Genomic DNA, 99,827 nt, shown 5'->3' with positions numbered 1-99,827 from the left:
GTGCTGGGGTGGGGCGTCGGGGGGATCGAAGCGGAAGCTGCGATGCTGGGGCAGCCGGTGTCCATGCTGATCCCGGATGTGGTGGGATTTCGACTGACGGGAAAACTTGCGCCGGGTATCACGGCGACGGATTTGGTACTGACCGTCACGCAGATGTTGCGTCGGCATGGTGTGGTCGGCAAGTTCGTCGAATTCTTCGGTGATGGATTGGACACCTTGCCGCTGGCCGATCGCGCCACGTTGGCCAATATGGCACCGGAGTATGGCGCAACCTGCGGTTTCTTTCCGGTTGATGCCGTGACGCTCGATTATCTGAGGCTCACTAACCGCAGTGAAGAACAGATAGCACTGGTCGAGGCGTACAGCAAGCGACAGGGGTTGTGGCGTCAGCCGGGGGATGAGCCTTGTTTCAGTAGCCGACTGGAATTGGATATGTCAACCGTGGAAGCCAGCCTGGCTGGGCCGCGCCGCCCGCAGGATCGCGTCGCGCTGGCCGATGTACCGGCGGCATTTCGCGCCAGCCAGGAGTTGTCTACGACTACTGCGGGAACGCGCTGTATAGAGAAACCGACCTCTGGCGGTGAGCCTGCGCCGCTTGACGCGGGTGCGGTGGTGATTGCCGCCATTACATCCTGCACCAACACTTCCAATCCTCGCGTACTCATGACGGCCGGGTTGTTGGCACGTAACGCTGTCAGACGTGGATTGCGCCGCCAAACCTGGGTGAAAACGTCGTTGGCGCCGGGGTCGCGTGTTGTCACCGATTATCTGGCGCGTAGCGGTCTGCTGGAACCGCTGGCGACACTGGGGTTTCATCTGGTCGGCTACGGTTGTACGACATGTATCGGCAATGCGGGCCCTTTGTCCGACGCGATTGAAGCGGCCATCCGACAGAATGATCTGGCCGTCGCCGCGGTACTGTCCGGGAACCGTAATTTTGAAGGTCGCATCCACCCGTTGGTAAAAACCAACTGGCTGGCCTCGCCGCCGTTGGTGGTGGCCTATGCACTGGCCGGCAATATCCGCGTTGACCTGACCCGGGACGCGCTGGGCCACGACGCGCAGGGCCAGCCGGTGTATCTGCGCGATATCTGGCCTGACGAGGCGGAAGTGGCCGCGACGTTACAGTGCGTCAGCGCTGAGCAATTTCGCCATGAGTACGCTTCAGTGTTTGAGGGGAGCGAAGAATGGCGGGCGATCGCAGTCGGCGAGGAACCGACCTATCGCTGGCCAGCGAATTCCACGTATATCCGCCGACCACCATTTTTTGACGAGATGACGCATCAGCCGCCCCCGGTCAACGACATCAACGAGGCGTGTATTTTGGCGCTATTGGGGGATTCTGTTACCACCGACCATATCTCACCGGCGGGCAGCATCCGTAGTGAGAGCCCCGCGGGGCGCTACCTGCTGCAATCCGGCGTCGCCGAGCCTGACTTCAACGCCTATGGCGCGCGGCGTGGCAATCATGAGGTCATGATGCGGGGGACTTTCGCCAATGTTCGTATCCGCAATGAAATGGTGCCCGGACGGGAAGGCGGTTTCACCCGACATATTCCATCGCAGCAGGAGATGACCATTTACGATGCCGCGGTACGCTATTGCGATGCAGGTATCCCGCTGGTGGTGATCGCCGGCAAAGAGTATGGCTCCGGCTCCAGCCGCGACTGGGCTGCCAAAGGGCCGCGTTTGTTAGGAGTGAGGGCCGTGATGGCCGAGTCGTTTGAGCGTATCCATCGATCTAACCTGATCGGCATGGGGATTTTACCGTTGGCGTTTCCTGCGGGCATAAGCCGTCACACCTTGCGCCTGACCGGCGCTGAGCGCGTGTCTATCGCCGGGTTGGATACATTGCAACCGGGAGCACTAGTCACAGTGATCTTCAGGCGTGACGATGGTGAAGTGCAACACGTCGATATGCGATGTCGCATCGATACCGCGAATGAACTGGCCTACTACCAGCATGGCGGCATTTTGCAGTATGTGATCCGCAAAATGGTGGGGCAGCAGACGCAGGGTGGCAAAAGGCCGCGATAACCACAAAAGTGGCCAGGCCGCGTGAGGTTGACGTGGTTTAACATGTGTGGCGGACGACACCGATAAATGGCGTTGTCCGCTTGAGCTTGTTGATGGGGTGATGTATGAATGTGGGTAGGCAACATCATGATTCATAATAAAAAATTATATGGAGAGTAAATGAAAAATCACAAAGCATGGTGGCTAGTTCTATTCGGAGCGCTCTATGCTGGCGCTGCATCGGCCGCCGTGGTGCCGGCCGGGACTCAACTGGCGGATAAACAAGAGTTGGTTCGCGCCAACGGTTCCGACCCCGCTTCGCTGGATCCGCAGCGTGCAGAAAGCGACGTGGAAGGCAATCTGGTTCACGATTTTTTTGAAAAATTGGTGCAGGTCAACGACGATGGTTCGATCTCGCCGGGCTTGGCTGAACGCTGGGAGAATCAGGATAATCGCGTGTGGACTTTCCATCTTCGCCCTGGAATGACGTGGTCTGATGGTAGCCCGATGAGTGCCGATGATGTTGTATTCAGCTGGCGGCGTTTGGCGGATCCGAAAACGTTGTCTCCTTATCAATCTTTTGTCGCCAGTATGCATGTACTGAATGCGGCGGATGTCATCGCGGGCAAAAAATCGCCCTCGGAACTGGGTGTCAACGCGCTGGATGCGCTAACGGTACAGATTACGCTTGATCAGCCGCTCTCGTATTTTCTGCCGATGGTCGATCACTACGTGACCAGTACGATACCGAAAGCCGTGGTGGAAAAATACGGCGATAAATGGACGCAAATGGGCAACTTTGTCGGCAGCGGTCCATTTACGCCGGTGGAGTGGGTGGTGAATGAACGCATTATCGCCAAGCGTAATCCCCACTATTGGGACAATGCGCATACCGTGTTGAATCAGGTCACTTATCTGGCGATCGTCGCCAACACGGCAGAGGTGAACCGCTACAAGGCAGGAGAGGTGGATGTGACGTTCACCATGCCGCCGCAGCTGTTCAAAGCGCTGCAAAGCGAGCTGCCGAACGAAGTACGGGTATCACCGCAATTGTCGACCTACATTTATAAAATCAACACCACTAAAGCGCCGTTTAACGACTCGCGCGTCAGGCAGGCGCTCGATTTGGCGCTGGATAAAGCGATCATTGCGGAAAAAGTCTTGGGTCAGGGGCAGCTGCCTGCCTACAACTATGTGCCGCGTGGCATGGCCGGGTACACGAGTCAGCAGCCGGTATGGGCGGACTGGACACAGCAGCAGCGCAATGCACAGGCTAAAAAACTGTTGGCCGAAGCCGGGTATGACGCCGCTCATCCGCTGAAATTCCAATTGTTGTACAACACGTCCGAAGCGCATCAGAAGATAGCGATCGCCGCCAGTTCGATGTGGAAGCAGAATCTGGGAGCAGAGGTGACGCTGCTTAATCAGGAATGGAAAACCATGCTGGATACCATGCGTAACGGGAATTTCGATCTGGTGAGAAGTTCCTGGGGGGCGGATTACAATGAACCGACGACCTATTTCTATACTTTGCGCACGGGCGATAGCAACAATTCCACCCGATTCAGCAACCAAGAGTATGACGGCCTGCTGGAAAAGGCCGCGCTGGCCGGTACGCTGGATGAGCGTAATCGCTACTACCATCAGGCGGAAACCATACTGCAACAGCAAACGCCGCTGATTCCAATCTATTACTATGTGCGCAGCCAGATGGTGAAACCCTATGTCGGCGGGTTTCGATCTGATTTGAAAGGGGATTTTTACAGCAAGGATATTTACATTATCAAACACTGAGGCAAAAACGCCTGGCGGAGTCAGGCCAGGCGTTGCGCGTATTACTTGATATCCAGCAGGTGGCCCATTTTGGCCGCCTTGGTCTTCAGATATTTTTCGTTCTTCGGATTGCGGCCGACGATAAGCGGCACTCTCTCGGTGATATTGATGCCGGCTTCCGCCAATATCTCGACTTTTTTAGGGTTGTTGGTCAGCAGTCGTATGGCATCGACATTCAATAATTTGAACATGTCTGCACACAGTGTGAAGTCCCGCTCGTCGGCGGCGAATCCCAACTGATGGTTGGCTTCCACGGTATCTGCGCCCTGATCCTGCAGCGCATAGGCGCGAATCTTGTTCAACAGGCCGATATTACGGCCTTCCTGACGATGGTAAAGCAACACGCCGCGCCCTGCTTCAGCGATATGGCTCAGCGCCGCTTCCAACTGAAAGCCGCAGTCGCAGCGCAGACTAAACAGCGCATCGCCTGTCAGGCATTCTGAATGTACCCGGGCCAGTACCGGCTCTGCGCCGGAAATATCGCCATAGACCAGCGCCAAGTGATCGCGGCCGGTCGCCGTTTCCTCAAAGCCTACCATCAGGAAATCGCCCCACGGGGTGGGTAGTTTGGCTTCCGCCACCCGTTTTAGCTGCATGTTTATCTCCAAAGCAATGATGATTGATCCCTCCGCCGTGCGACGAGGAAGAATCGTTGATCAGATACTACCGGAATCCTTGAAAGCACCCTGAGCCTACAGTGCTCGGTCAGCATTGACCTGATATGAGAGTAGCTAACCCTGTTCGCGGTGTTGTTGACGGTTCTGTTGGCTAGTTTACGTCATACTGACAAAGTATGTCCCCCTTTTTGATAACATTGTGAAAAATTTGTTTTTAAATATCCATCTGAATTATAGGGAGAAAAAATGTTGTATTTTGCCCGTCGCATCGTAGTCGGCGCCTTGTTGCTATTGGTGATTCCTCTGTTGGTATGGGCAAGTGGTTGGCAATGGAAACCAGAACTATCGGGGTGGTGGCTGCGTCCGTTGTTCTGGATCACGGAAACGGTCAGCGCGCCGTGGGGATTTCTCACCGCGCTGGTTCTTTCGGCCTGGTTTCTTTGGCGCGCTGGACTTGGGCGGCGGCAGGCGCTAGCGCTGTGGTGCGTATTGATAGGCACCATCACACTGGGGCAGGTCGTGGTGGAATGCGTCAAAGTGTGGGTGCAGGAACCCCGGCCTTTCGTGGTCTGGCTGGAACGGGCCCATCAGATCGCCGTACAGGATTTTTATACGCTGCCCGGTTCAGCGCGCGGCGAGCTGGTGGCGGCCCAATTGCAGCAAGCTACATCGCTGCCAGATTGGTTAAAACTGCACTGGCAGAAGGGCAGCGGTTATGCGTTTCCCTCGGGGCACGCCATGTTTGTCGCGTCTTGGGCCTTGTTGGCGGCCGGTGTGCTCGGGGGGCGTCATCGCTACGGCACCGTGGCGTTGCTGATGCTTTGGGCTGTGGCCGTCATGATTAGCCGCTTGGTGTTGGGGATGCATTGGCCAAGGGATCTGGTGGCGTCGACAATCATCAGCGCGTTGTTATCCATGCTGGCAGGCTGGTGGCTGTTGCGTCGGGGCGATGTTGCAACGATAGGTGAACCATTGCGGCGTAACAGAACGGAGCACGGCGCCATGCCCACACGCACTGAGCGTTAAGTCTCGCCGCCCGCCGGATGTTCCTGGCGGGCGAGTTCGACACCACGTCAACCCAGCCATCCTTATCAAATACACTCTGGACATCCCTGATGGCGTTTCCTTCCCGGCGGCGGAGATGCTAATTTTGTGGGGGCTACAGCCAAAATCTGGCATAATTCATCCGTTTAAGGCGATATCACAGGGCTTGAATGTGAAATACATACTGATTTTTCTCCTGTTGCTGGCGATCTTCATCATCTCTGTCACGCTGGGCGCGCATAATGATCAGGCCATTACCTTCAATTTTCTGCTGGCCAAAGGGGAATACCGGCTATCGACGTTGCTGGCGACATTGTTTGCCGCCGGGTTCGTTCTAGGGTGGGGCGTTTGCGGCCTGTTTTATCTACGCCTGCGCATTGCGCTGGCACGCGAACAACGTAAAATCAAACGACTTGAGCAGCAACTGACTGTTCCGGGAGAGGCTGGCGCCAGCTCTGCCGAGTCGGCTACCCACTAAGGAATCACTCTGTATGTTAGAACTGCTGTTTCTGTTGCTGCCGGTTGCCGCCGCCTATGGCTGGTATATGGGGCGCAGGAGCGCACAGCAGGACAAACAGGATGAGGCCAACCGCCTGTCGCGAGAATACGTGACAGGTGTCAACTTCCTGCTTTCCAACCAACAAGATAAAGCTGTTGAGCTGTTTCTCGATATGCTCAAGGACGACAGCAATACCTTCGAAGCCCATCTAACGCTCGGCAATCTGTTTCGCTCTCGCGGCGAAGTGGATCGCGCCATCCGCATTCATCAGGCGCTGACGGAAAGTGCGTCTCTCAGTTTTGAGCAGCGGCTGTTGGCCGTGCAGCAACTGGGGCGCGATTATATGACTGCCGGGCTGTATGACCGCGCGGAAGGGATTTTCAAACAACTGGTTGATGAAGATGAGTTTCGCGTTGGTGCTCTGCAACAGTTATTGCAGATACATCAATCTACCAGTGACTGGCCGAATGCTATTGATACGGCGGAGAAGCTAGTCAAACTGGGTAAAGACCCGTTGCGCGCAGAGATTGCGCATTTTTATTGCGAGCAGGCACTGCAGGCGATGGGTAGCGATGATATGGATAAAGCGATGGGGTTGTTGAAAAAAGCCGCAGCGGCCGATGAACAATGCGCCAGGGTTTCTATCATGGTGGGGCGCATCCTGATGGCGCAACAGCAGTACGAGCGCGCAGTGGGCGTGTTGGAACAAGTGCTGGAGCAAGACAAAGAGTTTGTCAGTGAAACGCTACCGATGCTGCGCGAATGTTATCAGTATCTGCAACAACCAGAGAGTTGGATCGCTTTTTTACGCCGTTGCGTGGAAGAGAAGAGTGGTTCTACGGCGGATCTGATGATGGCGGATACTCTGGAGCAACTGGACAGCGCCGAAGCCGCACAAATGTACGTAACCCGCCAGTTGCAACGCCATCCGACCATGCGGGTATTTCATCGATTGATCGATTACCACTTGCGTGATGCGGAGGATGGGCGTGCCAAAGAGAGCCTGGCCGTGCTGCGCAACATGGTGGGCGAACAGATTCAGACCAAACCGCGTTATAGCTGTCGCAAATGCGGTTTCACTTCACAGTCGCTGTATTGGCACTGTCCTTCCTGCCGCTCCTGGGCGACGGTCAAACCTATTCATGGATTGGATGGCGAATAAGCCCTGTCGTTTTCTGTTTCATGCCTAAATAGTTACAACATACTGTTATGGGCAGCGCCAACGCAGCGGCGTGAGTGCCACATATGGCGCTCTGGGCCTGACGGACGGTATATTTTAGCCGGTGGGATGTTCCGCGCGTTGCTGGGATTTAGCCCTGTGTGCAGGTAGAATGCGCGGCGGAATTGATTCAACACACTCATGACATTGCGGGGGCCCCTCAGTGAACGGCGAACAAGCAGCTCTGAATACCATCACCTCTTCTCCGATTATCGTAGCGCTGGATTATGCGGATAGAAATGCCGCTTATGCGTTTGTTGATCGTATTGATCCCCAGGATTGCCGGTTAAAAGTCGGAAAAGAAATGTTCACGCTGTTCGGGCCGCAGTTGGTCAGGGAACTGCAGCAGCGCGGTTTTGAGGTGTTTCTGGATCTGAAATTCCACGATATTCCCAATACGACGGCGCATGCGGTCGCGGCGGCGGCAGATCTGGGGGTATGGATGGTCAATGTGCATGCCAGCGGCGGAGTACGCATGATGACAGCGGCGCGCGAAGCGTTGCAGCCGTTTGGCAGCGACGCGCCGTTGTTGATTGCGGTCACGGTGCTGACCAGCATGGACGAAGATGATCTGCGTGGTCTGGGGATTGATCTTTCTCCGGCGGCTCAGGCGGAACGGTTGGCGCTGCTGACCCGGCAGTGCGGGCTGGACGGCGTAGTTTGCTCGGCGCACGAGGCCAGACGCTTGAAGCAAGTGTGCGGCGGTGAGTTCACTTTGGTGACGCCGGGCATTCGACCGGCAGGCAGCGAGGCCGGTGATCAGCGTCGGATTATGACGCCGGAGCAGGCGCGGCAGGCTGGGGTAGATTATATGGTGATTGGTCGCCCGATTACCCAGGCGGCCGATCCGGCCGCAACCCTGAAAGCCATTCTGGCCTCCCTGGAGAACGCATGATGAACGACGATAACAGCAGGTTGGTCTATTCGACGGAAAGCGGCCGTATCCGTGAAGAGGTACCGAAAAATGTACGTTCGAAAGGGGACGGAACGGTGCGTATTCAGCGCCAAACCAGCGGGCGTAAAGGCAAAGGCGTTTGCCTGATTACGGGGCTGGATCTGGATGATGGTGCGCTGGACACGCTGGCGGCCGAGTTGAAGAAGAAATGCGGCTGCGGCGGCGCGGTGAAAGATGGCGTTATCGAAATTCAGGGCGATAAACGCGATCAATTGAAACAGCTGTTGGAAGCGAAAGGGATGAAAGTCAAGCTGGCGGGCGGTTAATCCGGTCACAGCTGATAAAAACGGAGGCATGAGCAGTGGGTTGGTTGGAACCCTGTGATTGGGGCGATGGCGGGGTTCTCTACCATGATTATCCCCAGCGTCGCCCATTTTTACAGGTTCAGCGTGGCAGACATGCTATGCCTGCCAGCATGTTACCGGCTGGTCTCATGCCCGATCACGCCCCCTACCGCTGCGCCGCCGAGGGTTCCCAGCGCGCTGCCGTGAGTCAGTACCGAGCCGCCGACGGCGCCAATACCCGCGCCGATCGCCGTATTACGCTGGCGTTTAGACATATTAGAACAACCGCTTAGGCTGGTTGCCACCACCACAGCCAGCAATGCCACTGCCATTTTCTTATTTATCCGCATTGTTTATTTCTCCTGTTACTCCAGTCCTTGCACATGTCGGGTGATATTGCTGACGGACATGGATAAAATCTTGTCATGCTGTGTATTTTTCGGGGTAATACGCATCACGCACTGTGTATTGTCTGCTGACCAGTATAATCGGCGGTAAATCTCATAACAGGTAAAAACTCTTAATCCAGTGCGCCCATTGCATCGACTGGCGGGATTTTCGTCACGATGGTGTTGCCCAGCGGTTATCGCGCGGATAGCAGAAGCGATCCTATTTTTCAGCCATTCCTCCCATACCTGAATCACGTTCTCACGGTGAGAATAAGAAAAGAGTCTGATGGGAGGTGACTATGTTAGAAGAGATTAAAAATCAAGTGCTTGAAGCCAATCTGGCTTTGCCTGAATATCATCTCGTCACGTTCACCTGGGGCAATGTCAGCGCGGTGGATCGTCAACAAGGGGTGATGGTGATCAAACCTTCCGGAGTGGAATACCGCGAAATGACGGCCAGCGATATGGTGGTGGTGGATCTGGAAAGCGGTAACGTCGTGGAAGGGCATCGCAAACCTTCGTCGGACACCGAAACACACCGTGTGTTGTACCTGGCGTTTGAAGAACTGGGCGGTATCGTACATACCCATTCACGTCATGCCACCATCTGGGCGCAGGCCGGGCGGGATCTGCCGGCTTGGGGGACGACGCATGCTGACTATTTTTACGGCCCGGTTCCCTGCACCCGGCTGATGACCGATGAGGAGATCAACGGTCGCTATGAGTGGGAAACCGGGCGGGTGATTGTTGAAACTTTCCAGCAACGCCAGCTGTCGCCGAGCGACATTCCCGCGGTGCTGGTCAACGCGCACGGCCCGTTTGCCTGGGGACGTGATGCGCACAATGCCGTGCATAACGCGGTCGTGCTTGAAGAAATCGCGTACATGGGGATCTTTTCGCAGCAATTACGGCCGTCGTTACCACCGATGCAAGCATCGCTGCTGGATAAACATTATCTGCGTAAGCATGGCAAACAGGCTTATTACGGCCAATAACGACAGGTGAATAACGCGACGCTGCCTCCCGGTCGGCGTCGTTTGGCGTTCCCCCAGGACGCAGGATTACCGGGTATTCCATGTATTTCCGCATTTTCCCATTTGTTCTCCCCCAGGGTTTTGACTGGTCGGTGCTTATCCCGATCGGTACGCCGCATAAGGTCTTTAATTAAATGAAATTAAAGATCATAAAATAAGAAACATTATTTCATTTTATGTGTGGGATCACCGATATGCGCCCGGCAACCCGCTACTTTGGCCGTCATGTCGCTCAGGTCAGCTTGTCTGGGCGGGGTCTCACCGGGAAAGTCCCGGAGAGATAAGCCGCCCCAGCGGTTGTTCCGCGGGGACGGCCCTTTAATCGGCAAGCATGACTACCAACGTGGCGATTTTTTACCGGGAGTTTTCCCGACGACAACAACCTTCCGTTTATCCGAGAGGCCAGAAAAGTCTATGCATATCAAACGTACTATCGAGAAAATGCCGGGGGGCATGATGCTGGTACCGCTGTTTCTGGGGGCGCTGTGTCATACCTTTTCCCCTGGAGCAGGCAAGTATCTTGGGTCGTTCACGAACGGTCTTATCACCGGTACGGTACCGATTTTGGCCGTGTGGTTTTTCTGTATGGGCGCATCAATCAAGTTGAGTGCGACCGGCACCGTACTACGTAAGTCGGGCACACTGGTCGTGACCAAGATTGCGGTTGCCTGGGTGGTTGCCGCAGTGGCGTCCCGTCTTTTGCCGGAACAGGGGGTGGAGGCCGGTTTTTTCGCCGGGTTATCGACGCTGGCGCTGGTGGCGGCGATGGACATGACCAACGGCGGTCTGTATGCCTCGGTTATGCAGCAGTACGGTACCAAAGAGGAAGCCGGTGCGTTTGTGCTGATGTCGCTGGAGTCCGGCCCATTAATGACGATGGTGATCCTGGGCACCGCAGGGATTGCCTCATTTGAACCACATGTGTTTGTCGGGGCGGTATTGCCGTTTCTGATCGGGTTTGCGCTCGGCAACCTCGACCCTGAATTGAGGGAGTTTTTTAGCCGTGCCGTTCAGACGCTGATCCCCTTTTTCGCCTTTGCGTTGGGCAATACCATCGACCTGAGCGTCATCGCGCAGACCGGGCTGCTGGGGATCCTGTTGGGCGTAGCGGTCATTGCCGTTACCGGGGTGCCGTTAATCCTGGCGGATCGGCTTATCGGCGGCGGCGACGGTACTGCCGGGATTGCTGCATCCAGTTCGGCGGGAGCCTCGGTGGCGACACCGGTGCTGATCGCGGAGATGGTGCCGGCCTTCAAACCGGTGGCCCCGGCCGCGACGGCACTGGTTGCGACATCGGTGATTGTTACGTCGCTGTTGGTGCCGGTGATCACGGCGCTGTGGTCGAAGCGGATAAAAAACCGGGGGGCAGGGAACGTTACACGTCCCGACGAGCAGGAAAGCCCGGTACACGGGCATCGTTGAGATAGAGAAAAGGCGCCTTATCGGCGCCTGCGGCTTTATGGCTGACTGAAAATCGCGCCTTGTGGTGAAGTCACCATCGCTCTTAACGCTACCTTCTGAGTGTTAGCGTTAGATTGCGTTGCACGACCAGAAACGTCCGGTGAGGGTTCCTGGTACCCAGAACGACATTAACGCCGCCTTTGATCAAGGCGGCTTTTTACGCACAGCGTCCCCTCGGGGGTATGCCGGAATGATTTACTGCCCATGATGCACACCGCCTTCACGCCAGATGGCGTCGGCTTCATGCGCTGTCGGTTTAGCGCTTTGCAACGCCCGACGAATGACAAAAAAGGCGGCAATCAGCATGGTGACGGCGACCAGCATGAAGAATCCGCACAGTATGGCGTTGATCTGGTTGCTGAATACGATGGTTTCCATATCCGCCATATTTTTGGCCGGCGCAATCAGCGTACCGGAATCAATACCTTGAGAGAAACGGCGCGCTTGCGCCAGAAAACCGATGCTCGGCTTCTCATGGAAAATCTTTTGCCAGCCGGCCGTCATGGAGGTGATGAACAACCAGGCGGTGGGTAACAACGTCACCCAGGCGTAGCGCTGTTTTTTCATCTTGAACAACACCACGGTGCCGAGAATCAGCGCCATTGACGCCAGCATCTGGTTGCCGATGCCAAACAGCGGCCACAGCGTGTTGATGCCGCCGAGCGGGTCGATCACACCCTGATAGACAAAGAAACCCCAACCGGCCACCGCCACCGTGGTGCCGGCCAGATTCCCCAGCCAGGAATGACTGTGGCCCATATTGGGCACCACCAGGCCTGCCAGGTCTTGCACCATAAATCGGCAAGCGCGAGTGCCGGCGTCGACCGCGGTGAGAATAAACAGCGCTTCGAACAGAATGGCGAAGTGATACCAGAACGCCATCATCGCCCGGCTATTGAAGATATCGGTGATGATGTGCGCCATGCCGACAGCAAAGGTGGGAGCGCCGCCGGCGCGGGACAAAATGGTCGCCTCACCCACCTCTTTGGCGATCAGGGTCAGATCGTCGGGGGTAATGGTAAAGCCCCAGCCGTTAATCACCTGCGCCGCGTTGTCCACCGTTGAACCGATTAACGCCGTCGGCGCGTTCATGGCGAAATAGACGCCGGGCTCGATCACCGACGCGCAAATCAGCGCCATAATGGCGACAAAAGATTCCATCAGCATGGCGCCGTACCCGATGAAACGGATATGGCTTTCACGCTCCACCAGTTTGGGCGTAGTGCCGCTAGAGACCAGCGCATGGAAGCCGGAAATGGCACCGCAGGCGATGGTGATAAACAGAAATGGGAACAGGCTGCCGGAGAAGACTGGGCCGCTGCCGTCAATAAACCGCGAAACGGACGGCATCTTCAATTCCGGCATGGCGAACACGATGCCGATCGCCAGCCCGACGATCACGCCGATCTTCAGAAAGGTCGAGAGATAATCGCGCGGTGCCAGCAGCAGCCAGACCGGCAGCACTGAAGCGACAAAACCGTAGATGACCAGTACCCAGGTCAGCGTGGTGCCTTTCAGGGTAAAGAACGGGCCCCAGAACGGATGCGCGGCGATATCCTCGCCGTAAATGATAGCCAGCATCATCAGCACGAAGCCGATCAGCGAAACCTCGGCGATCTTGCCTGGGCGCAGGAGGCGCATATAAACGCCCATGAACAGGGCGATAGGAATGGTGGCGGCGATCGTGAACATCCCCCACGGGCTGTTGGTCAGCGCTTTGACCACGACCAACGCCAGCGCGGAGAGAATAATCACCATAACCCCCAGCGCGCCGAGCATAGTGACTACGCCGGCGAACGGCCCCAGTTCCTGCCGCGCCATTTCTCCCAGCGAGCGGCCATCGCGCCGGGTGGAGATGAACAGCACCAGAAAATCCTGCACTGCGCCGGCCAGCATCACCCCAATCAAGATCCATAGCGTGCCGGGCAGAAACCCCATCTGGGCCGCCAGAATCGGGCCGACCAGCGGCCCGGCGCCGGCGATAGCGGCGAAGTGGTGGCCGAACAGTACCCACTTGTTGGTGGGAACGTAATCGAGGCCATCGTTGCGTCGCTCTGCGGGCGTCAGGCGCCTGTCGTCGAGCTCGAAAATACGGGTGGCGATGAACAGGCTGTAGAAACGGTAGGCGATGCTGTAGCAGGCGACCGCCGCGATAACCAGCCAGACGGCATTGACGTGCTCTCCCTGGCTCAGCGCCAGCATGGCGAACGCTATCGCGCCGGCGATAGCCACCCCGACCCAGATTACCCGGTTTTTGATGGTATTCATTGTGCAGACTCCTGAATGTCCTGATGTACCCCGTGTCCAGGCTGTGTCGTCACACTAACGGGCTAACGTCCCTGCCGGCCGTGGGCGGTATGAGCATCGCCATACCGGCACAGGCATGCCGGTGCGACCCACAGTCTGATTGCGTTCGCCGCTGTATCCGGCCGAACGTGCTTCTGGTTACTTATGTCGACATTATGCGTGCTAAAACGGCATGAACTGGCAATCCTGCTTTAAAGAACGGTGCTTTAAAAAACCTACCTTAGAAAACCTACCTTAGAAAACCTACCTTAGAAAACATAGTGCAGCTGCATGAGGTGATAACCGGAAGGCAACAAAAATGTGAGCAGGAATCTATTTCTGAGGTGAAAAATATTTCATCAATCAAAACAGCGGAGTTTTAAACGCCCCGTCATGATGCGCACCGCCAGCCGACCAGCAGCAGAACAACGCACCATGATGAAACCGCCACGGGGTTCGCACCGTGGCGTGATAGCGTATCAGGGCAGCGTGTTACCTGCCGCCCGGTAGATTTCATACCACTCTTCGCGCTCAAGGTACAGTTCGGAGGCGGCGGCCATCATAGCGATCCGCCCAGGATTCATACTGCCGACCACCACCTGCATGTTGGCCGGATGACGCAAGATCCAGGCAACGGCGATGGCAGCAGTCGACACGTCGTAGCGCTCGGCAATGCGTTCTAGCGTGGCGTTCAACAGAGGAAAGCGTGGGTTATCCAGGAATACGCCGTCAAAAAAGCCGTACTGGAACGGCGACCAGGCCTGAATGGTCATGTTATTCAGCCGGCTGTATTCCAGCACGGCGCCATCATGATCTATCGACGCGGCGTTGGTCATATTGACGTTCAGTCCGGCGTCGATCATCGGCGTATGCATGATACTGAGCTGCAGTTGGTTGGCGATCAATGGCTGGCGCACCGCCGTTTTCAGCAGCGCGATCTGCAAAGGGTGCTGATTGCTGACGCCGAAATGGCGTACCTTGCCGCTGGTTTCCAGTTCATCAAACGCTTGCGCCACCTCATCCGGCTCGAGCAGCGTATCCGGGCGATGCAGCAGCAGCGTATCCAGATAATCGGTATTGAGCCGTTTCAGGCTGCCTTCCACTGAACGGATGATGTGCTGCCTGGAGAAATCGAAATATCCCTGGCGAATCCCGCATTTACTCTGAATCAGCAGCCGGTCGCGCGGAATGCCGGCCAGGTGTACGGCCGCGGCGAAAACTTCTTCGGAGCGACCCGCGCCATAAATATCGGCGTGATCAAAGAAATCGATGCCGGCATCCAGCGCGGTGTGCAACAGGGTGACGGCTTCATCCGTCGATTTGTTGGCCAGGCGCATGCAGCCCAGTGCAATGTTTGATGCAGCCAGAGTGCTGTTACCCAGGGGGATTTTCTTCATGAGGTGCTCTCCTGACGCGGTTGGCGCGTGAATGATGGGGGTCGACAGCGCGACGACATCCCGGTCGCAAAGCAGGATAAAAAAAACGCCACCAGAAATCTGATGGCGTTGGCAAGAATCGGAAAAGAATTAGGCCGCCGGTTTGGCGATGATACTGCGGGTTTCGATACGTACTTCAGTCAGTACCACTTGCAGCGTATCGCTCTGGCGATAGACGGGCTCGCCTTTCACCGTCACGATGCCGGTATCTTGGCTGCACACCAGCTCATCCCGTACCGCGTGGATAAAGGAGGCGGGAATGAACGCCACTGCACCGTTCTCCAGCAAACGCACGCGCAGACCGCCGCGGTTGACGTCGATGATTTCTGCGGTAAAGCGGGCATCGGTGCCGGCTTTGTCCTTCAGGAAACGGGCGTACAACCAGTCCCCGACATCGCGTTCCGCCATGCGGTTCAGGCGGCGACGTTCGGCCAATGGTACGGTGATGTCATCCTGCGGTTTTTCAGCCCCGGCGCCGGTGATGATGGCTTTCAGCAACCGGTGGTTGATCATGTCGCCATATTTACGGATCGGCGAGGTCCAGGTGGCGTAGGCCTCCAGCCCCAGCCCGAAATGCGGCCCCGGTGTGGTGCTCACTTCCGCAAATGTCTGGAAGCGACGAATTCGGCTGTCAAGGAACTGGGTCGGCATGGCGTCCAGCTCACGGCGTAGGGTGCAGAAACCGTCCAGCGTCAACAACTGCTCGGCGGTGGCTTGAACGCCGTTGCTTTCCAGCACGGCGACCGCCTGGTCGATGGTGGCCGGCTCGAAACCGTTATGAACGTTATAAATGCCGAAACCGAGGTGGTCGCGCAGCACCTGCGCCGCACACAGGTTGGCGGCGATCATCGCCTCTTCCACGATGCGGTTGGCGATGCGGCGCTGTTCCACCACGATATCCAGCACTTCGCCACGTTCGCCCAGCAGGAAACGGTAATCGGGACGATCGCGGAACACCAGCGCGTGTTTGGCGCGCCATTCGCCGCGGGCCAGACAGATGCGGTGCAGCAGACGGATCTGGTTGGCGATGGCATCGTTTTCCGGCTGCCAGTCGCCCTGTTGCTCCAGCCAGTTGGACACCTCGTCGTACACCAGCTTGGCGCGGGACTGAATCCAGGCGGCGAAGAAACGGACATCGCTCATGGCGCCGTCGGCGGCGATCGTGACACGGCAGGCTAATACTGGACGGCGTTCGTTCGGGCGCAGTGAACAGATGTCATCGGACAGATGGCGCGGCAACATCGGAATATTGAAGCCGGGCAGGTAGTTGGTGAAGGCGCGTTGGCGGGCGATATTATCCAGCTCGCTGCCGATCGGCACGTAGGCGGTCGGATCGGCGATGGCCACAATCAGCTGCCATGTGCCGTCGCCGTTGTCCTGCACGTACAGCGCATCGTCCATGTCTTCGGTACTGGCGCTGTCGATGGTGACAAAATCCAGCCCGGTCAGATCTTCTCGCACCAGATCGCCGTCGTTCAGATCGGCGGCATCGGCTTGCGGCGCGGTGCGCTCCAGATTGTGACGTGACAGTGTCACCCACCACGGCGCCAGCGGATCGTCGCCGGTGGTGATGTACTGCGTCAATTCAGCATAAAAGCCGCGATCCCCTTTCAGCGGATGACGGCGCATCTCGGCGACGGCCCAATCCCCCTCCTTGAAGTCCTGTTCTAGCTCGCGGGCTGGACGGCAGGGAATAGCCTCTTTCAGCAGCGGATGATCGGGGATGATGGACAGGCGGTCGTCTTTTTTCTGCACCCGGCCGACAAAACGGCTTAGGAAAGGCTCGACCAGTGATTCCGGTTCGGCGATTTCACGTTCTTTTTCCGTGTGGAGCGTGGCGATAATCCGGTCGCCGTGCATGACTTTCTTCATGTGCGGCGGCGGGATGAAATAGCTCTTTTGCGCATCGGCTTCAAGAAAACCAAACCCTTTGTCGGTGGCCTTGACGGTGCCTTCTACTCGTGGCGTTTGAGAGTGGAGTTGCTGTTTTAGCTGAGCAAGCAGCGGATTGTCTTGAAACATAGCATCCAGAATGGGGTTGTTAGTGGCTTTAGCGGCAGACATTTTTACGCGATTCGGATGCCTGCGGCAAGCGCTGATAGGAAGACGTAATCAAGATCCAGGCCGGCAAGGGCATATGGCATACCACCCGCGCCCCGAAGGGCGCGGATCGGTCAGGCGATACGCAACTGATCCGCTTGTGCTGCGCTGGGCGTGATACGCACTGGAATGGACTTTGACGTCGGCGTGAAGGTGTCGTCGCCGTAACTGGAGAGCGGAACCAGCGGGTTGGTTTCCGGGTAGTAAGCCGCCAGATTGCCGCGTGGGATCGCGTAACCGACCAGCCGGAATCCGCTGACTTGACGGAAAACGCCGTCGTGCCACAGGGTTTCGATATCCACTCGATCGCCATCCTGTAGGCCGAGGCCGGCGATATCGTCCGGGTGCATAAACAGTACGTCGCGCTGGCCGTAGACGCCGCGGTAGCGGTCATCGAGCCCGTAAATCGTAGTGTTGTACTGATCGTGCGAGCGTAGCGTCTGCAACGTAAAGGGCGCCGGGGTATCCCCGTGCGGCACGACGCTAACCGGCAAGGCTGCTGCACCGAAACGCGCTTTGCCGGTGGCGGTATTGAATCGGTACTCCGCCGCCGCATTACCGAGCCAGAAACCGCCTGGAGCGGTAATGCGTTGATTGAAATCGGCAAAGCCCGGCAGCGTGGCGGCGATATCATCGCGGATCAGGGTGTAGTCGGCCGCTCGCGCCTGCCAATCGACCAGGTCGCTGCCCAACACCGCGTGCGCGATGCCGGCGACGATCGCCGTTTCCGAGCGCTGTTCCGGCGACAACGGCTGACCGACGCCCTCGGAGGCATGTACCATGCTGAATGAGTCTTCGACGGTGATGAATTGTGACCCGGCGGCCTGCTCATCTCGGTCGGTACGGCCCAGCGTCGGCAGGATCAGCGCATCCTTACGCCCGGTAATCAGGTGGCTGCGGTTGAGTTTGGTACTGATATGTACGGTCAGATCGCAGCGACTCAGGGCTTCGGCGGTACGCTCCGTATCCGGCGCGGCGGCGGCCAGATTGCCGCCCAGCGTAATCAGAACACTGACTTCATCCCGCAGCATGGCTTCCAGCGCCTGCACCGTGTTGTGACCGTGACGGCGCGGCGGCGTGAAACCGAAATGAGCCGCCAGACGATCGAGCAAGGCATCGGATGGTTTTTCGTCAATCCCCATGGTGCGGTTGCCCTGAACGTTGCTGTGGCCGCGCACCGGGCAAAGCCCGGCCCCCGGTTTACCCAACTGGCCGAACAGCAGTTGCAGATTGACGATTTCTCTCACTGTGGCGACCGAGTGCTTATGCTGAGTGACGCCCATCGCCCAGGTACAGATCACCCGTTGGGCGCGTTGGTATATTCCCGCCACATGGCGCAGTTGCTCCTCGCTGATACCGGACTGTCGTTCGATGTGCGCCCAGTCGGTGGCGTCCACCACCGCCAGATAAGTGGTTATGCCGTCGGTATGCGCGTCGATGAACGGCTGGTCGAACAGGCCGGGTTGGCCTGTATTCAGGCGCTGGCGGTGGGTTTCCAGCAACGCTTTGACGATACCGCGTACCGCCGCCATATCGCCGCCGAGATTGGGCTGCAGGTAGGTTGCGCTGATGGCGCCGGAGCGCGGCGTCAAGAGTTCCAGCGGATTCTGCGGATTAGCGAAACGCTCCAGCCCGCGCTCGCGCAGGGTGTTGAATGCCACGATATGCGCGCCGCGATCGGCGGCGTGACGCAGGCTATGCAGCATGCGCGGATGGTTGGTGCCGGGGTTTTGGCCGAAGACGAAAATGGCGTCGGCCTGTTCGAAATCCTGTAGCCGTACCGTGCCTTTACCCACGCCGATGCTTTGTTTCAGGCCGGTGCCGCTGGCTTCGTGGCACATATTGGAACAATCGGGAAAGTTGTTGGTGCCGAGTATCCGCCCGAACAGTTGATACAGGAAGGATGCTTCATTGCTGGCGCGACCGGAGGTGTACAGCTCCAGCCGATCCGGGTGCTCCATGGCGTGAATATGGCGAGCGATTACGGCAAAGGCGTCATCCCAACTGATCGGCAGATAGCGATCGCTGACGGCGTCGTAACGCAGCGGATGGGTCAGCCGCCCTTGATACTCCAGAAAATAGTCGCTCTGGCGACGCAGGGCGCTCAGGGTATGCGCGGCGAAAAAATCCGGCCCGGCGGCTTTGCGCGTCGCTTCCCAACTTACGGCTTTGGCGCCGTTTTCACAGAAGCTGAAGGTGCTGTGGTTGTCGTCGCCCCAGGCGCATCCAGGGCAGTCGAAACCCCGGCTTTTATTGACCCGCAGCAAATTACGGATATTTTTCAGCGCTTGCTTGCTGTCGAGCACAAAACGGGTGGTGGCTTCCAATGAGCCCCAACCGCCTGCTGCGCTGCGGTATGGCTTGATGGCGGATTTGAATTTCATGGTCTGTTTCGCAGGTGATTTATGTTCAATAGATGTAAAAAAAACTTTAAATATTTGCATGCTAAGCAAAGTCTAGAAGTCCACTGGCGCAACGTCTAATCAAAGTGGGTAATGACGGAATAGAGCGGGCTTATCGTGAAAGCGTTACACTGCCCGCCATCGTGCGGTGGAGCGTTCAAACATCATGGATATCAAACATCATGGATATCAAACAATTGCAGTACCTGTGCAATCTGGAAAAAGAGCGTCATTTCGGCCGGGCGGCGGAGGCCAGCTTCGTCAGCCAGCCCACGTTGTCGATGCGATTAAAAAATCTGGAGCATGAGCTGGGGCTGGCATTGATCCGGCGTGGCAACAATTTTGAAGGGTTTACGGCCGAAGGCGAACGAGTGCTGGCGTGGGCGCGGGAGATGATGTCGGTTTACCAGGGGTTGAAGCTGGAAGTGGCGTCATTACAGCGCGGTACCAGCGGCTTGCTGCGGGTTGGCGTGGTGCCGCAGAGTAGCCTGGCGTTGCCGGAACTGCTGAAGGCGGTGAGCGACGAATACCCGCAGATGGACTATCAGGTATCGCTGTTCAGCGCCGATCAACTATTGGACGCGCTGAATACACACAGTGTGGATGTCGGTATTGGTTTCTTTGAGCTGACAACGTTGCAAGAGCTACGCTTTCAGTCGACGCCGCTGACCGGCGGCGGAGTGTCGCTGTTGTATCACCCGCAACATTTCCCGGCGCTGGCGGGCGAAGGCGCCGTGACGCTGCCGGAACTTGCCGGGGTTCCGCTGTGCCTGGCCGAGTCGAGCCGTTATTTTCGCCGCTATCTGGATAGCCAGTTTCGGCGTGCTGGCGTGGCGCCCCGGGTACGGGTGGAGAGCGCGTCGGTATTGCAACTGTTGCAGAGCGTATTTGCCGGACTGGGGTGCGGGATTGTGCCGGACGGCAGTCTGATACCCGGTATGACGCCGGGGTTGTTGCAGCGGCCGTTAACGTTGCCGGCGATGTCGCGACAGGGGGCGGTGGCGATCGCGCAACATGGACGCGCCACTATGCTGGCGGAGCGTTTTTTTGAGGTTGCCAGACATTGGCTTAAGGGATGAGACGCAGGAGATGACAGCGGAGAGGAAAACGCAGACGAGCCAAGCGACTCGTCTGCCGATGAGATTATTCGCCCAGTTCCAGCTCGTTCATCGCGGCGATGTTGAAACCGCCGTCAACGTGCAGGATTTCACCGGAAATGCCGCCCGCCAGGTTAGAACTCAAAAACGCGACCGCATTACCCACATCTTCAATGGTGACAACACGGCGGATGGGTGTCACTGCTTCACAATGTGACAGCATTTTCTTGAAGTTCTTGATGCCGGAAGCCGCCAGAGTACGGATCGGGCCGGCGGAAACTGCGTTGACGCGAATACCGTCGCGGCCCATGGCGTTAGCCATATAGCGCACGTTGGCTTCCAGAGAGGCTTTGGCCAGGCCCATAACGTTGTAGTTAGGAATGGCGCGTTCAGCACCCAGATAAGACAGCGTAACCAGCGCCGAATTGGGGTTCAGCAGTTTACGCGCGGCTTTGGCCATGGCAACGAAGCTGTAGGAGCTGATGTCGTGAGCGACGGCGAAACCTTCGCGAGTCACAGCATCAACATAATCGCCGTCCAACTGATCGCCCGGCGCGTAAGCAATGGAGTGAATGAAACCGTCAAAATTCGGCCATACTTTGACCAGTTCAGCGAACAGCGCGTCGATGCTGGCATCTTCCGCAACATCACACGGCAGAACGATGCTGGAATCAAATTCTTTGGCAAACTCTTCAACACGCGACTTCAGTTTGTCGTTCTGATAAGTAAACGCCAGTTCGGCGCCTTCGCGATGCATTGCTTGTGCGATGCCGTATGCAATGGAGCGGTTGCTGGCGACGCCCGTTACCAGAATGCGCTTACCGTTAAGAAAACCCATGGCAGTATCCTTGTGATCATTGTTGCTGTGGTCATCATCAGAAAAATAACCCGTTATTGATGACCGACGTGAATAAACGCGGCGATTCTACCATGTATGGTACAAAAAGGTGTACTCCGAGCAGTCCGCGCCGCGTTGCGGCTACAAGAATTGCCTGATATTTCAAATGGATTGTCACTGGACGGAGGAATGATTTCCGCGCTGTCGGGGTAAATCCGGGCCCTGACGCAGGGCCCGCGGTTCAGGAGAGGCCGCCGTCGCGCCGCCAGGCATCTGCGCTTAGCGCTTCGCCGAAGTGGCTGGCGATAAGACGCTTAGTCAGATCGTGGAGCGGGGAGGCGAGGACGTCGGCAGTGCTGCCGCGCTCGACTACCTCGCCGGCCTGCATGACCAGAATCTGATCGCTGATATGCTTCATCATGCCCAGATGTTGGGTCACATAGATGTAGGAGATCCCCTGTTTTTCCTGCAATTCCAGCATCAGGTTGATGATCTGGGAACGCATGGACATATCCAGCGACGCCAGCGCTTCGTCGGCGATGATCACCTTGGGCCGTAGGATCAGCGCCCGCGCCAGCCCGACGCGCTGGAGCTGGCCCGGCGCCAGCGCATGCGGGTAGTAGACGGCGTGATCCGGCCGCAATCCTACCTGACGCAGCGCCAGATAGATGGCTTTTTCCCGTTCTTGCGGCGTCATTTGGGTATTCAGTCGCAGCGGCAGTTCAAGCAGTTGGCCGATGCGCTGACGCGGATTCAGTGCGTTGGCGCTATCCTGAAAAATCATACGGATACGCTGGCTGCGGTAGTGATAATCGCCGTAATGCAAAGGCTGATCGTCTATCAACAGTTCACCGGACGTCGGCGGGATCACCCCAGCCAACATTTTGGCCAGCGTCGATTTGCCAGAGCCGTTCTCACCGATAATCGCCAGCGTCTGCCGTTCGCGCAGAGTAAACGTCACCGATTTCACCGCTTCCACATGCTGGCGCCGGAACCAGCCGGTGCGATAGCGGAAGGTTTTGGTGAGATTACGGACTTCCAGCAGCGTTTCAACCATCAGGATTCCTCCGTGTTGAGCGGGAAGTGGCAGGCGTACCAGTGGTTTTTCACCGGAATGAGTGGTGGCGTATCCATACATTTTTTCTGTGAATAAGGGCAGCGCGGCCCGAGACGGCACCCCACCGGCAAGTGTTCCAGAGAAGGGATAGCGCCCGGCAGCGCGTTCAGACGGCTTTTATGCGGCAGCGAGCGGCCAAAATCCGGCATGGCGCGAATCAACGCCTGGGTATAAGGGTGATGCGGCGCGCCGATCAGCTCTTCGCTGGTCGCGCTTTCCACTGTTTGGCCGCAATACAGCACGTTGATGCGATCCGCCCACTGGCTCATGGTTTGCAGGTCGTGGCTGATCAGCAAAATCGTGGTGTTGTTGTTCTGGTTGAGCCGCGAGAGCAGACGGAAAATCTGCGCCTGAGTGGTGGCTTCCATGGCATTGGTCGGTTCATCGGCGATCAATAGCCGAGGTTGATTGGCCAGCGCGATGGCAATCATGACTTTCTGGCACTCGCCGTCGGTCAGCTCATAAGGGTAGCTGCGCATAATATCCCGGTGATCTTTGATCCCGACGCGATGCAGTAGCTCGATCGCCCGGCGCTTGCGCCAGTTGATGCGCTGCCACCAACGGCCTTTGTAAGTCCAACCGGGAATCGACTGCATTAACTGACGCCCGATACGTGCCGACGGATCGAGACAGGATTGCGGTTCCTGAAAAATCATCGACATATTGTGCCCGACCAGTTTGCGTCGCTCACGCGGCGAAAGTTTCAGCAGATCCACGTCGTCAAAGCGAAAGCGGTCGGCGCTGATGCGCCAGTTTTCTTTGGTGATGCCGCAGATCGCCTTGGCGATCAGGCTTTTACCTGAGCCTGATTCACCCACCAGACCGCGTATCTCGCCTTCGCTTAGGCTGATGCTGACGCGATCCACCGCCTTGACCGAACCTTCTGCGGTAAGGAATTCGATGGTCAGATTACGAATTTCCAGTAAAGGCATAGCTATTTTTCACCACTATTGGGTTTGGGCGAGCAGGGCGCGGCGAATGCCGTCTCCCAACAAGTTGACTATCAATACGCTAAGCGCAATGGCCGCACCGGGCAGCATGACGGTCCAGGGCGCGGCGTAAACCAGCTCCAGCGAGTTACCTAACAGCGCGCCCCATTCGGTGGTGGGCAATTGGGCTCCCAGATTGAGGAAGCCTAGCGCAGCGATATCCAGAATGGCCACCGACAGCGCCCGGGTGCACTCGGATGCCAGCAACGGCAGGATATTCGGCAACACGGCATACCAGATGATATAGCGCGTAGAAGCGCCATCCAGTCGGGCGGCGATCACATACTCTTTTTCCAGCTCGTCGTGGGCTGCGGTATAGATCGTGCGCACCATGCGCGGCAGCAGCGCCAGCCATACTGCTAACATGGCGTGGAGAAGTTGTGGGCCGATAAAGGCGATCACCACCATTGCCAGCAGCAACGACGGCACGGAGAGCAGGGTGTCGAAAATATGGTTGAGTATGGCAGAGCGCAGGCCGTGGGTGACTCCGGCAATCAGGCCGATAATGACGCCGACCAGCGTGGCGCTGATGGCGACCAGCAGGGCGGAACCGACGGTGGAGGCGGTTCCGCTCAACAGACGACTCAACAGATCGCGCCCCAGATCGTCGGTACCGAGAAAGAAGGACACTTCGCCGTAACGCGACCAGGAAGGGGGTAACAACTGGTAGCCCAGAAATTGCTGGTCTACCGCGTAGGGCGCCAATGTGCTGCCGAACAGGCACAGCGCCATCAGCAGCAGAAACCCGTAGAAACCCAGTAAGGCGATCCGATCCTGATAAAACACACGCCAGGTATCACGCCAGCGGCTGGGTAAATCTTTTTCGCCGTAGATATTATCGGAGTGCATACCATTCCTTATGTTTCAGCGCATTCGCCATGGCGCCCCAGATATCGGACAGCACATTGACGGTAATCACCAGCGCACCCACCACCATAACGCCCGCGGACATGGCGGCGAAATCCTGCTGGCGGGTGGCGTTAACTAACCAGCGGCCGATACCGGGCCAACTGAACACCACTTCGGTAATCATCGCCAGCGTCAACATGGTGGAAAACTGCAGCCCCAACTGTGGAATGATCGGCGGCAGCGCATTGTGCAGCAAGTGACGGCGGATGACGGTCATGCGCGACAAGCCGCGGGTAATCGCCGCCTTAATGTAGTTTTTGGTGCCGATTTCGATGGTGCTGGTACGCATCAGACGAATGACTTCGGTCATGGGGCCGACAGACAATACCAGCACCGGCAGAATCAGGTGACGCAAAGCGCTCAGTAGCATCTCGTCACGATAGGGCGATGGGGAGAGCCAGGCATCGATCAACGCAAACCCGGTGACGGTCTGGACTTCGTACAGTAAATCAAAGCGCCCGGAAACCGGCAGCCAGCCGAGATAGAGCGAGAAGAACAGGGTCAACAGCAGCGCCAGCCAGAAGACTGGTAGTGAAAAGCCAAGCAGGGACAGGCTGCTGATCAGCCGATCTTGTGGTTTTTTGTACATTACACCCGCCATGATGCCGAGCGGGATACCGACGATCATCGATACGGCGAACGCCAGAATACAGAGCTCTAGCGTGGCGGGCAGCACTTCACGTAATTGCTCGCGGATCGGCTGGCCGTTGATGGCGGAGATGCCGAAGTTACCCTGCAACAGGCTGGTGAAGTAGAAGTGATAAGCATCCGTCAGGGAGGCGCCGCTGAGCGGCGCATGCGGCGTGTAATACATCAGGCTGAAACCGATCAGCGACAGCAGAAACAGCGTCACCACCAGCAGTAGCAGACGACGAAGGGTGAAGATAATCACGGTTGTTCTCCTTCAGACGTTTTTTCCGCCGACGGTTCCGTCTGCTGGGCGCCCGGGTTTTTCTGGTGGTCATCATCCCGATATACCCCCGCGAACGAGGCATTACCGAACGGGCTCAGCACCAGGCCTCTCATGTCGTAACGGTAGGCCTGCATGCGCAAAGAGGACGCCAGCGGCAGTACCGGCAGTTGTTCAGATAAGATGTGGTTCGCGCTTTTATAGTGTTCTATGCGGCGCGACAGTTGCTGTGAAGAGAGCGCGTCCTGCAAGACTTGATCGAAACCGGGATCGCACCAGTGGGCATAGTTGGTTTGCGAACGGATGGCCGCACAACTGAGTAACGGCCGGAACACGCTGTCCGGGTCGTTGCTGTCGGTGGCCCAGCCAGCCAGCGTCAGGTCGTGGTTCATCTCCATCAATCGGGCTTCCTGAAAACGGCCCTCCACCGGAACGACGGTGACGTTGATGCCCACCTGCGCCAGATCCGCCTGAATCAGTTCGGCGGTTTTGACCGGGCTGGGGTTATAAGACTGCGAACCGCTCGGCACCCACAGTTGCAGTTGCAGGTTATGGATACCCAGCTCTTTCAACTGCTGGCGCGCTTTTTCCGGGTTGTATTCGGTCACGCGCGCTTCATTATCAAATGCCCACGACGCACGCGGCAGGATCGACGATGCGGTTTCCGCCGTACCGTAGTAAATCGACTGCATCAGGCGAACGTTATTGATAGCCAGCGCGATGGCGTGGCGAACGCGGGAATCGTCCAGCGGCGGTTTTCGAACGTTGAACGCCAGATAGGCGACGTTCATCCCCGAACGCAGCGACAGGCGCAGACGCGGATCGTTACGCAGTATGGAAAGCTGGCTGGCCGCGGGGTAAGCCAGCACATCGCATTCGCCGGTCAATAATTTGGAAAGACGGCCGGTTCCGCCGGAGCCGAGGTCGATGACCACCTGCTCCATTCGGGGTTGGCCGCGCCAGTAATCATCGTTACGCTTAAGCCGGACATACTGGCCGTAACGGTATTCATCAAGACGATACGGGCCAGTGCCCACCGGTTGACGGTCGATCTGCTCCCGACGGTCGATCTGGGTCAGCTGGTGGGCGTATTCCGCAGAGAGTATCGGGGCGTAGTGGGTGGCCAGGTGCCATAAAAACGAAGCGTCCGGGCTGTTCAGCCGGATTTCGACGCTGTATTCCCCCAGTTTACGGATGCTTTGCACGCTGTCGGCTAACTGCAGACTGTCAAAATAGGGATATTCGCCGCCGTTGATATCGTGGAACGGGTGTTTTTTATCCAGCATGCGCTGAAAGCTGAACAGCACATCGTCCGCATTCATCATCCGGGTTGGGGTGAACCACTGCGTCTGCTGGAAAGGGACATCACGCCGCAGCGTGAAACGGTAGGTTGAGCCATTATCGGCGACCTCCCAGCGTTGCGCCAGCTCTGGCACCAGCCGGTAGGTGTAGGGATCGACGCCCAGCAGACGGTCATACATCTGTGCGGCCAACGTGTCCACCATCAGGCCGCTGCGCGCCATTTGCGGGTTAAAGGTATTCAGCACGTCGTTAACGCAATACACGAAGCCGCTGTGGCGGATATCTTCCGGCGGCGTCGGGCCGGGTTGCGGCGTTTGCGCTAAAGCGGGTAATGCCAGCGCCATGAGCGCCAATGCGAAAAAGTGTTTTCCGGACATACGGGCATTTTCAGACAAGATGCAATTAACCAGAGTGTACAGCACTCTGCCATTCCACCCAATTTCTTGCAGTTATCTGTCGCTTTTTTCATCACTCTGATGCGATAGGCAGCAATTTACGGCCGGTATATCGCCAGGTCGGTCTTTTTTTCTCACGGTATTCAGGAAATGTGCACCGGCAGCGGCGGGAATACAGCGGTATGGTCTTTATCATAATTTATTCGAATATGACAATAATAAGCGCTATTTTGTCCCTTTTTGTTCGAAAACGATCATAAATGTGATATTTAATATTTTACATTAATTTTTGTTAAGTTTCACATCAAGTTGTATCAGGGAGTGAATATCAATGACACTACGCAGACGTATTGCACTGTTGTGTGCCGCCACGATGCTGGGTTTGATCGCATTGTCGGCGGTGGCGTTGAACACGTTGTATCAATCGATGATGAAGGAGCGCACCGGGCAGTTGTCCACATTGGTGGTGCTGGCCCAGGCGGCGGCGCAGAAATTCTACGATCTTGAAAAGGCCGGGCAACTATCATCCGAGCAGGCGCAGGCGGAAGCCCGGCGCGCTATCGGCAGTTTTCACCTCAATGATCGCTACTTCTTTGTGCGTGGTTACAGCAACGATGTGAACTATGTGCATCCCAATCCGAAACGGGTCGGCATTGTTGACGCCAACGGCGGCAAGGAGGCGGGGGTGCGCTATCGCACTGCGCTGGAGGGCAACGCCATCGGCACCGTGATGGCGAAGGGCACTCGCCCCGGCGCAACACAGGAGGTTGAAAAGCTGTATGCCGTGGTCAAATTTCAACCTTGGGACTGGATCATCGGGTATGGTGACTATATCGACGATATCCAGCAGGCATTTTGGCGTAACGCTGTGATTTTGCTGTCGATCGGTGGTGCGCTGCTGTTGGTGGTGTCGGCGCTGGCCTGGGCTATGATGCGCACATTGTTGCGCCAACTGGGGGGCGAGCCGCAGTACGCTGTGGATGTGGTCAGGCAGATTGCGGAGGGGAATCTGGTGGTGGAGGTGAAAACCCATCCTAATGATCACCACAGTATTCTGTATGCCATCCGGTTGATGCGCGACAACCTCTCTGCGCTGGTCAGCCAGGTACGCGGCAGTACCAACTCTATCGCCACCGCATCGACCCAGATCGCTTCCGGCAATGAGGATTTGTCATCCCGGACGGAATCTCAGGCCAGTGCCCTGGCGCAGACCGCCGCCGCAATGGAACAGCTGACGGCAACCGTTCAGCAGAATGCTGATAATGCGCGGCATGTCAATCAACTGGCGCACTCGGCGTCGGATGTTGCAACTCGTGGCGGGACAGTGGTGAAACGAGTCGTCGCTACGATGGATTCGATCGATGCCTCGTCACGTAAGATTGTGGATATTATCGGGGTGATCGACAGCATCGCGTTCCAGACCAATATTCTGGCGCTGAATGCCGCCGTAGAAGCAGCGCGTGCTGGTGAAGCCGGGCGCGGATTCGCAGTGGTGGCAAGCGAAGTGCGAACGTTGGCGCAACGTTCCGTATCTGCAGCCAGGGAAATCAAAAATCTGATTGATGACTCGGTATCTCGGGTGGACGAAGGAACCGAGCTGGTCAAACACGCAGGCTCAACCATGGATGAGATTGTCGAAAGCGTCAAACGTGTCACCACGATGGTGGTCGAGATCAGCACCGCCAGTTCGGAGCAAGGGGCGGGGATCACTCAGGTGAATCAGGCGGTGTCTCAGATGGAACAAAGTACCGAGCAGAATGCCGCATTGGTACAGGAGGCGCTGGCGGCGGCGAAATCCCTGAACGATCAGGCACAGGATCTTGCCCGCACCGTCGACCGGTTCCAGGTCGATGACCGGGCGGGGTATCTGTCGGCGGTTGCCCACTAAGGCGCATTCTGCCTGCTCCTGGCCGGATAGGTTTGTCCGGCCGATACGCCTCATCGAACGTTTTCCACCGTATTTCTTCTGGTGCACGTTTTGCACGTGATGGGCTGTCGTGTGTCGTGACTTAAAAATGTTATGTTATAACATATCTCATGTGTTAGCATGCCTGCCGGTTGCGATCGTGCTTCATGGTCGCAGTGCGATAATTTCTGAGCAGGAGCGGGCCTATGCCTCCTTTACCCGTCACGGTGCTGTCCGGTTTTCTGGGCGCAGGCAAAACCACCGTACTTAACCATATTCTGAACAATCGTCAGGGGCGCCGGGTGGCGGTCATCGTCAATGACATGAGCGAAGTGAATATTGACGCTGATCTGGTCAACCATGAGGTCACACTCGATCATCGCCAGGAAAAACTGGTGTCGATGAGCAATGGCTGCATCTGTTGCACTTTGCGTGAAGATTTACTGGTTGCCGTGCGCGAACTGGCGCAAACCGGTCGTTACGACTATTTGCTGATCGAGTCCAGCGGTATATCCGAACCGCTGCCGGTGGCGGAAACCTTCACCTTTGAAGATGAAAACGGGCAGCGCCTGTCGGATTTCGCCCGATTGGATACGCTGGTGACTGTGGTGGATGGCGTCAATTTTCTGCAGCAATATCAGGAAGCGCAGAGTTTGCAAGAGGCGGGAGAAAGCCTGGGCGAAGATGATGAGCGCAGCGTGTCCGAACTGCTTATCGAACAGATCGAATTCTGTGATGTGTTGTTGGTGAGTAAAACTGATGAAATGGCCGCTGAGCAGCGTAATGAGGTGATGGCGGTTCTGCATAGCTTGAACCCTGAAGCGCGCATTCTGCCGATTGCACACGGTCAGGTTGAACTGGATGAAGTGCTGAATACCGGTCGCTTTAGTTTCGACAAGGCATCGATGGCGCCGGGATGGCTGCGCGAATTACGCGGCGCGCATACCCCGGAAACGGAAAGCTATGGCATCAGCAGTTTTGTGTATCAGGCGCGTCGGCCGTTCGATCCCATGCGGTTCTACCGTTTTCTGGAACAGGCTGATTGGGGCACTGGACGCTTGCTGCGTTCAAAAGGTTTCTTTTGGCTGGCGAGCCGACCGTTTGATGCCGGTTCCTGGCATCAGGCGGGCGGCGTGTTGCGTTATGGTTATGCGGGGCGATTCTGGAAGTCGATTCCGCGCGAGCATTGGCCCCAGGATGAAGCGTCGCGTGAGGCCATAGAGGAAAAATGGCAGGAGCCTTTCGGCGATATGCGCCAGGAAATTGTCTTTATCGGGCAGAATCTGGATCAAAAATGGATTGTCCGCCAGTTGGATGACAGCTTGCTGACGGATGAACAGTTGCTGGCGGGTGTCGACAGCTGGCAGACGTTGGAGGATCCGTTCGAGCCCTGGTGAGGGATGCCGGGCGCTCATCAACGCTGCCGACCCATGGCAGGCCATGCGTAGGGCGTGGCGTGTTTCATTCATCATCACTCATGGCGTGTTTCTTCAACAGGCCGCGGTATTGATGGTAGGTCACACCCAGCAGTTCCGCCGCCTTGCGCTGGTTGAAGCGGCCTTGCTGCAACGCCTGCCGCACCAGTTGTTGTTCCTGGTCGTGCTGCCAGCTGCGTAGATCCAGCGGCAGTGTGGGCAAGGCTGTTGGCGCGGCGCTGGTTTTCGCCTCGAGGGCGGGGAATGCCTGCGGCTGGAACGGGTTGAGGATGATGCGATCCAGCGCCTGCTCGCTGTCGCCGTGACGGTAGACCGAGCGTTCCACTACGTTTTTCAACTCGCGAATGTTGCCGGGCCAATGGTAGCTGAGCAAAATGTGTTCGGCATTGGGGGTAAAACCGGGAAACAGCGGCAGCCGCAATTCACGACACATCTGGACGGCGAAATGCTGTGCGAGCAGCATGATGTCTTGCTGACGCGCCCGCAGCGGCGGCAGGTGCACCACGTCAAATGCCAGCCGGTCAAGCAGATCGGCGCGGAACTTGCCCGCCGCCGCCAGAGCCGGCAGATCCTCGTTGGTGGCACAGACCAGACGCACATCCACCTGTAGCGGTTGGCTGCCGCCCACTCGCTCCAGCATACCGTATTCGATCACCCGCAACAGTTTTTCCTGCACCAGCATCGGCGCGGTCGCCAGTTCGTCAAGGAACAGCGTACCGCCGTCCGCACGCTCAAATCGCCCCAAATGACGCCGTTGTGCGCCGGTGAACGCGCCGGCTTCATGACCGAATAGCTCTGAATCCAGCAGATTTTCGTTCAGCGCGGCGCAGTTGAGGGATATGAACGCACCTTGCCAGCGAGCGGAGAGATAATGCAGGCGACTGGCGATCAGCTCCTTGCCGGTACCGCGTTCGCCAATCACCAGAACCGGTTTGTTAAGCGGCGCCAGCTGGGAGACCTGTTCCAGTACCTCCAAAAAGCGATTGGCTTCACCCAGCAGGGATTCATTGTCGTGAGTCATGTGGCTACCTTGTATTTTTCACTAATTATTGGCGATTTTTACTATCATAGAATGTTGAGCGGTGAAGGCAAAAAATAAAAATCATTTTATATCAATGCATTATTGTTTTATGAAAATTGGCACAATACTTGATAAAGACTACCTGTCATCAGGCAATGGCCGATGGAGATTACGAACCGGGCGTCGTAGACGCCGGAAATCAATGAGGAGTTGAGTATGGGTATTTTTTCCCGTTTTGCCGACATTGTGAACGCCAATATCAATGCCCTGCTGGATAAAGCGGAAGATCCGCAGAAGCTGGTGCGGTTGATGATTCAGGAAATGGAAGACACGCTGGTGGAAGTGCGCTCCACGTCTGCGCGGGCGTTGGCGGAAAAGAAACAGTTGTCCCGCCGGATTGAGCAGGCCCGCGAACAGCAGAGCGAATGGCAGGAAAAGGCGGAACTGGCATTGCGTAAAGATCGTGAAGATCTGGCGCGTTCGGCGTTGATTGAAAAACAGAAGCTGGCGGAGTTGATTGCGGTACTGGAGCAGGAGGCGACGACGACCGAAGAGACGCTGGAACGGATGAAGCGTGAAATCGGCGAGCTGGAAAACAAGCTGACTGAAACCCGAGCCCGCCAGCAGGCGCTCACGTTGCGTCATCAGGCGGCCAGTTCATCAAGAGATATTCGTCGCCAGTTGGACAGCGGTAAACTGGATGAAGCCATGGCGCGTTTCGAGCAGTTCGAACGCCGTATCGACACGCTGGAAGCCGAGGCGGAGAGCGTAGGGTTAGGCAAACAGAAATCATTGGATCAACAGTTTGCCGAACTGAAGGTGAATGACGAGATCGACGCGCAACTGGCGGCGCTTAAAGCCAAGGTCAAACCGGCGGAGTAACCGCGATAGGCTGCCGTCCAGGCGGCAGCCAGGCCGCATCATCATAATAATGAAGGAGAAAAAATGGGCGCTCTGGTACTGACAATGATCCCGCTGACGGTATTTCTGCTGTTTGTGGCGCCGCTGTGGCTATGGCTGCATTACAGCCAACGTCGTCGCGCCACGCCGCAGTGGGATCAACATGAGCGGCAGCGGCTCGTCAGATTGACGGAAGACGCACAGCATATGCGCGAGCGTATTGAAGCGCTGGAACAAATTCTGGATGCAGAACATCCTAACTGGAGGCAATCCTGATGACCGACAACAAATTATACCTGGTGCCGGAAGAAGGTATGATCAAAGGCGTATGCGCCGGGTTGGCGCGTTATTTTGATGTGCCGGTAAAACTGGTGAGGCTGATCGCGGTACTGTCTGTTTTCTTCGGCCTGTTTTTGATTACCGCGCTGGCCTATATCATTCTTAGCTTCGTCCTGAACCCGTTGCCTAAGGACGCGGATCGTGCATCAGCGGCGACGGAAGCATCGCCTAATCAATTGCTGGATGACGCTGATGCAATACTGAGCGCCAGCGAGCAGCGATTACGCCAGATTGAGCGTTACATTACATCCGACACCTTTGGGGTTCGCAGCAAATTCCGCCAGTTATAGCCGAATCGTTCGGTGAGCCGTCGACGGAGCGGGCGGCTGTCCGCTTGCTTCCGTCATCTCCGATGCGGATGCATGCCTCATCCTGACACCGCCGTTATTGTTTTGCGTACCGGCGATATGCGCGGAACATCATCCCGCGCATTTTTTCTTTTCAGCGACAACACGCCATAATGAAGCGAGACGACGAACGGCAATGAGTCGTGGCGCGGGTAGAATAAAAAACAGGAGTATCAGTGGGTTATCCTCTCAATCGCTTACAGGGCGAACTCAACGCGCTGGTCAACCGCAGCGTCGATCGCCATGTACGGCTGGCGGTGACGGGGTTGAGCCGTAGCGGTAAAACCGCTTTTATCACTTCGCTGGTCAATCAATTGCTCAATGTGCACAACGGCGCCCGCTTGCCCTTGTTTTCCGCGGCGCGAGAACACCGGTTGTTAGGTGTGCGGCGTATTCCCCAGCGTGATTTGGGCATTCCGCGCTTTGCTTACGACGAGGCGATCTCTGCGCTGTATAGCGTTCCCCCGGCCTGGCCGTCGCCGACGCGCGGTGTGAGCGAAATCCGTTTGATGATGCGTTACCGGTCGCAGGACAGTCTGTTGCGTCACTTCCGCGATACATCGACGCTTTATCTGGAGATCGTCGATTATCCAGGAGAATGGTTGTTGGATTTACCGCTGCTGGAACAGACCTATGTCGAATGGTCGCGCCAGATGCAAGATATGTTGCAGGGTGAGCGGCGAGTCTGGGCGCAGCCCTGGCTGAATCTTTGTCAGTCGCTCGACCCGCTGGCGCCGGCGGACGAAAACCAACTGGCGGATATCTCACAGGCCTATACCGCTTACCTGTGGCGCTGCAAGCAGGAAGGGCTGCATTTCATTCAGCCGGGGCGTTTTGTGCTGCCCGGCGATTTGGCCGATGCGCCGGTGCTGCAGTTTTTCCCCTGGCCGCAGCGGGACGAACGGCTGGACGCGCTGATGGCGCAGGCGGATGCCGGCAGTACGTTCGGTATGTTGCGCCGCCGGTTTGACCACTATTGCCAGCATGTGGTGCGGGCGTTTTACCGTCAGCATTTCGTCCGTTTCGATCGCCAAATCGTGCTGGTGGATTGCCTTCAGCCGCTGAATAGCGGGGTTCAGGCTTTCAATGATATGCGCCTGGCGCTGGCGCAACTGATGCGCAGTTTTCATTACGGTAAACGGACATTGCTCCGGCGGTTGTTTTCACCCTGTATCGATCGGCTGATGTTTGCCGCCACCAAGTCGGACCACATCACCACCGATCAGCAGGCCAATCTGGTGTCGCTATTGCAGCAACTGGTGCAGGAGGCCTGGCAAAATGCGGCATTCGAGGGAATCGACATGTCCTGCACAGGGATTGCTTCGGTTCAGGCGACCCGTAACGGCACGGTTGAGCATCAGGGGCAGGCATTGCCGGCGTTACGCGGGCACCGGTTAGCGGATGGTCAGCCCATGACTGTTTATCCCGGCGATGTGCCGCCGCGTCTGCCGGAGCCAGATTTCTGGCAAACGCAGGGGTTTAATTTTGACGCCTTCAGGCCGCTGGAGATGCCGCTGGACGCACCGTTGCCGCATATCCGACTGGATTCGGCGCTGGAGTTCCTGTTGGGAGATAAATTGCGATGAACGACCTTCTAAAACCCCGTATTCACTTTGATGATGAGCCGGCGACTGCCGTCGGGGGCGACAGGTTGCGGCCGTCGGTCGATTTTACCGATGCGCCCGGACGGGAATTTGTGCCGGTTGCTTTGGGCGATGAGAACGAGCTGGACGAGTTGGAAAACGCCGAGCAGGAGCAGGTCGTCAGTGCGGCGTTGTCTCCGAAACGCAGTCTCTGGCGACGTATGCTGGTGGCGGGGATGGCGCTGTTCGGCATCAGTGCGCTGGCGCAGGGAGGGCAATCGTTGTATCACGCCTGGCTGAATCAGGACTGGATCGCGCTGGGGGGCATGGCCGCCGGTACCTTGATCGTCGGAGCCGGCGTTGGTTCGCTGGCGGTAGAGTGGCGTCGGCTGTACCGGTTGCGGCAGCGCGCGCAAACCCGTGATCAGGCGCAGGCGCTGCTCGACGGACATCGTGTCGGCAATGGGCGGGCGTTCTGTGAACAGCTAGCGCGACAGGCAGGGCTGGGGATGGGGCACCCGGCGATGCAGCGCTGGCTGGCGTCGCTGCATGAGAGCCAGAACGACCGCGAGGTGGTTGTTCTCTATGCAAAACTGGTGCAACCGGCGTTGGACGCCCGCGCTCGTCGCGAAATCAGTCATTGCGCCGCCGAAGCCGCGTTGATCGTGGCGGTGAGCCCGCTGGCGTTGGTGGATATGGCGTTTATCGCTTGGCGTAACCTGCGGCTGGTGAATCGTATCGCCAGGTTGTATGGCATTGAGCTGGGATATTTCAGCCGTATTCGTCTGTTCAAGCTGGTGCTGTTGAATGTGGCATTTGCCGGCGCCAGCGAGTTAGTGCGGGAGATCGGCATGGACTGGATGTCACAGGATCTGACGGCCCGTCTGTCAGCGAGGGCGGCACAAGGGTTGGGAGTCGGGTTGTTGACGGCGCGGCTGGGTATTCGGGCGATGGCCCTGTGTCGGCCGCTGCCCTGGCTGGACGATAAGCCCCGCCTGGGCGACTTTCGCCGCGAACTGCTGGCGCATATTCGTGAGAAAAGCCGGGCAGGATCATAATGCCTATTCCATCCTTCCACATTGCCGGGGCGCCTGCTCCGGTTTCGCTCGCCGCCAGGTTGTACTGCGTTGATGATGGCTTCCCGGCGCGTTGGTCTAACGATGATTTCCTGAACGTGGTTCTCTGAACGTGGTTCTCTGAACGTGGTTTTCTGACCATGGTTTTCTGACATAGTGCAAAGAAAAAAAACCAGTCTTGACCGACTCTTAACCCATGCGCTGTTGTTATACCGCACATGTTATACGCACATAACGCCTGCCGGCTCTACATCGCCGTGATGGCAGGACGACAGCGTACCGAACTGTCAGGTTTGGCGTCCGACGGCCGATACTGTTCTGGTGTGTCTTTTCCTCTGGCTGGAAGGAGATAGGCTGTGCATTATTGTGGCAAAACTATAATCGCGGGCGTATTGGGCGCCCTGATGTTGAATTTTTCTGTCCACGCGCAGTGGATTATGTCGCCGGCGGAAGCCCAGCGCTATGCGCAAGGGAGTTTCCCCGACTATCTTGACTCGTTAACGCTCAGCAATGACTCCGAAGTGTCGTCTGATATCCAGCGCAATCTGAGTTGGATGGATACCGCCTTCAAAAAACGGGGGTTTACCACCTACACCATTCCCAATGGCGCGCATCCCATGCTGTATGCCGAGTGGGGAACCATGCAGGCAAGCCGTAAGACTGTATTATTTCTATTGCATTTTGACGGTCCTTCGGTCACGGCTTCCGAGTGGAGCAGTGAACCCTTCAAACCCACACTGAAATACAAAGATAACCGTAACGTCTGGCAGCCGATGCCTAACGAGCGGCTGATGCAATCGGCGATCGACCCTGAATGGCGGGTATTTGCCCGTTCTTCCTCGGACGGCAAAGGGGTGATCAGTATGTTTCTGGCGGCGATTGACGCATTGAAAGGCAACGGTGCGCCGCCGACGGTAAATATCAAGGTATTGCTGGATTCGGAAGAAGAGCGGGGCTCGCCCCATCTGATGTCGGTCGTGACGCAGAATGCCGCCCGGTTGAAAAACGACGGCGTGGTGGTGTTCAACGGCGCCATGACGAGCAATGACAAACCATTGATAACACTGGGGTATCGTGGATCAATTCAGGTGGATATGACGGTGTTTGGCCCGGATCCGGCGGCGCACAGCGGCGCATTCGGCAATATCGTCATCAATCCGGCGCAGCAGTTGGCTACTTTGTTGGCGGGGTTGAAGGATGCCGATGGCCGGGTCACGCTGCCCGGTTTTTATGATCGAGTGAAGCTGAGCGACGAAGAGCGCCAACTCATGGTGAAACAGGCTCCGCCTAAAGGGGCGATTGAAAACCGCTATGGGGTAACGCAATTGGACAAGGTGGCCGCCAACCCGGTGGAAGCGGTACAGTATCCCTCGCTGGATATTATCGGGTTGAAGTCCGGCGATACCGGACGAAAAGCCATTTACGCGATTCCATCTACCGCCACTGCTAGCCTCAATATCCGTACTGTGCCGGAGACCTCGCCGGATTATCTCTACGATCTGCTAAAACGCTATGTACTCGCCAAAGGGTTTTATCTAACCCGTTCTGACGCCCCCTCGCTGCAAGAGCGCAACCACAATCCGAAGTTGATTGCTATGAATATGCTGACGGCGGGTGGCAGCTCCTACGCAGTCCGCACACAGTTGGGTGCGCCGCTGGCGAAGTGGGTGAGTGAGGGGTTGACGGCGACGCGCAAGGTTGAGCCCGACAAAAACCGCATGCTGGGTGTCTCGCCGCCGATCAATGGCGCGCTGGCGCAACTGAAAAGCGCATTCGCTGTGGTGCCGTTGGTGAATGCCGACAACAATGCGGCCAGCTATGATGAGAACTTGCGTGTCGGTAACTATCTGGAAGGTGTGCGCACCCTGGTATCTCTGCTGACCACGCCATTTCCAGAGGATGAGCCCGAGCCGCCGCGCCAGTCTGCCCAATCGACCAAAATGCGCTGAGCGACAATCCATCAATTAATGACATGGGTGTCAACTTTTGCTGACACCCCACTTCATCCTGTGCGGATGTCAGGGTATGATTCGGCTTTCCGTTGTGTGAAGCACACCCAACTCCGCCGCCCGCTGAAAAAGGTTTTGTTGATGCGTCTGGAAGTGTTTTGTCAGGACCGGCTTGGTCTAACTCGTGAATTGCTGGATCTACTGGTACTGCGCCATATTGATTTGCGTGGTATTGAGATTGACCCTGTCGGCCGAATCTACCTGAATTTCGCGACGCTGCATTTTGAGGAGTTCAGCGCGCTGATGGCGGAAATTCGCCGTATTCCGGGCGTTAGCGATGTCCGCACCATCGCCTTTATGCCGTCGGAGCGTGAGCATCGGGCGCTCAGTGCGCTGCTGGAGTCGATGCCCGAGCCGGTGTTATCGGTGGATCTGAAAGGCAAGCTGGAACTGGTCAACGCCGCCGCGCTGACATTGTTCGAGTTGACACGGGATAAGGCCCGGGCCATGACGCTGGGGCAGCTGGTGAATGGCTACGCAATATCCCAGTGGCAGGAACGGGGCGGCAGGCCTGAAACGGTGCGGGTAGTGATTCGCGGCCAGGATTTTTTGCTGGAGGTGACGCCAGTACACCTGGAAGACGACAACGGTAAACTGACGACGGCCGGCGCGCTGGTGATGTTGCGATCAGCGGTACGCATGGGGAGACAACTGCAGGATACGCCAGTTCATGACGACCGGGAGTTCGAGCATGTAGTGGCGGTAAGCCCGCGCATGCGTCAGGTGGTGGAACAGGCGCGCAAACTGGCGATGTTGGATGCGCCGTTGCTGCTGATTGGCGAAACTGGCACGGGCAAGGATATGTTGGCTCGAGCCTGCCATCTACGTAGCAGCCGGGGTAAGAAGCCCTTTTTGGCGCTGAACTGTGCGTCGCTGCCGGATGATGTGATGGAAAGCGAACTTTACGGCTATGCGCCAGGCGCTTACCCCAATGCGCTGGAAGGTAAGAAAGGGTTTTTCGAACAGGCTAACGGTGGTTCGGTGCTGCTGGATGAAGTGGGCGAGATGTCGCCCCAGATGCAGACTAAATTGCTGCGGTTTCTCAACGACGGCACGTTCCGGCGTGTGGGGGAAGAGCATGAGGTTCACGTTGATGTTCGTGTGATCTGCGCTACCCAGAAAAATCTGCAGGAGTTGGTGCAACGCGGGCTGTTTCGTGAGGATTTGTTCTATCGTCTGAATGTGTTGACGATCAATTTGCCGCCCTTGCGCGAGTGTCCGATGGACGTCATGCCGTTGGTGGAATTGTTTGTTGCCCGTTTCGCCGACGAGCAGGGCATTGTGCATCCCCGTATCGCGCCGGAGGTACGCGCTTTGTTACCGCAGTATGGTTGGCCGGGCAATGTGCGCCAGTTAAAAAATACTCTCTATCGTGCGTTGGCTCAGTTGGAAGGCCAGGAACTGCGTCTGGCGGATATCGACCTGCCTGCATTCCAGCATGACGTTGTCCACAGTGACGAGGTACTGGAAGGGTCGCTGGATGATATCAATAAACGATTTGAACGTTCGGTGTTGACCCGGCTGTATCAAACTTACCCCAGCACCCGCAAACTGGCGAAACGGCTGGGGGTTTCTCATACCGCTATCGCCAATAAATTGCGTGAATACGGTCTCAGCGGGCGTAAAAGCGTCGGCGATGAAGATGAGTGACGCCGCGTGAGGTTGCTGTCAGCGGATGATATCGCCCGGCACTAACGAATACATGGCGGCATCGATCGGCCCGTGGCGCAGGATGATGCGGTTTCTGGCGATGCCTTCAAAGTGGGCGCCGACCTTTTCCGCCACCCGACGGCTGGGGTGGTTGTGTTCTCCCGCAAAGATCTCCAGCCGCGTCAGCGACAATTCATCAAACCCAAATGCGGCAATGGCGCGCACCGCTTCCGGCATATAGCCATGTCCTTGAGCCGACTGCCGTATCCAGTAGCCAATATTCCCCATCCGATAAGCCCTATTGATGGCATTGATGGAAACCGTACCGAGCAGATGCCCCGATGCTCGGTCAGTAACGGCGAAATCAAAGGCATCGCCGCTCTGTCGTTGTTGCGCTGAAAGTGTGATCCAGCAGGAGGCGTCCTGCAGGCTGTAATCCGGCGACCACCAGACCAGCCAACGGCCGATCGTGTCGGCTGACTCCAAAATCGCCCGTTGGGATTCCTGAACATCATCCGAGGTATAAGGGCGTAGTAACAGGCGCGGCGTAGTCAGTTCAGTCATAGAGTCCTCACAGTCTGGTGGCGATAAAAAGAGAAAAATCCATTCTGTTAACAAAATAACTCACCGTTGCCCTCTGGCAAAAAACACGCGCATCGTTGATGGGACGGCATATTGTTATCAATGCTTCGGTTAACCGGGTAAGTGTCAGAGTGTATTACCTATTACGTTGGCAGAGGATACTGGGCCAATTGTTCCAGCCGCTGGTTGTCCTGCGGGCTGGCCGGCATATACACCAGCATGCGATCACCATTACTGGAGGCTGTCCACCAGTTGGTCTGCCGTAAGGCGATAATCCCCAGCACTGGGTGGCGGAAGCGTTTTTCACGATCATCCACGCCCTGAATGTCATGACGCTGGTGCCATAACTGACGGAACTCTTCCGACTCGCTGAGAAAACGCTGGAGTTGGGCTTCCCATAGCGGATCACCGCTGTGTTCCGCCATGCGAGCCCGGAACATGGCTACGATATTCGGCAGAAACTCGTGCAGATCGACCAAACATTCCCGCCAGCCGGGGTGAGTAAAAGCCAGCAAAATGCAGTTGCGATCCTCGTGGGGGAGCTGTGCCAGATTGATATTCATCAGACGGCACCAGGCCTGATTGAAACCGAGAATGCTAAAGCGTGCGTTGACGATGACAGCCGGAAAAGGGTTGAGTTGATCGAGAATTCGTTGCCCGTCAGCGCTGATTTTTTCACAACTGGCGCGTGCTGCGGGCGAGAAGGGCAACCCTGCCAGCATAAACAGATGACGGGTTTCATCCTGATTGAATTGCAGCGCGTTGGCGATGGCGGCAAGCGTTTTAGCGGAGGTGCGGATTTCCCGACCCTGTTCCAGCCAGGTGTACCAGGTTATGCCTACATCAGCCAGTAACGCGACATCCTCACGGCGCAGACCCGGTGTTCGTCGTTTGCGCGGCGAGGGCAACCCCAGCCGCTGCGGATCCAGGCTTTCGCGACGCGAGCGCAGAAAGATGCCGAGTTGTTTGCGGTTATCCTGTAACACGAGTGACGGATGCGATTCAGAGGCGGGTACCGACACAGTCATGATCATAAGATTATTCTCCAGGCAGGTAGTATTTATACCAGGATAAACAGGAACTGGTACCCGGTTATGATTCGAGTAATGCTAGTTGCGTCTAGTCATTAACACAACGGATATCATCATGAAACAGGCTTCTATGCCACCTGCGCTCAGCAGTATCGGATTGATACTGCTACTTACCGGACAACTATTGCCGATGATTGATTTTTCGATCGTCAACGTAGCGCTGGAGTCTATCGCTCATTCTCTTCATGCCAGCCCGGCAGAGCTGGAACTGGTGGTATCGGTTTACGGCGTCGCTTTTGCCGTTTCATTGGCGATGGGCGGGCGTTTGGGCGATAACTTGGGGCGCGGTCGGTTGTTTCTGTTTGGTGTGGCGCTGTTTGGCGTAGCGTCATTATTCTGTGGTATTGCCTGGCATATCGGCGTGCTGCTGCTGGCGCGGGCGTTGCAGGGGTTTAGCGCCGCGATGGTGGTGCCGCAGATCCTGGCGACGATCCATGTTTGCCTGAGAGGGCGCGACCACGCGCGGGCATTGGGGTTATACAGCGCTATCGGTGGTATCGCATTTGTCGTGGGGCAGGTATTGGGTGGTTGGTTGATTCAATTGGATGTTGTCGGATTCGGTTGGCGCAGCGTGTTTTTGGTCAATCTGCCGCTTTGTTTGCTGGTTTTGCTGTTTGCTCCCGGTCGTCTACCGGATACGCGAGGAGAAAAACCGGTTGCGCTGGATATATCGGGAACCACATTACTTTCTATCGCGCTGGCTTTTTTGTTGTTTCCGCTAGCGCTTGGGCCAATCTGGCATTGGAACTGGCTGTGTCTGGCGGCGTTGCTGCTGTCACTGTTGGCGTTTATTCTGCTGCGTTGGGTTGAGCTTCGGCAACCGTCGCCGCTGTTGCCGCCACCCCTGTTCAAACTACCGGGTATTCGCTTCGGTCTATTGCTGGCGTTGCTGTTTTTTTCCAGTTGGAGCGGTTTTATGTTTGCGGTGGCATACACGCTGCAATCCGGTGCTGGGTTCTCACCATTGCAATCAGGCAACAGTTTTATCGGGCTGGGATTATCCTATTTTGTCGCATCGCTGTTGAGCGGGCGTATCGCTGCCCGAATCGGGCATATCCGTTCGTTGTTAATGGGATGTGCTATCCAGATGGTTGGGCTGGTGTTACTGATGGCGACGCTGGCATGGCGTTGGCCGATTACGATAATGCTGATTTTACCCTCCACGATGATGATTGGTTTTGGGCAGGCGTTTATCGTCAGCAGTTTTTATCGCATCGGCTTATCTGATGTGCCGCTGCCATTGGCCGGTGCGGGTAGCGCGTTGTTGTCGACAATACAGCAGACCTCTCTGGGGCTGGGGCCCATTCTGCTGGGAAGTGTTCTGGTTCAGGCTTTGCACGGCAACGGCGGCAATTTTGCGCGGGCGTTGATCGTTGCGCTGGTTGCAGAATGGGGGCTGATGTTGGTGTTGGTCGCATGTGCATTGCGGGTGAAATACCGCGAAGCGCGTGTTTCTCCGGCTGGAGGTGTGAGCGCGGTGAGTGAACGGAAAGGGTGCTGATAAAAAGGGGTAATAGATAAGGCGGGGTACTACACCCAATGCTGGGAACCGGCGCCGGTCGATTCGGCAGCAACAACAACAACAACAAAGGGACGACTGAAGAGACGGTTGGTGGAGTGGCCCACCGACGTTTCCTGTGGGAAGACGCTTGAACTGGGTGGTAGCGGGTCTACTAATGTTTGGGAATTCCCCGGAGCTATAGCTCCGGGGAGATGATGGATTACTTCAGTACCGCCAATGCGGCATCGTAGTCCGGCTCGTTGGTAATTTCATTCACCAACTCGCTATGCAGCACATTGTCATTTTCATCCAATACGACAACGGCTCGGGCTGTCAGTCCTTTCAGTGCGCCTTCGGCAATGGCTACACCGTAGTCTTCCTTGAATACATCGCCGCGCAGGGTAGACAGGACGACAACATTATTCAGACCTTCAGCGCCGCAAAAGCGGGATTGGGCAAACGGCAAGTCTGCCGAAATACACAATACCACGGTGTTGTTCAGTTCAGCGGCCAACTGGTTGAATTTACGAACGGAGGCTGCGCAAACACCGGTATCAATACTGGGGAAAATATTCAGGACTTTGCGTTTACCTGTGTAGTGGCTCAAAGCCACATCAGAAAGGTCTTTGGCAACCAGGGAAAATGCCTTTGCCTTACTTCCTTTTGCTGGGAAAGTCCCCGCAACCGGTACTGGATTGCCTTGAAAATGTACGTTGTTTGACATGTCTGTGTCCTTTATTACAGGTGTTTAACATGTTGATTAGTGTAGGGCAACATTCTCAACATTGGTATAAAAATTGTGGGAGAGCAGTTGCAACAACGGTTCCAGATAATGTTCGTTAGCACTATCGGCGGCGATGACTGGTAGCTCTGCGGTAATGCAATGCAACTGATGTTCCACACACCAGGTACCGAACGAACCGGGCGTGGCGTACCCCACGCTTTCCACTAATGGCAGTTCAAACGCTTTAGACAGCCAACTCCCCAGAGGCGACATCAGTGGATCTTCAATGCAGGCCAGTGGTTCGTGAAACGAGACGATCCACGGCGGCGAAAGCTGTTCTATCAGTTGGCACAATGCGCGGGTTTCCGGTTCGGAACCAGGGCTGTCGCCAGTGGATAGCCTGACGTCGCGATCGGGGGTAACGTCGCTCCAGCGGTATACTGTTCCGTCTGGTTGCCAGTTAGTTGTGGGAAAATTGCGATTAAGATCGACGCCATGCGCATTACACCGGGTACCGAGTTGGCATCCATCCGGATTCACCGCCAGCACGACATGATGATGGCGCAGACCGGGCGCGAGCGTTCGTAATGCGCAAGAAAGCGCGAAAACCGAAGCCGTTTCATCACCATGAGTGCCGGCAAGGATGACTCCACTATGCGGTGTGGATTGCTCTGCGGGAAAGAAGATCAATGGTGCCCCCAGCTGGGAGCGACCGTATACATCGCCGATATGGTGAAAAAATCCCCGCTCTGAGCGTGGCCGTGTTGCAGCGCGTTGTGTTGCCATATACGAAGTCCTGACTGCCATTTTGCCCCATCATAACAAAAAAGCCCTGTGCGTCAGCGTGGTTACACCAGTTTTAGTATGCATGGGAAGGTGTTTCGCATGGGTTTGTAATATGGTGGAACATAGAGGGTGCCATCAGGGAGCGTTATCGCAAAATATAGAGTTCAGCGTTCGGGAGACTGGCTGGATGAACAGATTTACGTCTATTATCACTCACGTTTCTGTAACGATTTTTTCAGTCTGACGCACGACTTAGATCAGAGGATAGCCTGCAGGGGAGCATGGAGGCAGGCAGCCTATTGATAACGTCAGAATGGCAACCGACAGGCCTTTATCGGCCAATTTGTCAATGACTGGTTTTGCCACCGGCATCGGTGTTTTTTTCTGGAAGGATTCATCATGCAATCTCATTATCTCGCATTATCTATGGTGTTGATGGCTGCGTTGACCGGCCCTGCTGTTGCAGCGCAGGTGCCTGTCGGCACTGTGCTGGCAGAACGGCAGGAGATCGTCCGCCATATCAAAGATGAACCAGCCTCATTGGATCCGGTAAAGGCGGTAGGGCTGCCGGAGATTCAGGTTATCCGTGATCTGTTTGAAGGGCTGGTAAATCAGGACGAACACGGCAATCCAATCCCAGGCGTGGCGGAGCGTTGGCAAACCAGCGATAACCGGACTTTCATATTCACACTACGCAACAACGCACGTTGGTCTAACGGTGATCCAGTCACTGCTCGTGATTTTGTGTACAGTTGGCAGCGGTTGGTTGCGCCGGAAAATACCTCCCCCTTCGCCTGGTTCGCTCGACTGGCAGGTATTGTCAATGCGGATGAAATTTTGTCGGGCAAGCTTCCTGCCGATAGACTGGGTGTCGTCGCGTTGGATGATCACACGCTGAAAGTTCAGTTGGTCAGGCCGATACCTTATTTTGTTAATCTGGCTGCCAATTTCAGTCTGTTTCCCGTGCATCAGGCTACGGTGGAAAAATTCGGCAAAGATTGGACCAAACCAGGTAACTTGGTAGGCAACGGCGCGTTTCAGCTGCAGGATCGGGTAGTGAATGAGAAGTTAGAACTGATCCCTAATGCGTATTACTGGGATCATGCCCATACCTTGTTGACCAAAGTGACGTTTGTACCGATCAATCAGGAGTCAAACGCCACGAAGCGCTATCAGGCCGGTGATATCGACATCACCGAGTCTTTTCCGAAGAATCTCTACCAGAAATTACTGAAGGATATGCCCGGCCAGGTATTCACACCGGATCAGCTGGGCACCTATTATTATGCCTTCAATACTCAGCGGGGGCCGACCAGCGATGCCCGAGTGCGTCAGGCACTGTCGTATGCGATCGATCGTCAGATTATCGCGGAAAAAGTGTTGGGGACGGGTGAGAAGCCTGCTTATCGTTTTACACCGGATGTTACTGCCGGTTTTAAACCGGTGCCGATTGTACTGCAGCAGTATTCGCAAGCTGAACTTGACGCGCAAGCTAAGGCGCTGATAACGGCTGCCGGGTACGGGCCATCGAAGCCATTGACATTAACTTTGCTGTACAACATGCAGGAAGTGCACCAGAAGATTGCGATTGCGATCGCTTCCATGTGGAAGAAAAAGCTGGGTGTGGATGTAAAACTGGTTAATCAGGAATGGAAAACCTATATCGATAGCCGGAACAGCGGCAATTTTGATGTGGTGCGGGCGTCCTGGATTGGCGACTACAACGAGCCTTCTACATTTTTGTCATTGTTGACGTCGACGCACAGTGGCAATATTGCCCGTTTCAAAAACCCGGGATATGACCGCCTGATGGAGGAAGCGGCTAATCAGACGGATAAAAAAGCGCTGAACGGTGATTATAATAAAGCAGAACAGGTTATTGCTGAAGAAGTGCCGATTGCGCCTATTTATCAATACACGAATGGGCGACTGATTAAACCCTGGGTAAAAGGATATCCCATTACCAATGCCGAGGATGTGGCATACAGCCATACACTTTATATTCTGAAACATTGATTAATAAATTACAGAATATGCTTGCATTTATCGCATATACTCGCCGAGTTGCGTTCAGAAAAGAAGCTTATCATTAACTATCTATCTAATAGAAATATATAAGAGTTGTTATAAAAATGGGTATTACATTTAACATTTGTTGTCCTGTTTGCGGTAGTGATCAAATCACACGTCCAACCAACTTTGACTTTAATACCAATTTTACTGGTGTCAGTTGCGGGATGTGTGGGCGGCCTATTACTAAAGCGGATGCGATTAAACAGCTTGCGAGTATACGTCCTCGTCATAAAGCGGGAAAACGTCATAAGCGCCGTTAGAATTCCATCTATAACTGAAGCTGATGATGTCTCCGCAGTATTGAGTCGCACGTGCCTTTAGAGTCCAATCACCCACGACAAGGAGATTGGATGTGAATAAGCAATTCACCGAAGCACAGATCAGCGCGAAGCCGGCATGCTAATTGCGGAGCTGTGTCGCAAGCATGCCTTATCATAAGCCAGTTATTACCTCTGGCGCGCCGAGGCGGGATTTACCCGATCGTTGTGGTCAATGGGGAACTATTTACAACCGCTTTAACCGGTGGTCCAAAGCCGGAGTAATGAACAGTATTTTCAATAAATTACTCCAGATCTTGGATGAAAAAGCGCTGATTGACCGGGATGTTATCGCGTTGGATGGCAGTAACGTTTGCGCCGCTGAAAGCGGCGGCCGGTGCGAAAAAACATCCCGATGAATGTGAGGAACCATGGGCTGGGTCACTCTCGCGGCGGCTTTGGCACCAAAATCCATCTGGCGACAAATGGCACAGAATTACCGCGGATGTGTTGTCTGAGCGGCGGACAAGCCCACGAAAGCCGGTATGTGGAAACGTTGTTTTGCGATACAAAAAGAAAACCACCGTACTGCGATACGCTCGGAAAAAAACAGCCAGAAACTATCTGCATATGCTAAAGCTGGGGGGCGATCAGGTTATTTCTGAAGCGGTTGTTAAGTTTTAATGGACACAGCCTAGTCGATTGCGGTTGGTAACCACGGTCGGTCGGCGTGCTTCAGGGCCTATTCTTTAACAAGCTGACGCCTCTGATGACGATATAACCCATACCGTCGGCGTATAGGTTGATACGCACTGAGCCGCAGGGATATCGTTATCTTTCTTATTGATGGGACTGCGCTTAATTCTCCGTTACCGGGTTGCCGCCATAGGTATTGTCGTTAAGATAAATAGACACTACATCCTCCCGGAGGGAATTGCGTGCAAGAGAATGAAATCAGTATGTTGGCTCATACCGGGGCCGTGATTGCCTGTCAACTGGACGGCAAAGGCGGCATGGCGCCTTTGGGGGCACACAGTGCTTCGCCGTGTTGGTTGCATCTGGATTCCAATCAGCCGAACAGTGCCCGTTGGCTGAATGAAACGGAGTTGTTGCCGGATAGCGTTCGAGCGGCGCTGACTGGAGAGAGTGCGCGGCCTAGAGTGGCGCGTCTGGGGGACGGGACGCTGATTACATTACGCAGTATTAATTACAATGATGACGCTCGGCCGGATCAATTGGTGGCGATGCGCGTGTTTGTCACCGATCGGCTGATAGTTTCTACGCGACGCCGCAAAGTTGCGGCTATTGACGCGGTGATGCAGGATCTGAAGGAAGGAAACGGTCCAACCGATAGCAGTAGCTGGTTGGTATCCATTGCTGAAGCGCTGACGGATGATACCAGCGAGTTTATCGATGAATTGCACGAGAAGATCATCGATCTGGAAGACGCTTTGCTGGAGCAACAAATCCCTCCTCGCGGATCGTTGGCGTTGATTCGTAAGCAGTTGATCGTATTACGGCGATATATGACGCCGCAGCGTGACATCTTCTCGCGTTTGTCCGGGGAGAAACTGGCCTGGATGCATGACGATGATCGGCGACGCATGCAGGAGATTGCCGAGCGGCTCGGTCGAGGGTTGGACGATCTTGATGCCAGTATCGCCAGAACAGCGGTGATCGCCGATGAAATTACCTCGCTGATGACCGACGCCATGAATCGTCGCACGTATACGATGTCGATGTTGGCGATGCTGTTTTTACCTACCACATTCCTTACCGGATTGTTCGGCGTCAATCTGGGCGGGATCCCCGGAGCGGGAAGCGCACTAGGCTTTGCCGTGTTTTGTTTGATGTTGATTCTGTTGATTGGCGGGGTTGCGTGGTGGTTAAGGCGTAGTAAATGGTTGTGAGGGGGCGGAGGGTATTATTGTGTAATCCATCACGCAATTCCGGGGCACCCAAAAAACCGTTGGTAATATTGAGCAATATCAACATTTCCGAGATATGCATGCGGCACTATCCCCCTCGCAGGTGAATGCAACGTCAAGCGATGGGCGTTGCGCTCCATATTGTCTTACTTCCTTTTTTGAATTACTGCATAGCACAATTGATTCACACCATGCCGACGTTTCGTCGGCTTTTTTTTGTCTGAAATCCGCTGACGGGAACGGCATCCCCGGCCGACCTGTATGCGGCACGGGGTACATGGGGCCACAGAGATCGTGGCCCCGATAGGACTATTTGATTTCCAACACATCCAGGCGCTCCAGCGGGCGGTGAATTTCATCCTCCTCATCCTGGCGCCAGCCTACCGGCTGCAACGGCAACTCTTCGCGATCGAAAGCCAGGTCGCCGCCGTCCACCACCTCGTCGCCATGACGAATGGATTTAAAATCGAACAGATTGGTATCGCAGAGATGAGACGGCACAACGCTCTGCATCGCGCTGAACATGGTTTCGATCCGCCCCGGATAACGTTTATCCCAGTCGCGCAGCATATCCTTAATCACCTGTCGCTGTAGGTTGGGCTGGGAGCCACACAGGTTACAAGGAATAATCGGGAACTGCCTGGCTTCGGCAAAGCGTTCAATGTCTTTCTCGCGGCAATACGCCAGCGGCCGAATCACCACATGTTTGCCGTCATCGCTCATTAGTTTCGGCGGCATGCCTTTCAGCTTTCCGCCATAGAACATATTGAGGAACAGCGTTTGCAATATGTCGTCGCGATGGTGGCCTAACGCGATTTTAGTCGCACCCAGCTCCGTTGCGGTACGGTACAGAATGCCACGCCGTAGGCGAGAGCACAGTGAACAGGTTGTTTTCCCCTCGGGGATTTTCTCTTTTACGATGCCGTAAGTATTTTCTTCGACAATCTTGTATTCGATGCCGATGCTATCCAGATAGTTCGGCAGAACATGCCCGGGAAATCCGGGCTGCTTCTGATCCAGGTTGACCGCGATCAGCGAAAAAGAAATCGGCGCGCTCTGCTGCAGGTTTCGCAGAATTTCCAGCATGGTGTAGCTGTCTTTCCCGCCGGAAAGGCACACCATCACCCGATCGCCATCCTCGATCATCGAAAAATCGGCGATAGCCTCGCCCACATTGCGGCGCAGACGCTTTTGCAACTTGTTGAGATTGTATTGTTGTTTTTGATTAAGACTATGACTTTCTTGCATTTAATCGTTACTCGTGGTCGTGTTTTGCCGGTCTGGGCAGCATAGAAAAAGTGTATTCAAGGAGCGAGTTTACCATTACGCGCGCCAATCCGAACGTTGTTCATTGTATTCGCCTCTTTTCCCCTGAAGCTAACGCCAGTTACGTGTTTCGTACCCAGTCCGATGCGTTCAGCGCATTGTTTGAAAGCCGGTAATCAGGCTAGGCGTGTAGGGCATGGATGACAGCACTGAATGCCTGCATGTTTATTGCTGGTCGCAGTTCAACAGTGCGAATGGGTGTTCGTACTTGCCGTGGTTATTCGGCGAAGGAAAGGGGATGGGGCCGCGGAGGCTATACTAAGATGGTTGGTTGAAAGAGGAGGTGCGTATGCAGGATCTTCCGCTGGGGAAAGCCTTTACGTTGCTCGAGTCGGGGCCGGTCATCCTGGTGACTACCAACGATGGTCAGCGAAATAATGTTATGACTATTACCTGGACCATGGTGCTGGGGTTTTCAGCATCGTTTGCCATAACAACCGGGCCGTGGAACTACTCGTATGCGGCGCTTCAGACGTCAAGAGAGTGCGTCATTTCCATTCCCACCGCCGACATGATAGATACCGTCGTCGGCATCGGTATGTGTTCTGGGCAGGATACGGACAAATTTCATCAATTTAATCTGACTCCGTTACCGGGGAGACAGGTACGGGCGCCGTTGATCGGGGAATGTCGGGCAAATATTGAATGTCGGGTGGTCGATATTATTGAACATTACAACATTATCGTGCTCGCTGGACTGGCGGCGTATTTTGATGAGGCGCGTATGGAAAAAAAGATGCTTCATGCAGTTGGTGACGGTACGTTTATTGTGGATGGTGTTCGGCTCGATCGAAAAGCGATGATGCGTGCCAAACTACCGGATGGAGTGTAGCCACTGAGGATGGGCCACAACAGTCGTTCTTAAATATCAACAGTTACGCCCGATTTCACTCTGCTATTCGTTTCATCCTGTATAAAAACCATCGAGAATATGAATAACTTTTAGACAAAGCGAGCGTCGGAAAAGTGAAGGTGGTCGAGTCGGATATATTGAGCTTATGCCCGAAAAATATCTCTCACGGATAATGCGTTATTCCTGATATGGGCTGTTTGGCTACAACGGGATCGTCAACGCCTTGCCTTATTTATATAAATGCTGCAAAAGTGCGTCTGGAAGAACAATGCCTTTGCGGTAAAGCTTTTCAATTTCCAGATAAGTTGCAACCAACCGAATAGTGTAGTCAGCGGTGCTCATGTTGATAGTCAGGCGGTGCAGGAAAGGGTAGTACACCAGGAGCGCCTCATAATCTTGTAATGTCACTTTTCCCAAAATATAGGGGCTGGATAGCATTGATAACGTAAAGGTTTCGTTATGTTGTGTAACATAAGCAAACCGTGTCGCTATTTTTTCCAGCACGGGAGGGATATGATTAATATTATTATCCTGTTGCGTAACAAAATTATTTTTCATTTATCCCCCAGTGCTGTGATGAAAAACTTCAGTATCCGGTGCTATGAGCAGCTCGATTGTCAAACATCATTCAGTTATCGGATCGGAATATTTTTTCTTTACGCCTTTATTGAAGAATAAATAATTCAGCATGATGGAAAGGGACTTTTTTTTCTTTAAATTACGATGACGTGTAACAATGACATGTCATAAATGAAGTATGGTATGAAAATATTCAGTCTGTAATGTAAGTAAATGCACGTTTAATGTAAGTTAATCGAAAAGATATATTTCCTTGTGTTGTATTGTGCTTCAGGGATGGCATGAATAAAAATAGCCTCAGTTTTATTTTGGTAATCCTGTTGATGCATTTTATCAACATGGTTTGCCATTGCTCAGTGGAGAGCGGAGACAGGGCAGCGTCGGTGGTGATAGCGGGGTAGGGTAGCAAGACTCAAGATGTGGTTGTTGTTAAAAGGATAAATGTATTCTTGCCGAAACTATGGAAAAATAGGCGCGGCGGATGGGGATTCGCCGGTCGTAACCCTCATGGCTGACGGAGAGAAGAGATACAAATAATGAAGAAACTGTTTCTGGTCCTGGTGGCCACAACATTGTTGTCTGGGTGTTCATTGTTCAGTTTCAAAACAACGTACCTGAACGCTTCTTTCACCTCCCCTTACTATATGGCTTACAACGATACCCACTCGCTGGATGATAGCCTGGCCTGGAATCACACGATCTACCTGACTTCCAGCCTGGAGCATCAAGATGAAATTCGTGGAACTTATAAGGCGTCAATGCCGAAGATTGCGCTGAACTATCGCGCGGAAGCTGCTGACGGCGGATATCAGATAACCTATTACGGAACCGTCAGTTACTTATTGTCGCCTCGTTATCATAAGGTTGGTTCCAGGTATGTTATTGAAGGCGACAAGCTTAAAGAGTTCCCTATCGCACGCCGGACGGTGCATGTCACCGAAGAGAAGAAAGCAGTGTTGCGACTGACGGATGATATTCGGGTCGATATGAGCCTTGAGGATCGGTAATGTCTGGTAGTGATATACCCTTCGTGGGACAAGAGCCGATGGAATTATCCGCCACGTTGTTTTTCATGATCCTGATTACGAGCGAGCGGGGCTAGCCTAAGCAGAGGGCTGGTGTTGCGACATCGGGCAATGGATGAGGGTCGTTCACTACGGCGTCGTCCCCTAATGAGACGATGATGCCATCGGTAATGATAAAGCGGTAAACCAAATTTCGAACAATTACACACAGCACAAAGGCCGATTTACACAATGAAAACATTAACATGGCTTATGGTAGGCGTTGTTCTGACGTTGGGCGGTTGTAGCAGTCATCAAGATTCGGATAGCGCTGGCAGTGTGACGCCTGTTGCGCTGCAGGGGAACTTAAGCGGGCCGGCCGACACTTCGCCTGCGGAGGTGAACTGTATGTTGGCGGGAGGGCGAATGGGGAGCTCTCGGCAGTTAAACGGCGCCTTAATCGGCACCTGTCTGCTGGCGAATGGCAAACGTTGCGATGAAAATGCACTGCTGAAAGGGACGTGCCCGACAAGCTGAAACTCGCTGAGTCGTCAGGTTTGGTGGCAATGGTCGACGGCCACGCCGTCGACCAACCAGAGTCAAGGATTAAGCCGATTAGGGCACGAGTTACCTTCGCTGATCTGGCGAATATTCCCCAGTGTGGTTAACGAAATGCTGGTCAACGCTTCTTCGGTCAAAAAGGCTTGGTGCCCGGTGAATAACACGTTGTGGCACGCGGAGAGTCGTCGGAAAACATCATCCTGAATCACATCGTTGGATTTATCGTTGAAGAATAAATCACGTTCATTTTCATAGACATCCATTCCTAATGAACCGATTTTTTGCTGTTTCAGCGCATCGATGGCGGCCTGAGAATCAATCAGTCCGCCGCGGCTGGTGTTGATAATCATGACGCCATCTTTCATCTGGGCGAAAGCATCCTGATTGAGCAGATGATGGTTTTCCGGCGTCAGCGGGCAATGTAGGGAAATGATATCTGCACTGGCGTAGAGCGTTTTCAGGTCAACATACCGGGCGCCCAGTTCTAGTACCTGTGGGTTTGGGTAGGGGTCAAACGCCAGCAGGTTCATTCCGAAGCCTTTCAGAATCCGCAGTGCAGCGATACCGATTTTGCCGGTACCAATAATACCGGCGGTGCGCTGGTGCATATTGAAGCCGATCAGCCCTTCCAGCGAGAAGTTGGCGTCACGGGTACGTTGATAGGCGCGATGTATCCGTCGGTTCAGGCTCATCATCATGCCGACTGCATGTTCGGCGACGGCTTCCGGCGAATAAGCGGGTACGTGTACGATGTGCACACCCAGCTCGGATGCTGCCGCCAAATCGACGTTGTTAAACCCCGCACAGCGTAATGCCAGCGTTTTTATACCCATGGCAGCCAGCTCCGTCAGAACTTCGCGACCGCCGTCATCATTGACAAAAATGCAGACGGCATCACAGCCGGCAGCCATCTTGGCGGTACGTGGGCTGAGCAGGAAATCGAAAAACTCCAGTTCATAGCCAAATTGTTGGTTCACCTGTTCCAGATATTTACGGTCATACTGCTTGGTACTGTAAATCGCCAGCTTCATGATTGTTTCTCCTCAATATTCTGCTGTTAAGCTAACAGAAATTCATGAACAGACGAACCATTAACCCGGCAATAGTTAATCAACACGTTATGGGGCAGATGTGCTTTGTCAGTGTGAGGCCGGGCGTTGTATTACCCGGCTTTTGGATATTGAACAGCGCGGTAGGCGGGGGCGGTGGTTAGTGCGGCGAGCTAAAGACGGACACCGCCTGCGCCATGCTGGCAATCTGCTGCTGCAAATGGCTGGTTGCAGAGTTGGACTGGCTGGCCAACGCCGTATTCTGGTGCGTTAGTTCGTCGATGCGAGTGACCGCATCGTTGATCTGGTTGAGCCCCTGAGCCTGCTCGCGTGTCGCCTGGCTGATTTCGTTCATCAGTCGAGTCACCTCTTGCACCTTGACCAGAATATTGCTCATCGACTGATTGGTATGGGAAACCTGCTGGTCGCCAATCCGGATGCTGGACAAGGTGTTATCAATAAGCGCGGCGATATCCTTGGCTGATGATGCGCTACGCTGCGCCAGCGAGCGAACTTCGCTGGCAACCACGGCGAAGCTTTTCCCTTGTTCACCCGCATGCGCCGCTTCCACCGCCGCGTTCACCGCCAAAATGTTGGTTTGGAACGAGAGATTATCCAGCACGCTGATGATGTCGGTGATCCGCTCGCTGGCGCGGGTGATGGTATCCATGGTGCTTGCCACCTCAGAAACAGCCTGTTCGCCGGCATTAACCACCTGATTGACGTCTTGCGCGTATTGAGAAGCGCGCAGCGATGCATCGGCATTGCTTTTGATGGTGGAGGTGAGTTGCTCGACCGATGACGCCGTCTGCTGCAGGCTATCTTCGGTTTTTTCACAGCAGTCGGCCAAAATCTGGTTGCCCTGCGCGATCTCGCCGCAGGCGGTTTTCAACTCCTGCAAATTGAGATTAACGTCATCGACGAAAGTGCGGAAATTCATGCCGGATTGGTTAACGGCTCGCATCAACATACCGATTTCATCAGCACGATTGAGTTGTCGCAGGCTATCCGTCTGCCCCGTGGCGGATCGCATCGCCTGTTCCAGGATCTGTTCTACCGGGCGGGCCACATGCTGCACCAGCAATTCGCAGAACAAGCCGGCACAGGCGGCAAGCAGGGTGAACACGCCCCAGACCGTCAATGTTTTCGGCAACAATATCAACGTCATGGCCAACGGCAACAGCCCCAGTAATAGGGCATAACTGCGGATGCGCCAACGCAGCGGCATCGTTTTGAACAGGCTGAGCCATTTTAATGGGCCGGTGTATACCAGTAACCCATTGTGAAACCCCCGGTACTTCAACTGGCCGTCGTTCACCTGGGCATACAGTGCTTCGGCATGGTTGATTTCATCGGCGGATGCGGGGGTGCGCACCGACATATAGCCAATGAGCCGCCCTTCTTTTTTCAATGGCGTCGTGCTGGATTTCACCCAGTAGTGATCACCGTTTTTGCGACGGTTTTTGACGATGCCGGTCCAGATTTTGCCTTCTTTCAAGGTGTTCCACATATCAGCGAAGGCGGCGGGCGGCATATCGGGATGTCGGATCAGATTATGCGGTTGCCCCATCAGCTCATCCGGCTGATAGCCGCTGACTGTGATGAAATCGGTATTGGCATAAGTGATGTGGCTGTCGGGCGTAGTGACCGACATCAGTTTGATTTTGTTATCCAGCGGATATTGATGTTGGCTGACAGGGTAATTCTGACGCATGGAGCATCCTTTTTCTCGTAAGCAGAGGTATGACGAATCCCTATTGAATCGGTGACGTATCTGATGAGTCTGCAGGTTCAGGTGTTTAGGCGGCTTGCCACAGGATCCCTCCTGAGCGTCATCATGATTGCTACGTCTATGTAAAAATTTTATCACAGCCAGGTAATGACTATGTATGCATTTTGCGGGGAAATGTGAACCAAATGGTGAGGAAATATGCAGTTTTTGTCGGGATTGCAGCGAAAATGACGATATTGACAAACGCAAAGTATGGACGGCTGATAAATGCGACAGGTCTGCGAATAAAAAACGCCAGAATCAATCACGGTGGCGGGTAGAAGGGCCGGGGCGGTAGCGCAGTGAGAAACGCCGGGCTCATGTTTCAATGATACCCGGCATTAGCCTGTCGGGGCGTCGGTCATAAAAAACGCGCTCCAAAGAGCGCGTAAATAGAGCCAAAAGCACAAGACAAAAGAGAAGAGCTAGGTCGAGCCCGTAGCCGGAGGGTAGACGGGCACGGGCGGCAATGCAGGCGATATCAGGCGCAAGCCAGTTGCGCCAGCTGGGTTTTGGCGCTTTCTTGCGCTTTCTGCGCGACATCCGGGCCGTAACCGAAGCCTTCGGCAAAGACGAATTCTACATCGCTGATACCGATAAAACCCAGGAACAGGCGCAGGTATGGTTCCAGCAGGTCGCTCGGCGAATCTTTGTGGATGCCGCCGCGCGTGGTCAGCACCAGCGCGCGTTTACCTTTCACCAAACCTTCCGGGCCCTGTTCGGTGTAACGGAACGTCACGCCGGCGCGGGCGATAAAATCGAAATAGTTTTTCAACTGGGTCGGAATGTTGAAGTTATACATCGGTGCGGCCAGCACAATGATGTCATGCGCCTGCAGCTCGGCGATCAATGTATCGGACAGCGCCAGCGCGTCCTGTTGACGCGGCGTCAGCGGGCTGTCGGATGGACGCAACGCGCCGACCAGTTCGCCATCCAGTACCGGTACTGGTTGTGCGGCCAGATCACGAACGGTGATGCTGTCGTTCGGATGTGCGGTCTGCCAGGCAGCGGTGAAGTGTTCGGCCAGTTGGTTGGACTGGGAAAAATCGGCCAGGATGCTGGATTTTAGAACCAATACTTTGCTCATTGTCAACTCCGTGTTGAAGGATGTCGGAACGACGATTATCGCCGGATGGGAGCATCTTAAGGGCTGAGCTAACAACGGGATAGCGTAATATTTCGAGAGCATTATTCGATTTTATTGAATGATGCGGGTGTGAATATTTATGGCGGCAATGCTCTGTGTGATACCATGCCCGCCGCAGAATTTGGGGCGGCGGCCAGACGATTCGCCCCCGCTAAGACAGTAAGGAACCACACCGTGACATCACCTCTCCATACATTACAGGCGCAACTCGATGAGCTGATGCTGCGCGATCAGCAACGTCTGCGCCGTCGGTTACAGGGCGCAATGAAGGTGAATAAACCTCAGGCGCAAGCGGCGATTGCTCTGGATATCGGGGAAGAAATCGCCGGGGCGCGTCAACGAGTGGAGCGGCGTCGCGTATCGTTGCCGGCCATTAGCTATCCGGACACGCTGCCGGTCAGCCAGAAGCGGGAGGCTATTCTGGCGGCGATACGCGACCATCAGGTGGTGATTGTTGCGGGGGAAACCGGTTCCGGCAAAACGACGCAATTGCCCAAAATGTGCCTGGAGCTAGGACGCGGCGTGCGCGGGCTGATCGGCCATACCCAGCCGAGGCGGCTGGCGGCGCGCAGCGTGGCGAATCGTATCGCCGAGGAACTGGCGTGTGAGCCCGGCGGCGCGGTCGGCTACAAAGTGCGTTTTAACGATCAAGCGGGTGACAACACACTGGTCAAACTGATGACCGACGGTATCCTGCTGGCGGAAATCCAGCAGGATCGGCTGTTGATGCAGTACGACACCATCATTATCGATGAGGCGCACGAGCGTAGCCTGAACATCGATTTTATCCTTGGCTACCTGAAGCAATTGCTGCCGCGTCGACCGGATCTGAAAGTCATCATCACTTCCGCAACCATCGACCCGCAACGCTTTTCCCGGCATTTCAGTAATGCACCGATCGTTGAAGTTTCCGGCCGTACCTATCCGGTGGAAGTGCGCTATCGTCCGGTCGTCGATACAGAAGACGACAGCGATCGCGATCAACTACAGGCGATACTGGATGCGGTGGATGAGATCTGCCACGAAGGGCCGGGCGATATTCTGGTGTTCATGAGCGGCGAACGGGAAATTCGCGATACCGCCGATGCGTTGAGCAAGCAGGATTTGCGCCATACCGAAATATTGCCGCTGTATGCGCGCCTCTCCAGTCAGGAACAGAACCGGGTATTTCAATCGCATCATGGCCGCCGCATTGTGCTGGCGACCAACGTTGCGGAAACGTCGCTGACGGTGCCCGGCATCCGTTACGTTATCGATCCGGGCACTGCGCGCATCAGCCGCTACAGCTACCGCACCAAGGTGCAGCGCCTGCCGATCGAGCCGATTTCCCAAGCTTCCGCCAACCAGCGCAAAGGCCGCTGCGGCCGTGTCGCGGCGGGGATTTGTATTCGTCTCTATTCCGAAGCGGATTTCCTTTCCCGCCCAGAGTTTACCGACCCGGAGATTCTGCGCACCAATCTGGCGTCGGTCATTTTGCAGATGACGGCGCTCGGGCTTGGCGATATCTCCGCGTTCCCGTTTGTCGAGGCGCCGGACAAGCGCAATATTCAGGACGGCGTGCGCCTGCTGGAAGAACTGGGCGCGCTCCAGACCGGAGACAGCGACTATTACCGGCTCACGCCGCAGGGGCGGCAATTGGCGCAGTTGCCGATAGATCCCCGGCTGGCAAGAATGGTGCTGGAAGCACGCAATACCTCTTGTGTGCGCGAGGTGATGATTATCACCGCCGCGTTGTCGATCCAAGATCCGCGCGAGCGTCCGGCGGAGAAAAAACAAGCGTCGGACGAGAAACACCGGCGCTTTACCGACAAAGAGTCTGACTTTTTGGCGTTCGTTAAGTTGTGGGATTACCTGCAGGAACAACAAAAAGCGCTGTCGTCTACCCAGTTTCGCCGGTTGTGTCGCAACGATTTTCTCAATTATCTGCGTGTGCGCGAATGGCAGGATGTCTACACCCAATTGCGTCAGGTGGTGAAAGAACTGGGGTTCCCGGTCAACAGCGAGCCGGCGGATTACCGCAGCCTCCATTGCGCCTTGCTGACCGGCCTGCTGTCGCATATTGGCCAGAAAGATGTGGAAAAACAGGAATTCAGCGGTGCCCGCAATACAAGGTTCGCTATTTTTCCCGGCTCTGGGTTATTCAAAAAGCCCCCCAAGTGGGCCATGGTGGCCGAGCTGGTTGAAACCAGTCGACTGTGGGGGCGGGTGGCGGCGCGTATCGAGCCGGAATGGGTGGAACCCCTGTCGCAGCATGTGATCCGCCGTAGCTATAGCGACCCCCATTGGGAGAAAGCGCAAGGGGCGGTGATGGCGCAGGAAAAGGTGACGTTGTACGGTTTGCCGCTGGTGGCGGCGCGTAAGGTCAACTACGGAACGATCGACCCGGTCATCTCGCGAGAACTGTTTATCCGACATGCGCTGGTGGAAGGCGACTGGCAAACTACGCATGCGTTTTTCCGCGCCAATCTCCGGCTGCGTTCGGAAGTGGAAGAACTGGAACACAAGTCCCGGCGGCGGGATATTCTGGTGGATGATGAAACGCTGTTTGCGTTCTACGATCAGCGCATCCCGCATGAAATCGTCTCTTCCCGACATTTTGACAGCTGGTGGAAGCTCACCGGCAAGTCCCAGCCTGATCTGCTGAATTTTGAAAAAAGCATGCTGATCAAGGAAGGTGCCGCGCGCGTCAGTGCGCTGGATTATCCCAATTTCTGGCAGCAGGGTGATGTGCGCCTGCGCCTGACCTACCAATTCGAGCCCGGTACCGATGCTGATGGCGTCACCGTGCATATTCCGTTACCGATTCTGAATCAGGTTGTGGAGGACGGGTTTGAATGGCAGATCCCTGGCATACGTCGCGAGCTGATTATTGCGTTGATTAAATCGTTGCCGAAGCCCGTTCGCCGCAATTTTGTGCCGGCACCCAACTATGCTGAAGCGTTTCTGGCTCGGGTGACACCGCAGGAGAAGGGCCTGCTGGATGCGCTGGAGCGTGAATTGCGGCTCATGACCGGCGTCACGGTCGACCGGGAAGCCTGGCAATGGGATCAGGTACCCGATCATCTTAAAATCACTTTCCGCGTAGTGGACGAAAAACAGAAGACGCTGCGGGAAGGCAAAAACCTGCGCGAATTGAAAGAACAACTGCAGGATAACGTCCAGCAGACGCTGTCTGCGGTGGCGGATGACGGCATCGAGCAGCGCGATTTGCATATCTGGAGCTTTGGCGATCTGCCGGATTGCTATGAACAGAAGCGGGGCGGTTATTCGGTGAAAGCGTATCCGGCGCTGGTAGATGAAAAAGAGAGCGTGGCCATTCGGTTGTTCGATTCGCCGCATCAGCAGCGTCAGATGATGTGGCGCGGGCAACGCCGCCTGCTGCTGTTGAATATTCCCTCGCCAATCAAATATCTGCATGAAAAATTGCCGAACAAGGCCAAGCTGGGGTTGTATTTCAACCCTTATGGCAAAGTGATGGAACTGATCGACGACTGTATTTCCTGTGGGGTGGACAAGCTGATGGAGGAGCATGGCGGCCCGGTATGGCAGGAGGAGGCGTTTCGTCAGTTACACGAGCAAGTACGCGCGGAGCTGAATGAAACCGTGGTGGTGATAGCCCGCCAGGTGGAGCAAATTCTGACAACGGTATTCGCCATTAACAAACGGCTAAAAGGGCGGGTAGATATGGCGCTGGCCCTGGCGTTAAGCGATATCAAAACGCAGATGAGCGGGCTGGTGTTCCGCGGGTTTGTCACTGAGAACGGCTGGAAGCGTCTGCCGGACGTGCTGCGTTATCTGCAGGCCATCGAACGTCGGTTGGATAAGCTGGCGCAGGACGTTCATCGCGATCGGGCGCAAATGCTTAAAGTGGAACAGGTGATGCAGGCGTGGCGGCAATGGTTGAACAAACTGCCCCCGGAGCGTCGTCACGACGAGGATGTCACCGCCATTCGCTGGATGCTGGAGGAATTGCGGGTCAGCTATTTCGCTCAGCAGTTGGGAACACCGTACCCCATTTCCGATAAACGCATTATGCAGGCGATGGGGAATATTGAGGGATAAGCCGCCCATAGCGGCCATCTCTTCGCGCCGGGAATGGCACTGACCAGCACAAGCGTAATGCGAGCGCCCGGTCTCGAGAGAGAGCCGGGCGCTCGCATTGTGATTCCATCCTCAAACGTGTGAGCTGTTTTTTCAGCAGTCTTCAATAATCAGATAAGCCGCATTCACCGGGCCGTGCACCCCGACCACTTTGATGAGCTCAATGTCCGCGGTGGAGCTGGGGCCGCCGATCAGATTGATACAGGACGGCATGCGGATGCCCTGCTGGGCCATCTGGTGCAGTTGGCGCGCCAGTTGTGCAACACGCGGTAAAATAGTGCTTTTGCGCAAGACAAAAATCGATGATTCAGGCAGTAGGCTGATGGCACGCCCACGTTCTGGCGCAGAAAACAACACGACGCCGCCTGATTCGGTTAAGCCGTATTCTGCGTAGACCACGCCCACTTTCGCCTGCTCCGCCAGCCGGATGTTTTCCTCGCCCTGGGCGGCATTCCAGACGGCGGCGTCGCAAGCGTCCTGAAGTCGCGCCGTGATACCCAATGCCGCCAGCCGTTCATCGCCGCTGATCAGCACCGGGGCGTTCCCATAGCGCTCGCACAGACGCAACGCAGCCTCGGGGGCATTGTCTGCGTGGGTCAATTCGCAGTGCGCCAACATAACCTGGGTCGCAACATCAATGAAGGCGTCACAACGTTGTTGTGCATCGAGTTCCGTTAGGCGGGTATGCGCATAATCATTGGCTGGAACCGGTGGCGGCGCCGGGATATGACGGACATCCCGACCGAGCGCATGGGCGATATCCGCTAAAAATTCGTCTCTGTTATTCATGATGTTTTTCCCTGCGCTTTGTGTTTTTTAAACCAGGAACGGAAACTTTCACCGTCGGCTTGCGGTAAATCACGGGCTTCGGTCCATTCACCGATCGCCCCAATCGAGATCGGTATTTTCCCATCCTTGATGAACCATTTTGCGGCATGGGCACCGGCTATCATGCCAACCTTCCATAACCCAGGATGGCTGTTGGCATAAGTAAACAGTTTGATGGCGCGTTGCTCGCCTTTCGGCGTGATACCGCTTTCCGCCATGACGCGCCGGTGTTGCAGTATCAGCTTGGACAACGGGATTTTTACCGGGCAAACGCTGTCACAGGCGCTGCACAGTGAACAGGCGTAAGGCAGATCTTTAAAGTCATCGTACCCGCCCAGCAGAGGCGAAATAACCGCGCCGATAGGGCCGGGATAGATAGAACCGTAACCGTGCCCCCCAATATGGCGATAGGCGGGGCAGATATTCATACATGCCCCGCAACGGATGCAGCGCAATATGTCTTGAAACTGGGAACCCAACAGCTGGGAACGACCATTGTCGACAATCACCAGATGGAACTCTTCCGGGCCGTCTACATTGTCGGCTTCGCGGGGCCCCGTGAGCCATGTGTTGTACCCGGTCAGGCGTGCGCCGACTGCGCTACGGGCCAGCATAGTGATGAGTACATCGACTTCCTCAAACGTCGGGGCGATACGCTCCATACCCATTACCGCGATATGTGTTTTCGGTAACGTAGTACACATGCGGGCGTTGCCTTCGTTTGTCACCAGACAAACCGACCCCGTTTCCGCGACCGCGAAGTTACAACCGGTCACGCCGATTTCGGCGCTCAAAAAATCCTGGCGGATCTTCTCGCGGATGAACAGCGTCATGGCTTCGGGGGTTTCCGGCCCGTCATAGCCCAATTTTTCATGCAGTACGCGCCGAATCTGGTGGCGATCTTTATGGATGGCGGGCACCACAATGTGCGAAGGCGGATCCTCATCAAGTTGGAGGATGTACTCGCCCAGATCGGTTTCAATCACCTGGATGCCGGCCTCTTGTAGGACGTGGTTCATCCCGATTTCTTCCGTCACCATCGATTTGGCTTTGACGACTTTTTTCGCCTGCTTTGATTGCGCCACTTGCAGGATGTAACGGGTGGCATCCTCTTTGGTCTTGGCGAAAAAAACCTTGCCGCCGTTTGCGCTGACACGCTCTGACAGTTGGTAGAGATAAGCATCCAGGTTGGCCAGCACATGCTCGCGAATTTGGCTTGCGCGATCACGCCATGCGTCCCAATTTCCCAATTCATCGACCATTTTCTGCCGGTTGGCGCCGATGCGTTCCTGCGCATTGGCGACCGCACTACGCATAATCAGGTTGTCTATTTGTTGTTTGATGCGCGCTTTGAAAACAACGTTACTGGTTTTTAAAAACATGCGGATCTCCTCAGCGGCTCATCAAAACTTCGGCGATATGCATCACCTTGACGGGATGCCCTTCGCGTTGCAGACGTCCGGCGATATTCAGCAGACAACTCACATCGGCGCCGATAAGGTAATCCGGCTGGGCTGCCATAATGTGGTGTACTTTCTCTTTCACCATCTCACCGGAAATTTCCGCCATTTTTACCGAGAACGTGCCCCCGAAACCGCAGCAGGTTTCCGGGGACTGAAATGGTAACAGCGTCAATCCGTCGACCTGTTTCAGAAGGGTGAGCGGTTCTTCTTTCACGCCCATTTTACGAAACAGACTACAAGACGGATGGTAGACCGCGTTACCGTGTAACCGGGCGCCGACATCCACCACCCCCAGCGTGTTGACGATAAATGAGGTCAGATCGCACATCCGGGCGGCGACGTTGGCGGCACGCTGCGCCCACTCAGGTTCGTCCGTAAACAAAGCGGGGTAGCTTTTAATCGCGTAAGTGCAGGAACCCGCTGGGGAGATGATCGGGTCATTATTTTCCTCCAGCGCCATAATCAGGTTTTTCATCCCAGGTATCGCATCTTTAACGTATCCGCTGTTGAGCGCTGGCTGACCACAACACCCTTGTTTTTCTGGAAAATGCACCTGACACCCTAAGTGTTCCAGCAGTAACACGGAATCGCGCGCCATCCGCGATTTCAGCGCATCACCGATGCAGGTCACAAAAAAATTAACATTCACGACATCTCTCCAATTCCAATAAAGTAAAAATGATTTTTATAGTCAGGCGTCATAGCGCAGTGCTTATTTTTCAGGACATAAACAGGTAATAAAATAATCCTACTTTTAGTCCGAGAATAAGAATGTAGGCCGTACAGTATTTCAATGTGCCAGACATGATGGCGCTGCCTTGTCCATCCATGCGGGTTGCCGACACGGCAATGGCGATGCTCTGCGGGGAAATCATTTTCCCTCCGGTGGCCCCCGACGTGTTAGCCGCCGCCAGCCAGATAGGGTCGATATGCAGTTTTTCTGCAGCCATCGTCTGTAACTTGCCAAAGAGTACGTTGGAGTTGGTATCACTGCCGGTGACGAAAGTACCCAGCGCACCGATCACCGGAGCAATAAAGACATATGCACCGCCGGTCATGTTCACCATGGTTTGCGCCAGCGTAGCGATTAACCCACTGACGTCCATTATGGTAGCCATGGCGACGATGGCGGTGATAGCGATAATCGAGTTTTTCAACTGTTTGAGCGTACTCACGAATACGTGCAGCATCCTTCCCAGCGAGGCCCCCTGAATAAAGCCGCCAATCAGTGAAGCTATGATGATGAGTACGCCCGGTGTGGCAATCCAGTCGATTTTTAATGACAGTGCTTTACCTTCCGGCAGTGGAAAGGACAACGTCGAGGTAATATGCGACAGACTTTGCTTGATGCTCGGAAACAGCGGGGAGCAGAGCAGAATGAATGTAAAAATCAGAATATAAATAGAGCAGGCATTGAGCAAATGACGGCCTGAAGGCAAGCTACCTGATGATTTGTTATTCTGGATCAGATAATTAGGATCGGTTTTCCCTTTGCGCGCCCGCCCCATTACGGCGACCACGATCAGGCTGACCAAGCTGCCCGCAAACGCAGGAAGTTCGGCGCCCAGATGGATTGCCACGAAATACTGCGGGATCAGCGTAGTAATACCACACGCCAGAGTGATGCCGAATACGCCGCGGATCGCTTTCACTCCGTTGCCGATGATGGCGATGATCACAAAAGGCAACAGGATGTTAAACAGCGCCAGTTGCAAAATAATGGTGCCGCCCAGCGTCGTCACCGGCAGGTGTACCTGTTCAGCCAGAATAGAGACGGGGATACCGACTGCGCCAAATGCGGTGGGGACGGTATTGGCCACCAAAGACGCAATGGCCGCTTTCAACGGGTTGAACCCGAGGGCAATCAGAATGCCGATGGGAATAGCCACTGCGGTACCATAGCCAGCGGCAGCTTCAAGAAAGCCGCCAAAGCACCAGGAAATCAACAGCACCTGAATCCGGCGGTCATCGCTGATACTGGCCAGTACATCACGCAGCACATCCATACTGCGTGTTTCCAGCATCAGGTTATAACTGTAAATCGCGCCTAGGATCACAATAACGATGGGCCATAGGCCTTTTATCACCCCATACCCGATCGCTGAACCTATGGTTTGTAGCGGCGTATGCCAGACCGTCATACTCAGAATGGTCGTGATCACCAGCGTCAGCAGGATAGCGTGATGAATGGGCATTTTGATTTTCAAAATCAAAATAATCATGACCAGGAGGGGTAAAACGCCGAGTGAGAATTGCAAGTATTCGTACATGATGCTCCCTAAAACAAAAATGTAACTTATTGGTATCTTTCTAAGAGCATTCGTTTATAGAGAGATAGGAAGGCTGATTCCAGACGCTGGATCGCTTCATTGCAAGCGCAATCCCAATGGCATTATAAAAAGCACAATTTTATCGTTCTTTATGATTAGGGATCGTCAAAGTCGTTACTAATCAGTATGTTAAAATATTGTATGCGGGTTTGTTGCGAGGAATGAAGACGCGGTTTCGCCGCAGCAATTGTTCAAAAAAAGGGTGATGTACATATCCCAATCCTACGATGTCGATAAGCGGTTGAGAGCCTTCCAGTTGGGTCAGATTTTGCCCATGAGCATGATGCTTTTTAGCGGGGAACGCTAACCATAGCGGTAGACAGAGCGGGGTGGCTTCATGCCTTTGGCTGAAATCAATATGTTGATATTCTTATCAAATTCAATGTTTTGTTCGGATGTCAGGTCGCCGGTATTCCATAAAATACCGGCAAGTCAATCAGCGTTTTTCTTTAGCCAATATGTCCAGTCGTTGGCGTATGGCGGTGACGACCACGGCACGGTTGTCGGCCAATGAGCGTTCGCTGGCGTCCGGCGCGGAACTCTGAATGCCAATCAGTACCCAGCTTGCTGCGGTTTTCATCAGCAGCGGCGAACCGCTATCGCCGGGAAGTGTATCGCAACGATGGGCCATGACGGCTTCTTTCTGCACCCACCCGGTAATCCGGCAATCCTGATGGCGGTAAAGCTCATCCTGATGATCTTCAGGGTACCCTGCTTGTGTGACGTGGTTTTTCCTCTGAATCAATGCCGCCTTGAGCTCTTCCTGTGAGCCGGGCCAGAGGGATATTGGGGTAATACCGGGTGGTGTGTGTTGTAGTCGAATCAGCGCAAAATCCCAGGGGGCGGCTGCGGGGGGCACAATCCAGCCGTCACCGTCCGGTTTTAGCATCCTGGCCAGTTTGCGATTGGTCAGCGCCTCGATGTGATTCGTTTCGTAACGCCAGCCGTCAGGGCTGGACAGAAAACGCAGCGCAACCGGTTTATCCAGTACGCCGCCCGGCGGTGCAACGACGCAGTGACCTGCGGTGAGCGCCAGATGTGGGGAGATTAACGTGGCGGTACACAAATTGCCGCTGGCGGTTTCCAATTGCCCGATGGCCTGCCAGGGCCATTGTGATGCATCTGGCACGCTGTCGCGGTCATCGTGATTGAAGAACAACACTTTTTTTTGTTCTTCCGTGGTATCGGATGAGGTATCAGAAGTGGCCCAGGCCACTGGGGTAAGAAACGCGAATGAACATAACCACCAGGCTGATATGCGCATGTCAGTAAAAGGCCTTTATCAGAAGTTCAGCAACAATGAATGATTGTAGAACCGGTCTCAAAGTTTGGCTGCCGAAGAAAACCGGCGTGGATGTCATTTATCTTCCAGCGGGTTGGGTTACAGGGCGTGAGTGTTAGAGGTCTGCTTTACAGAAAAAACAGTACGATAACCAGTGCGCAAATAAGTAGGAAGGACAATACAATTTCGAATGAGTAGCGCTGTAGCATTATCCGATCCCCATGAAGTAAACACCCGGTAAACCGGGTGTTTAGGTGTTGACTGTCATCCCGGAAGCGATGAATGAAGAGGAGAACTTCCGGCGAAGACGTTGAATACAATTACCGACTTACGCTTTTTTCTTGGCTACTTTTTTCTTGGCAGCCTGGGCTTTCTGGGCAGCAGGTTTTTTCTTAGCTACTTTTTTCTTGGCAGCCTGGGCTTTCTGGGCAGCAGGTTTTTTCTTGGCTACTTTTTTCTTGGCAGCCTGGGCTTTCTGAGCAGCGGCTTTCTTCTTAGCTACTTTTTTCTTGGCAGCCTGGGCTTTCTGAGCAGCAGGTTTTTTCTTAGCTACTTTTTTCTTGGCAGCCTGGGCTTTCTGGGCAGCAGGTTTTTTCTTAGCTACTTTTTTCTTGGCAGCCTGGGCTTTCTGGGCAGCGGCTTTCTTCTTGGCTACTTTTTTCTTGGCAGCCTGGGCTTTCTGAACAGCGGCTTTCTTCTTAGCTACTTTTTTCTTGGCAGCCTGGGCTTTCTGGGCAGCGGCTTTCTTCTTAGCTACTTTTTTCTTGGCGGCCTGGGCTTTCTGGGCGGCGGCTTTCTTCTTCACGACTTTCTTTTTAGCGTGAGTGGCTTTTTTCATCGGCTTTTGGGCTTGGTCTGCTTTAGCCGGAGCCGCAGTGTCAGCGGTCGGAGCAGCAGCCGGAGCAGGGGTAGTGTTGCCTGCAGCGAACGCTACAGAGGACAGACCCAGAGCCGCACCTGCGATCAGCACTAACAATTTTTTCATCATCAATTCCTCAATTATCCGGTTTAGGTGTCGGACCACGCGGTGGGCCGATGTCTGGAGAATAGGTGAAGATAAGCGACCGATCTGTGAGTGTTTGGTGTCCGCGTGTAACGGATTGTACAGGTCTGGGTAGGGTGTGTGTCATTGCATGGTGTAACGCAATGACACGTAAAAACTACTCTGTACGACGTGGCAGGTCGGGTTTTTGGGTAATGATTGGCCAGCGGAATACAAAACGGGCGCCGCCGAGTACGCTGCTTTCGACGAAAATCGTCCCGCCGTAGGCACGTACAATCGCCTGCACGATTGCCAACCCCAGGCCGCATCCTCCGCTGCTGTTTTCAATGCCGGCTTCCAGTCGGATAAAGGGTTCGAAAATGTGTTCGCGATCCGCCGGCGCAATACCGGGGCCATCGTCTTCCACCGTCAGGCAGGCCATGTCCTGTTCACGGGTCAGACTGACGCGCATCTGCTGCCGGCAGAATCTCAATGCGTTATTGACCAGGTTATTCAACACACGCTCGAGCAGGCGTAAATCTACATAGCCGAATTGGCTGGCAGGGTTGACTTCCAGTGTGATCTGCCGTGGGGCATTGACCAGTTGAAAATCGGCGATGCGCCCCTGCAGCCAGCCGGGTAGCGCAATCTCTTCCAGATGCAACGTGACCTGCGGGCGATCCAGCCGGGCGTAAGTCAACAGTTCGTCGATCAGCGCTTCCAGTTGGCTCACATCCCGGTTGATGGCCTCCTCTTCGTCGCTGGTCAGGTTTTCATTCATCGCCAGACGGTAACGCAGCCTCACCAACGGTGTCCGTAGTTCGTGGGCAATGTTGTCGATAAGCTGTTTCTTGCTGGTGATGAGCTGGTTGAGGTTATCCGCCATCCGGTTGAAAGCGACCCCGAGCCTAAACAGATTAGAGGTGTTGTCGAAGTGGGTGCGTTCTTCAAGATGACCTTCACCCAGCCGCTGGGCAGCATTTTCTAACTGCAGCATCGCTTTCCAGTGCGGCCGCATCCACAGAAAAACCGGCAATGCCAGCGACAGCCCAATCAACGCCAGCACCAGCAAGTTGACCAGCCGGATTTCATGCAGGAAGAACAGATACGGGATCGGGCCGACGGCCAGCACGTAGTGGCTGCGGGGAATGCGCTGGATAAACGTATATTCATCGTCCAGTGCGACGATCTCCCCCTGAATCAGCCGTTGCTGGGCCTGGGTGCTGAGCCGGTATTTGTTGATGGGTTCGATATGCAGCTTGAATGACAGGTTAAGATCCATCTGGTTGATGGTTTTGTGCCATTCGCGAGGCGGGATAGAGCGCAGCTCATTGCGGATCAGATACAGCGAGCTTTTCATCAGGTCATCCATTGATTGACGTCCGGCGCGCTCGGCCGTCACCTTGTAGACCAGGCCGACCAGCAGAGTCATGACCAGAAAGCTGGCGAACAACAGCAGAAAGAATTGAATAAACAGCTTCCTCATAGTGAGGGCGTCTCCCAGGCATTGGGGGCAAACAAATAACCCTTATTGCGGATGGTTTTGATGCGTACGGGCTCAAGCGCGTTATCACGCAGTTTTTTACGCAGGCGTGAAATGGCGACGTCGATGCTGCGATCCATGCCATCATAACTGACGCCGCGCAATGCTTTGAGCAACGCATCGCGATCCATGATTTGCCCGGCGTGGGTTGCCAGCAGCCACAACAGTTCAAAGTCGGTGGTTGATAACGTGATGCTTTCGTCCGCCAGGGTGACTTCGCGGTTGACCGGGTCGATGCACAGCAGCCCGAAATGCAGGGATTTGTGAACCTGGATCTGGGTTTGCACCGGTTCGGTGTTTTCCCGGTCTGGCTGTGGGGCGGCTGCATATTGACGAAAATGGAGGCGTAAGCGCGCCAGCAGAACCGCCGGCGGCGTTGTTTTCAAGATATAGTCGTCGGCGCCCATCTCCAGCGCCAAAATATGGTTCATATCGCTGTCCAGCGAAGTCAGCAGCACGATAGGGCCGGTGAACTGCGGCCGTAGCTCGCGACAGAGGGTCATGCCGTCCTTGCCGGGCAACATGATATCGAGCAGCACCAGATCGGGCTGTTGCTCTTCGATAAACACCAGCGCGTTGTCGCCGCGGGGTTCAATCCTGACATCAATATCGTGTTTACCCAAATACGCGGCGATCAGTTTGCCGACTTCCGGGTCATCCTCAATGAAAGCAATCTTATACATGACATCAAACTCACAACTTTATAAGGGCAGGTTACGCTGATGCCGTCTGCGCCGGCCCATCGTGGAAGAGGCTGGCACCGCGCCGCATTTATCGGGATATCTCTTTTATATCGGTGCTACGTCGCGCGGCATTAGGCGGCAGATCACGTTTTCTCCGCTTCCTTCGGTTGGGGAGATAGGGTGCGGTGGATCCCACTACGAAGAGAAAAAACGCGGCATTTTCACACCGTCTCTACAATTATGGATGACACTATACCCGATTACGATCCTTCACGTCGTAATGGTTGACCGGCGATGGCCGGATCGCCCGAGACGCCGTCGGTCAGGATCATACGAAAAATGACTGAGTAACGGAGAGGGGAAGAAGATGAAAACGTCTCATCTTGCGATACCTGTAAGCTCCAGTGAAAAGATTTGTGTTGACTACACCGCCTGGCTTGGCGCGCTTTGCCGTAAGCACTGGCGCTTTATCGACGCTATGTATGGCGTGTTGCCGATTTTCGGCATGGTGACTAAATCGCCGCCGGGCGATGGAGTCGCTGCTCGTGAAGCGTTGCGTGAACTGGCGTTACAGGTGATGTCCACCCAGGCCAGTGATGAAACCAATCTTTCTCGATTGATTGCTCTGGCGCAGCAGCAGGGGATGCAGGAGCTGGATATCCAACTGCCCTATACGCTATCTGGCGAGCAGTTGGACGCGATTGACGCCAGTTGTCGTCATTATGCGTTGGCGTTGACCTTGCGGGCGGAATGCCTGTCGGTGCGCCTGCGATCAACGCGCAATGTATTGAACTGAGCCCGGGTAACGGGCCAGTTCAACCGTTCAACTCGACGGTGTTTCTTGATGTGGCGTTGTTTCTATCAGCGCCTGCGGCAGCGTGGCGTAGAAGCTCAATCGGTTGGCGATGGGCGCCACATTGGCGCGTGCCAATGTTTTCAACGGCTGGAACGGAATATCGGTGATCACCAGATGTTTTTCGGCCGGCAGCAGTTCCACAAAGCGCAAAAAGGCGTTCAAACCACCGGCATCCAGTACGGATACCGCCTCCCATTGCAGAACCACCACCGGATATTGCTCACTGCGTTCCATCAGCTCGCTGAAAATTCGCTCGGCGGCAGCGAAAAACAGCGGGCCGTTGATACGTAGCACCAGTCTCTCGCCGGGGAGAGTACCTGGCAGCTCGATGATGCGGGTCATACGCGCCACATTGCGCATGAACAGTATTGACGCCAGCACAATACCCACTGTGATGGCGATGACCATATCGAACAACACGGTTAGCGACATGCAGAGCAACAGCACCAAAATGTCGTCCCGCGGGGCACGTCTCAATAGATAAATGACTTTATGCGCTTCACTCATGTTCCAGGCCACCAGCAGCAGCAGCGACGCCATCGCCGACAACGGTAGATAGGATAACCAGGGCGCCAGCACCAGCAGAGAGAGCAATACCAGCAGTGCGTGGATCACGGCGGAGATCGGCGAACTGGCCCCAGCCCGCACATTGGCGGCGGAACGGGCGATGGCGGCGGTAGCGGTGATCCCACCAAAGAACGGCGCCACCATGTTACCGATACCCTGACCCAGCAATTCGCTGCTTGGATGATGTTTGCGGCCGGTCATACCGTCCAACACCACGGCGCATAGCAATGACTCGATCGCGCCGAGCATGGCCATGGAAAAGGCGGCAGGCAACAGTGCTGAGAGACTTTTCCAGGTCAGCGGCAAGGTCTGCCCGTCCGACGCAGGAATGTTCCAGGGGAATTCGAAGCGGGGCAGGATGGCGGGAATGCCCTGCCCACGGGTGCCATCATCCAGCAGGTAGCTGAAACGTGAGCCAATGGTGGCGACATCCATATGGAAAAAATGCCCCATCACCGCCATCACGGCGACGCCGGCCAACAATGCAGGTAGGTGTCCTGGCAGGCGAATGCCCAAGCGTGGCCAGATGATCAACACGAATAGCGTGGTTGCCCCGACCAGCGTATCGGCAAGATTCAGGGTCGGCAGCCCCTGGATCAGCGCCACGACCTTTTCCGTATAGTGTTCCGGCACCGTCGTCATGGTCAGGCCGAAGAAGTCTTTGACCTGCATCGTAGCGATAGTGATGGCAATCCCGGAGGTGAAACCGAGCGTAACCGGCAACGGAATGTATTCGATCAAGCGGCCGAAACGACATAGCCCCATCAACAGCAAAAACAGACCGGAAAGCAGCGTCGCCATCAGCAGCCCGGAAAGCCCGAACTGTTGGGAAACCGGGTAGAGGATGACGACGAACGCCGCCGTCGGGCCGGATACGCTGAAACGAGAACCGCCACAGATAGCAATAATAATCCCGGCGATGGCAGAGGTATAAAGCCCGTACTGCGGTGGTACGCCGCTGGCAATCGCCAGCGCCATGGCCAAAGGGATGGCGATAATGCCTACGGTGATCCCGGCGATGACATCATGAGTAAAACGCGACAGTGTGTATTTTTCCCGCCAGCAAGCTTCAATCAGCGCACTGAACGGTTTAATACCGTTAATTCGGTGTAATTTCATGGGGAATAGACAACCAAAAATAAAAAAAAGGCGGGTCGAGGGGCCCGTCGCGAGAGTGGCAATACGATACGCCTCTTTTTTGCTTTAAATCCAGAACTATATCAACAGAAGCGTTATTTTCGCACCGATAATGCCAAGGTTCGGCCACTTTAATGCCAGGTTTTGCCTGAGTTCTGTAAACGTCAAAACGCCCACCCGCGGCATGTGACACCCTGGTCGGGCATTTTTTCACTCGGAAAAGGAGGGCGGGCGAGCATGATTGCCCGCCGTCGCTTCAGTTACAGCATGATGGTCATCAGATAGGCGATGAACAGCGCCAGATGCGCGCTGCCGTTCAGGACGTTGGTGCGACCGGTGGAAAACGAAATGTGGCACAGTATCAGCACGGTGAGCATAACCACGATGTGCGGCAGCCCCAGCGCGAACAGCAGCGATTTACCGGTCAGCGTGGCGATAAGCGTCACCGCCGGTACGGTGAGTGAAATTGTGGCTAAAACGGATCCGAAAAACAGATTCATGGCGCGTTGCACCTGATTGCGCAGTACAGCGGTAATCGCGCCTAACCCTTCCGGTGAGAGGATCAATAGTGCGACCAGAAAACCGGTGAACTGCGGCGGTGCATTCAACGTATCCAGCAACGCTTCCAGCAACGGGGAATCCATTTTGGTCACGCCAATAACGGCGATCAGATGAACCAGCAGCCAGACGGCATGCCACGGTGAACTGTGGGCTGAGGGTTTGCCGTGATGCGGGTCGGCATCGTCGCCATCATCTTCGTGTTCGTAAACAAACAGATTCTGATGGGTGCGGGTTTGAATTAGCAGGAATACGCCGTACATCATGGCGGAGATCAGCGCAATAATGATGGACTGCGTGACGGAGAAGTTTCCCTGCGGCAGCGCAGCGGGAAAGACCAGCACCAGTACCGAAAGCGGAAAAATCGCCATCAAATACTGTTTTATGCCCCCCAGATTGACATATTGGGTCGCGAATTTTCGGCCGCCCAGCAACAGAGCGAAACCGACCAGGCCGCCGCTGACGATCATGATGATGGAATAAAGGGTATCGCGCATTAGCGTCGGGCTGGCGTCGCCGGTAGCCATCAGGGCGGAAATCAGGCTAACTTCCAGTATCACTACCGACAGGCTGAGGATCAGCGAGCCATAGGGTTCTCCCAGCCGGTGCGCCAGCACATCCGCATGTCGCACTACGCTGAATGCGCTGGCAAGAATCCCGGCCAGCGCCAGCAAATTTATGGCGATCATGCCTGTCAGGCTGCGGGTATCGCCCCATTGCAACAGCGTTAGCAGGGCGATTAACGGAATAAGCAGCGTGTATTCATGGTGACGGGTTTTTACGGTTTCGGCTGACGATGTCATGTGTAGCGGCTCCTGGGCATGGGGCGATCCGGCATGGGTTTTCTGTGGGTGTCCCTACATTGCCTGAGTGATGGGGGTTAAATCATAAAAAAATAGAATAATCTCATCAGAATGTCCTATTTTTATTTTTTCTATCTTATCTTATTAATAATAAATTAATTTATAAAAACAAAAAATCAACATTGTTGGTTTTAATGGATATTTTCATGACTTTACATTGCAGGTTTTGATGCTGATGGGGAATAAATAGGAAATTACTCATATTTCTTAGGGTATTCCTTTGCATGTAACGACAGTGACCGCAAGGAGAGAACTGTTGTCGCGGCCAAGCTCGGTTAAGGGGGGGACTCGCAACGTTTCAGCGCGCCGCCGGCGGGCGCTATCCGATGTCGCCGCCGGTGCAGTTTGTCGGCCCATAACAATGTCAAGGCATCGGTAGAGGGAAGGTCAGTCTGTCCATTCTTTTGCTGTGAAATTAACCAATTCACTCGTTGATTACGGGGTTGTTATTCAGTCAAAATAGGCAATAGCAGTGCCATTGTGGATTGGGTTTTTGGGTGTGAGGGTGAGTAAGTCGTGTTGACGCGAGATTTTTTGCAAAAAGCGGATTGCGGGACATCGTTTGGACAGATTGATGAGCAGTTGTTACTGACCCCTCAGCAACGCGCCGCCTCTCTGGATGATACATTAGTGCGTCGACCGGATCGGAGTTCGGTTTGGGTCTTCGGTTATGGCTCGTTGATGTGGAATCCGGTATTTGATGCCGAAGAGGTCTGCCTGGCGACGTTGAGTGGCTGGCATCGGGCATTTTGCCTGCGTCTTACTGCCGGTCGAGGTACCGTCAATCAACCCGGGCGGATGCTGGGTCTTAAACCCGGTGGCGAGACCACCGGGCTGGCTTACCGGCTACCGGAAGTCACTCTGCGTGAAGAATTGGAATTGCTGTGGAAACGCGAGATGTTGACGGGTTGCTATTGCCCACTGTGGTCTGAGTTACAGTGTCACAATGGCAGGCGGTTAACTGCGCTGGTCTTCGTTACCAATCAGGAACATCCGTTGCTTGAACCGGATACCTGTATCCATAGCGTAGCGCCGTTGATCGCACGCGCCAGTGGGCCGTTGGGCACCAATGCCCAGTATCTGTTTGCGCTGGAACAGGAATTGAACCATCATGGCATGGCGGATGAAAACTTGACGGAACTGGCGTGCAAAGTGCGTGAACTGCAACAGTGCCCGCCTTCAGACGCTGATGCATGAGCGGTCGTGCCGGGCCGTGCGGATACGTAACCAGGCGCACCGTTGTTGATTTTATAACCCTGTATCGTTGGGATAGAGATACAGGCTAAAACCTTCCCCCCGGCAACAGGGATTGTGCCAATGAGTGTGTTTCATCAGTATGTGAGAAGCTCACTGGCACTGACAGGGAACCTCCTGAGTCGGTTTCTTTCGCTATTCCTCACGTTATTAAGCCTGCTGTTTTTTACTTTTCTATTGACGCATATCGCAGCCATTGACCCGACGTTGTCGGTTGTCGGTGAATACGCCAACGATGCGACCTACGAGCAGGCCCGGCGGCAGTTAGGGCTGGAGCAACCGCTCTGGCGGCAATTCTTTCACTATCTGGCGGCGTTGCTGCATGGCGATTTAGGGATATCTCGCACTACCTCCCAACCGGTCTTGCAGGACTTGCTGCGCACATTCCCCGCGACTTATTCCCCAGCAATCGCTGTTGCTTGAAACCAATCCCTATGCACAACGAATGCCCCGGCTCAGGCGAGTCATCCTCAAAGATGTGGTTGACCCCAGCGTGCGTCGATTGTTGTTGCTGCAAGGGGATGTGGACGCGGCATACAGTTTGAGCGCCGATCAATTCAGTGCACTGATGGGGCAACCGGGGATTCGGGTCGAGATGACCCCTGGCAACAAAGTCTATTATTTGGGGTTTAATACCGCCGCCTCTGACGCCAAATTGTTGGGTAATCCCGCTTTCTGGCAGGCGGCACGTTGGCTGGTTGACTATGAGGGGCTGGCATCTGGATTGCTGAAAAACCAGTTCACTGTCCATCAGAACTTCCTGCCGCAAGGTATTGACGGCGCCGTCACGGAAGCACCATTCCGGTTAGATGTGGAGAAAGCCAAAAGCATATTAGCCCAGGCGGGGACTCCCGCTGGCAGTCGTTTTTCGCTGATGGTGATCAATCAACCGCCCTATACCGATATTGCTCAGGCACTGCAGGCCAGCTTCGCGCTGGCCGACATTCGGATTGATGTGCAGCCGCTGTTGGAAAGCGAGCTTTGGAGCCGTATGCGAGCGCGTCGTTTTCAGGCGGTTTTTGTGTATTGGGGGCCGGACTATGCCGACCCGAATAGCAACGCCGGCGCGTTCGCTTTCAATATGCCGGGCCGGCCGCCGACGCTGGCCTCTCGTTTGAGTTGGCGGATCCCTGCGCTGAGCCAACTGACGCACTTGGCTGCGGCGGAGCGCGATCCGCGTCAGCGGCGTGAGGATTACCGAATTTTGCAACAAGCGGTGAGGGAGAATTCGCCGTTTGTCGTGATGTTGCAGGGGAAACTACTGGTGGCGGTGCGGGATAATTTGCTGAACGTCAGGATGGGAATGAGCAATTCCGAACTCTATTTTGACGAGATCGACAAAATGGCGGCCGCTGCGCCGTTGGCCCGATAAAGGCGTGTCTGCGGTTGGCGGAGGGCGCGTGTAATACGCAGAGAAGTTGAGAAAGCGCGGCGGAGGGATGAGCCAGACGGCGTTATTTTTATGCGGTATGCACGCCGGGCCTGCGGGGCCGGCGTTGATGCCAAGCGTCGGCCCGGTTGTGTGATTCCGGGCCGACGTTCAGGTTTACCAGCCTACGCCCAGACCCAGCGTATACAGGGTGTCGTTGACGTTACCCTGAGTGCTTTCTGTACGGTTGCGGGTGACTTTCATACTGACGGAAGACCAGTCCGTCACTTTGAAGCGCAGACCGGCACCAGCCTTGATGTACAACGGCGTGGTACTGTCGAAGGAGCGGCCGACTTCACCGTCGGTGAACAATTCGGTGCGTTTACCAAACAGGAAACGATCGTAGCTCCATTTCAGACCGCTGGAATAGAAGTTATCTTCGCTATTGTTCTGGTAAACGAACTCCTGGGAGTTGACCAGCGTCGCCAGCGAGAAGGAACCCAGATCGTTATCCCAGAACTGATAACCCGGACCGGTACCGACGGAGCGGGTGATTTTGATGTTTTCTATCCAGTCGCGTTTGTATTCATAGCGACCCTGCCAGAACCAGTGTTCGCTCATGAATTTGTCCAGCGCATATTCGCCGGCGGCGTTTTTGGTGCTCTCTACCTCATCTTCCTTGGCCATGTGGTAGCTGGCATCCAGATTATGACGCCAAGTGCCATGACGCAGTTTCGAGTTGAGGGTGACATCGTGGTTGTCCGTCTCAGTAGAGCTTTTCTTGCGCGCCAGACTGACGTCAACGTTGCCTTTCCAGGAGAAATCCTCAACCCAGCGGTGCGGCACCACCATGGTGTTGATATCGGACAGCGGCAGCGTTTCCTGACCGGCGCTTACCTGCTGGCCGTCAACGGTGGCTGGCTGAGCGAGAATCGCGCGTTGGGAATCCATCGCTTTGATAGATGGATAAAGCACGCCTTTTTCATAGCGTTGTCCCTGAATCACCATGCCGTGGTCGGTCTGGAAGGTTTTGACCTTGTCCCAGGAGAGGGAAACCGTATCGGCATAGTCGGTCTTGATGAACAGCTTACCGCTGTCCAACAAGGTAATCTGGCCGCTGATTTTATCGCCATTGGTCAGCCAGACGGTATCGGCGTGGCTGGAAGAAATGCCTGCGGCACTGAGAGCGATAAACAGGCTCAGCGACGAAAGTGCATGTTTGGTATGTGTCATGTTGTCAGATAAACAGTGGTAACTGGGAGTGAAGGACGCCATTTGGACGTTCAACCGGTTGAATAACATGCCGGTATGGATCGGCGATGCAAACATTAACAGGAATCGCTCTGTGTCTCTAGGTATAAGTCACCACTAATTAGAACGTAAATTGTTATAAACGACGACAGTAATGATTAACGGCTATAACGGTGATGATGATCACATCACCGTTACAACCTTGTACATTCAGGCGGGGCTGCGGGATTGGGTAAAACGACGCGCCAGAAAGCGTTCCGTGAGATAGAGACGCAGCCGGACGACGAACCGCTCCTGAAACAGTACGCACAGAGCGATGGTCGTCAGCAGGAAAACACCGTATCCGATGATGGACAGTTGCACCTGACTTGCGGCATCCACACACGCGCGCCAGTTGCTGAAACATTGGAGCGGATCGCCGCGCAGCAACTGCTCCAGGGTGCGGAACAGATTAAACAACGGGACATGCAGCGCGAAGATGGACAGCGAGGCGGCGCCCAGCCGTCCAGCCCAGATTTTAACCTGTTCGCTCGCCGGGTCGCGGATACCGGCGCTTAAACAAACCAGTGCGACCTGCGCCGGCAGTAGCAGGCCGTTGTGTAGCAGAAAATACCAGTAGGGTTTGCCGTGAGTGAACAACCAGGTACCGACCAGAAAGCTGGCGCTGATAAAGGCCAGCAGCGCATTACGCCGCCAGAATGAGAGCGGCGAAAGCGTACCCTCCCGGTATTGCCGGAAGATCGCGTACCCTAAAATGCCCGCCAGAAACTCGGGCAGCCGGAGCAGCGGGCCACGTTGCAGCATGCCGGTGTAGGGAACCCCGTACAGACCGTGTCCGATCACCCATAACGGCGGCAGCAGATACAGCAACGCCACCAGGCTCAGCCACCGCCGTGGATGCCGACTCGCCAGCAGCCGGGGTGCCACGATGGGAAACAATAGGTAGAAGAAAAACAGCGTGGAGACCGACCAGAGCGGCGCGTTGAAGGTCAGAAAATAGGGATTCCAGGCCTGTAACAGCAGTAATTGCAGCAAGCCGTTGAGGGCCAACTGGCTATTGCTCATGTAGTGGTGCAGGGAATCGGGGCTGACGCTGGGATCGTTGCTGTCGTAGATGACAAAGCGCGGGCTGGCGAGCTGGCCATCAGGCGCTATCGCCAGCCAATGCATCAGACTGAGCACCAGGATGGAGGCGACCAGACCGACGATATGCACGGGGTAGAGATTGAACAGGCGTTTGGCGAGAAAGTGACGCGCCGGTTCGCGCAACTGGCCGTTACGAATGTAGACGTGGGCCAGTAAAAAACCCGACAGCACGAAAAACGTGCTGGTAGCGAAGAAACCCATGCTGGTCAGTTCGCTGAGAAAAGGAATTTTTTCACGCTGCGGATAGACATGCACCGTATGGTAGATCATGACATAGCATCCCAGCAGGAAGCGGAGCCATTCAAGGCCAATGAATCGTTCTCTGGCTTGCATCTCTTTTTCCTCCGGAGTCTCTGGTGAAACGGCGCTGTCGAGCCGCTATAGGCCAGTCTAGGAAAGGAATGTGGGGAAATATTTAGGAAAATGGCGAGAAATTAAGTAGAAGCATTCAAAGCCTTTACTAGATAGGGGGTTATGAAAATAAACGTGTAGAAGTGTATGGGCGTGTATTTAAATATTTTTATATTTTAATCAATGAATTAAAAAACAATTCCTTTGGAGAGACCATGATCTGATTATGGTTAATCATCAATATTGTTTCATGGTCGGCGGGCGATACAGCATGAAAAAAACATGCTAGCCCATTGATGAAAAAGGCATCCGGCGGCGTTTTACCCTACCGCGCATGGGCATCATCTGTGCAGTCGCTTTGCGTTGATCATGGCGTATCGATGGCCGCATCCGCGGCCGTTACAGACTTTTTTCCTGCAATACCCAGACAGCGGCTTCTACGCGGGAGCGCAGTTTCATCTTTTTCAGCAGGTGCTTGACATGGACTTTCACCGTGCTTTCGGTGATGTTGAGCTTACGGGCGATCACTTTGTTGGGCAGCCCCTGGGCGATCAGCTTCAGAATGTCTTTTTCTCTCGGCGTCAGCTGCTGGATATCCCGATCGCCCGGATGCCGGTTTTCCCGCAGGCTGGCGGCGAGAATGGGCGTCAGCGTGTCGCTGAGCACCATTTTCCCGGCGGCAGCCTGTTGCAGAGCCGCCAGCAGGTCTTCGGGCTCCATATCCTTCAACAGATAACCATCGGCGCCGTTTTTCAGGGCGCTGACCACATCATCTTCGTGGTTGGAGACGCTAAACACCACAATACGGCCGGAGAGCGGTTTCTCACGCAGGCGAGCCAATGTTTCCAGCCCGTTCATGCCCGGCATATTCAGGTCGAGCAGGATCAAATCGGGATCCCAGCGTTCCGCCATTTCCACGCCTTGTTCGCCATGGCTGGCTTCATCGATGACCCGCAAATCCGCAGTCATGCCGATGAGTTGTTTTACGCCGTTACGCAGCATAGGGTGGTCATCAATCAGCAGGACGGTGGCGGGTTCTTCATTGGTCATGGTTTTCTCCTGATATCACTAATGGCTGGTGGTAATCCGCCTGAAAACTGACGTACACCTCTGTACCGCCGGCATCACGGCGTCGGACGGCGCAGTCGCCGTGCAGGCTGCGAGCACGATCGCGCATGATAATAAGCCCGTAATGGTTGGCGCGCAGGGCGTTGTCGCTGATGCCGACGCCGTTGTCGCACACGCTCAGCACAATGTGCTGCTGGTGCTGGCGTAAGGTAATGCTGACGTCGGTGGCGTGCGCATGTTTATAAATATTGCTCAACGCCTCACGCACGATTTGCAGCAGATGGATACCCTGGTGGGCGGAAACCGCCTGCAAAGGCAATTGATAATGCAGCTGAATCGGGTACCCCAGACGTTTGCCGAATTCATCGGCCGTAGCCCGCAGCGCGGCGGGCAGGCCGGATTCAGACAGTTTCAGGCGGAAGGTCGTCAGCAGCTCCCGCAATTGCCGATAAGCGGTATTGATTTCGTCGCGCATGGCGGATAACTGCTGCTGCATGTCTGGCGTCAGCGTGTCGTGCTGCATTTGTAAACAACTGACCTGAATCTTCAGGCAGGAGAGCGACTGGGCGATAGAGTCGTGCAACTCTCTGGCGATGGTGGCGCGTTCTTCCATCAGCATCAACTGTTGTTGATGGCTGGACTGGCGCTCCAGCGCCAGTGTGCTGGTCAACTGTTCCAGCAGCGTGTTCAACAACTGGTGCTGGTCTGCGTCAAGCTGGCCTCCAGCGGGCAGGCAGGCAAGCACCATGCCGTAATGTCCATGCTTATCGTGCAGATCCCAACAGAGGCTGTCGCCGGTTGGCGCCGACGCGGGCGAATGTTGGTAGCAACGTCGCTGGCAATGGCGATCAGGGCAGCGGTCGGGGTCGGGAAGCTGCGTCAGGGCGGCGGGATGGGATTGCGCCTGATGGTTATCCTCAAACAACTGGAGGCGGATGTCGTGCAGCGGCATCAATTGCGCCAGCTCATCCAGCACCGGCAGCAGGCGACTGCACAAGGGGGAACTGGTGTGCAGCCGTCGGCTGGATCGGTATAGAAACTCCAGCGTATCGTTTTTCTGCTGCAGGTCGGCGGTCTTTTCCGCGACCCGATGCGCCAAATCGCGGTATATGGCGGAAAGCTCGTCCGACATTCGGTTGAGGGTTTGCGCCAGCGTGCTCATTTCATCCTGGCCGGGCAGCGTGACCCGCTGGTCAAAATCGCCGCGACCGATGGCTTGCGCCATGAAAATCAACTTGCGCCATGGGGTCAGCAGACGGTGACGCAGGTAAAAGAAGGTGGCGAGCAGCAACAGCAGCATGAGGGTGATAAACCCCTGTTGCACCCAGGTCACTCGCTGCAGGCGCGTTTCGGTTTTCTGATCGATGGCGGAAACCAGCGCATCCAACTGGCGGACGAAAGCGGCCACCTCCGTCGCCGCATCGGCGGTGCTGCCGGCCTGGCGTAAGCGCGGTTTCAACTGAGAAGACCAGTAATGCCGCAAACTGTCGAATTGTTCCCCCAACCCTTCCCGGCGTACCGCCTGTTGCAGATCGCTGCTGTTTTCGTCCCGCTCCAGTTCCTGAAAATAGATCTCATGGCCGGCGTTTAACGGTACCAGCGATAACAGCCGGTAACTCTGCATACGCAACGAGCCCGCTTTATTGATGGCGTGCGCATTGCCCTGAATGCTCTGCGACATCCAGCCGGAGACGGCCATACCGGCGATGCCCAGCAGGCCAAGCAATAACATCAGGATGGCAACCTGATTGACCAACGATAGCGGAAGCAGGAATCGTTTGAACATATCAATGCCTTTTCTGGCGAGAGGGGCCAGCGGGAGACCGCCAGACGAATGCGTATTTTTTCCCATTCTGGCGGATAACCCCATACTCCTAAATGAGTACCCCGAAATTTCCGTTGGGTGCGACGGCCATGACCCGCGGGTGATACCCCAGAGTAACCGTATGAAATAGAATGATTAACGGCAGCGGATATTTTACTCCCAAAGGAGTGCGTCATGGCCAGTGTGGTTTTCCTACCCGTCAACCCGTTGATATACGTCAACTTTCACAGCGGCATAACCCCTAATGTTGCGCCTGATGATAGGGCTACTCTTACTGACCGAGGTTTTTATGACGCAGTCGACAACCACGCCAGATGTTTCGCGTGAAACGGTGATCCGGGAATGGCACCCCGAAGTTCCTCAATTTTGGCAATCACAAGGGCGACGCATCGCCCAACGCAACCTGTGGATCTCTATCCCCTGCTTGTTACTGGCTTTCTGTGTATGGATGCTGTTCAGTACCGTGGCGGTCAACCTGAATAAGGTCGGCTTTCACTTCTCCACCGATGAACTGTTCATGCTGACGGCGTTGCCGTCGGTCTCCGGCGCGCTGTTGCGGGTGCCGTATTCTTTCATCATTCCGTTGGCGGGCGGTCGTCGCTGGACGACGTTCAGTACGCTGATCTTGGTGATCCCCTGCCTGTGGCTGGGCTTCGCGGTGCAGGATCCGCAAACGCCATATGGGGTGTTTATCATCATCTCACTGCTGTGCGGTTTCGCCGGCGCCAATTTTGCATCCAGTATGGCCAACATCAGCTTCTTTTTCCCGAAAGCGAAGCAGGGCGGCGCGTTGGGGATGAATGGCGGTTTCGGCAACCTGGGGGTGAGTGTGATGCAATTGCTGGTGCCGGTGGTGATCTTTCTGCCGGTGCTGAGTTTTACCGGCAAAGGCGTCAGCCAACCGGATGGCAGTATGATCTGGCTGCAGAATGCGCCCTGGGTGTGGGTACCGTTGCTGCTTATCGCCGCAGTGGCCGCCTGGTTCGGCATGAACGATCTTTCGACCGCCAGAGCGTCGCTACGTCAACAACTGCCGGTGCTGAAACGTGGGAATTTATGGATCCTCGGCGTGCTGTATCTGTCGGCGTTCGGCTCCTTCATCGGCTTTTCCGCCGGTTTCGCCATGTTGTCGCGAACCCAGTTTCCAGACATCGTCATCTTGCACTATGCCTTCTTCGGCCCGTTGCTGGGTGCGCTGGCACGTCCGATCGGCGGTATGTTGTCCGATCGTTTCGGCGGCGTGCGGGTGACGTTGATTAACTTTATGTGCATGGCCGTCTTGTCGTTACTGTTATTCACGGCATTGCCTGGCTCGGGGCAGCCCGGCTCGTTCCTGCTGTTCTTCGGCGTCTTTATGCTGCTGTTCCTGACTGCCGGGCTGGGTAGCGGGTCGACGTTCCAGATGATCGCGGTTATCTTCCGAGGGCTGACGGTCGCGCGGGTCAAAGCGGCGGGTGGCAGCGATGAAGAAGCTCAACGTAGTGCGGTGACAGATACCGCCGCCGCGCTGGGGTTTATTTCCGCGATGGGGGCCATCGGTGGGTTCTTCATTCCCAAAGCGTTCGGCACATCGCTGGCACTGACGGGCTCGCCGGCCGGGGCGATGAAGATCTTCGTCCTGTTCTATGTGGTCTGCGTCGTGATCACCTGGCTGTGTTACGGGCGTAAAACAGGCACCGGGAAGACGGAGGCCTGAACCTAGAGTAGAGAGCGGAGGCATGGTATAACGCTGGTCGGTAATAGACTCGTCACGTTCACGTTGCAGGAGCGTTGGCCTTGCGGTGGGGGTATGATTCTCCCCGGTCGCCGCCTTCCTGCGACGTGAATGATTTGGGATAACGATGACAACAGCAAAATTAACGACGCGGCAGCGAAGAAACATAACGACGCGAAAGAAACTCTATGACAGCGCGCTGATGCTGATGGAGGATACCGCGATTGAAGATATCACCATCAGCCATATCTGTACCCATGCCGGTGTGTCTGTCGGGTCGTTTTATCGTCATTTTAAAACCAAAACCGATATTTTCGTCGAAATGTACGAGCAGGCGGATACGTATTTCCTGGACAAATACCAGGTTCAACATCTGAATGCGACCGCGTTGGATAAGATCCTGGAATTTTTCGACACCTATTCTACGTATCACTTGAAGATTGGGGTGCAAACCGTCAAGCAACTTTATACCTGCAATAATAAGCTGTTCATCATGAAAGGGCGGAATATGCAGAAGATGTTGCAGCTTATTATTGACGCCGGTCAGGCCAGCGGGGAAATAGATAATACGGCCTCCGCTGAGGAGATGACGCAATACCTTTTTATTTCAGCGCGCGGTTTGATTTATAACTGGTGCCTGCATGATGGTGGTTTTGATTTGCGGGAAGGCATGCGCCATTACATGAATAGACTGATTATCTCCATTAAGAGCCTATCCCATTAGGGTTATTTCACTTGCCATTCTGGCCCTGGGCGGTGTTCGAAATCCTCACGTACTCGCTACGCTCCGGTTTACGCGCTGCGCTCGCCCGTTGGGCCGGGCAACGCGCGTTGTCCGTTCACTATGTGTTGTCTGTCCGAGTCCAAATGGGCTGCGTCAATAACGCTTGTTGGGATGGGCTTTAAACCTCGACAGAGGGAAAATCCGCCTGTTCCCCCTTTATAGCGAAAACAGGCGACCAAATAACGCTGACGGTCATTAAATATTTTTGGCTACTTCATACGCATCCCAAATAGCGTACATGATATTTTGCACCTGCTTGGCGTCGCCCAATAAATACGTTTCCGGCAATTCATTCCTGACAGATTCGAATAATTCCCGCTGAGGGGTGTAACCGATAGCCAATATGGCGGAATCCGCTGCGAATACCCTTTCTTCATTGGCGGCATTTTTCAGCATAAATCCGTTTGCCGTGGCGCCGGAAACGACCGTGTCGGTTAACAAGCGGATATTTTTAAACGCTACCAAATCGCGCAGCATATCTTCATTGGCATGACACAGCGGGCCGCCAATCGTCAGGATGTCATCCTGCATTTCGACCAGCGTCACCTGCTTGCCCTGGTTAACCAACCAAAGCGCGGTTTCACAGCCGACCAGCCCGCCGCCGATGATCAAAGTGCTATGGCCGGGATCCTTCTTACCGAGCAACACCTCCTCGGCGGTATAGACGTTGTCGGCGCCGCCGATCGCCAGGGTGCGCGGTGATGAGCCGGTGGCGAAAACAACCGCGTCAGCTTCACTGGATAACAGCATGTCCTGCGTTACCGTGCTGGAGAAACGGATATCGACGTTCAAGTCCCGTAGGGTGTCCTGATACCAAGCGGCCAGCAGATGGTCGTCTTCCTTAAAGCTGGGAACGCCGCCGGGGATCAGGTTGCCGCCCAGACGGTCGGATTTCTCATGCAGAACCACCATATGGCCGCGTAATGCCGCTACGCGCGCGGCCTCGCAGCCAGCCGGGCCACCGCCGATAATCAACACTTTTTTAGCGCGTTCGGCTTTGCCGATGGCATAGTCTTTTTCCCGACCGCAGGCCGGGTTCACGGCGCAGGAGATGGCCGCAAATTTAGCCAGCCGCCCCATACATCCCTCCTGGCAGGATAAGCACGGGCGCACTTTATGAAACTTGCCTGCTTTGATTTTATTGGGGATTTCCGCATCGGCCAGCAAAGGACGGCCCAACGCGATCATATCCGTCTGCCCGTTGAGGATCGCCGCGCTTGCCAGATCAGGGTTTTCCATGCGGCCAGCGGTAATCACCGGTACGTTCAGGATTCGCTTCAGAATTTCGTTATAGGGCAGGTATAAACCTTTGTCCTGATACATCGGGGGATGCGCCCAGTACCAGGAATCATAGGAGCCGACATCGCCGTTGAAGGCGTCATACCCGGCTTCTTCCAGGATTTTGGCCGCCTCGATGCCTTCTTCGATATCACGCCCTTGTTCGGCGAAGGTTTCTCCCGGCAGGCCGCCTTGTCGCCAGTCTTTAATAAAACTTTTGATGCTGTAGCGCAGCGATACCGGGTAATCCTGGCCGCATTCGGCTTTGATCGCCTGAACGATTTCAATCGCAAACCGCAAACGGTTTCTCAGGCTGCCGCCGTATTCATCCGTGCGTTGGTTAAAGAAGGATATGGCAAATTGATCCAACAGATATCCCTCGTGTACCGCGTGTATCTCAATACCGTCAAAACCGGCTTTCTTGGCGATGGCGGCTGATTCGGCAAATTTTCGGACATAGGTGTGAATTTCCTCCCGGGTCAGTTCCCGACAGGTGACGTCAGGCAGCCAACGATGCGGGATCGGCGACGGCGCGACAGCCGTGCGGCCGACAATAGACGGAATGCTGACACGGCCAAACCCGGCGGAGAGCTGTAAAAAGATTTTGGCGCCGTAGGCATGGATCCGTTCGGTCATCATTTTGGCGGTTTTAATAAAATTGAGCGGATTCAACGTTGGGCAGGGCATGGAGGGCAAGGCACATTTTTCGATGTCGTTCTCCACCATGGTCACGCCGGTGATGATGAGGCCGGTTCCCCCTCGGGCGCGTTCGATGTAATACTCAGCGCCTCTTTCGTTGAAACAGCCATCCGCATCGCATAACCCACCTGGCCCCATCGGGGCCATAACGAATCGGTTTTTGATCTCCAGTTTCCCGATATTAAACGGTTCAAACAGGATCTTATGGTTCGGTTGCATGATCGACTCCTGATGCTAATGAGAAGAGGCGTGAACACTCTAATTTAACAAAGTGAACGTGTTCACTGAATCGATTCATTATAAACGGTGTATCCCTACAGAATGTGATGGTTATTGAGGTTTATGCATAATTAGTGAAACCATTTCACACCCGGTATACCCGCCATCCTCAGGTTGCCGCGGCGTTGACTTGATGACTCCCCCTCTCTGGGCCTGGTTTTTGTAGCGCCGCCGCCTACGGCGTTCCAATCGGCTCCCGGCAGACGGGGCGTTCATCCGAATGACTTCGCGCCGTCAGCGTATCGGACGGTTTATCTGCATCTCCCTACCTCTAAATAGTCACTGGGGTAAATCGTTTACCAGCGTTTTCATGGCGAGTGATTTAATTTTCTTTTTATTCAATTGGTTATATTGTTTTTTCGCGTTAACCCTTTGGGGGTATTTCGCCGGCAGACGAGTAATCCCCCCCCGGCGGAGCTTGATCGCTGTCAATTTTGGTCTGGGGTCTGCTGGCTAAGCTGCGCTCCATAGTGAGCGAAGCATCAGGCTGTTTTCCGGATAACACCGCACGCCACCGGCGATCGGCCTGACCCTTTCAATAACGACAGGAACCCACAGGTTCCGCAGCAGGAGATCCCGGATGAGCAAGTTTCTTGACCGGTTACGTTATTTCAGGCAACTGGCCGAGCCGTTTTCCGGCGACCATGGTCAGACACTCAATACCAACCGTGACTGGGAAGATGGCTACCGCAGCCGCTGGCAGCACGATAACGTGGTGCGTTCGACACACGGCGTCAACTGTACCGGCTCGTGCAGTTGGAAGATTTACGTTAAAAACGGATTAGTCACCTGGGAAACCCAGCAGACCGATTACCCGCGCACCCGCCCGGATTTACCGAACCACGAACCGCGCGGCTGCCCGCGCGGCGCCAGTTACTCCTGGTATCTGTACAGCGCCAACCGTCTGAAATACCCGATGGTACGCAAGCGGCTGTTGAAACTGTGGCGCGCGGTGCGCGCTGAGCATAGCGACCCGGTAGATGCCTGGGGCGCCATCGTCAACGACGTGGAAAAAACGCGGGAGTACAAACGGGCACGCGGTCGCGGCGGGTTCGTGCGTTCCAACTGGCAGGAAGTGAACGAACTTATCGCCGCCGCCAACGTCTATACCGCCAAAACCTTCGGGCCGGATCGCATTATCGGCTTTTCGCCCATCCCGGCGATGTCGATGGTGTCTTACGCGGCGGGCGCTCGCTATTTGTCGCTGATGGGCGGGGTATGTCTGAGTTTTTACGACTGGTACTGCGATCTGCCGCCGGCATCGCCGCAGACCTGGGGCGAACAGACCGACGTGCCGGAATCCGCCGACTGGTATAACTCGTCCTACATCATCGCCTGGGGCTCCAACGTACCGCAAACCCGCACCCCAGATGCGCATTTCTTTGCTGAAGTCCGTTACAAAGGCACCAAAACCGTCGCGATTACCCCGGACTACGCCGAAATCGCCAAGCTGTGCGATCAGTGGCTGAACCCGAAACAAGGCACCGACAGCGCGCTGGCGCTGGCGATGGGGCATGTGATCCTCAACGAATTTCACCTCAAACAACCCCGCCACTATTTTACCGACTACGTGCGCCGCTACACCGACATGCCGATGTTGGTGCTGCTGGAGCCGCGTGTGGAGGGGTATTACGCCGCCGGGCGCCTGCTGCGCGCCGCCGATCTGGTGGACAATCTGGGCCAGCAGAACAATCCGGAGTGGAAAACCATCGCCATCGACGATCCGAGCGGGGATCTGGTGGCGCCGCAAGGTTCCATCGGGTATCGCTGGGGAGAGAAGGGCAAGTGGAACCTGGAACAACGTGACGGTGTCACGCAACAGGACGTCAACCTGCGCCTGAGCTTGCACGGGCACCATGATGACGTGGTTTCGGTGGGGTTTCCGTACTTTGGCGGGGCGCCGAGCGAACACTTCGCCGGCGTCAAACTGGATGAGGTGTTGGTGCATCAATTGCCGGTCAAACGTCTGCGGCTGGCGGATGGCAGCGAAGCGCTGGTAACGAGCGTGTTTGACTTGACGCTCGCCAACTATGGCGTGGATCGCGGCCTCAATGATGCTAACTGCGCGACGGATTACGATCAGGTGAAGGCCTACTCCCCAGCGTGGGCGGAGCAGATAACCGGCGTGTCGCGGCAGAATATTATCCGTATCGCCCGCGAATTCGCGGAAAATGCCGACAAAACCCACGGCCGCTCGATGATCATCGTCGGCGCCGGGATGAACCACTGGTATCACCTCGACATGAACTACCGTGGGATCATCAACATGCTGATCTTCTGCGGCTGCGTCGGCCAGAGCGGTGGCGGCTGGGCGCACTATGTCGGCCAGGAAAAACTGCGGCCACAAACCGGCTGGCTACCGCTGGCCTTTGGGCTGGACTGGCAACGCCCGCCGCGCCATATGAACAGCACGTCGTTTTTTTACAATCACACCAATCAATGGCGTTACGAGACGGTCGCACCGCAGGAATTTTTGTCGCCGCTGGCAGATCGCGCCCGGTTCGACGGCAGCATGATCGATTTCAACGTGCGGGCAGAGCGGATGGGCTGGCTGCCGTCCGCGCCGCAACTGGGTGCAAACCCGCTGCGGATCGCCGCACAGGCGCAGGCTGCCGGCATGACGCCGCAGGACTATACCGTCGCGTCCCTGAAAGAGGGCTCGTTACGTTTTGCCGCCGAACAGCCGGACAACCCGCAGAATTTTCCGCGCAACCTGTTTATCTGGCGTTCCAACCTGTTGGGCTCATCCGGCAAAGGCCATGAGTACATGCTCAAATACCTGTTGGGTACCGAACACGGTATTCAGGGGCAGGATCTGGGTGCGCAGGGCGGCGTGAAGCCGCAAGAAGTGGAATGGCGCGAGCAGGGTGGAGAAGGCAAGGTGGATCTGGTGGTGACGCTGGATTTCCGCATGTCCAGCACCTGTCTTTACTCCGATATCGTGCTGCCGACCGCCACCTGGTATGAGAAGGACGATATGAACACCTCGGACATGCACCCGTTCATTCATCCGTTATCCGCCGCCGTTGACCCGGTCTGGGAGTCGAAAACCGACTGGGAGATCTACAAAGGATTAGCGAAAACCTTCTCTCGCGTTTGTCAGGGGCATTTGGGGGTGGAAACCGATGTGGTGACGTTGCCGATCCAGCATGACTCCGCCGCCGAACTGGCGCAGCCGCTGGGAGTCAAAGACTGGAAAAAAGGCGAATGCGATCTGATCCCAGGCAAGACCGCGCCGCACATCATGACGGTCGAGCGCGACTATCCCCAACTGTACGCCCGTTTTACCTCGCTGGGGCCGCTACTGGACACGCTCGGCAACGGCGGCAAAGGCATCAGCTGGAATACCGAGTCGGAGGTTGAACTGCTCAAGCGGCTGAACCGGACGCAGGATGCCGGCGTGGCCGCCGGCCGTCCACGCATCGAGACGGCGATCGACGCCGCCGAGGTGATTCTGTCGCTGGCGCCGGAAACCAACGGCCAGGTGGCGGTGAAAGCGTGGTCGGCGCTCAGTCAGGTCACGGGGCGTGACCATACCCATCTGGCGCAGCCGAAAGCGGATGAGAAGATCCGCTTCCGGGATATTCAGGCGCAGCCGCGCAAAATCATCTCCAGCCCGACCTGGTCCGGTCTGGAAGATGAGCATGTGTCCTACAACGCTTGTTACACCAACGTACATGAGCTGATCCCGTGGCGCACGATCTCCGGTCGGCAGCAGTTGTATCAAGATCATGAATGGATGCGCGCCTTCGGCGAAAGTTTGCTGGTGTATCGTCCGCCGGTGGATACCCGCGCCGCCGCGCCGTTACTGAACAGCAAGCCGAACGGTCATCGGGAGAAAGCGCTCAACTTTTTGACGCCGCACCAGAAATGGGGGATTCACTCCACCTACAGCGACAACCTGTTAATGCTGACGCTGGGGCGCGGTGGCCCGGTCATCTGGCTGAGCGAGGAAGACGCACGGGAATTGGGCATTGCCGATAACGACTGGGTGGAGGCGTTTAACGCCAACGGTGCGCTGACCGCACGGGCGGTGGTCAGCCAGCGTGTACCGGCCGGAATGACCATGATGTACCACGCGCAGGAGCGCATCGTGAACCTGCCCGGTTCGGAAGTGACAGGACAACGCGGCGGTATTCATAACTCGGTGACACGTATCTGCCCGAAGCCGACGCACATGATCGGCGGTTATGCACAACTCGCTTACGGCTTCAACTATTACGGCACCGTGGGATCGAACCGGGATGAGTTCGTCGTGGTGCGCAAGATGAACCGTATCGACTGGCTGGATGACGACAGCCATGACCTTGACCACCACCAGCCCTATCGCCAGCAGGAGAAAGCCTGATGAAAATTCGTTCGCAAATCGGCATGGTGCTGAACCTGGATAAATGCATCGGCTGCCATACCTGTTCAGTGACCTGTAAAAACGTCTGGACCAGCCGCGAAGGGGTGGAATACGCCTGGTTTAATAATGTGGAAACCAAACCCGGCACCGGCTATCCCCACGCTTGGGAAGATCAGGACAAATGGCAAGGCGGCTGGATCCGTAAAATCAACGGTCGACTGGTGCCGCGCATGGGCAACCGTGTGGGCGTGCTGTCGAAGATTTTCGCCAACCCGGACGTCCCGGCGCTGGACGACTACTACGAACCGTTCGACTACGACTACGGCCATCTGCAACGCGCCGGGGAGAGCAGACACCAGCCGGTGGCGCGCCCGCGCTCGTTAATCACCGGCCAGCGCATGAACACCATCGAAAACGGCCCCAACTGGGAGGACGATCTGGGGGGCGAGTTCAGTAAACGTGCGCAGGACAAAAACTTCGACGACATGCAGAAAGCCATGTACGGGCAGTTCGAGCACACCTTCATGATGTACCTGCCGAGACTGTGCGAGCACTGCCTCAACCCGGCGTGCGTCGCTACGTGTCCGAGTGGTGCAATTTACAAACGGGCGGAAGACGGCATTGTGCTGATCGACCAGGATAAATGCCGCGGCTGGCGTATGTGCCTAACCGGTTGTCCGTACAAAAAAATCTATTTCAACTGGAAGAGCGGCAAATCGGAAAAATGCATTTTCTGCTACCCGCGCATCGAATCCGGCATGCCGACGCTGTGTTCGGAAACCTGTGTGGGTCGTATCCGCTATCTGGGGGTGCTGCTGTACGACGCCGACCGCATTGAACAGGCGGCATCGGTGGAGAGTGAAACCGATCTGTACCGCCGCCAGCGGGATATTTTCCTCGACCCGCACGACCCAGAGGTGATCGCCCAGGCGCAGCGCGACGGTATTCCGCTCAGCGTGATTGAAGCCGCACAGCAATCGCCGGTGTACAAGCTGGCGGTGGAGTGGCAACTGGCACTGCCGTTGCATCCGGAATACCGCACGTTGCCGATGGTGTGGTACGTGCCGCCGTTGTCGCCGATCCAATCCGCCGCCGATGCCGGCCAACTGGCGCACAGCGGCGTGCTGCCGGATGTGGAGAGTCTGCGCATTCCGGTGCAGTATCTGGCCAACCTGCTGACGGCGGGCGATGTCGAGCCGGTACTGCTGGCGTTGCGTCGCATGCTGGCGATGCGCCATTACAAGCGGGCGCAGACCGTCGACCAGGTTGACGATACGCGCGCGCTGGAGCAGGTCGGGCTGACGCCGGCACAGGCAGAGGACATGTACCGCTATCTGGCGATCGCCAACTATGAAGACCGCTTTGTGGTGCCCTCCAGCCACCGTGAACTGGCGCGGGACGCCTTCCCGGAAGCGCATGGTTGTGGTTTCAGTTTCGGCGACGGCTGTCATGGTAGCGATTCGTCGTTCAACCTGTTCAATAGTCGCCGTATCGACGCCATCGACGTTACCAGCCAGACCCAGACCATGGGCCGCCGCCGGATGCAGGAGAACCCGTCATGATCAGCCTTCGCGTGATCGCCCGGTTGCTGGAATATCCAGATGTGGCGCTGTGGCAGCACCGCCAGGACATTCTGGATGCGCTGGAGCAGGCCGACGAGCTGTCGCTGCGCCAAAGCGCGCAACTGATGGCGTTTATCGGTGACTTCTGGCAGAGCGAGTTGCTGGATCGTCAGGAGCAATACAGCGAGCTGTTCGATCGCGGCCGTTCGTTATCGCTGCTGCTGTTCGAACATGTTCACGGCGAATCACGCGATCGCGGTCAGGCGATGGTGGACTTGCTGGCGCAATACCGCGAAGTCGGCCTGGCGCTGGATTGCCGTGAACTGCCGGATTTCCTGCCACTGTATCTGGAGTATTTGACGTTGCGTGAACCACAGGCGGCGCGTGATGGGCTGCGAGATATTGCGCCGATCCTGACGCTGCTGGCTGAGCGGCTACGCCAGCGTGGCAGCGACTATGCCCTGTTGTTGGAGTTGTTGCTGACGCTGGCGGCGTGTGCGCCATCAAGTGACGCAGTGGCGGCGAAAGTGGCGGAAGAAACACGCGACGATACGCCGCAGGCGCTGGATGCCGTCTGGGAAGAGGAGCAAGTCCGTTTCCTCGCCGACAAAGGGTGCGCCCCGGCGGCGCAGGCGGTGCATCAGCGTCGTTTTGCCGGCGCCGTCGCCCCTCAATACCTCAACCTTGACGCCGCGCGGGCGAAAGGAGAGCGTTAATGCACTATATCAATATGTTTTTCTTCGATATTTATCCCTATATCGCCGGCGCGGTGTTTCTGGTCGGCAGTTGGTTGCGTTATGACTACGGCCAGTATTCCTGGCGGGCCGGGTCTAGCCAGATGCTGGATAAAAAAGGCATGCGGCTGGCATCGAACCTGTTTCATCTCGGCATCCTGGGGGTGGCGGGCGGACACCTGGTCGGCATGATGACGCCGCATTGGGTGTACGAACCCTTTTTATCGCTGGCGGTGAAGCAAAAGATGGCGATGCTCGGCGGCGGAACTTGCGGTGTTATGACGCTGGTGGGCGGTGCGATGCTGCTGAAACGCCGTTTGACCAACCCACGGGTACGCGCCACCTCGACCACCGGCGATATTCTGATCATGGCGTTGTTGGTGATTCAGGCGGCGCTGGGGTTGTTGACCATTCCTTTCTCCGCGCAGCATATGGATGGCAGTGAAATGATGAAGCTGGTGAACTGGGCACAGTCGGTAGTGACTTTCCGCGGCGGCGCATCAGCGTATCTGGATGAGGTGGCGCTGGTGTTCAAACTGCATTTGGTGTTGGGCATGACGCTGTTTGTGCTGTTCCCGTTTTGCCGGCTAGTGCATATCTGGAGCGCGCCGGTGGAGTATCTCACCCGCCGCTATCAATTGGTGCGTAACCGCCACTAACGGTTGCCGGGGGCAGGCATCGGCCTGCCCCCAACGCGCGATTCAAACGTGAATATCCCGCCAATAGTGTCGTAGGGCATTCATGACGTAAGGGATCACCTGCAGATGTTCAATCTGCTTTGGTGTCAGAAAGGCGAACCCCGAACCTTCGTTGAGTACGATCTCGCTGGGCGTTATCTCCGCCGTGTAAGAAAAAAAGTAAATACGGGCGCAACGTGGTGCATCGGCGAGGGTGACGTAGTGCGGGAGCAGCCGTCGGCGATCGACAATCAGGCCGATTTCTTCCTCTAGCTCCCGTGCGGCGGCCTGCGCGGGGGATTCCCCTGGCTCCAGCCCGCCGCCAAACAAAGACCAGTATCCGGGATAGACGATATCTTTGTCGGCATCCCGCAATTGCATTAGCACGTTGCCGTTGAGATCGCGCACGATAACCAGCGCCCCCTGATAGTCGCCGGCCTGGCTGATGTCGCCCAACGCAGTAAAAGTGGTATCCATCATGATGAGAAGAAGAGATATATCCGTCGTTTTATGTACGCCTAGCATAGGGCAGAACAGCGGCAGGCACTATATCTCGCTTTTCCGATGAACAGTAACACACCGGTATAATCGTTAAGCCGCGCTTTTGAATGGTGGGCCGTTGGCGTTCTCAATGGCACAGGGGGGGAAGCGTTCTTCGGTGTAAAAACCGGGTGCGATATTTTTTTAGTAAAAATTCCATGAAGTTACCGAACATGATGTGGCTCAATATTCATTTTGTAAGATAATGCTTCGTGGTTGCAAAAATTGTCTCACATCAAATTTCACGATAAATGCAAATGCTAGGATAACGTCAGGTTAAAGCTCTGTAACACAAATGGACGGTGAATGATGAGCAGTGCATTTTATATTCCGGCATTAAACCTGATGGGCGAAGGTGCATTAACAGAAGCAGCAAAACAGATTCAACAACAGGGGTTCAAACATGCCCTCATTGTGACTGACGGCGTGTTAAATAAGATTGGCGTCGCCGCGGCGGTACAAAATCTGTTGAAAGAATTCCAGGTGGACAGCGCCATTTATGATGGTGTGCAACCCAACCCTACGGTTGCCAATGTCGATGCCGGGTTGAAAATTCTCAGCGCAAATAACAGCGACTGTGTGATTTCGCTAGGCGGTGGTTCTTCGCACGATTGCGCCAAGGGGATTGCACTGCTGGCGACCAACGGCGGCAACATTGAAGATTACGAGGGGGTGGATGTTTCCGCTAAACCTCAGTTACCGCTGATCGGCATCAACACCACGGCGGGCACTGCATCGGAAATGACCCGTTTTTGCATCATTACGGATGAAGCCCGCCATGTGAAAATGGCGATCGTCGATAAAAACGTCACGCCGCTGATATCGGTGAACGACCCGGCGCTAATGGAAGGCATGCCGCCTTCGCTAACGGCGGCGACCGGGATGGACGCATTAACCCATGCGATTGAAGCTTACGTCTCCACGGCGGCGACGCCGATTACCGACGCTGTCGCCATCAAAGCCATCGAACTGATTCGTGATCATTTGCGTGATGCGGTCAGCAACGGCAAGAACAAAGTGGCGCGCGAACAGATGGCGTATGCCCAGTTTATGGCGGGCATGGCGTTCAACAACGCCTCGCTGGGGTATGTTCACGCGATGGCGCACCAGTTGGGCGGTTTCTACAATTTGCCGCACGGGGTATGCAACGCCGTACTGTTGCCGCATGTAGAACGTTATAACGCTCAGGTGGCCTCGGCTCGCCTGAAAGTGGTGGCACAGGCGTTGGGGGTGAATGTCAGTGCGATGAGCGACAGCGAAGGTGCGGAAGCAGCCATCGTCGCCATCAATCAGTTGGCGCGCGATGTCGGTATCCCGGCAGGACTGAAAGATCTGGGTGTTAAAGAAGAAGACTTCAACATTCTGGCAGACAACGCGCTGAAGGACGCCTGCGGCGTAACTAACCCCAAACAGGCCACGCACGCTGAGATTGTGTCCATCTTTGCCGCCGCATTCTGATGTGATTGAATGTGAGTATCGAAAAGCCCCCGGCCTGATGGTTGGGGGCTGAGCCTGTTGATAAACAGCTATGTTGCCTTGTGAATGGTAAATGTACGGTCAGTGAATAATTTCGTGCGGGATAAGCGGTGTCATTTCTTTGCCGCTGACGCGGTTCCTTCGGCGTTCGCCTTCGCTGTTCGGGCCGGCCGCCGGGGGCCGATTATATGGCGATTGATCAGATCGCCACACGGACTGAGTTTTTAATGATCGATAATGTTGCGGTGTTATTTAGTCGAAAGCTCTCGGCGGATGATGTCCGCGCCTGCGCTTAATGCATTGAGCTTGCCTGTGGCTACCCGACGGGATAAAGGCGCCATACCGCAGTTAGTCGAAGGGTAGAGCTTGTCGGCATCGACGAATTGAAGCGCTTTTCGTAGCGTATCGGCGACTTCCTCCGGTGTTTCAATGGTATTGGTTGCCACGTCAATGGCTCCGACCATCACTTTTTTACCGCGAATCAGCTCAAGCAGATCCATCGGAACACGCGAGTTATGGCATTCCAGTGAGATGATATCGATAGCCGATGTTTGCAGTTTGGGAAACGCTTCTTCGTATTGCCGCCATTCTGACCCCAGCGTTTTTTTCCAATCGGTATTGGCCTTGATGCCATAGCCATAGCAAATATGCACTGCCGTTTCACATTTCAGCCCTGCAATGGCTTTTTCTAACGTGGCGATCCCCCAGTCATTCACCTCATCAAAGAAAACATTAAATGCCGGCTCATCAAACTGAATAATATCCACACCCGCAGCCTCTAATTCTTTCGCTTCCTGATTGAGAATTTTGGCGAATTCCCAGGCGAGCTTTTCGCGGCTTTTATAGTGGTTATCATAGAGCGTATCAATCATCGTCATCGGCCCCGGTAAGGCCCATTTAATCGGTTGTTTGGTGAGTTGACGTAAGAATTTGGCATCCTCAACAAACACGGGTTTTTGACGCGCTACGGCACCGACCACTGTTGGTACGCTTGCGTCATAGCGATTGCGAATTTTAACCACTTCACGTTTCTCAAAATCCACACCGCTCAGGTGTTCAATAAACGTGGTGACAAAGTGTTGGCGTGTTTGTTCGCCATCGCTGACGATATCGATACCTGCACGCAGTTGATCAAACAGCGACAAGCTTAAGGCATCTTTTTTCCCCTCAATCAGCTCGTCGTTTGGTAATTTCCAGGGAGACCACAGCTTCTCAGGCTCAGCGAGCCAGGAGGGCTTGGGTAAACTGCCCGCAGTCGAGGTAGGTAGCAATGTTTTCATAGCAGATGACCTTATATTTTTGGTGAATCAGAGCGCGTAATGAGCAGACCATTGCTCAAGAATAGTTTTATACGGTTTGATGAAGTGCTCTTCAGTAAACTTCCCTTGCTTAATGGCTAACTGGCTGCGCTCTTCCCGATCGTAAACAATTTTTGTTAATGAATGATCTTGGTGATTCAGGTTGGGTTGATAATATTGCCCTGCTGCAGAGTTAGCATTGTAAATTTCAGGTCGGTAAATTTTTTGGAAAGTCTCCATCGTGCTGATGGTACTGATCAACTCAAGATCGGTGTAATCACTCAGTAAATCACCAGAAAAATAAAAAGCCAAAGGCGCGACACTATTTTGCGGCATAAAGTAGCGAACCTGTAGCCCCATTTTTTCGAAATATTTTTCAGTCAAAGACGAACCGTTTGGCTGGTATTCAAGGCCCAATACAGGATGCCGGTTTCCCGTTCGATGATAGGTGTCTTTACTGGAAACACTTAAACAAATCACGGGCGATTTGCTAAAGTTGTCTTTGTACTCTTGTGAGTTGATGAAATATTTAAATATATTTCCATGCAAATCGCCAAAATCATCGGGGATGCTAAAGTCGGGTTGGTTTTTATTATGTTCTAACAGCAAGACACTAAAATCATAATCTCGCACATAAGAAGAAAAATTATTCCCTACAATGCCGTCAATACGGGCATTGTATTTTTTATCAATGATGTTGGTTTTCAATATTTCAATTGCCGGGAAGGTGGCGTTATTATCGGAAATATGCATATCAACAGAAATGATTTCAAGTTCGACGGAGTAACGATCTCCGTTGGGATTATCCCAATACGCCAATGTATTGAAGCGATTGTCAATCATCACTAAGGTATTGCGTAAATTTTCCTGGCGGCTCGCGCCTCTGGCCAGATTCGCAAAGTTAGTCGTGATGCGTGTATTTTCGGAGGGGTTATAGTTCTCATCGAAGCAACTGCTTTTAATCGTAAATGTAACATTCTTAGTCATCGCGTTCTTTTTTCCTGATGCTTGAGATGAAAATCTAGCTAACGTGTTGATATTAAATAACTTTAATTCATTAGTTGATGATTTTCATGTTGCCGTTAAGTTAATTAAGCATATTTTATGCCAGAGCCGATGAGGGAGGGAAAGAGACTTAATTTCATTACAACATGAGCCATATTCATGGTCGGGTATACGGTCAGATTAGGGGGGGCAGACGTCGATCAACATCCTATTTTGTAGCAGGACAAGGCTCATCATAAGCCTTGTCCTAAAGGGCTGTCGCGTTGCCTTGTTCAACATCAACGTCTGGCCCTGAACCTGTTGCCCTGCAACGTGAAGTGAGACGGGTATATGACTGATAACGCATTCAGACGTCGGCGTTACATGGTATATCCCGGCTTTTTGGTGAGATTCTCCAGTTCCGGCCCGATTTCCACGTCGTAAACCTCTTCTTTCCAGCGCTCAGGCGCCACTTCCGTCAACGCGACCGAAAGCGCTCTATCTTCGGAATGCAGATATTTTTTGATAACATCGCAAATCTCGTTTGCCAGCGCCTGTTTAACGTCTTCAGACAGATTCCGTGGGTAATATTTGACAGCAACGTGTGGCATAGCATGCTCCGTGAGTGAGGTATTGCACCAGAAATACGGGTGTCAGCGGCAAGCCGCGAGGCGAAATATGTTGGCATATTCTGGTGGTATTGCCTACGACGGCTTGCTGCTACACGCTGCTTTCGGTTTAGCGTACCGTCCCGACGGATTGTCCGGTACCGATGTGACCGCTTCTTTTTTAATTGGATGGCGTTATTGATTTATGAATATGTTGTTTCTGAGTGATGTGCTGTTATGTGTGTCGTTGGGGATAGGGCTGGGTATTTGCGGCGGTATGTTGGGCATTGGCGGCGGGCTGATCGCCATTCCGGTGTTGGGCATGTTGTTCGGCATGAATCAGCATATCGCACAGGGAACCGCGCTGATTATGATCACACCAAATGTACTGATCGGGTTTCTGCGTTATCGGCAGCGCAACCGTATTGATACCCGCATGACATTGATATTGTGTGGTTTTGCGACGGTGTCCTCTTATTTGGCGGCGCATGTCGCCTCGCGGATACCCGTCGACAATCTGCAAAAAGCCTTTGCCATATTTCTGCTGGTGCTGGCGGCCTACTACATCGGACAGTGGTTTAAAACCCGGCATCACCATCGTGCGTCCACGGCGTTGTTGTCTCCCCGTTATCTTCCGGTGTTGGGGGTGGCAAGCGGTTTTATGTCCGGGATTTTCACCGTCGGCGGCGGGTTGGTGGTGGTGCCGGCGCTGGTGACGTTGTTTGGTTTTACCCAAACACAGGCGCAGGGAATTGCGC

General features: G+C 55.1%; 79 protein-coding genes and 3 pseudogenes (1 of these 82 running past the window's edge). 41 read left to right on the top strand and 41 right to left on the bottom strand.

All coding sequences use genetic code 11. The annotated features are described in order from the left end of the window. A partial coding sequence (acnA, locus tag HEP82_RS05125) for an aconitate hydratase AcnA (RefSeq protein ID WP_192457092.1) occupies positions 1 to 2,037 on the top strand: 2,037 nt, incomplete at its 5' end. A gap of 159 nt (positions 2,038 to 2,196) precedes the next feature. Next, positions 2,197 to 3,810 (top strand): ABC transporter substrate-binding protein, encoded by a 1,614-nt coding sequence (locus tag HEP82_RS05120; RefSeq protein ID WP_192457091.1) that lies wholly within the window; start codon positions 2,197 to 2,199, stop codon positions 3,808 to 3,810. Positions 3,811 to 3,851: 41 nt separating this feature from the next. Here HEP82_RS05120 and ribA read toward each other — a convergent pair whose 3' ends face one another. Beyond that, a complete protein-coding gene (gene ribA, locus HEP82_RS05115; protein WP_012765313.1) occupies positions 3,852 to 4,445 on the bottom strand; it encodes a GTP cyclohydrolase II in 594 nt (197 codons plus the stop codon). Positions 4,446 to 4,712: 267 nt separating this feature from the next. Between ribA and pgpB the strand changes: the two genes are divergently transcribed. The 5 genes from pgpB to yciH all read left to right on the top strand — a co-directional run bounded on the left by pgpB (position 4,713) and on the right by yciH (position 8,449). Beyond that, positions 4,713 to 5,492 carry a phosphatidylglycerophosphatase B gene (gene pgpB, locus HEP82_RS05110; protein ID WP_192457090.1) on the top strand — a complete coding sequence of 260 codons (780 nt, stop codon included), beginning with the start codon at positions 4,713 to 4,715 and terminating at the stop codon, positions 5,490 to 5,492. 190 nt (positions 5,493 to 5,682) lie between these two features. After that, on the top strand, positions 5,683 to 5,988 hold the full coding sequence (locus tag HEP82_RS05105; RefSeq protein ID WP_192457089.1) for a LapA family protein: 306 nt from the start codon (positions 5,683 to 5,685) through the stop codon (positions 5,986 to 5,988). Positions 5,989 to 6,001: 13 nt separating this feature from the next. Then, positions 6,002 to 7,171: a lipopolysaccharide assembly protein LapB gene (gene lapB / locus HEP82_RS05100; protein ID WP_192457088.1), complete on the top strand. Its 1,170-nt coding sequence runs from the start codon at positions 6,002 to 6,004 to the stop codon at positions 7,169 to 7,171. Between the two features lie 220 nt (positions 7,172 to 7,391). Beyond that, positions 7,392 to 8,123, top strand: coding sequence for an orotidine-5'-phosphate decarboxylase (gene pyrF / locus HEP82_RS05095; protein WP_192457087.1), 732 nt, complete (start codon positions 7,392 to 7,394; stop codon positions 8,121 to 8,123). Then, positions 8,123 to 8,449, top strand: coding sequence for a stress response translation initiation inhibitor YciH (yciH, locus tag HEP82_RS05090; protein ID WP_192457112.1), 327 nt, complete (start codon positions 8,123 to 8,125; stop codon positions 8,447 to 8,449). The genes pyrF and yciH overlap by 1 nt, the downstream gene beginning before the upstream one ends. Positions 8,450 to 8,601: 152 nt before the next feature. Here the strand turns inward: yciH and osmB are convergent, their stop codons facing one another. After that, the gene (osmB, locus tag HEP82_RS05085) at positions 8,602 to 8,817 is read right to left on the bottom strand and encodes an osmotically-inducible lipoprotein OsmB (RefSeq protein WP_012765319.1); all 216 of its coding nucleotides are present in this window, start codon (positions 8,815 to 8,817) and stop codon (positions 8,602 to 8,604) included. A 338-nt stretch (positions 8,818 to 9,155) separates the two neighbouring features. Between osmB and araD the strand changes: the two genes are divergently transcribed. Further along, complete coding sequence (gene araD, locus HEP82_RS05080) at positions 9,156 to 9,851, top strand: L-ribulose-5-phosphate 4-epimerase (protein WP_192457086.1); 696 nt, start codon at positions 9,156 to 9,158, stop codon at positions 9,849 to 9,851. Positions 9,852 to 10,304: 453 nt separating this feature from the next. Beyond that, positions 10,305 to 11,312 carry a 2-keto-3-deoxygluconate transporter gene (kdgT, locus tag HEP82_RS05075; RefSeq protein WP_192457085.1) on the top strand — a complete coding sequence of 336 codons (1,008 nt, stop codon included), beginning with the start codon at positions 10,305 to 10,307 and terminating at the stop codon, positions 11,310 to 11,312. 234 nt (positions 11,313 to 11,546) lie between these two features. Here the strand turns inward: kdgT and HEP82_RS05070 are convergent, their stop codons facing one another. The 4 genes from HEP82_RS05070 to HEP82_RS05055 form a co-directional block, all read right to left on the bottom strand. Further along, positions 11,547 to 13,619 (bottom strand): carbon starvation CstA family protein, encoded by a 2,073-nt coding sequence (locus HEP82_RS05070; protein WP_192457084.1) that lies wholly within the window; start codon positions 13,617 to 13,619, stop codon positions 11,547 to 11,549. A 497-nt stretch (positions 13,620 to 14,116) separates the two neighbouring features. Beyond that, the gene (locus HEP82_RS05065; RefSeq protein WP_192457083.1) at positions 14,117 to 15,034 is read right to left on the bottom strand and encodes an aldo/keto reductase; all 918 of its coding nucleotides are present in this window, start codon (positions 15,032 to 15,034) and stop codon (positions 14,117 to 14,119) included. Between the two features lie 129 nt (positions 15,035 to 15,163). Further along, positions 15,164 to 17,095 (bottom strand): exoribonuclease II, encoded by a 1,932-nt coding sequence (locus HEP82_RS05060; RefSeq protein ID WP_192457082.1) that lies wholly within the window; start codon positions 17,093 to 17,095, stop codon positions 15,164 to 15,166. Positions 17,096 to 17,247: 152 nt separating this feature from the next. Next, positions 17,248 to 19,557 (bottom strand): FdhF/YdeP family oxidoreductase, encoded by a 2,310-nt coding sequence (locus HEP82_RS05055; protein WP_192457081.1) that lies wholly within the window; start codon positions 19,555 to 19,557, stop codon positions 17,248 to 17,250. A 200-nt stretch (positions 19,558 to 19,757) separates the two neighbouring features. Between HEP82_RS05055 and HEP82_RS05050 the strand changes: the two genes are divergently transcribed. After that, positions 19,758 to 20,654 (top strand): LysR family transcriptional regulator, encoded by an 897-nt coding sequence (locus HEP82_RS05050; protein WP_192457080.1) that lies wholly within the window; start codon positions 19,758 to 19,760, stop codon positions 20,652 to 20,654. A gap of 64 nt (positions 20,655 to 20,718) precedes the next feature. Here the strand turns inward: HEP82_RS05050 and fabI are convergent, their stop codons facing one another. From fabI to sapA, 6 genes are all read right to left on the bottom strand, one after another. After that, complete coding sequence (gene fabI / locus HEP82_RS05045) at positions 20,719 to 21,510, bottom strand: enoyl-ACP reductase FabI (protein WP_012765327.1); 792 nt, start codon at positions 21,508 to 21,510, stop codon at positions 20,719 to 20,721. 241 nt (positions 21,511 to 21,751) lie between these two features. Beyond that, entirely contained in the window at positions 21,752 to 22,567 is an 816-nt protein-coding gene (sapF, locus tag HEP82_RS05040) for a putrescine export ABC transporter ATP-binding protein SapF (protein WP_192457079.1), read from the bottom strand. Next, a complete protein-coding gene (sapD, locus tag HEP82_RS05035) occupies positions 22,567 to 23,559 on the bottom strand; it encodes a putrescine export ABC transporter ATP-binding protein SapD (protein WP_012765329.1) in 993 nt (330 codons plus the stop codon). The genes sapF and sapD overlap by 1 nt, the downstream gene beginning before the upstream one ends. Before the next feature lie 15 nt (positions 23,560 to 23,574). After that, the gene (gene sapC, locus HEP82_RS05030) at positions 23,575 to 24,465 is read right to left on the bottom strand and encodes a putrescine export ABC transporter permease SapC (RefSeq protein WP_192457078.1); all 891 of its coding nucleotides are present in this window, start codon (positions 24,463 to 24,465) and stop codon (positions 23,575 to 23,577) included. After that, complete coding sequence (sapB, locus tag HEP82_RS05025; RefSeq protein ID WP_192457077.1) at positions 24,452 to 25,417, bottom strand: putrescine export ABC transporter permease SapB; 966 nt, start codon at positions 25,415 to 25,417, stop codon at positions 24,452 to 24,454. Before sapB ends, sapC begins: the two co-directional genes overlap by 14 nt. Further along, entirely contained in the window at positions 25,414 to 27,114 is a 1,701-nt protein-coding gene (gene sapA, locus HEP82_RS05020; RefSeq protein ID WP_192457076.1) for an ABC transporter substrate-binding protein SapA, read from the bottom strand. Before sapA ends, sapB begins: the two co-directional genes overlap by 4 nt. A 349-nt stretch (positions 27,115 to 27,463) precedes the next feature. Between sapA and HEP82_RS05015 the strand changes: the two genes are divergently transcribed. Beyond that, positions 27,464 to 29,020 (top strand): methyl-accepting chemotaxis protein, encoded by a 1,557-nt coding sequence (locus HEP82_RS05015; protein ID WP_192457075.1) that lies wholly within the window; start codon positions 27,464 to 27,466, stop codon positions 29,018 to 29,020. 224 nt (positions 29,021 to 29,244) lie between these two features. After that, positions 29,245 to 30,435: a zinc metallochaperone GTPase ZigA gene (gene zigA, locus HEP82_RS05010; protein WP_192457074.1), complete on the top strand. Its 1,191-nt coding sequence runs from the start codon at positions 29,245 to 29,247 to the stop codon at positions 30,433 to 30,435. Positions 30,436 to 30,499: 64 nt separating this feature from the next. On the opposite strand, the gene pspF is transcribed toward zigA, so the two are convergent. Continuing rightward, positions 30,500 to 31,495 (bottom strand): phage shock protein operon transcriptional activator, encoded by a 996-nt coding sequence (gene pspF / locus HEP82_RS05005; protein ID WP_192457073.1) that lies wholly within the window; start codon positions 31,493 to 31,495, stop codon positions 30,500 to 30,502. 216 nt (positions 31,496 to 31,711) lie between these two features. Between pspF and pspA the strand changes: the two genes are divergently transcribed. From pspA to tyrR, 8 genes are all read left to right on the top strand, one after another. Beyond that, on the top strand, positions 31,712 to 32,377 hold the full coding sequence (gene pspA / locus HEP82_RS05000) for a phage shock protein PspA (protein WP_192457072.1): 666 nt from the start codon (positions 31,712 to 31,714) through the stop codon (positions 32,375 to 32,377). Positions 32,378 to 32,440: 63 nt separating this feature from the next. Next, a complete protein-coding gene (gene pspB / locus HEP82_RS04995) occupies positions 32,441 to 32,671 on the top strand; it encodes an envelope stress response membrane protein PspB (RefSeq protein WP_192457071.1) in 231 nt (76 codons plus the stop codon). Then, positions 32,671 to 33,024: an envelope stress response membrane protein PspC gene (gene pspC / locus HEP82_RS04990; protein ID WP_192457070.1), complete on the top strand. Its 354-nt coding sequence runs from the start codon at positions 32,671 to 32,673 to the stop codon at positions 33,022 to 33,024. Before pspB ends, pspC begins: the two co-directional genes overlap by 1 nt. 233 nt (positions 33,025 to 33,257) lie before the next feature. After that, positions 33,258 to 34,667, top strand: coding sequence for a YcjX family GTP-binding protein (locus tag HEP82_RS04985; protein WP_192457069.1), 1,410 nt, complete (start codon positions 33,258 to 33,260; stop codon positions 34,665 to 34,667). Beyond that, positions 34,664 to 35,722, top strand: coding sequence for a TIGR01620 family protein (locus tag HEP82_RS04980; RefSeq protein WP_192457068.1), 1,059 nt, complete (start codon positions 34,664 to 34,666; stop codon positions 35,720 to 35,722). Before HEP82_RS04985 ends, HEP82_RS04980 begins: the two co-directional genes overlap by 4 nt. Further along, positions 35,722 to 35,850, top strand: coding sequence for a hypothetical protein (locus HEP82_RS20095; RefSeq protein WP_269150410.1), 129 nt, complete (start codon positions 35,722 to 35,724; stop codon positions 35,848 to 35,850). Before HEP82_RS04980 ends, HEP82_RS20095 begins: the two co-directional genes overlap by 1 nt. A gap of 294 nt (positions 35,851 to 36,144) precedes the next feature. Beyond that, positions 36,145 to 37,689 carry a M20/M25/M40 family metallo-hydrolase gene (locus tag HEP82_RS04975; RefSeq protein WP_192457067.1) on the top strand — a complete coding sequence of 515 codons (1,545 nt, stop codon included), beginning with the start codon at positions 36,145 to 36,147 and terminating at the stop codon, positions 37,687 to 37,689. Positions 37,690 to 37,830: 141 nt separating this feature from the next. Continuing rightward, complete coding sequence (tyrR, locus tag HEP82_RS04970; protein ID WP_192457066.1) at positions 37,831 to 39,399, top strand: transcriptional regulator TyrR; 1,569 nt, start codon at positions 37,831 to 37,833, stop codon at positions 39,397 to 39,399. Between the two features lie 18 nt (positions 39,400 to 39,417). Here tyrR and HEP82_RS04965 read toward each other — a convergent pair whose 3' ends face one another. Together HEP82_RS04965 and HEP82_RS04960 are read right to left on the bottom strand one after the other, a co-directional pair. Further along, on the bottom strand, positions 39,418 to 39,963 hold the full coding sequence (locus tag HEP82_RS04965; protein ID WP_192457065.1) for a GNAT family N-acetyltransferase: 546 nt from the start codon (positions 39,961 to 39,963) through the stop codon (positions 39,418 to 39,420). A 161-nt stretch (positions 39,964 to 40,124) separates the two neighbouring features. Beyond that, positions 40,125 to 41,015: a helix-turn-helix transcriptional regulator gene (locus HEP82_RS04960; RefSeq protein WP_192457064.1), complete on the bottom strand. Its 891-nt coding sequence runs from the start codon at positions 41,013 to 41,015 to the stop codon at positions 40,125 to 40,127. Positions 41,016 to 41,127: 112 nt separating this feature from the next. Here HEP82_RS04960 and HEP82_RS04955 point away from each other — a divergent pair, with 112 nt between their 5' ends. Then, positions 41,128 to 42,573, top strand: coding sequence for an MFS transporter (locus HEP82_RS04955; RefSeq protein ID WP_192457063.1), 1,446 nt, complete (start codon positions 41,128 to 41,130; stop codon positions 42,571 to 42,573). Between the two features lie 220 nt (positions 42,574 to 42,793). On the opposite strand, the gene tpx is transcribed toward HEP82_RS04955, so the two are convergent. Both tpx and mpaA read right to left on the bottom strand, forming a co-directional pair. After that, on the bottom strand, positions 42,794 to 43,297 hold the full coding sequence (gene tpx, locus HEP82_RS04950) for a thiol peroxidase (protein ID WP_192457062.1): 504 nt from the start codon (positions 43,295 to 43,297) through the stop codon (positions 42,794 to 42,796). A gap of 36 nt (positions 43,298 to 43,333) precedes the next feature. Next, a complete protein-coding gene (gene mpaA / locus HEP82_RS04945; RefSeq protein WP_192457061.1) occupies positions 43,334 to 44,083 on the bottom strand; it encodes a murein tripeptide amidase MpaA in 750 nt (249 codons plus the stop codon). Positions 44,084 to 44,482: 399 nt separating this feature from the next. Here mpaA and HEP82_RS04940 point away from each other — a divergent pair, with 399 nt between their 5' ends. The 4 genes and pseudogenes from HEP82_RS04940 (at position 44,483) to zntB (ending at position 48,323) form a co-directional block, all read left to right on the top strand. Next, on the top strand, positions 44,483 to 46,099 hold the full coding sequence (locus HEP82_RS04940; protein ID WP_192457060.1) for a peptide ABC transporter substrate-binding protein: 1,617 nt from the start codon (positions 44,483 to 44,485) through the stop codon (positions 46,097 to 46,099). Positions 46,100 to 46,215: 116 nt separating this feature from the next. Next, the gene (locus HEP82_RS20285) at positions 46,216 to 46,416 is read left to right on the top strand and encodes an ECs_2282 family putative zinc-binding protein (protein ID WP_420873513.1); all 201 of its coding nucleotides are present in this window, start codon (positions 46,216 to 46,218) and stop codon (positions 46,414 to 46,416) included. Positions 46,417 to 46,598: 182 nt separating this feature from the next. Beyond that, positions 46,599 to 46,972 (top strand): annotated as a pseudogene (locus tag HEP82_RS04935) (transposase); the annotation flags it as partial. Positions 46,973 to 47,372: 400 nt separating this feature from the next. Next, positions 47,373 to 48,323 (top strand): zinc transporter ZntB, encoded by a 951-nt coding sequence (zntB, locus tag HEP82_RS04930; protein WP_192457111.1) that lies wholly within the window; start codon positions 47,373 to 47,375, stop codon positions 48,321 to 48,323. A 327-nt stretch (positions 48,324 to 48,650) separates the two neighbouring features. Here zntB and ttcA read toward each other — a convergent pair whose 3' ends face one another. Next, complete coding sequence (ttcA, locus tag HEP82_RS04925) at positions 48,651 to 49,589, bottom strand: tRNA 2-thiocytidine(32) synthetase TtcA (protein ID WP_192457059.1); 939 nt, start codon at positions 49,587 to 49,589, stop codon at positions 48,651 to 48,653. Positions 49,590 to 49,956: 367 nt separating this feature from the next. On the opposite strand from ttcA, the gene HEP82_RS04920 reads away from it, so the two are divergent. Then, positions 49,957 to 50,499, top strand: coding sequence for a flavin reductase family protein (locus HEP82_RS04920; protein WP_192457058.1), 543 nt, complete (start codon positions 49,957 to 49,959; stop codon positions 50,497 to 50,499). 249 nt (positions 50,500 to 50,748) lie between these two features. On the opposite strand, the gene HEP82_RS04915 is transcribed toward HEP82_RS04920, so the two are convergent. Further along, the gene (locus HEP82_RS04915) at positions 50,749 to 51,078 is read right to left on the bottom strand and encodes a hypothetical protein (protein WP_192457057.1); all 330 of its coding nucleotides are present in this window, start codon (positions 51,076 to 51,078) and stop codon (positions 50,749 to 50,751) included. Between the two features lie 557 nt (positions 51,079 to 51,635). Between HEP82_RS04915 and HEP82_RS04910 the strand changes: the two genes are divergently transcribed. Together HEP82_RS04910 and HEP82_RS04905 are read left to right on the top strand one after the other, a co-directional pair. Next, complete coding sequence (locus tag HEP82_RS04910; RefSeq protein ID WP_192457056.1) at positions 51,636 to 52,106, top strand: membrane lipoprotein lipid attachment site-containing protein; 471 nt, start codon at positions 51,636 to 51,638, stop codon at positions 52,104 to 52,106. A 249-nt stretch (positions 52,107 to 52,355) separates the two neighbouring features. After that, complete coding sequence (locus HEP82_RS04905) at positions 52,356 to 52,640, top strand: putative hemolysin (RefSeq protein ID WP_192457055.1); 285 nt, start codon at positions 52,356 to 52,358, stop codon at positions 52,638 to 52,640. A 62-nt stretch (positions 52,641 to 52,702) separates the two neighbouring features. Here the strand turns inward: HEP82_RS04905 and HEP82_RS04900 are convergent, their stop codons facing one another. From HEP82_RS04900 to HEP82_RS04890, 3 genes are all read right to left on the bottom strand, one after another. After that, the gene (locus tag HEP82_RS04900) at positions 52,703 to 53,695 is read right to left on the bottom strand and encodes a 2-hydroxyacid dehydrogenase (protein WP_192457054.1); all 993 of its coding nucleotides are present in this window, start codon (positions 53,693 to 53,695) and stop codon (positions 52,703 to 52,705) included. A 178-nt stretch (positions 53,696 to 53,873) separates the two neighbouring features. Then, on the bottom strand, positions 53,874 to 55,427 hold the full coding sequence (locus HEP82_RS04895; protein WP_192457053.1) for a methyl-accepting chemotaxis protein: 1,554 nt from the start codon (positions 55,425 to 55,427) through the stop codon (positions 53,874 to 53,876). 538 nt (positions 55,428 to 55,965) lie between these two features. Continuing rightward, complete coding sequence (locus HEP82_RS04890) at positions 55,966 to 56,571, bottom strand: FMN-dependent NADH-azoreductase (protein WP_192457052.1); 606 nt, start codon at positions 56,569 to 56,571, stop codon at positions 55,966 to 55,968. Positions 56,572 to 56,805: 234 nt separating this feature from the next. On the opposite strand from HEP82_RS04890, the gene hrpA reads away from it, so the two are divergent. Continuing rightward, positions 56,806 to 60,693: an ATP-dependent RNA helicase HrpA gene (hrpA, locus tag HEP82_RS04885; RefSeq protein WP_192457051.1), complete on the top strand. Its 3,888-nt coding sequence runs from the start codon at positions 56,806 to 56,808 to the stop codon at positions 60,691 to 60,693. Positions 60,694 to 60,825: 132 nt separating this feature from the next. On the opposite strand, the gene HEP82_RS04880 is transcribed toward hrpA, so the two are convergent. The 8 genes and pseudogenes from HEP82_RS04880 to rstA form a co-directional block, all read right to left on the bottom strand. Further along, positions 60,826 to 61,521, bottom strand: a complete 696-nt coding sequence (locus tag HEP82_RS04880) for a LutC/YkgG family protein (RefSeq protein WP_192457050.1) — start codon at positions 61,519 to 61,521, stop codon at positions 60,826 to 60,828. After that, complete coding sequence (locus HEP82_RS04875) at positions 61,518 to 62,942, bottom strand: LutB/LldF family L-lactate oxidation iron-sulfur protein (protein ID WP_192457049.1); 1,425 nt, start codon at positions 62,940 to 62,942, stop codon at positions 61,518 to 61,520. Before HEP82_RS04875 ends, HEP82_RS04880 begins: the two co-directional genes overlap by 4 nt. A 10-nt stretch (positions 62,943 to 62,952) precedes the next feature. Beyond that, complete coding sequence (locus HEP82_RS04870) at positions 62,953 to 63,672, bottom strand: (Fe-S)-binding protein (protein WP_192457048.1); 720 nt, start codon at positions 63,670 to 63,672, stop codon at positions 62,953 to 62,955. 70 nt (positions 63,673 to 63,742) lie between these two features. Then, the gene (locus HEP82_RS04865) at positions 63,743 to 65,293 is read right to left on the bottom strand and encodes an L-lactate permease (protein WP_192457047.1); all 1,551 of its coding nucleotides are present in this window, start codon (positions 65,291 to 65,293) and stop codon (positions 63,743 to 63,745) included. A gap of 496 nt (positions 65,294 to 65,789) precedes the next feature. Beyond that, positions 65,790 to 66,617, bottom strand: coding sequence for a trypsin-like serine peptidase (locus tag HEP82_RS04860; RefSeq protein WP_192457046.1), 828 nt, complete (start codon positions 66,615 to 66,617; stop codon positions 65,790 to 65,792). A gap of 529 nt (positions 66,618 to 67,146) precedes the next feature. Beyond that, a pseudogene (asr, locus tag HEP82_RS04855) lies at positions 67,147 to 67,620 on the bottom strand (acid resistance repetitive basic protein Asr); the annotation flags it as partial. A 175-nt stretch (positions 67,621 to 67,795) separates the two neighbouring features. Next, positions 67,796 to 69,103, bottom strand: a complete 1,308-nt coding sequence (gene rstB / locus HEP82_RS04850) for a two-component system sensor histidine kinase RstB (RefSeq protein WP_192457045.1) — start codon at positions 69,101 to 69,103, stop codon at positions 67,796 to 67,798. Further along, positions 69,100 to 69,843: a two-component system response regulator RstA gene (rstA, locus tag HEP82_RS04845; protein WP_192457044.1), complete on the bottom strand. Its 744-nt coding sequence runs from the start codon at positions 69,841 to 69,843 to the stop codon at positions 69,100 to 69,102. The genes rstB and rstA overlap by 4 nt, the downstream gene beginning before the upstream one ends. Before the next feature lie 367 nt (positions 69,844 to 70,210). Here rstA and HEP82_RS04840 point away from each other — a divergent pair, with 367 nt between their 5' ends. After that, positions 70,211 to 70,639, top strand: a complete 429-nt coding sequence (locus tag HEP82_RS04840) for a hypothetical protein (protein ID WP_192457043.1) — start codon at positions 70,211 to 70,213, stop codon at positions 70,637 to 70,639. Between the two features lie 27 nt (positions 70,640 to 70,666). Here HEP82_RS04840 and dauA read toward each other — a convergent pair whose 3' ends face one another. Both dauA and chaA read right to left on the bottom strand, forming a co-directional pair. Continuing rightward, entirely contained in the window at positions 70,667 to 72,385 is a 1,719-nt protein-coding gene (gene dauA / locus HEP82_RS04835) for a C4-dicarboxylic acid transporter DauA (protein ID WP_192457042.1), read from the bottom strand. A gap of 278 nt (positions 72,386 to 72,663) precedes the next feature. Further along, positions 72,664 to 73,764: a sodium-potassium/proton antiporter ChaA gene (gene chaA, locus HEP82_RS04830; RefSeq protein ID WP_192457041.1), complete on the bottom strand. Its 1,101-nt coding sequence runs from the start codon at positions 73,762 to 73,764 to the stop codon at positions 72,664 to 72,666. Between the two features lie 576 nt (positions 73,765 to 74,340). Here chaA and HEP82_RS04825 point away from each other — a divergent pair. The 3 genes and pseudogenes from HEP82_RS04825 to HEP82_RS04815 all read left to right on the top strand — a co-directional run bounded on the left by HEP82_RS04825 (position 74,341) and on the right by HEP82_RS04815 (position 76,450). Beyond that, positions 74,341 to 75,021, top strand: coding sequence for a gamma-glutamylcyclotransferase (locus tag HEP82_RS04825; RefSeq protein ID WP_192457040.1), 681 nt, complete (start codon positions 74,341 to 74,343; stop codon positions 75,019 to 75,021). A gap of 120 nt (positions 75,022 to 75,141) precedes the next feature. After that, positions 75,142 to 75,474 (top strand): annotated as a pseudogene (locus tag HEP82_RS04820) (ABC transporter permease); the annotation flags it as partial. Between the two features lie 19 nt (positions 75,475 to 75,493). After that, a complete protein-coding gene (locus HEP82_RS04815; protein ID WP_225622320.1) occupies positions 75,494 to 76,450 on the top strand; it encodes an ABC transporter substrate-binding protein in 957 nt (318 codons plus the stop codon). 174 nt (positions 76,451 to 76,624) lie between these two features. On the opposite strand, the gene HEP82_RS04810 is transcribed toward HEP82_RS04815, so the two are convergent. From HEP82_RS04810 to narX, 4 genes are all read right to left on the bottom strand, one after another. Beyond that, a complete protein-coding gene (locus HEP82_RS04810; RefSeq protein ID WP_192457038.1) occupies positions 76,625 to 77,680 on the bottom strand; it encodes a DUF481 domain-containing protein in 1,056 nt (351 codons plus the stop codon). Positions 77,681 to 77,908: 228 nt separating this feature from the next. Then, positions 77,909 to 79,177, bottom strand: coding sequence for an acyltransferase family protein (locus HEP82_RS04805; RefSeq protein WP_192457037.1), 1,269 nt, complete (start codon positions 79,175 to 79,177; stop codon positions 77,909 to 77,911). Between the two features lie 417 nt (positions 79,178 to 79,594). Continuing rightward, complete coding sequence (gene narL / locus HEP82_RS04800; protein WP_012765379.1) at positions 79,595 to 80,245, bottom strand: two-component system response regulator NarL; 651 nt, start codon at positions 80,243 to 80,245, stop codon at positions 79,595 to 79,597. Continuing rightward, complete coding sequence (narX, locus tag HEP82_RS04795; protein ID WP_192457036.1) at positions 80,235 to 82,049, bottom strand: nitrate/nitrite two-component system sensor histidine kinase NarX; 1,815 nt, start codon at positions 82,047 to 82,049, stop codon at positions 80,235 to 80,237. The genes narL and narX overlap by 11 nt, the downstream gene beginning before the upstream one ends. Positions 82,050 to 82,377: 328 nt before the next feature. Between narX and HEP82_RS04790 the strand changes: the two genes are divergently transcribed. Together HEP82_RS04790 and HEP82_RS04785 are read left to right on the top strand one after the other, a co-directional pair. Then, positions 82,378 to 83,784 carry a NarK family nitrate/nitrite MFS transporter gene (locus tag HEP82_RS04790; protein WP_192457035.1) on the top strand — a complete coding sequence of 469 codons (1,407 nt, stop codon included), beginning with the start codon at positions 82,378 to 82,380 and terminating at the stop codon, positions 83,782 to 83,784. Positions 83,785 to 83,929: 145 nt separating this feature from the next. Next, complete coding sequence (locus HEP82_RS04785; protein WP_192457034.1) at positions 83,930 to 84,526, top strand: TetR/AcrR family transcriptional regulator; 597 nt, start codon at positions 83,930 to 83,932, stop codon at positions 84,524 to 84,526. Between the two features lie 255 nt (positions 84,527 to 84,781). Here HEP82_RS04785 and HEP82_RS04780 read toward each other — a convergent pair whose 3' ends face one another. Beyond that, entirely contained in the window at positions 84,782 to 86,782 is a 2,001-nt protein-coding gene (locus HEP82_RS04780; protein WP_192457033.1) for an oxidoreductase, read from the bottom strand. 640 nt (positions 86,783 to 87,422) lie between these two features. On the opposite strand from HEP82_RS04780, the gene HEP82_RS04775 reads away from it, so the two are divergent. Genes HEP82_RS04775 through narI form a run of 4 tightly spaced genes read left to right on the top strand, consistent with a single transcriptional unit; the run spans position 87,423 to position 94,145 of the window. Next, a complete protein-coding gene (locus HEP82_RS04775) occupies positions 87,423 to 91,190 on the top strand; it encodes a nitrate reductase subunit alpha (RefSeq protein WP_192457032.1) in 3,768 nt (1,255 codons plus the stop codon). After that, positions 91,190 to 92,752 carry a nitrate reductase subunit beta gene (gene narH, locus HEP82_RS04770; protein WP_192457031.1) on the top strand — a complete coding sequence of 521 codons (1,563 nt, stop codon included), beginning with the start codon at positions 91,190 to 91,192 and terminating at the stop codon, positions 92,750 to 92,752. Before HEP82_RS04775 ends, narH begins: the two co-directional genes overlap by 1 nt. After that, a complete protein-coding gene (gene narJ, locus HEP82_RS04765; RefSeq protein ID WP_192457030.1) occupies positions 92,749 to 93,468 on the top strand; it encodes a nitrate reductase molybdenum cofactor assembly chaperone in 720 nt (239 codons plus the stop codon). Before narH ends, narJ begins: the two co-directional genes overlap by 4 nt. After that, on the top strand, positions 93,468 to 94,145 hold the full coding sequence (gene narI / locus HEP82_RS04760) for a respiratory nitrate reductase subunit gamma (RefSeq protein WP_192457029.1): 678 nt from the start codon (positions 93,468 to 93,470) through the stop codon (positions 94,143 to 94,145). The genes narJ and narI overlap by 1 nt, the downstream gene beginning before the upstream one ends. Positions 94,146 to 94,187: 42 nt before the next feature. On the opposite strand, the gene HEP82_RS04755 is transcribed toward narI, so the two are convergent. After that, on the bottom strand, positions 94,188 to 94,643 hold the full coding sequence (locus HEP82_RS04755) for an NUDIX hydrolase (protein ID WP_225622319.1): 456 nt from the start codon (positions 94,641 to 94,643) through the stop codon (positions 94,188 to 94,190). 369 nt (positions 94,644 to 95,012) lie between these two features. Between HEP82_RS04755 and yiaY the strand changes: the two genes are divergently transcribed. After that, positions 95,013 to 96,161, top strand: a complete 1,149-nt coding sequence (gene yiaY, locus HEP82_RS04750) for an L-threonine dehydrogenase (RefSeq protein ID WP_192457109.1) — start codon at positions 95,013 to 95,015, stop codon at positions 96,159 to 96,161. A 266-nt stretch (positions 96,162 to 96,427) separates the two neighbouring features. Here yiaY and HEP82_RS04745 read toward each other — a convergent pair whose 3' ends face one another. From HEP82_RS04745 to pptA, 3 genes are all read right to left on the bottom strand, one after another. Then, complete coding sequence (locus HEP82_RS04745; protein WP_192457027.1) at positions 96,428 to 97,459, bottom strand: methionine synthase; 1,032 nt, start codon at positions 97,457 to 97,459, stop codon at positions 96,428 to 96,430. 27 nt (positions 97,460 to 97,486) lie between these two features. Further along, positions 97,487 to 98,464, bottom strand: a complete 978-nt coding sequence (locus HEP82_RS04740; RefSeq protein WP_192457026.1) for a DUF1852 domain-containing protein — start codon at positions 98,462 to 98,464, stop codon at positions 97,487 to 97,489. A gap of 377 nt (positions 98,465 to 98,841) precedes the next feature. Then, positions 98,842 to 99,072: a tautomerase PptA gene (gene pptA, locus HEP82_RS04735; RefSeq protein ID WP_192457025.1), complete on the bottom strand. Its 231-nt coding sequence runs from the start codon at positions 99,070 to 99,072 to the stop codon at positions 98,842 to 98,844. Positions 99,073 to 99,274: 202 nt separating this feature from the next. Here pptA and HEP82_RS04730 point away from each other — a divergent pair, with 202 nt between their 5' ends. Continuing rightward, on the top strand, positions 99,275 to 99,827 hold the 5' portion of the coding sequence (locus tag HEP82_RS04730; RefSeq protein ID WP_192457024.1) for a sulfite exporter TauE/SafE family protein. 212 nt of this gene lie beyond the right edge of the window; the window shows 553 of its 765 coding nt (coding positions 1–553); the start codon lies at positions 99,275 to 99,277; its stop codon lies off the right edge, out of view.

Origin of the sequence: Musicola keenii, from assembly GCF_014855505.1 — a bacterium.
Lineage (GTDB): Bacteria > Pseudomonadota > Gammaproteobacteria > Enterobacterales > Enterobacteriaceae > Musicola > Musicola paradisiaca.
Note: the sequence above shows the minus strand (reverse complement) of the source record. Positions and strands in the feature narration are given on the sequence as shown.

Coding starts and splice junctions, on each gene's coding strand:
- dauA (WP_192457042.1), bottom strand. CDS start 72,385: ATGAAATTACACCGAATTAACGGTATTAAACCGTTCAGTGCGCTGATT.
- mpaA (WP_192457061.1), bottom strand. CDS start 44,083: ATGGCAACACAACGCGCTGCAACACGGCCACGCTCAGAGCGGGGATTT.
- pspC (WP_192457070.1), top strand. CDS start 32,671: ATGACCGACAACAAATTATACCTGGTGCCGGAAGAAGGTATGATCAAA.
- zigA (WP_192457074.1), top strand. CDS start 29,245: ATGCCTCCTTTACCCGTCACGGTGCTGTCCGGTTTTCTGGGCGCAGGC.
- sapC (WP_192457078.1), bottom strand. CDS start 24,465: ATGCACTCCGATAATATCTACGGCGAAAAAGATTTACCCAGCCGCTGG.
- HEP82_RS04910 (WP_192457056.1), top strand. CDS start 51,636: ATGAAGAAACTGTTTCTGGTCCTGGTGGCCACAACATTGTTGTCTGGG.
- narJ (WP_192457030.1), top strand. CDS start 92,749: ATGATCAGCCTTCGCGTGATCGCCCGGTTGCTGGAATATCCAGATGTG.
- HEP82_RS05050 (WP_192457080.1), top strand. CDS start 19,758: ATGGATATCAAACAATTGCAGTACCTGTGCAATCTGGAAAAAGAGCGT.
- rstB (WP_192457045.1), bottom strand. CDS start 69,103: ATGAGGAAGCTGTTTATTCAATTCTTTCTGCTGTTGTTCGCCAGCTTT.
- tpx (WP_192457062.1), bottom strand. CDS start 43,297: ATGTCAAACAACGTACATTTTCAAGGCAATCCAGTACCGGTTGCGGGG.
- HEP82_RS04860 (WP_192457046.1), bottom strand. CDS start 66,617: ATGCGCATATCAGCCTGGTGGTTATGTTCATTCGCGTTTCTTACCCCA.
- HEP82_RS05015 (WP_192457075.1), top strand. CDS start 27,464: ATGACACTACGCAGACGTATTGCACTGTTGTGTGCCGCCACGATGCTG.
- HEP82_RS04865 (WP_192457047.1), bottom strand. CDS start 65,293: ATGTACGAATACTTGCAATTCTCACTCGGCGTTTTACCCCTCCTGGTC.
- kdgT (WP_192457085.1), top strand. CDS start 10,305: ATGCATATCAAACGTACTATCGAGAAAATGCCGGGGGGCATGATGCTG.
- HEP82_RS04980 (WP_192457068.1), top strand. CDS start 34,664: ATGAACGACCTTCTAAAACCCCGTATTCACTTTGATGATGAGCCGGCG.
- HEP82_RS04805 (WP_192457037.1), bottom strand. CDS start 79,177: ATGCAAGCCAGAGAACGATTCATTGGCCTTGAATGGCTCCGCTTCCTG.
- HEP82_RS04780 (WP_192457033.1), bottom strand. CDS start 86,782: ATGCAACCGAACCATAAGATCCTGTTTGAACCGTTTAATATCGGGAAA.
- tyrR (WP_192457066.1), top strand. CDS start 37,831: ATGCGTCTGGAAGTGTTTTGTCAGGACCGGCTTGGTCTAACTCGTGAA.
- zntB (WP_192457111.1), top strand. CDS start 47,373: ATGTTGGCTCATACCGGGGCCGTGATTGCCTGTCAACTGGACGGCAAA.
- pgpB (WP_192457090.1), top strand. CDS start 4,713: ATGTTGTATTTTGCCCGTCGCATCGTAGTCGGCGCCTTGTTGCTATTG.
- HEP82_RS20285 (WP_420873513.1), top strand. CDS start 46,216: ATGGGTATTACATTTAACATTTGTTGTCCTGTTTGCGGTAGTGATCAA.
- HEP82_RS04790 (WP_192457035.1), top strand. CDS start 82,378: ATGACGCAGTCGACAACCACGCCAGATGTTTCGCGTGAAACGGTGATC.
- HEP82_RS04955 (WP_192457063.1), top strand. CDS start 41,128: ATGAAACAGGCTTCTATGCCACCTGCGCTCAGCAGTATCGGATTGATA.
- HEP82_RS04905 (WP_192457055.1), top strand. CDS start 52,356: ATGAAAACATTAACATGGCTTATGGTAGGCGTTGTTCTGACGTTGGGC.
- HEP82_RS04960 (WP_192457064.1), bottom strand. CDS start 41,015: ATGATCATGACTGTGTCGGTACCCGCCTCTGAATCGCATCCGTCACTC.
- fabI (WP_012765327.1), bottom strand. CDS start 21,510: ATGGGTTTTCTTAACGGTAAGCGCATTCTGGTAACGGGCGTCGCCAGC.
- ttcA (WP_192457059.1), bottom strand. CDS start 49,589: ATGCAAGAAAGTCATAGTCTTAATCAAAAACAACAATACAATCTCAAC.
- narH (WP_192457031.1), top strand. CDS start 91,190: ATGAAAATTCGTTCGCAAATCGGCATGGTGCTGAACCTGGATAAATGC.
- pspF (WP_192457073.1), bottom strand. CDS start 31,495: ATGACTCACGACAATGAATCCCTGCTGGGTGAAGCCAATCGCTTTTTG.
- pspB (WP_192457071.1), top strand. CDS start 32,441: ATGGGCGCTCTGGTACTGACAATGATCCCGCTGACGGTATTTCTGCTG.
- HEP82_RS04775 (WP_192457032.1), top strand. CDS start 87,423: ATGAGCAAGTTTCTTGACCGGTTACGTTATTTCAGGCAACTGGCCGAG.
- HEP82_RS04785 (WP_192457034.1), top strand. CDS start 83,930: ATGACAACAGCAAAATTAACGACGCGGCAGCGAAGAAACATAACGACG.
- rstA (WP_192457044.1), bottom strand. CDS start 69,843: ATGTATAAGATTGCTTTCATTGAGGATGACCCGGAAGTCGGCAAACTG.
- HEP82_RS04740 (WP_192457026.1), bottom strand. CDS start 98,464: ATGACTAAGAATGTTACATTTACGATTAAAAGCAGTTGCTTCGATGAG.
- narI (WP_192457029.1), top strand. CDS start 93,468: ATGCACTATATCAATATGTTTTTCTTCGATATTTATCCCTATATCGCC.
- yciH (WP_192457112.1), top strand. CDS start 8,123: ATGAACGACGATAACAGCAGGTTGGTCTATTCGACGGAAAGCGGCCGT.
- HEP82_RS04940 (WP_192457060.1), top strand. CDS start 44,483: ATGCAATCTCATTATCTCGCATTATCTATGGTGTTGATGGCTGCGTTG.
- HEP82_RS04755 (WP_225622319.1), bottom strand. CDS start 94,643: ATGATGGATACCACTTTTACTGCGTTGGGCGACATCAGCCAGGCCGGC.
- HEP82_RS04920 (WP_192457058.1), top strand. CDS start 49,957: ATGCAGGATCTTCCGCTGGGGAAAGCCTTTACGTTGCTCGAGTCGGGG.
- pptA (WP_192457025.1), bottom strand. CDS start 99,072: ATGCCACACGTTGCTGTCAAATATTACCCACGGAATCTGTCTGAAGAC.
- ribA (WP_012765313.1), bottom strand. CDS start 4,445: ATGCAGCTAAAACGGGTGGCGGAAGCCAAACTACCCACCCCGTGGGGC.
- HEP82_RS04810 (WP_192457038.1), bottom strand. CDS start 77,680: ATGACACATACCAAACATGCACTTTCGTCGCTGAGCCTGTTTATCGCT.
- HEP82_RS05065 (WP_192457083.1), bottom strand. CDS start 15,034: ATGAAGAAAATCCCCCTGGGTAACAGCACTCTGGCTGCATCAAACATT.
- osmB (WP_012765319.1), bottom strand. CDS start 8,817: ATGCGGATAAATAAGAAAATGGCAGTGGCATTGCTGGCTGTGGTGGTG.
- narL (WP_012765379.1), bottom strand. CDS start 80,245: ATGACCAATGAAGAACCCGCCACCGTCCTGCTGATTGATGACCACCCT.
- yiaY (WP_192457109.1), top strand. CDS start 95,013: ATGAGCAGTGCATTTTATATTCCGGCATTAAACCTGATGGGCGAAGGT.
- lapB (WP_192457088.1), top strand. CDS start 6,002: ATGTTAGAACTGCTGTTTCTGTTGCTGCCGGTTGCCGCCGCCTATGGC.
- HEP82_RS04880 (WP_192457050.1), bottom strand. CDS start 61,521: ATGAATAACAGAGACGAATTTTTAGCGGATATCGCCCATGCGCTCGGT.
- narX (WP_192457036.1), bottom strand. CDS start 82,049: ATGTTCAAACGATTCCTGCTTCCGCTATCGTTGGTCAATCAGGTTGCC.
- HEP82_RS04890 (WP_192457052.1), bottom strand. CDS start 56,571: ATGAGCAAAGTATTGGTTCTAAAATCCAGCATCCTGGCCGATTTTTCC.
- araD (WP_192457086.1), top strand. CDS start 9,156: ATGTTAGAAGAGATTAAAAATCAAGTGCTTGAAGCCAATCTGGCTTTG.
- HEP82_RS05060 (WP_192457082.1), bottom strand. CDS start 17,095: ATGTTTCAAGACAATCCGCTGCTTGCTCAGCTAAAACAGCAACTCCAC.
- HEP82_RS04900 (WP_192457054.1), bottom strand. CDS start 53,695: ATGAAGCTGGCGATTTACAGTACCAAGCAGTATGACCGTAAATATCTG.
- HEP82_RS05055 (WP_192457081.1), bottom strand. CDS start 19,557: ATGAAATTCAAATCCGCCATCAAGCCATACCGCAGCGCAGCAGGCGGT.
- HEP82_RS20095 (WP_269150410.1), top strand. CDS start 35,722: ATGCCTATTCCATCCTTCCACATTGCCGGGGCGCCTGCTCCGGTTTCG.
- sapF (WP_192457079.1), bottom strand. CDS start 22,567: ATGGTTGAAACGCTGCTGGAAGTCCGTAATCTCACCAAAACCTTCCGC.
- HEP82_RS04875 (WP_192457049.1), bottom strand. CDS start 62,942: ATGTTTTTAAAAACCAGTAACGTTGTTTTCAAAGCGCGCATCAAACAA.
- HEP82_RS05070 (WP_192457084.1), bottom strand. CDS start 13,619: ATGAATACCATCAAAAACCGGGTAATCTGGGTCGGGGTGGCTATCGCC.
- HEP82_RS04915 (WP_192457057.1), bottom strand. CDS start 51,078: ATGAAAAATAATTTTGTTACGCAACAGGATAATAATATTAATCATATC.
- sapD (WP_012765329.1), bottom strand. CDS start 23,559: ATGCCTTTACTGGAAATTCGTAATCTGACCATCGAATTCCTTACCGCA.
- pspA (WP_192457072.1), top strand. CDS start 31,712: ATGGGTATTTTTTCCCGTTTTGCCGACATTGTGAACGCCAATATCAAT.
- HEP82_RS04895 (WP_192457053.1), bottom strand. CDS start 55,427: ATGCGTCAGAATTACCCTGTCAGCCAACATCAATATCCGCTGGATAAC.
- HEP82_RS04745 (WP_192457027.1), bottom strand. CDS start 97,459: ATGAAAACATTGCTACCTACCTCGACTGCGGGCAGTTTACCCAAGCCC.
- chaA (WP_192457041.1), bottom strand. CDS start 73,764: ATGACATCGTCAGCCGAAACCGTAAAAACCCGTCACCATGAATACACG.
- HEP82_RS04840 (WP_192457043.1), top strand. CDS start 70,211: ATGAAAACGTCTCATCTTGCGATACCTGTAAGCTCCAGTGAAAAGATT.
- sapA (WP_192457076.1), bottom strand. CDS start 27,114: ATGTCCGGAAAACACTTTTTCGCATTGGCGCTCATGGCGCTGGCATTA.
- HEP82_RS05120 (WP_192457091.1), top strand. CDS start 2,197: ATGAAAAATCACAAAGCATGGTGGCTAGTTCTATTCGGAGCGCTCTAT.
- HEP82_RS04965 (WP_192457065.1), bottom strand. CDS start 39,963: ATGACTGAACTGACTACGCCGCGCCTGTTACTACGCCCTTATACCTCG.
- HEP82_RS04975 (WP_192457067.1), top strand. CDS start 36,145: ATGTTGAATTTTTCTGTCCACGCGCAGTGGATTATGTCGCCGGCGGAA.